Genomic DNA, 109,907 nt, shown 5'->3' with positions numbered 1-109,907 from the left:
TCGCAATAGGTCGAAGGCAACAACCCGATCCCGTGTCCGCGATAGGTGAAGGCGCTCACCGCATCGAAATCCCGGCTCGATACCAGCCCCGATACATGCACGTCGATCGATTTGCGCCCGCTGACGAGATGCCATTCCGCTTCGCCGTTGCGACCGTTCAGCAGAACGCACTGATGGTCCTTCAGGTCTTCGGGCTTTAAGGGAAGCACCCTGCCCTTCAGGTAGTCCGGCGCGGCGACCAGATAGCGTACGCTCTTCCCGAGCCGCTGCGCAACGATGGTCGAATCCTTGAGATCGCCGAAGCGGATGCCGAGATCAATGTTCTCCGCGATCAGATCAAGGAACAGGTTGGTGACGAAGAGATCGACCTGAATCTTCGGATATGTCTTCAGGAAGGCCGAGACGAATTCGTAGAAGGCCTCCTGTCCAAAAATGACGGGCACGGAGATCTTCAGCAGACCTTCAGGCTTTTTCTGGGTCTCGGTCAGCACCTCCTCGGCGTCGAGGAGATGGGCAAGCGGTTCACTGCACTGATCGAAATAGGCCCTGCCCTGCGCCGTGAGGCTCAGCTTGCGGGTCGTCCGCTGCAGCAGCGTCACGCCGAGTTGCTCCTCCAGCGACGTCACCTTCCTGCTGACGGTCGACACCGGCATGCCAAGTGAATGGGCCGCACGGCTGAAGCTGCCATACTGCGCCACCTTCACGAAAACGGCGATGTCGTTCAGATCGGCCATGCCGGGATTTTTGCATATGTGCAAAAGAGAATCCAGATATTTCCATCTAACCGAGTAATGGAGTTTTCGCCATATTCACCCTGCGAAAACAATCACAACCCGATGGAGGCGCATTCGCAGCAGCCCCATCTCGAGCGACCCCGCCTTCGCAAAGCCAAGGCCCGCGTTGCCCGAACCAGTTTATGGAGATCAGCATGACTACGGGAAAAACAGTCATCGTCACGGGCGCCTCCCAGGGTATCGGAGCCGGGCTCGTCAACGCCTTCATCGAGCGCGGTTACAATGTCGTTGCCACCTCGCGCCAGGTCAGCGCCTCAGAGGCGTTCCAAGCCTCCGACAAGCTGGCGCTCGTTGACGGCGACATCGGCGATGCCGAAACCGCAGCGCGGGTAGCAAAAACCGCAATCGACCGGTTCGGCTCGATCGACGGCCTCGTCAACAATGCCGGCATTTTCCTAGCCAAGCCGTTCGTCGATTTCACAATGGCCGACTTCAATAAATTGTCCTCGACCAATCTCGAAGGCTTCATCCACCTGACCCAACTGGTCGTCAGGCAGATGCTCGCGCAGAAAACCGGCGGCAGCGTCGTCAGCATCACCACGCCATTGACCGATCATCCGATCGCCGGCTTCTCCGCCTCGGTGTCGATGATGACCAAGGGCGGCATCAACGCCATCTCCAAGAACCTGGCGATGGAATATGCAAACGAGAAAATTCGCTTCAACATTGTGGCTCCCGGCGTGGTGGACACGCCGCTGCACAAGGACAATCCGAAGGATTTCCTGAAGACGCTGTCGCCGATAACAGGCATATCCAACGTCGAGGAGATCGTCGACGCTGTCATCTTCCTGACCGAAGCGCCGCGCGTAACCGGGGAGGTGCTGCACGTCGACGGCGGCGCACATCTGGGCAAATGGTAAACCATGCGAAAGCACAGGCAGCCGGCGCGGAACGACGGCTGCAGGAACTCGGCATCACCCTTCCCCCGCCGCCGACGCCCTTCGGCGCCTATGTCGAAGCGACAAGGACCGGCAATCTGGTCTTCTTCAGCGGGATGCTGCCCGTCGTCGGTCATGAGCCCCGCTATATCGGCCGCGTCGGCGGTGCCCTGACGGTCGAAGACGGCAGGAAGGCGGCCGAAACGGCAACGCTGAGCGCGCTTGCGGCCGCCAGAGACTATCTGGGCTCGCTGGAAAGGGTCGCCAGAGTCGTCAAGCTCGGCGTCTACATCGCGACCGAAGGTGATTTCCGCGACCATCCGAAGGTGGCCGACGGAGCATCCGAAATGCTGCTTGCTGTCTTCGGCGAGGAAAAGCTCTCAGGCCGCGTCGTGCTCGGTGTCGCCAGCCTGCCCCTCGGCCTGCCGATAGAACTGGAGCTCGTCCTCGAAGTTGATGGCTGAAAGCAGCCGGGCATGTTGCGGCATGCCCGGCCAAAGCGTCCGCATCAGACTTGATGCGCTCACACCGCCACCAACAGCAGCACATAGGCGATCACACTCACCATCAGCCCGCGGAACGCGAAGGTAACGCAGCGGTATTTGCTGCGGGCGATGGCCGAGAGGATGTTGGCGTTTTCGAGATATTGGTCGAAAAGATAGCGTTCGTCTCGCCGCAGTGCCGCCTCGAAGAACAGATCGCGGTGGTTGTGCCATGCGCCCCAGAACAGCGAGGTCGAGCTGTCCAAACGGCGCGGCAGCACGACGAGGATCGCCGACAGGATGGAAAAGACCGAAGCGGCAGCAAGCAGGCCCGAGAACAACATGCTCCCTGGCGCCCCGTTCGCGTAGCGGGCCGGGCTGAAGACTGCCCTCACCTCGCTAGAGCTCACCAGGAAGGCCAGCATGAAAGTAAAGATATAGGCAGCCTTCTGATCGGAGATCTTGATCTGATCATAGAATATATCATTGATTTTCTTGATGTGGTCGAAATAACCGGCGCCAATGTCACCTGTCGACGGTTCGCTTGGCATAAGTTCAGTTGCACTCTCGAATTCGCTCACCTGAATACTCCACCCAAAAAGTGTTTCCCTGATATTACACTTCACAGCGAATTCAAGAACACGTGTGCAACGCGCTTGACTTTTCTTTTCTACATGGACAAAGGGGAAGTGGGGTTTGGGGTTGGGGTCATGCTGGGTCGCTGGAAAAACATCTGTCGCGCCGGGGTGGCGCTTGCGCTTGTCGTGCCGGGCTTTTCCCCGGCGGCGGCCGACCCGGTGCAACGTGCAACACCGGTCGCCGGATCCGTCATCGCCCGCAAGACCGGCGAGGAGGTCCGCTTCATCGACGTGTCGAACTGGCGCGTCGTCGACATCCATCAGGATCTGCTGACTGGCGACGTGCTGCGCACCAATGCCAACGGCCAGCTCGCCATCGTCTTTTCCGATCACACCCAGGTTCGCCTCGGCCGCAATTCCTCGCTACAGGTCAAGAAGATGGCCGCAAGCGGCGACACGACGCTGGAGCTGCAATCAGGAACGATCTGGGCGCGCGCCGAGCGCGGCGGCCAAGGCCTGACGGTGGAAACGCCGGCGGCCGCAGCCGCCATCCGCGGCACCGATTGGACCATGACGGTCGAGGGCGACAAGACCTCGATGATCGTGCTCGAAGGCCGCGTCGCGCTCAGCAACCCACAGGGCAGCGTCGAAGTGAGCGAAGGTGAAGGCGCCGTCGCCACCATCGGTCAAGCGCCGCGTAAGCTCGTTATCGTCACGCCCGACGATCGCGAGCAGATGCTGTTTTACCTGAACCTGCGAGACGGCTTCGGCCTGATGCCGACCTCGCCGCTGCCGGCAGGCCGCATGGCCGACGAGCGCCGCCGGCTGCTGGCATTGCCGCCGGAGCGTCGCACAACCGAGGACTGGCTGGAGCTTGCCGAAGTGCAGAGCGCCTTCGACGGCCGGCAGGTCGCCGCAGAGACGCTTCAGCAGGTTCGGGGCCGCAAGCTGACGACCGCCCAGAAGGCGCGCGTCGACCTGATCGATGCCACGATCGCCGGCTCCGAAAAACGTTACGACGAAGCCGCAAGGCTGTTTGCGACGGCACTGCCGCATCTCGACGCCAACCGCCGGAACATGGCGCAGTATGGCGCTTACTTCGCCCGCTCGCTTGCCGATCCCGCCCATGTCGAAAAACCGCCGTCGGCTGCCGTCGGTCCCTATGGCGCGATCATGAAGGCCTACACCGCCGGCTTTCTGGAAAACCCGCGCGCCGCTCTCGATGTGATCAGCCAAGCAGAGAAGCGTTTTCCCGACGATCCCACCCTACCCGCAATCCGCGCCCAACTGGCGCAGCTGATCGATGACCGCGCCCAGATGCAGGAGGCCGTGAACCGCGCCCTCTCGCTCGATCCCAACCATCCGATCGCCCTTGCCGCGCGCGCCTCCTACAAGGCGAGCTATGAAAGCGATATCGACGGCGCCCTGGCCGACCTGAACCGCGCCATCGAGCTTGCGCCCGGGGCATCGGGATCGTTGAACTCGATGGGCCTGCTGCAGAATGCCCGCGATGCCAATGGCGAGGCCGAGGCGGCCTTCCTGAAGGCGATCGCGCTCGATCCGCAGGACCCGGTTCCCCACGGCAATCTTGCCATTCTGTACCTGGACCAATCCAGGATGAAGGATGCCAAGCGCGAGATCGACACAGCGCTCGCCGTCGATCCGTCCTACGACATCGCTCTCCTCGCCCGCGGCCGCTACTACCTGCAGACCGGCGAGCGCGACAAGGCGCTGGCGGACTTGCTGGCGGCCAGCACCGCCAATCCGGCGCATTCGCAGTCGCAGCTGATGCTTGCCGCCGCCCACTACGAAAAGGGCGACCGTCTCCCCTCCGAGCAAGCGGTCGACAATGCCGACAGGCTCGACAAGAACGATCCCGTCATCTCTTCCTTCCGCACTGCGGTCGATATCGACGATTACGACGCCGACGGCGCGATCCGCAACGCCCAGGAGTTTCTCCGCCGCTCAAGGGCGCGCGGCGGCGATTACAGCGCGCTCGGCGCCAACCAGGACGCCGGCTCGACCCTGAACAACGCCTTCCGCCTCCAGGGCCTGGACGCTTGGGGCCGCTATTATGGCGATGCGGTCTTCAGTCCCTTCGAAGGCAGCGGCTATACCGACCAGTCGATCAAGGGCAGCATCTTTCCCTTCAGCAATGCGACGGATTTCGGCGACGACAATATCAGCCAGTACCGCCTCAACACGTCGAGCTTCTCCTCGCTCTTCCAGGGCCTGCTGCTCGATCCGCATATGCTGTCGGGCCGTTCGCGCTCGGCCACGCTTCTGCGCACTCCCTTCATCGAAGGTTCGCTCGGCGGCGGCATCAACAGCGTCGACGGCCATACCAGGCGCATCGGCGAGGCCGAAATCCAGGGCTTCTCCAACGAAACCATCCCGCTCAGCTTCTACGGCAACCTGAACTGGGAGGAGATCGCCCGCGACAGTGACTATACGGATTTCGGCGGCTTCTCCACCGACAACAAGATCCTCAGCGGCAACGGTTATCTCACAGCGACGATCACCCCGGATGACCGCGTCGTCGCCTACTTCAATGGCGCCAAACGCGATTTCGACCTCGACACATTGAGCAGCAATTCCCAGCTGTCGACCATTCTGAACGACGGCCTGTTCATTCCCCTGCTCGGCTTCCCTCTGGCACCCGACGAATTGCCGCTTTATCAGACCCGGCGCGACATCATCACGACGACCAATGCCGGCATCGGCTGGAGCCACACATTTGGCTATGAAAACGTGCTGAATGCAGCGCTGCTCTATTCCGGCACGCGAACGAAGACCACCGACGAACTAGCGTTCGATTGGGAGACGGTGCCGTTCCTTGGCGGTCCCGGCACCGATATCCATCCTTTCGGACAGATCAGCCAGGACCAGAGCTCGAAGACCTATGTCGCCGCCCTCAACCACGATATCGGCGCGGGACCCATGACCTTCCGCTATGGCATCGAGGGCGGCTGGATCGATGCCCACAACAGCAGCTTCCTCCACATCGAGGATATCGTTCCGGGCTTCCTCGACGGCACGACGCTCGGCCCCACGGAGGCCGACAACCGCGTCGACATTGCCCGCGCCTATGTCGACGTGCTGCACGAGATCACGCCTGATCTGAAGGGCGAATATGCGCTGTTCGGCACCCGCATGTCGGGTGACGGCGTCGATGTCAGCCGGCTGGAGCCGCGCTTCGGCCTTGCCTGGGCGCCCGTCCAGAACCATTGGCTGCGCGCCGCCTTCATGCGCCAGAGCGTCGACACCGGCGTTCCGACCCTTGCCCCGGTCGGCATCCTCGGCCTGCAGCCGAACCAGTTTTCGGTCGGCATCGAAGGTTATAGCGATACGGTGGCGCTGCAATGGGATGCAGAGTGGACCGACCGCTTCTTCACCTCGGTCGAATACCAGCACCAGGAACTGCATGATTTCTCGATCGATTTTCCGTTGATCTCGCTTCCGGCAGCCGACAGCCTGCCGCTGTCGCGCGGCAGCATCGACCGCGCCGCCGTCACCGCCAACGTCGCCCTCGGCTATGGCTTCGGCCTGTCCGCCACCTATGCCTACATGGAGTCGGAGAACAAGGACCCGCTGGAGCCGAATTACGGCGGCTCGCTTCCATTCATTCCGAAAAATTCCGGCCAGATCGCCCTGACCTGGGTCAATGAGGCCAAGGTCAAGGCGACGGTGGCGGCCAACTATATCGGCGAACGCGACGGCGACGATCTCGGCACCAAGCTCGACGACTATTGGAGCCTCGACGCCCATCTGATCTGGGAACCCCTGGACAAGCGCATCGCGCTGGAGGCGGCCGCCTACAACCTGCTCGACGAGGATTTCGAGCTGACGCCCGGCGTACCCGGCTGGGGCCGCGCCTTCAAGGGCACGCTCAAAGTCCGCTTCTGATGCAGGCGCAGGACAAGCCTCGGCAGGTCGGACCCGCCAGCCGGCAAACCGAAAGCCGTCATCTCAGGCTGCTGGTGCTGGCGCTTGCAACGCTGGTCGCCATCTCGCTCTTGTCGCGCCTGCCCGCCTGGTCGCTGCTCGAGCTCAGAAGCTTCGACTATCTCTCGACCGTCGACGATCCGCGCCCGCCGCAAGGCGGACCCGTGATCGTCGCCATCGACGAGCCATCGCTTGCCGATATCAATGCGCAGTGGCCCTGGCCGCGCAGCCTGCATGCCGAACTCATCAGGCAGCTGCGCGCGGCCGGCGCCCGTGTCATCGGCCTCGACATCATCATGGCCGAACCGTCGAACCCCGACAATGATGCGGCAATCACCGGGGCCGTCGGTCCCGATGTCGTGCTCGCCGGCGATGAAACGCTGATCGAAACGCCGCAGGCCTCGCAGCTGATCCGCGCCACGCCGCTGCCGCAGCTGACCGAAGCAGGTGCGGTGACCGGCATCGCCTCCATCGATCTCAGCGGTGACGGCACGTTCCGGCGCATTCCAGGCTATGAGGACGGTTTTGCAGCCATGCTGATGAAGGCGGCGGGAGCAGCAAACATAGCCTTGCCCTCCGGCCGGCTCATCCAGTCCTTTGGCCCGGCCCGCTCCTATCCGACGGTCTCCTACTACCAGGCGCTCGACCCCGAGAATCTGCTGCCGCCGGGTTATTTCAAGGACCGCGTCGTGCTCGTCGGCCTCAGCCTGCAGAATGCGCCCGAGATCGAAAAGGGCGGCGTCGATGCCTTTGCCTCGCCCTATACCGTTCATACCGGCAAGCTCGTCTCCGGCGTCGAGATCCAGGCGACGATCTACGACAATATCCGCCGTGGCCTGTCGATCGCGGAGGCTCGTCTGCCGCTGGTCGCCGCCTGCATACTGATCTCGGTGCTGCTGGCCGCCGCCACCGTCTGGCGTTCGACGGGATTGCTGACGATCGTCGCCAGCGCCGCCGCACTCATCGCCTTCGCGGCAGCGAGTTTTGCCGGCATGCGCTTTGCCCATGTCTTCGTCTCGCCGCTCGGCCCAGTCGTCGCCTATGTCTCGGTCGCCTTCGGCCAGGCGGCCTTCGATTATGCCGAGGAGCGCCGCAACAAGCGGCAGATCATTCGCGCCTTCGCCCAATATATCTCGCCCGATCTGGTCCGCCGCCTGTCGAACGATCCCTCGCAGCTGAAGCTCGGCGGCGAGCGGCGCACGCTCTCGGTGCTGTTTTCCGATGTGCGGGGGTTCACCACCATCGCCGAGACGCTGAAGGACGATCCGGAGCAACTGACCGGCCTGATCAACCGGCTGCTGACGCCGCTCTCCGACGTGGTGATGGATCACGGCGGCACGATCGACAAATATATGGGCGATTGCATCATGGCCTTCTGGAACGCGCCACTCGACGATCCCGACCACGCGCTCCATGCGGTGCGCGCCTCGCTTGCCATGCAGGCGGCGATATCGAGGCTGAACAGCCAGCTGGAGCGGGAGGCGGCGATACGCGGCGACAAGCCGCATGTGCTGAAGATGGGCGTCGGCATCAACACCGGTGAATGCATCGTCGGCAATATGGGCTCGACCCGCCGCTTCGACTACTCCTGCCTCGGCGACAGCGTCAACCTCGCCTCCCGCCTCGAAGGCGCCTCGAAGAATTATGGCGTCGCCCTGTTGCTCGGCGAGGAAACCGCCAGGCTGGTCGCCGATACCTACACCGTCGTCGAACTCGACCGCATCATCGTCAAGGGCCGCACCGTGCCCTCACCGGTCTATACCGTCGTGCACAAAGCCGATGCTGAAGCGCTTGCCGCCCACCAGGCTTTCATCGAGACGAAATATGCCGGCACACTTGCGCCAGCCGACCCCGCCTTCGACAGGCTGGCCGCTGATATCCCCGAGCTTGCCGCCTACTACGCGATCGTGCGGGATGCGCTGGTGGGCGATGGTGGGGAATGATGGCCACTTGTACGGCAGGCGATCAGTGACGGCTTTCGGCTCAACGCGACCCCGCTCGCGGCGCAATCTTCGGTGCACGAGATTTGCGGGAGACGATTACGTTCTTTCGCGCTATGAAGGGTGATCACCAGATCCCGCCCATAGACCCCGAGGTCACTCATGGCTTTGAAAGTTCTTTTCATTGGCGGCACCGGCCAGATTTCCTATCCCTGCGTCGACCGCGCCGTTGCTGAGGGCCATCATGTCAGCGTCTTTAATCGCGGCTTGAGAAGCGACCCATTGCCTGCGGGGGTGACCTCGATCGTCGGTGAACTTGGGTCGACCGCCTATGCGGATCTCGCCAGGGCCAATTATGATGTCGTCTGCCAATTCATCGCCTTCACGCCCGATCAGGTGGCGCGCGACATCGAGCTGTTTGCGGGCAATTGCGGTCAGTATATTTTCATCTCTTCGGCCTCGGTCTATGAAAAGCCGCCGCGTCACTACGTGATCACCGAGGAGACGCCGGCGATCAATCCCTACTGGCCCTACAGCCAGGCCAAGATCGCCTGCGAGGAATTGCTCAAGAAGTCCAGCAATCTGGCCTGGACGATCATCCGCCCCAGCCACACCGTTCGCACCGGCCTGCCGATCATGATGGGCGATAGCGACGTCATGGCGAGACGCATGCTGGACGGCGAACCCACCATCGTGGCGGGCGATGGCCACACGCCCTGGACACTGACCCGCTCCGTCGATTTCGCAGTGCCTTTCGTCGGGCTTTTCGGCAAGAAAGCAGCGCTCGGCGAGATTTTCCACATCACCTCCGATCGCGCCCACATCTGGGACGATATCCAGAAGACGATTGCAAGATTGCTGGGCGTAGAAGCCAAGATCGTCCACGTACCGACCGACACCCTGATCAGGTACAATCCGGATTGGAGAGGCCCGCTGGTCGGCGACAAGGCCTGGACGGCCATCTTCGACAATTCGAAGGTCAAGCGCGTGGCGGGTGACTTCACCTGTGCCGAGAGCCTGGATGAAATCCTGGCTGAGCCGATCATGCACCTCAAACAGCGCCTGGCCAAAAGCCGTCCGCCAAAAGGTGAACTTGATGCCCTGATCGACAGGATATGCGCCGCGCAAAGCGCTCTCGGCTAGCGCGCCGCGTGCCCTTTCGGACGCAGAAAGGACGCTCTAGCACTTTCAATCCTCGCATCGTGCTTTCCGAAAATCGATTCCGATTTTCGGGTCGATGCGCTGGGCATGTCCCGACCCGTCAGCTCGCCAAAGTCAGGCCGCCGTAACGGCTGACTTCATTCTCGATTTCGGCGACCAGCGTATCGAGCGCCGGATTTCGCGCCTTTCGGGCGCGGCGCACCACATAGGCCAGGGCGGGAGGTGTGGGCAGGCGGTTGGTGATGATATTCATCTCGGGGCGCAGGTGGCGCCCGTTCAGAAGCGCCACACCCAGGGCGGATGTGACCGCCGAGACGATTCCGGCGGCGCTGGCGCATTCGAACACCGTCTCGAGCAGCGTGTCGCCGTCCTGCCCGATATCAAGCGCCCATTGGCGATAGAAGCATTCGTCGTCAAAAGACAGGAATGGAATGGGACCACTCGGCGGCAGAGGCAAGTGCGCATGCTTCACCCAGTAGAGCTGCTCCCGGAAAAGGACGATATCGGTCGGGCGAACCTCGTGGGCAAAGATCTGCACGATCGCAGCATCGAGCTCGCCCCGCTCCAGCATCCCCCTGAGAACCAGACTCATTCTGACCTTGGTGCGCACCGCGACATCAGGATGGAGACGACGAAACCGGCCCAATATGCGGGCAAGGTCCGTGCAGGTCGTGTCCTCGGTCAGCCCCAGCGCGATGCGCCCGGCGAGCGGCGTTTTCGTCAGGCTGAGAAGCGCTTCGTCATGAAGGCCAAGGATACGTTCGGCATAATCCAGCAAGTCCTCTCCGGCGGCGGTGAACATGGCCGAGCCTGATTTGCGGCTGAGCAAATCGCAATCGAGGCTGACCTCGAGCCGCTTGATCTTATGGCTGACGGCCGATTGCGACAGACCGAGCGCCTCGGCGGCGCGGGTGACTCCACCATGACGGCGAACGGACCACAGGACCCGCAACGCGTCTATTTCCAATCGTCGGCTGTTGAGTTCGGTCACGGCGGCGCCCTCTGCTCACTGTGTCGCAAAATCTATGCATGGAGCTGGTCGGCCTGACAAGTCGCCATCGATAAAGCGAGCGTCTTGTCATGTCACGATCGAAATTTGTCATGTGCGATGACACCTGGCCTGACCTATGTCAGAGCAGAACGTTATCGAAATGAGTATGCCATGACAGATCAATCAATCGTCCGGCCCGAGCCGCGACGACACCCTCTCCTCTGGCCCGTGCTCGCGGCACTTCTGGTGATCAGTTGGAGTTCCGGTTTCGTCGGCATCCGCTACGCCAGCGAGGGGGCAAGCGTCATTCTGGTCTTGTTCTGGCGCACCCTTCTGTCGGGACTGATACTGCTGCCCTTCGCGCTGACCATCGGGCCAAGGATGCATCTGCGCAGTGTGCTGGGGCAAATGCTGTTCGGCGTGATGTCGGTCTTCCTCTATCTCGGTGGATTCGCTCTCGCCATCGAGCAGCGCGTGCCGACGGGACTGGTCGCACTGATTTCCGACCTCTTGCCGCTGGCGATTGCGTGCCTGTCGCAACCGCTCCTGGGCGAACGGCTGACATTGCGGCAATGGCTGGGGACGACGATCGCCGTGGTGGGCGTTCTGCTCGTTTCGCTCGAAAGCCTGAGCTTCGGCCAGGCCCCGCTCTGGGCCTATGGGCTGACGGCCGGCTCGATGCTGATTTTCGCCCTCGCCTCGGTTCTCTACAGACGGCGGCGCGACGAGCACATGCCTGTCCATCAGAGCCTTTGCATCCAGACCCTGACCGGCTCGGCCTTGTTTTCGTTCTGCGCCTTCATGCAGGGCAATATGATCCCGCCGATGACCATCGATTTCGCCATCGGCATGACATGGCTCGTGCTGATCGCAACCTTTACCGCCTATTCGGTCTATTACACCAGTCTTCGACTTTTCCCGGTGGCGCAGGTCAGCGCCGCAATCTACCTCAGCCCACCCGTCACCATGTTATGGGCCTGGGCCCTGTTTTCCGAGCCGCTGACGGCAACGATGTTCGTCGGATTGGCGGTGACAATGGTGGGTGTCTGGATGACCTCGCGAGCGTGAACGCTTGTGCGGATGCGATCGGCGCTTGCCGCTTAAGTCCGGAAACTGCCGAAGGCGTACATGTTGGTCGGCGCGCCGTGCAACATCACCTCGCACTCGAAGGCGAAGCCACATTTTTCGAGAATGCGTCTTGACGTGGTGTTGGCGGTGCGAACCAATCCGATCACGCGATCGGCCTGCAGATCGTCGAATGCAAATGTCAGGGATTCCCTGACCAATTCCGTGGCATAGCCATGGCCCCAGCTTTCAGGTTGCAGATGATATGAAAGGTTGAGGCCATCGAATTCCGTGGAAACAGTGACGCCGCCGAACCCTATCAGCGCGCCGTCTGACTCAACAGCCCAACGCCCGAACCCGTGATCTTTCCAATGCCCGATATCGCGCGCGAGCCGCGCAGCACTTTCCTCCGGCGTATCAGGCCGGGGCACCGGTCGGTGTGCGACCAGTTCCGGCCGCGAAAAAAGCCGGATCAGGAAATCGGCATCCCCTTCCACCGGAGGTCTGAGAAGCAATCTGGCGGTGCGCCTCACGGCAGACTGCAAGACACCTTTGAACTCATTCTCAAACATCTTTCATCCAATTTTCAAAATGCGGCAACGTGACCGATACCAAATTATTCCAGGCGGCGCGCTTCCAGCGGCGCGTTCTGCCGGTACCCGTCGAAATAGCGGCCGCCATGCGGGGCGAGCTCGCGGTCGGCAAGGGCCAGCAACCGGGCGCCGTCGCCCTGCCCCGCCAGCCTGAACGCCGCGTCGAATTCGGCCGCCAGTTGCGCATCGAGCGTCTTCAGGACACGCGGCGCCCACTTGCCGCGGCCGCTCCATGCGCCGCGCCCGAGCAGGATCAGATCGGCGAGCTTCTGGTAGAGCAGTGCGGCGATAGCGGCGACCTCTTCGGGCGGGCGGGCGCCGCGCAGGTCATCGGCCAGATCGGTGACCTGATAGCGCAGCATGTCATAGTCTGCCCCGGCAAGAGGCTTGGGCCCTGCCGCCAGAATATCCGCCGCCTTTGCCTGGATGAGGCGGGCGCTGTCGATATCCGGTCCCAAAATGCAGCCTGTCATCACCATGTTGACCATGATCGGATAGCCGCTGTCAGCATCCCGATGAAGATAATGCGCTAGCGTCTGCGCATCGTGGACGAAGGCCTCGACCGGGAAGCCGTCCTCAGTGAACGATTCCCGCCAGGCTCTTTCCAGCGACGGGAAGACGACGACCAGATCGATATCGGAAAACGCAGTCCCTTCGCCGCGCATGATGGAACCCGCCACATAGGTGAAAGCAGCCCCGGCAAAGCGGCTGGCGACACAGCGGCGGGCAGCGGCCAGCGCCCGCTCCGCGAGAATATGTTTCTGGATATCGTCCACGATCTCGTCCTCGAATGCGGGACACGGGCGGGAACAAAAAACCCGCTCGTTTCCGGCGGGTTGGTCTCAGCAGCGATGAACGGAATTCAGTTCACGCGTCCACCACCCACCGCGGCGCGGTGGTCGTAGACTTGGTCGAAACTGCAAAAATCCTGCTCATGGCCAAGGTTAACCCGCGACCGTGACGGCGTCAATGCACCCGATCCGGGCGCCAGGGATGCTTTCCCGGCGCGACGTTTTCCGTCTAAGATGGCGCAAGAGTCGAAAACAGGAAGAGCCCGCCCATGCCCCATCCCGCCACCGTCATTCCGCGTCCCGCACCGGTACTACTGCCGGTGGACGGCAGCGCCGAGCGTTTTCCGGTGCGCCGCGTCTATTGCGTCGGGCGCAACTATGCCGACCATGCGATCGAGATGGGCCATGATCCCAGCCGCGAGCCACCCTTCTTCTTCCAGAAGAATGCCGACAACCTGCTGCCGGCGGGCCACGCCTTTCCCTATCCGTCGCTGTCATCAGACGTGCATTACGAGGTCGAATGTGTGCTGGCGCTGAAATCCGGCGGCGCGAACATTCAGGCCGCGGATGCGCTCGACTGCATCTACGGCTATGCCGTCGGCATCGATTTCACCCGCCGCGATCTGCAGGGCGAGGCAAAGAAGCTCGGCCGTCCCTGGGAAGTCGGCAAGGCTTTCGAACATTCCGCCCCCGTTTCGTCGATCGTTCCGGCCAGTCGCCTCGGCCACCCCACGCAGGCAAAGATCTGGCTGGAACAGAACGGCAAACGCGTTCAGGACGGTGATCTCAACCAGATGATCTGGAAGGTGCCGGAGATCATCGCCGAATTGTCGAAGCTTTTCACCTTGGCGCCCGGCGATATCATCATGACCGGCACGCCCGCCGGCGTCGGCGCAGTCGCCAGGGGCGATCATATCTATTGCGGCATCGACGGTATCGCCACCCTATCGGTCGAGGTCGTCTGAGGAGAGAGTCATGCCCGTCTATGCGCTCGGCGGATCGACGCCGAAACTGCCCGCCGCCGGCCTCTATTGGATCGCACCGGATGCCAACATCATCGGCCGAATCGAGCTCGGCGAGAATGTCGGCATCTGGTTCGGCGCAGTGCTGCGCGGCGACAACGAGAAGATCACCGTCGGCGAAGGCAGCAACATCCAGGAGGGCGTGATGGCCCATACGGACATGGGCTTCCCGCTGACGATCGGCAAAGGCTGCACCATCGGCCATCACGCCATTCTCCACGGCTGCACCATCGGCGACAACGCGCTGGTCGGCATGGGCGCCACCATCCTCAACGGTGCGAAAATCGGCAACAACTGCCTCGTCGGCGCCAATGCACTGGTCACCGAAGGCAAGGAATTCCCAGACAACTCCCTGATCGTCGGAGCACCCGCCCGCGTCCTGCGCACGCTCGACGAAGCGGCAATCGGAGCCATCCGCCGCTCGGCGGAAAACTACGTCGCCAACTGGCAACGCTTCGCCCGCGATCTCAAGCAGATCGGGTGACGCGCCACAGAGTTGTTGCCATTGGCAATCCAATCAAGAAAAACGCCGCTTCGGGATTCCGAAATTCGCGGCGTTTCGTGAGGTGTGGACGGAGAGAAACAGCCAATGATTTCAATGCCGCAACCAATTTCGGGATTCCGAAGTGCTATATAGAGTCTGGTCGGGTATTGCCGGCATCGACTAATCGCAGCCGGGCCAATAGCTGCCGTAGCCACTCCAGTGGAGACCTCGCATCGATCCCCGACGCCTCGAAATGACGGCCCAGCCCGATTTCGCGGAAGAGTGCCTTATTCGGCGGCTTCGAGAAACTGGCTGTTCCGTGAGGAAGAGGCAAGAGCCTGAACCCTGGCTTCGGCCTTGGCGATCAATTGATAGAATTCGTCCTGCGCTTCGACATCCAGTTGGATGACGGCATTGACGTCGTCAGGTGTATCGCAGACGCAAGCGACCGCCGAAATGGGACAGATGCCGCCGGGATAACGTTTGCCGCTGCCCGTATAGGCGCGGCGACCCCAGCGCTCGGAATAGACCGTCTCTTCCCGTTCGAGATGCAGGATCGTTCCCTTGCAAGCGGTCACGATAGCTGCCTTGCCGTAAGCGAACCAATGATAGTTCAGCTTCCGGAGAATATATTTGCCGGTGATATCTTCGCCCGCCAGCTCGGCAGGGTTTTCAATCATTCTGATCATGACGGCTTCCTCAACGTTTAAACAATATCCGTCATGTCGTCGCGCGCAGCAAGTCGAAAAACGCTGCTTTTGGAGACACTTAGTCACAAAGTGTTTCCGATTCTTACACCAAACGCTCGCGGAGCTGCCCGTCGGGCACACAATTCTTCGTCGAATTTACCGCAACCTGCCACCGATTTTGCCCTTGCTCGAGCTGGCGGCGACGTCAATGTCCCCTGGTGTTTCTCGGTCAGGGCTCGATATCTCTTTCTGACTGGCCCGAAGACCGCGCCGTTTTCATCCCGGGAAACGGCCGGTTCGTTTCGCCAATTTGCCACCTGCAGAAGAATTTTATGGTCGACGCGATCAACCCATCTCCGCCACCGTTCCGTCAGAACCCACCAAGGTCGGCAAACCGCAAGACCGTGCAATCACCTCTCGCCTCGAAGCTGAGCTTCGATTGCCACCTTGTCGATCACCGACCAGACCTCGACGATCTTTCCGTGGCGAAATTCGTAGATCACGTTCTCGCTGAAGGCAACGCGCCTACCGTTGACCTCGAGGTCGAGGAATTTTCCCTTCGGCGTGCAGTCGAAGCCCAACCGGCAAGCGACGTAAGGCGGGTCGGCGATCAGCATCAGGACATTGAAATGGAGATCGGGAATCTCATCGAAATCCCGCTCGAGCATGGCGACGTAACCCGACAGCCCAAGCCGCCGGCCGTTATGGATCGCGCCGTCGTCGACGAATTGCCCTAGCTTCTGCCAGTCCTGGCTGTTCAGGCAGGCAATGTAATCGCGGTAGCGGTCGGAGAGGTCGGTTTTCGTCACGCGATTGCTCCTGTGTTGCAGGAATGAGGTGGGTGGCGTTCTCACCAGACGTGGCGCATCGGGAAACGGCCGCAACCCGCTCCAATCAGGCCGCACAGGCCTCGCACAATCCGCGGATCTCGATCGTCGTCTTTTCCGGCTTGAACTTCTGGCCGCGCACCCAGGCCATCAGCCGATGGTCGACTTCATGGTCGTGGAACTCCATCACCTGGCCGCAGCTTTCGCAGATCGCGAAGGCGACGATGCCGTGGCTGTGGCAGTCGTCGCCGGGATGGGCGCAGGCGACGAAGGAGTTGATGCTTTCAAGCCGGTGCACGACGCCATATTCGAGCAGCTTCTCCAGCGCCCGGTAGACCTGCAGCGGCGCGCGAAAACCGTGATCGCGCAGCTTGTCGAGAATGGTGTAGGCGCTGAGCGGCCCATCGGCCTTTTCGAGCACATCGAAAACAAGCGACTGGTTCTTGGTCAATTGCGGTGTCGTCATGAGCCTTGTCCTTGCATGACCGCGCGATGGCGCCTGAGGGGAAGCAGGCTGAGCATGAAGAGGATCAGCGCCGCAACCACGATCGAGGGGCCGGAGGGCGTGTCGTAGGTGAGCGAACCGAACAGCCCGCCGACGACGGCGATGGCCCCGATCAGCGAGGCGAGCACCGCCATGACCTCAGGCGTCGACGAGAAGCGCCGCGCCGCAGCCGCCGGAATGATCAGCAGCGAGGTGATCAGCATGATGCCGACGATCTTCATGGCAATCGCGATGACGACGGCCATCAGCAGCATGAAGAACAGCCGCGCCCGCTCCGGCTTCAGCCCCTCGGCCTCGGCGAGCTCGGCATTGACGGTCGCCGCCAGCAGCGGCCGCCACAGCCAGGCCATTGCCACGAGAACGAAGAGCCCACCGCCCCAGATCAGCGCGATGTCGGTCGTGGAAACGGCAAGGATATCGCCGAACAGGAAAGCGATGAGATCGATCCGCACCCAGCTCATGAAGGCGACCATGACGAGGCCGATCGCAAGGGTCGCATGCGAGAGGATGCCGAGCAGCGCATCGGCCGACAGCGCCTGGCGCTTCTGCAGGAACAGCAGCAGCACCGATACGAGGGCGGCGACGGCAAACACGGCCAGTGTCAGATTGAGTTCGAAGAGCAGCGACAATGCGACGCCCAGCAGCGCCGAATGGGCGATCGTATCGCCGAAATAGGCCATGCGCCGCCAGATGATGAAGCAGCCGAGCGGCCCCGTCGTCAGCGCCAGCCCGACGCCGGCAAGGATGGCGCGCACGAAGAAATCGTCAAGCATGGCGATCTCCCGCCGCATGCTCATGGGCGTGCGGATGCGTGTGGCCATCACCGGCATGCCCATGGTCATGCCCGTCATGCCCGTGGTCGTGCGCATGGCCGCCGTCATGCGCGTGATGCCCGTCATCGGCGTGGCAATGATCGGTGACCGTGCCGTCCGCATGCTGCACGCGCCCATCCGGCAGATGCGTATGATCGTGATGATGGCTGTAGACGGCCAGCGTCTGCGCCGCCCGGCTGCCGAACAGGCGCACATATTCCGGGCTGCGGCTGACGGATTCGGGCGTGCCGCGGCAGCACACATGACCATTGAGGCAGATGACGGTGTCGGTCTCGGCCATGACGACGTGGAGATCGTGCGAGATCAGCAGAATGCCGCAGCCGCTGGCGTTGCGGATCGATTTGATGAGATCGTAGAGGGCGATCTCGCCGGAGAAATCGACCCCCTGCACCGGCTCGTCGAGCACCAGCAGATCCGGCTTGCGGGCAATGGCGCGTGCCATCAGCGCCCGCTGGAATTCGCCGCCGGAAAGATGCTGCACTTCGGCATCGAGCATATGGGCGATGCCGGCGGATTCGAGCGCCGAGAGCATGTCGCGCTCGGGCAGCGGGCCGGTCAGCGTCATCAGCCGACGCACCGAAAGCGGCAGGGTCCAGTCGATCGACAGCTTCTGCGGGACATAGCCGACCTTGAGGCCGGCCTTGCGCTCCACCCTGCCCTCGTCGGGCTTCAGCACGCCGATTGCCGCTTTGGCGCTCGTCGATTTGCCGGAGCCGTTCGGCCCGATCAGGGTAACGATCTCGCCGCGCGAGACGGAAAAATCGACGCCGCGCACCAGCCAGCGGCCATTGCGGAGAACGCCGACATTTTCAAGCGAAACCAGCGGTTCGGCCCTGACACTACCGAGGGTCTTTGCGGGAGAGAGCATCAAATTTTCCGAAAGTGCTGTTGCGTCCTGCTATTGCACACGTTATAGCATAACGCAATTGATGTAATAACATAACAATTGTAATTCAAGGGAAGCACACTGATGCAACGTGCCCTGGGGCCATTTCTCAAAGTCTTGGCCTTCAAAATACCGGCTCTCGCAATCATGGGCGTCGCAATCCCCGCCTTGCTCTTTGCCGGAACGATGCGGGCCGCCGATGCGCCTGTCGTCGTCACCTCGATCAAGCCGATCCATTCGCTGGTTTCGGCGATCATGCAGGGCGTCGGCGAACCGGAACTGATCGTCGACGGCGCCGCCTCCCCGCACACCTACAGTCTGAAGCCGTCGAATGCCCGCGCTTTGCAGGACGCCAAGGTGATTTTCTGGGTCGGTCCCGGCCTCGAGGCCTTTCTCGAAAAGCCACTGCAGGCGCTCGGCCGGGATGCCAGCATCGCTGCACTCGATGAAGCGCCCGGCCTCGTCAAACTCCCCTTCCGCGAGGGCGGCGCCTTTGAAGCGCACGATGACGGCGACGAGCACGACACTGCCTCCGGTCACGAACATCACGATGCCGAAGCCACGCATGCTGCCGACGATCACCACGACCACGGCGCCTTCGACACCCATCTCTGGCTCGACCCGATGAATGCCAAGGCGATGGCCGCCATGATCACCACGACGCTGGTCGCCGCCGATCCCGCCAATGCGCTGACCTATCAGGGCAACGCCAAGGCTCTCGACGACAAGCTGGATGCGTTGGATACCGAGATCAAGGGCATTGTCGCTCCCGTCAAGGACAAGCCCTTCATCGTCTTCCACGATGCCTACCAGTATTTCGAGCATCGCTACGGCATCCGGGTCGCCGGCTCGATCACCGTCAGCCCGGAAACCATTCCCGGCGCCGAGCGTGTTTCGGAAATCCACAGCAAGGTCGGGCAACTCGGCGCCACCTGCGTCTTTGCCGAGCCGCAGTTCGAACCGCGCCTCGTCGATGTGGTCATCGAAGGCACGCACGCCAAATCAGGCGTGCTCGACCCCGAAGCGGCGACGCTGAAGGCCGGCCCCGATCTCTACTTCACCCTCATGCGCGGCATCGCCAACAGCATTAAGGGCTGCCTCTCCGGCGCATGATTGTCATGCGCCGCGCTGCGCGTCCTGCCGGACACGCGACGTTTTGGAGAAAGCTGAAGCGGAAGAAGGCGGACACCCCCGTTCCGCCTTTTTTCAGCGCAATCCATGTAATGATATAACATTAATAATTCGATGAGGTTCCCATGGACAATAGACTTCCCGTCACCGTGCTTTCAGGCTTCCTCGGCGCCGGCAAGACGACGCTGCTCAACCATGTGCTCGCCAATCGCGAAGGTTTGCGCGTCGCCGTCATCGTCAACGACATGAGCGAGGTGAATATCGACGCGGCGCTGGTGCGCGACGGCGGCGCCAATCTCTCCCGCACCGAGGAGCAGCTTGTCGAAATGACCAACGGCTGCATCTGCTGCACACTGCGCGACGACCTGTTGAACGAGGTGCGCCAGCTCGCCGACCAGGGCCGCTTCGATTACCTCCTGATTGAATCCACCGGCATTGCCGAGCCCCTGCCCGTCGCCACCACCTTCGAATTTCGAGATGAGAACGGCCAAAGCCTTTCCGACGTCGCAAGGCTCGACACCATGGTGACCGTCGTCGACGCCGCCAACCTGCTTGCCGATTATGCCTCAGCCGATTTCCTCGCCGACCGCGGCGAAACGGCGGGTGACGGCGACAACAGGACCATCGTCGACCTGCTGGTCGAGCAGATCGAATTCGCCGATGTCGTGGTGCTGAACAAGGTCGGCACGGCCAGCGAGGAAGAGCGCGACGCCGCCCGCAAGATCGTCACCGGCCTCAACCCCGATGCCAAGCTGATCGAGGCGGATTTCGGCAGGGTGGCGCTGAACGAAATGCTCGGCACCGGCCGCTTCGACATCGACAAGGCCGAGACCCATCCACTCTGGTACAAGGAGCTGCACGGCTTCCGCGATCACGTGCCGGAGACCGAGGAATACGGCATCCGCTCCTTCGTCTATCGCGAAAAACGGCCCTTCCATCCGGCAAAGCTGCAAGCCTTCCTCGACAGAAGCTGGCCGGGCGTGGTGCGCGCCAAGGGCTTCTTCTGGCTGGCGACCCGGCCGCATCATGTCGGCGAGATCAGCCAGGCGGGCGCGATCGTTCGTACCGGCAAAATGGGTCTGTGGTGGGCGGCCGTACCCCGCGAACAATGGCCCGAAGAGCCAGGCTTCATGCGCGCCATCGGCCCCTATCTCGACCCGGTCTGGGGCGACCGCCGCCAGGAAATCGTTTTCATCGGCGCCGATCCGATGGACGAAGCCTGGATCAGGAAGGAACTCGACGCCTGTCTGGTCGACACCACGGTGTTTGCACCGGAACGCTGGCGCAAACTGCCTGATCCCTTCGCCAGTTGGAGCCGGCAGGCAGCATGAAAGCGACGGCGATCAAATCCTACCGCTGCATCTGCCAGGAATGCGATCCCTTGCCAACAATCGAAGGACTTCATCCGCTGACGTATCCACCGGACCCTGAGACTGAAACCCGCAAACCGAAGGGATTTCTCGGCATCATCGCTGACCGGGTAATGCCTTTGCGCCGGCAGGATTAACCGATCACCGGCGAGAGCAACCCCTCCCTCACCTGCGCCTGTCGCAGGACTGACGGAGAGAACGAGGATACCTATCGATACTCATTGCCCTCAGTTGGAAAGAGGGCAGCCAAATCCGTCCTCTTTCCTCATCCATCTGCGATCAACGGACGGTAATGATGCTGGAGATGATGCCGCTGGTGACGCTGATCAACAGGTAGTCATTGTCAGCGCGGACCCAGCGATAACCGCGCGGCGGAGGCGCCAGCCGATAGCGGCGGTAGTCGTTGACATCGGAGAACCGGCGACGCTCGCTGGCATTGACGCGGTATCCCTTTTTCCAATGCGGCCGGATGACCTTCTTCTCAACGATCACCCGCTTCTGCACGACAGGCGGACGGCGATAATCGTCAGCACTGGCCTGGGAGACAATCATCGGAGACAGAAGAAAGGAGGCGGAAAGAAGAGCTGCAAGAATCTTTTTCATGTCGGGTTCCTCGTGTTGGCACGGGAACAAACTAGGGCTGAAAAGATGAACCGAAACTGAAATATAAATTAAATTTTCGTAATAGAATCCGATGGCTGTGGGTTGCGGCTAATATTTTAGGTTAGTCTTATACACTATGACGAAGAGCCGTTTTACCCGACACGGCACAATCGCTGCATAGCGCCAAAAGATCGGATTCGATTTTCGGAAGAATTGGGCGCAGATTCAAATAATGCAGCGTGTCCCTGCCTCCGAACGAGCGCTTGGCGCCGTCGGGACTGTCGTGCGGGATCGCTCTAGAGACAGTGGAGGAAATCATGCCCGGCATCAGCGTGCGCTATATCGTCGACGACGTCGACGTCGCGTTGGAATTTTACACGAGACATCTCGGCTTCTCGATCGCGCTTCATCCCGCGCCCAGCTTCGCCATCCTCACCAGGGACGGCTTTCGTCTGCTCGTCAGCGGCGTAACGGGACCGGGCGGAGCGTCTCAGGCGATGCCAGACGGACGAAAGCCCGAGCCCGGCGGATGGAATCGCATCCAGATCGAAGTCGCGGATCTGGAAGCCGAAGTCGCCACGCTGCGCCAGGCCGGCGCGCGTTTTCGCAACGAGATCGTGCAGGGCATGGGCGGCAAGCAAATCCTCCTCGAAGACCCGGCCGGAAACCCGATCGAACTCTTCGAAGCACCGAAGAGATGACGCGGCAGCGGTCACCCGATGACGGCAACCCGACATCCACATCGCGTGCAGCAAGAATGCGGCTGCGCCTTGCTACCTCTGTCCGAGCGTGTAGTTTCGGACTCGCATCAATTCAGAGGTAGGGAAACATGTCCGAATCCGCGGGCGGGCTCTTCGACTATGTCGGGATACTAGCCGTGTTGCTTCTCGTGGCCGCCAATGGCTTCTTCGTCGCCGCCGAATTCGCACTGGTGTCGGTGCGGCGCAGCCGTGTCACGGAACTTGCCGCGGCAGGCCGCATGAATGCCTCCGCACTTCAGCGCGCCGTCGACAATCTCGATGCCAACCTCGCAGCCACTCAGCTCGGCATCACCATTTCGTCGCTCGCCCTTGGCTGGGTCGGCGAGCCGGCGCTTGCGCACCTGATCGAGCCTCTGCTGTCCTGGCTGCCCGGGCAATGGGCGGCGACAGGCGCGCATACCGTCGCCATCGTCATTGCCTTCGTCATCATCACGGCGCTGCACATCGTGCTCGGCGAGCTCGCGCCGAAAAGCCTGGCGCTTCAGCGCAGCGAGGCCACCTCGCTTGCTGTGGTGCGTCCGCTCGGGTTCTTCCTCTTGCTGTTCAAGCCGGCGATTTTTGCCCTGAACGGCATGGGCAACCTCGTGCTGCGCGGTGTGGGTCTTCGCGCCGGAACCGGCGAATCGTCGTTCCATTCGCCGCAGGAGCTCAAGCTGCTGGTCGCCGAGAGCCAGGAGGCCGGCCTTCTCAACCAGGTGCAGCAGCAACTGGTCGAGCGGGTGTTCAACATCGGCGACAGACCGATCTCCGACATCATGACCCCGCGTCTCGATATCGAATGGTTCGACGCCGACGACAGCGACGCCGAGATCCTGAAGACCATCCGCGAATGCGGCCATGAGCAGTTGCTGGTCGCGCGTGGCTCGATCGACGAACCGATCGGCATGGTGTTGAAAAAGGACCTTCTCGACCAGGTTCTGGACGGCGGCAAGGTCCGGCCGATGGAGGTGATCAAGCAGCCGCTGGTGCTGCATGAGGGCACCTCGGTCGTCCGCGTGCTCGACAGTTTCAAGGCCTCGCCCGTTCGCCTCGCCATCGTCATCGACGAATATGGCAGCCTCGAAGGCATCGTCACCCAGACCGATCTGCTCGAAGCCATCGCCGGCGACCTGCCGGGATCCGATGAAGAGCCCGACATCGTCGTCAGGGAAGACGGCTCGCTCTTGATCGATGCGATGATGCCGGCCTTCGACGCCTTCGAACGGCTGGGCCTGCGCGATCGTCCGGATGCCGATTTCCATACGCTTGCGGGCTTCGCGCTGCATCAGCTCCAGCACATCCCCGAAGCCGGCGAAACCTTTCTCTTCGACGGCTGGCGCTTCGAAGTGCTCGACATGGACGGCATGCGCATCGACAAGATGCTCGCCACGCGCATTCCCGCGGATGGGGCGGAAGCCTAGTCTAGCGGATCGTCCCGCACGATGCGGAGGTCTGAAGTATTAGAGCGTCCTTTGTGCGTCCGAAAGGACGCACGGCTCTAGTTCACCGCCAGCGTCCAGATCATCCCTGCAACAGCACAGGCGAGCAGCGTCGCGATCACGGAAGCCTTGAAGCGGAAGATGGCGACGGCAGCAGCGGCCGACAGCGCCATAGCCGCCGGCACAGCCGATTGCAGCACGGGGATATCGAGCCGCAAGCCGCCAAGGCCGACGGTCGCGACCTCGGCAAACAGCGTGTGCAGGGCAAACCAGATGGCGAGGTTGAGAATGACCCCGACGACCGCCGCCGTTATGGCCGACATCGCGCCGGCAAGCGCGATGTTGCCGCGCAGTTTCTCGATGAAGGGCGCGCCGAGGAAGATCCAGAGGAAACAGGGCACAAAGGTGACCCACGTCGTCAGCATCGCCGCAAGCGTGGCAGCAAGCATCGGGTTCAGTGCTCCTGGATCGCGGTAGGCGCCCATGAAACCGACGAACTGCACGACCATGATCAGCGGCCCCGGGGTCGTCTCGGCCATGCCGAGACCATCCAGCATCTCGCCGGGTTTCAGCCAGCCGAAATGCTGCACGGCCTCCTGCGCGACATAGGCCAACACGGCATAGGCGCCGCCGAAGGTGACGACCGCCATCTTGCTGAAGAACAGGCCGATTTGGGTAAAGACACTGTCGGCACCGAAGGTTGCGTAGAGCACGGCGAGCGGAGCGAGCCAGAGGGCGAGCAGCGCGGCCGACATGCGCAGCGACCAGGCAAGATTAGGGCGCGCATGCACCGGTATGCCCTCGCCGAGCGCCGACTCGGCATCCGACAGCACCGGGCCGCTTCCGGCCTTGTGGCCACCGCCCGTCCGGAAGGCCGCAAGCCCGAACCTGCCGCCGACAAAGCCGGCGATGCCGGCCGCGAGCACGATCAGCGGGAACGGCATATGGAGAAAGAAGATGGCGATAAAGGCCACGGCCGCAATAGCGACCATGACGTTATTCCTCAGCGCGCGGCTGCCGATGCGGATGACCGCCTGCACGACGACGGCGAGCACCGCCGCCTTCAGCCCGAAAAACAGACCGGCGACGATGGCGACGTTACCGTAAGCCGCATAGATATAGCTGAGACAGAGGATCGATAGAAACCCCGGCAGCACGAACAGCAAGCCGGCGACGAGACCACCCGCTGTCCGGTGCATCAGCCAGCCGATATAGACGGCGAGCTGCTGCGCCTCGGGTCCGGGAAGCAGCATGCAATAATTCAGCGCATGCAGAAAACGATGCTCGCCGATCCATCGCTTCTCGTCGACAATGATCCGGTGCATGACGGCGATCTGGCCGGCGGGACCGCCGAAGCTCAAGGCGGCGACGCGCAGCCACACCCTGAAGGCGTCACCAAACGAGACGCCGTGATGATGCGCCCCATTCGCGTCCTCCCCCGCCATTTTGCCGCCGGATGCAGCATCCGTCATCTCGGCCATCTCATGCCCTCTTCTTCGGCGCTGGCCAGTTGTGGGTTTCCTCGGTCGCATCCCGGCACCAGCGGAAGAAGGCGTCGTAGAGCAGCATCCCGGCTTCCAGTTGCTCCAGATCGTCGGAATACATCCTGGAGAGGCCGAGCGACGCCGCAAGCAAGCCAGGCGCCTCGGGCGCGAGGTCGGGCCTTGCGGTATCCGCCGCCCTGACGATCCGCGCCAGACGCAGAAGCGGTTCCGACGCCAGTCCGAACTCCTCGACCATGACGTCAAAAGTGCAGAATTCGCCGCGGTGGCTCCAGAACACATCTTCGATATCGAAGGGCGCCGCCCCAAAGCGTTCTCCGACGGCGATAACTTCCGGCGCCGGCACGAACAGGAAGACAGCGCTCGGATCGACGAAGCGCCGGATCAGCCAGGGGCAGGCGATGCGGTCGATCTTCGGCCGCGCGCGCGTTACCCAGACAGTCCGTCCCTCCGCGTCGCGGCGCGGCAGCTTTTCCCAGGGGACCGCCGGTCCGCCTGCGATCCAGGCTTCGAAGCCGCCCTCGAGGCTCTCGGCATCGATACCGGCATGGCGCAGGTAGGCTGCAACGCCATGGCTGAGCTTGCTGCCCTTCTGGCAGACCACGACGACGGAATCGGCATCGACGCTGCCGGCCCAGGACGCTACCTCGGTATGGTCGCGCCGGATCGAGCCCGGCACCAGGCGCGGATCGAGCCCGAAGTCCTCCTTCGTGCGAACGTCGATAATGCAAGGCGCACCGGGAGTTCCGATGAGGCGGCTGAGCTTGTCGGGAGAAATTTCGAGAAATGACGGCATGACGCGTCCCTCCGTTGATCGGTTCTGTTGGACGCGATTCTTCAGCATGACGCCTCGTGGGGTGATCGCGACCCCATGGGAAAACCATGCAAAAGTGCCCCCGCCATGTCAAGGGCATTGGGTCGCGGCGGCTGCTGTCCGCAGGGCACCCGATCGGCCGGCATCTCGTCCTCCGGGACAAGAATGAAGAGGACGAAAACTCAATCAACACAGGCGCTTCGGCCCAGAACGGAACAAAATGCCCACTTCGGCATTCTTCTGTCACCGAAAGAGGAGAAAGTACCATGACGTACGACCCCAATAATGCCAACGACCCCAACCGCCCCCTGAACCCAAATTTGGATCTGCGCACCACGCCGAGCGCGCGCAACAATAATACGTGGGTTGTCTGGGTCGCTGCATTGGCCGTGATCGCTGTCGCTGCATTCGCCTATTCGCAGTGGAGCACCCCCGGCACATCGCCGGATACGACAGCCTCCACGACCCAATCCGAGCCGGCGCCGGCCAAGCCGATCGCTCCGACCGACAACAGCGCAACGCCCGCACCGGCACCGGCACCGGCCACTCCGCCGGCTGCCCCTGCCCAGCAGTAACCGCTGCTCGGCCAAAGGAAGCCGGCCGGATGCCGGCTTCCTGACCGCTGTGGGCTCTTGAAGATTATTAAGCAAACCCTACTTAAGGGATATCATATCTGTCTCTAACGGCTGACCACGGATGTACTGGCAGCCGTTATCGAGACTGATCGAGGAAGGTCGGTGCGAGTTTCGCCCGGCCTTTTTCTTGACCTCGTCATCGATGCCGAATGGGGCAGTCATGCCTGCTCCTGCCAAAGCGCTACCCGAAAATCGAAAGCGATTGTCGCGGCGCTCCAGGCCGACCTAAAGCGCCATGCGTGCTTTCGAACGCACAATGGACGCTCTAACACCTTGAATTTACGCATCGTGCTTTCCGAAAATCGATTCCGATTTTCGGGCCGATGCGCTAGCGCCTTGCACTCGACCGCTTGGTCGGGCAGGTTGGCGGCGCGATGACGATTCAAGGAGGCTGATGTGGCGCGAAGCTACAGCGTCTATGACGTGTTCACCGATCGAAAGCTTGCGGGCAACCCGCTGGCGGTGATCTTCGACGGAGACGATCTCAGCGACGAGGCGATGCAGGCGATCACCCGGGAGCTTAATCTCTCCGAGACGGTGTTCGTGCAGCCTTCGAGCAACCCCGCCTATGCAGCGCGGCTGAGGATATTCACGCCGGGGCGCGAGCTGCCCTTTGCCGGCCATCCGACGGTCGGCACGGCGGTGGCGCTGGCCGAGCGGGCTCATGGCGCGACGACCCGCGATCTCGTCTCGGTACTCGAGGAAAATGTCGGGCCAGTGCGCTGTGCGGTGCGGCTGAGGGAGGGCGAAGCGAGCTTTGCCGAATTTGACCTGCCGCGTAAGTCGCAGCCGGCCATCATGCCGCTCGACAAGCTCGGCATTGCCGATGCGCTGTCGCTGAAGGTGACCGAAATCGGCTTCGAAAATCATGTCCCATCGGTCTGGAGCGCCGGTGTCCCCTTCCTGCTCATTCCGGTGCACGATGTCGGAGCCACGCAGCGGGTGGAATTCGATCCGCAGCTCTGGGAAAAGATCGTGCCTTTCGTCGACGGTGCGCTCGCCTCGGCCTATGTCTATTGTCGCGGCGGCGTCAACCACGTGGCGAAGTTCCATGCGCGCATGTTTGCAAGCGGCATGGGCATCGTCGAAGACCCGGCTACCGGGGCGGCAGCGGCGGCGCTCTCCGGAGCGATCCACCATTTCGACCGGCTGACGGACGGACATCATCCAATCATGATCGAGCAGGGCGTCGAGATGGATCGTCCATCCTTTATCCACCTTCATATCGATGTCGACGGCGGGACGATCTCCAACGCGCGCATCGGCGGCCAGGCGGTGCGGCTGGCCAGCGGCACGCTCGACCTCTGATTTCACCGGAGCGCCGCGCGTCCGCCAGGACGCGCCCTATCACTTTGAATCGGCGCATAATCCTTTCCGAAAATCGCTTCCGATTTTCGGGGTTATGCGCTGCATTTCAGCCATGCCGAAAAATCTTCGCGATTAACCAAAGAAATTTCGCCTATGCGCTGGACAAGCCTGCCGATCCTGTTTATACGCCCCGTCACACCGCGCAGCCAAGCGCGAACGGGTGATTAGCTCAGTTGGTAGAGCAGCTGACTCTTAATCAGCGGGTCGTAGGTTCGAGCCCTACATCACCCACCAAATCTCTTGAAAAGATTGATGTTTCTGAATTCAGGCCGGATTTTCCGGCCTGCCGGGAACCGTTCTGGACGCCGGCGGCATGGTTCGTCTTGCCCTCAAGGCTGGCCGCCGCGATCCGCGCGCCCTATCTCCCTCTCACAGACGGGAGGGGTGCATGAGAAGCGTTATTTTGGCCGTCGCCTTGTCTCTGCCCTTGCCGGCCTTTGCCGCCGGTGCAACGGAGGTCAATGCGGGCGATCACAGCTGCGGCGAGCTTGCGCAGATCATCCGTCAGAATAAAAAGGTCTTTGTCCGCGTCGGCTTTGGCGGCCGCAGCTTCCGCTATCCGCCCGCCCAATGCAGCATGGGCGACAAACGCACCACCACCAGTTTTCGCGATGCTAAGGGGAAACAGTGCATTCTCGACTATGCCTGCGTCTTCGACCCGGCATCGCCCTATAATTTCCCCTAGAGCGCCGTTCGTCCTTTCGGACGCACAAAGGACGCTCTAACACTCTGATTGCGCCAGCCGCCTCTTTCTCACATGCAGGAGTTTCCATGAAAAGCACTGTTCTAGCCGTCGCATTGCTGTTTCCGTCCGCAGCCCTTGCCGTCGAGGCGGTGGAGGTCAATGCCCGCGATCACAGCTGCGAGGAGCTTGCGCAGATCATCAGGAAGGACAAGGCTGTTTTTGTGCGCATGGGCTTTGGCGGCCGCAGCTTCCGTTATCCGCCGGCCAGGTGCAATCTGGGCGACAAGTACGACACCGCCAGGGTAAGGGATGCCAACGGCAAGCTTTGCCTTCTCGACTACGAATGCGTCTACGATCCCCAGTCCTTCTATAACAGGATCCCCAAATAATATCCTGAAGCGTCGCCCAATACGGTTCCAGGCATCGGCTTCGAATCTCATGGGAGGCACGAACCACCGCCCTCTTCCTTCGAGGCCCCTTCCGGAGCACCTCTGGATGAGGGCTGATTGGTGTGGCGTGACGCGGACGAACTGATCGCCTATGCGCCGGCCTTGCCGAAATACCAGTCGATCACCGGCAGCATGGCGATGTTATAGGGATAGGCCGAGGGATCAGCCGAGCGGATGGCCACGGCGCCCGCGATCTCCTGGTCGTCGGCGACCAGCATGTGGCGCTCGATCTGCTCGATCATCTCGTCCGCCGTCATCTCGAAGCGGAAGAGCCGCAGCAGCGTTACCGTGCGCTTGTTATGGGTGGCGAACAGTCCCTGCCCCGCGACGGCATCGGCAAGATCGAGCCCGGTCTCTTCGTGGACCTCGCGGCGCATGTTTGCCTCGATGTCGCAGCTGTTGTCGACGATATCCTCCGGTTCGAGCGAACCGGCGGCGAAATAGACCTGGCCGGGATTGGCGGTATGGGCGCCCATGCGGATCGCCACCAGCGCGCCGTCGGAGCTTTCCAGCACCGGATAGGCGAAGACGTGAATGCCGCCCTGACGCTGCGGCTGCCGGCGCCACCACATGAACGCGGAAAAGGGAATAACATGGCCCTCGCCCACAATCCCGTCTTCGCTGAGCGATATCAGTCGCTGGAACACCATGCGCCCGTCGAATAGCGCCGGGTTGGCAGCGGTCTCTCGTGCCCAGTTCTCTCGAATCGCCGCTTCTTCGGTGGCGACGAGGGGATGGGGGCCGGGCAGGACGCGCAGATCCACGCCGGCAATCGGGAAGACCGTCGCCGACGGCGGCCAGCCGGCGAAATCATCGGAGAAATTGGCGTTGGTGAAATTCATGTTCAAATTCGTTTTCATGTTCGCTTTCAGGGGAGATCCAGTGTCATGACGACGGGGCAATGATCGGACGCCTTCGGCCTGTCCCAACCGGTGCGCGGATAACGCTCCACCTCCTGCCCTGGCGGGAAGATGGTGCGGTAGGGCTGGCCGCTGCGGATGATTTCGGGCAGGCGACCGGCATTATGGGCGGCGAGCGCTGGTGAAAGCCAGAGATAGTCGAGCTGGCAGAGCCACTGCTCCTGCGGCCCGCGCGCATGATAGAGCGTCCAGCGGTCCAGCGCCGCGCGGCGGCGTACGACGTTTTCGGCAAAGCCGTCGCGGCTGAAAACGTCGAGCGCGCTTTCGGCCTCGTCCTGATGCTCGAAACGATAGCCGGCGCCCCGCCGGCCGATGACGTCGACGCGCTCCTGATAATCATTCATGTCGCCGCAGATGGCGAAGCTCTTGGTGCCCGCGTGATCCGCACCGAAACGATCCTCGATGATACGGCGCACCGCGCGCGCCTCGGCACGGCGGATCGGCATGGTCGATTGCCGCCCGTCCAGCCCGTCGCGCGGATTGCCCATCGACTTGAAATGCACGACATAGAGCGAAAACGGCCGGCCGCCGATCAGAAGGTCGAGCTCCAGGCAATCGCGCTTGAAGATCTTGTCGTCGATGCGGTTGGTGAGCCCCAGTTCCTCGTCGAACAGATCGAGATCGCGATAGGTCGTCATTGCATGGCTGCGGATGTCCCTGAGCTCGATCTTCTGGCCGTCGCGCGTTTCCTCGCGCATCAGCACCGCGACATCGATGCCGCGGCTGTCATTGCCCTCGACCAGATATTTCTGCCGGTAGCCGTTTCCGACCATGCGGAAGAGATAGCCGTATTCAAAGGCCTGAAGAGCCGCCATGTTGTCGATTTCCTGCAGGCAGAGGATGTCGGCATCCGCATCGGCGATCGCGAGCGCCGTCATCTGCCGCGTATCGTCGGTCGCAGCGATCACCCGAGCCTGCTCGAGTTGCTGGTAGACGCCCTCGCTCGACACTTGGAAAAGCTTGATGACGCGGTCCTGGCGCAGCTGATTGCGGAAGCCGGTGAAATCGAAACGGGTCAGGAGATTTTCGACATTGAAGGTGGCGAGGCGAAGCGACATGGGAAGGATCCGGTTGCGGGGAGTACCTTAACCAGCAGAAGCCGCAGGAAAAGATGGCCGGCCAAGAAATATGCGGACAACCACCCCTCTTGCGGCCCCGGAGGCGATTGCCAGTGACTTAGGCCGCTGACATGCTCCCGCAGGCTCCGAATAATTCGTCCCGGACGACATTCACCGGTTCCGGGGCGGGAGCATTTCATGAAACGGATTTCTGCATCGATTGCGGTTTTGACTGCCCTCGCCGGCACCGGCCCGGCACTTGCAGACAGCTACGGTGCCATCACCTATTCGCCATCAACGGGCGCTCTGGGTTGGTCCAATGCCAATGACAATCGCGGCGACGCCGAAACCGTCGCCCGGCGCAATTGCGACAGCAGCGCCGATGACTGCCGCATCGCCATCTGGTTCCGCAATGGCTGCAGCGCGGTGGCCGTCGGCCATCGCGGCGGCTGGGGTTACGACAACCGTGAGGCCCAGCGTCAGGCGATCGGCAGCTGTGGACGTCAGACCGGAACCTGCCGTGTCATCCGCTGGCAATGTTCCGGCAGCGAGTGATCCCGAAAGGGCGCGGGCGTCTCAAAGCCGCCATGCCGCGCGCACCGATAACCTGAGACTGTCACCCGTCCGGACTGGAAAGCGGGAATAGGCCCGCAGCGCCTGCCCGTCGGCGAGGGTGAGCTTCAATGCATAGCGCTCGCCCTCGAAGAGAACGGATTCGACCGCCGCCGCGATCCCCTCGCCGGCGGCGGTATTCTCGCCGGAGACCATCACATCCTCCGGCCGGACGAGGACATCCATCCGGTCGCCGCTGGCGGTCCCGGCGACAGCACCGGCAAACAACGGCTCCAGCACAGGCCGGTCAAACGCCCTGCAATTTCCGGCAATCCGCGGCAGCGTCACGATCGCCCCTCGCCCGATCAGCCCGCCGACGACGCGGCCTTCCGGCCGGGCGTAGATCTCGGCCGGTGACGCCACCTGCAGCAGTCGCCCTTCCGACATGACGGCAACGTCGGTCGCGAGCGCCATCGCCTCGCTCTGGTCGTGGGTGACATAGATCATCGTCGCGCCCGAGCGTTGATGGAAATCGCGGAACGTTTCCTCCATCTCCTGTTTCAGGTGGCGGTCGAGATTGGCGAGCGGCTCGTCGAGCAGCACGACGTCGGGCGATGTGACCAGGCAGCGGGCAAGCGCCACGCGCTGGCGCTGGCCGCCGGAAAGATCGGCCGGCCGCCGTTCGGCATATTCGGCAAGCCGCACGATGCCGAGCGCATCGCGCACCTTCGTCCGATAGGTCTCGCCCGAAATGCCGCGCACCTTGAGGGGATAACCGACATTGTCGGCGACGCTCATATGCGGCCAGAGCGCATAGGACTGGAACACCATCGCCATGTTTCGCTTTTCCGGCGGCAGCGATTGCGCGGCATCGGCAAGCAGCCGCTCGCCGAGATGGACCGACCCGTCGGTCGGCGTCTCGAAACCGGCGATCATGCGCAGCACCGTCGTCTTGCCGCAGCCGGAAGGCCCGAGCAGCGCCAGGAAGCCACCCTCACGCACATCGAGCGAAAACCCGCTGACGACAGCCCGTCCGGTGCCGAAATCCTTGCCGAGCTGATTGAGGATCAGCCTCGCCATGGGACCACTCCTTTCGGCAGCTGTTTGGCCAGAAGCTCAAGCAGCAGCATCAGCATGACGACCATGACGACGACGAGCACCGAAAGCGCCGAAGCAAGGTCGGAACTGCCGCTGTCATCGAGATTATAAATGGCGACACCGAGCGTCTGCGTGCCGGCCGACCAGAGAAGTGCGGAGATCGTCAGCTCGTTGCAGGCGATCAGGAAGACGAGGATGACGGAGGCGCCAGCGGCCGGCGCGATCAGCGGCACGATGATATCGGCAAGCCGGCGGAAGAAGCCGGCCCCGGAAAGCCGTGCCGCCTCTTCGAGCGCCGGATCGAGCTGATGAAAGGCACTGACCACCGGTTTCAGGCTGACGGCGAAGAAGGAGGAGAAATAGGCAATCAGGATGATCCAGATCGTGCCGTAGAGCGAGACGCGCAGGAATGGGATGGGTGCAGCGAACACCAGGATGAAGGAAACAGCCATGACGATGCCGGGCAGCGAATAGGGTATTTCGATGAGGCCGGAAACGATGCGGGAAGCCGCATCCTTGCGCCGCGTCAGCGCATAGGCTGCAAGCATTGTCACCACCAGGAGACCAAGCGCGGTGGCGCCGGCAAGCGACAGCGAATTGACAAAGGCCGTGCGCGTCACCGCCTGCCGGAACAGGATCTCCTCAAAAGCATGCAGCGACATGGTCTTGAAGGTGAGCGGCACGCCATAGGCCGGCACCAGCGCGCCGGCAAGGAGCGCGAAGAAGGGCGCCGCCAGCATGAAGAACAGGATCACCCAGACGAGTGGCGCCAAGGCAAATCGCCAGGCACCGAGTTCGAAGGCGGCGCTCGCTCCGGATAGACCGATGACACGGTAGTCGCGGCCACGCAGTGCCCGGTCCTGGATCATCAGGCCGACGACCGAGATGATGGCGATGATCGCCGAGAGCACGGCGACATCGCCGAAGGTCCGGCTGGTGAAGGCGGAAAACTTGGTGAAGATGAGCGTCGGCAGCGTGAAGATCGAGGCCGGAATGCCGAGAATGGCGGGAATGCCGAAATTGCCGGTGCAGGAGACGAAGGAAATTGCCGCCCCGGCGATGATGCCGGGCAGCGACAGGGGCAGGATGATGTCGCGGAACACCCGCAGGCTGGAGGCGCCGGAAAGCCGTGCGGCCTCGACACCGTCGCGCGGCAGCGTCATCAAGCCGGCCCGAAGCGCCAGATAGACCAGCGGCGCATGCTGGACGCCGTAAAGCAGCGCGATACCACCCACCGAATAGAGCGGCTGCGGCGAGCCGAGCGGCGGGGCAATGGAAAGCGCCTTCAACATCGGGCTGGAGGGGCCGGACATCTGCACCCAGGCCAATGCCGTCACTTGCGGCGGGATCATCATCGGCAGCACGAAGAAGAAGCTGAGTGGCCCCTTGGCGCGGATATCGGTCAGCGTCAGCAGAAAGGCGAAGAGGCAGCCGATGACGAGCGAGATGATCGTGCCGAGGATGGCGGTGACAACCGTGTAATAGGTTGCCGACCACAGCGACGCCTCGCTCAAAACAGTCATCACGCCGCCATCGGCGAAGGCCGAGATCCCGACCATGGCAAGACGAGCGAGCGGCAGCACGCTGAGGATCAGGACGACGATGACGACAAAAGGAAACAGCCAGGCGGGCTGGCTGTTTCCTGTTTTGACATATCCGTGCATGAAAGTATCAGTTCGAACCGTAGATGCCCGAGAAGGTCTTCAGGTCCTGGTCGGTATTCTTCAACGCTTCGGCCGCCTTGATAGGCAGGACCTTGATGGTGTCGCGCGCCGGGAAGCCTTCCGGCACCTTCATGCCGTTGCGGGCCGGGATGTAGCCGAGCTTCTGAAAGCCTTCCTGGCCCTTTTCGGAGAGCACATAGTCGACGAACTTCTTGGCGGCGTCGGCATTCTCAGTGCTGGCGAGGATGCCGACCGGCTCGGTGACAACAGAAACGCCTTCGCTCGGGAACACGAAATCGACCGGAGCGCCCTTGGCCTTCTCGCGGATCGGCAGATAGTCAACGACCACGCCATAGGCCTTCTCGCCCGAGGCGACCGACTTCAGCACGGCGCCGTTGCCGCCGGCCGCGATCGCGCCGTTTTCCGCGAGCGACTTGTAGAAATCCCAGCCGAGGCCGGGAACGGCGGCAAGCGTCTGGGCGTGGATGAGTGCCGCACCCGAAGCAAGCGGGCTCGGCATGGTGACGAGGCCCTTGGCTTCCGGCTTGGTCAGATCCTTCCAGCTCGCAGGCTTCATCGAAGCCGACGTGTTGTACATGATGCCTGTCGTGATCAGCTTGGTGGAGTAGTAGTAACCGTCGGCATCATAGAGGGCAGCATCGTACCCTGCGGCTTCCGGCGACTTGTAGGCCAGGAGCCTGCCGTCTTCCTTGAGGCGCTCCAGCGTCACGACATCGGCGATCAGCAGAACGTCGGCGAGCGGGTTGCCGGCCTGGATCTCGGCCTGGAGCTTCGCCATGATCTTCGGCGTGCCGTCGCGCACCCAGTCGACCTTGATATCAGGATTGGCGGCCATGAACCCATCGACCGTTGCCTGCGCATCTTCGTTCGGCTGGCTGGTGTAGAGAACGAGGTTTGCGGCCGAAGCCGGAAGGGCAAAGAGGCTCGCGGCGACAAGTGCTGCGGCAGAAACGATCGTTTTCATGGGAAGGATCCTCGATTTCGATACCCCTCCCTTATTAGGGGTCGTTGACAGCGATGTGACAGCACGCCGCAGCCGCCAGGCCCAGGCTTCACAACCTTCCTTGACCTCCCCCGGCTTTGCCGACAATCGGGGCGATAGCTGTGGCGCAATCTCGCAGGCGTCGTCTTCAACCCTGTGAAACATCCGATCATCTGGTATCCTGGCGCCAAGCAATCTCACCCAGGCGTGAACACTCGGAGATTGCCATTGCCGGGCTTTGCGCTACGTCACTCACGTTTCAATGAAGGAGGAATTTCTATGGAATATCGTCTGCTCGGCCGTTCCGGCCTGAAGATTTCGACTTTGACCATGGGCACGATGACCTTCGGCGGCGTCGGCTGGGCGAAGACCGTCGGGGACCTCGGCGTTTCCGAGGCTCGCAAGATGATCGATATGTGCATCGATGCCGGCATCAACCTGATCGATACCGCCAATGCCTATTCATCAGGCGAATGCGAAAACATCATCGGCGAGGTGCTTTCCGGCAAGCGGCCGCAGGGTGTGCTGCTCGCCACCAAGGCCCGCTTCAGCATGGGCGACGGCCCGAACGACCAAGGCCTGTCGCGCTACCACCTGGTCCGCGAATGCGAGGCGAGCCTCAAGCGCCTGAAGACCGATGTCATCGACCTCTACCAGGTGCATGAATGGGACGGCCAGACGCCGCTCGAAGAGACGATGGAAGCCCTCGATACCCTGATCAAACAGGGCAAGGTGCGTTACGTCGGTTGCTCCAACTATTCCGGCTGGCACATCATGAAGGCGCTTGGCATTGCCAACGAGCACAGGTACCAGCGTTTCGTCAGCCAGCAGATCCACTATACGCTGGAAGCCCGTGATGCCGAATATGAGCTGCTACCGATCTCGATCGACCAGGGCCTCGGCGTGCTGGTCTGGAGCCCGCTCGCCGGCGGCCTGCTCTCCGGCAAGCATCGCCGCAACCAGGCAGCCCCTGAAGGCACGCGCCAATTCGCCGGCTGGACCGAGCCGCCGATCCGTGACGAAAACCGTCTATGGAACATCGTCGAGACACTGGTCGCGATCGGCCAGGAACGCGGCGTTTCGGCGGCTCAGGTGGCGCTCGCCTGGCTAATCGGCCGCAAAGCCGTGACCTCGGTCATCATCGGCGGCCGCACCGAAGCCCAGTTCCGCGACAACATCGCCGCCGCCGAGCTGAAGCTGACGGACGAGGAGCGCAAGCGCCTCGACGCGGTCAGCCTGCCACTGGTGATCTATCCCTACTGGCACCAACTGAACACGGTCAGCGACAGGCTTGGCGAGGCCGATCTCGAGCTTTTCGCCCCGCATCTGCAACAATAGGCAGCGGATCAAGCACTGCACGGCCGCCACAAAACTCCAAGTCAACTAGGGCGTGAACTCATAAAAACGCAGCCATAGTCGCATGGAGGCGACGGGGGTCCGCTCGCCAATGGTTGCATCTCCTGATAAGCTCAGCATCACACTTCAGCTTAAATTAAGCCCCGATCTGGAGGCCTCGCATGCCTTGCAGCAGCGCGCTCGCTCCGTTCGTCATCGCCGCTCTCGTGGCCCTCGGTCCGCTGCCGGCTAGAGCGCAGAACAATGCTGCGCCACCGCCGGCGGCAATCTCCCACAGGGCCAAGCTTTGCGGGATGTGTCACGGTATGAAAGGTATGCCGACTGTTAAGAACACGCCAATCATCGCCGGCCAGCACGAGTCCTCTTTGCTGATAGCTTTGCAGGAATATCGCAATGGAGAGCGCACCGACGACCTCATGGGCCGGATCGCGAAGAATCTTTCCGACGACGACATGAAGGCGCTTGCGGCCTACTTCTCCGCACTGCCCTGGCCCGCCTACCGCGAGCCGGCCGACGCAGCGAGCATTACCCGCGTCCGAGCGCTCGACGCCGGGAAGAAGTGCACCTCGTGCCACCGGGAGGGTTTCGTCGGATACGCCAACACTCCGCGCGTCGCAAATCAGAAGCTGGACTACCTGATCAAAACCCTCTCCGACTTTCGCGATAACAAGCGCCCGAACATGCCCAGCATGACGGCCTTGGTGCGCAATTTTTCGGCCGACGACATCGCTGCCATGGCTCACTATCTTGCCGGCCTCTGACGATCAGTTCGGGGTCGGCGATGCACCGAATAGGGCCGACGAATAGCGATCACTGCGTTACGGCGATTGGCACCTCTTGCCCACGAACAAGCTATCCGTGCGCCGGTCATTTCTGGCCGTTTATCTGCTTAACAACCGCTCTGATTGCACTGCGTGACCTTTATGGCAATTGCTACATAAGTCCGCAAAAGTGTGCAGCGGTTTTGCGACCACGACATGGGTAAATCAAAGACCTAAAGCGTGGCAGGCGAATCTGAAGGATCGCGCCATACTTTAGTCGTCACAAAAGATGCACTTTCGCCGTGTTATCGTCAGACCCCGCCACTCCCGCGAGGTTCTCCATGCTGAAGAATTACAAGGTCCTGAAGGGCACGGCGAGCGCACTTGCCCTCGACGACGACAACGATCCTCATATCGAGATCCGCATCGAGGCAAACGGCGTCAGTTATCGCATCGCGCTCAATGTCCGCTCCAAGGAAACGCCGCACGATCTGCTCTACGCCAATATCGTCGATTTCAAGCACTCAGCGCTGACGGAGGCGCTCGAAGCGCTGCCGATGGGGCTGATCGACATCCGCAAGGACCGTCCGGAGCTTGCGATAGACTATGTTCGCGGCGGGCTGATCGAACGCGAGGATATGAATGTCGCACCCTTCCAGCTATCCGGCCCGAAGAACGACCTGCGCGACTTCATCGAGCCGATCGTCCAGGAAGGCATTGCCGATTCCGACGTGCATTTCTACGCCTTCGGCGAGGCCTGGGGTCCTGAGCACAACAAGCCGGACCAATATTTCCGTTTCGAGCCGGGCAACGGCATCCACGACATTCACATGAACCAGGGCGACGGCGGCAGCTTCAAGGCGACCAACGGCCCCAACCAGGACGGCGCCCTTCTCGTCCACTTCAACGATACCGACGAATGGGCGGCGATCTTCCTCTGCTTCCAGTCGCAGAATTGGAACACCGATGCGGCGACCGGCCATCCGGTTTCCGACAGCCGTGGCGGCCAGGGCCGCGGCGAAGGCACGCGCCGACCGCAGCCGATCGTCGCCTCGTCGCTGCGCATCGTCGCCGCGCTGATCAACCCGGTGAACGGCGAAGGCGGCACCGAGGCCGAAACGGTCACGATCATCAACCGCTCCGACATGACCGCATCGCTCGACGGCTGGAAGCTGGAAGACGAAAACGGCAGGACCCAGACACTGTCGGGGTCGCTTGGCGCAGGCGAGCTGCGCACCGTGGCACTCGATGCCGCGGCCGGCGGCCCGCAGCTTGCCAACAGGGGCGGCGACATCATCCTGCGCAACGCCGACGGCGCCGTGGCCGACCGGGTCGGCTACGGCAAGAGCGAGACGGCGAACGAAGGCTGGACGACGATCTTCTGATCGACGCCCTCGCCAGCCTGGATCAGCCGCCGATTTCGGCCGAGATCAGCGCGCCCAAGCGGCCGATGCCGTCCTCGATCATCTGCTCGTTGGCGCAGGAGAAGCTGACGCGGAAGGTGTTGGCGCCGGAACCATCGGCGAAGAATGCCTTGCCGGGTACGAAGGCGACCTTGGCGGTCTCCAGCGATTTCGCCAAGAGCTTGGCGCCATCCATCCCCTCCGGCAGCGTGATCCAGATAAACATGCCGCCCTCCGGCTTCGTCCAGCTCGTGCCTTTGGGCATATATTTCTCGAGTGCCGTCAGCATGCAGTCACGGCGCTTGCTGTAGGCGGCCTTGATCTTGGCGACCTGCGCGTCGAAGCCGCGCTCGGCGACATCTGATATCGCCATCTGGTTGATCGTCGAGGAATGCAGGTCGGCCGCCTGCTTCATCAGCACCAGCTTGCGGATGACAGGCGCATTGGCGACGATGAAGCCGACGCGAAGGCCAGGCGCCAGCGTCTTCGAGAAGCTGCCGCAATAGATGGTGCGCGTATCGTTGATATGGCCCTTTTCGGCAATCTCGAGCGCCAGGATCGGTGGGATCGGATCGCCGTCGTAACGCAACGACTGGTAGGCCGCATCCTCGATGACGGCGATGTCGAGGTCTTCGGCTAATGCCAATACCTTCTTGCGGCCATCGAGATCGACGGTCTCGCCGGTCGGGTTGGAGAAATCGGCGGAGAGATAGGCGAACTTCACCTTGCCGCCGGCAGCCGCTGCGGCCGCCCGATAGGATTCCGGCGTCCGGTTGCCGTTCGGCGTCAACTGGTCATAGGCCGGTTCATAGGCGTTGAAGGCCTGCAGCGCGCCGAGATAGGTGGGCCATGTCACCAGCGCGGTATCACCAGGCGACAGGAAGAGCTTGCCGAGATAATCCAGGCCCTGCTGCGAGCCTGATACAATGAAGACGTTGTCGAGTTCGCAGGGGATGCCGAGAGCTGCCATCTGCTTGACCAGCCATTCGCGCAGCGGCTTGTAGCCTTCGCTCACTGAATATTGCAGCGCCGAGTTGACGGCGGCGCCGTCGAAGATATCGGCATAGGCCTGCTTGAATTCCCGATCCGGAAACAGCGCCGGATCAGGGATGCCGCCGGCAAAGGAGATGATGTCGGGCCGGTCGAGAAGCTTCAGCAACTCGCGGATCTCGGATGCGCGCATGCGCGACGAGCGCGACGCAAACATGGTGTCCCAGTTCAGCATGGGGTTTCCTCATATTTTCTATACCGCCGACAAACCATGCCAGGGAAATTATGTCAATAATACTGACCTATTTTCTTGTCATGGTGACAAGCGTAGACGCCATCCGATATCGAAGACGCTCGATCCCGAATTTGCTGCTCGACGTCAGCCACTCCAAGCGATTATTCCTCTGATCAAAGTCGAAACCGGCTGATTCAGACCTTTCCAAGACCAGCTCGGCGGCAGTAGTGTCGCCGCCACTATTCAAATTACTATCAAGGTGCCAGCAATGACCGTGACGTCGGCCTCTCCTGAAATCAAAATCGAACTCCACCAGTCTCCCGTCTCCGACGCCGATCGCATCCAGGCACTGGAGACACCCGGCTTCGGCAAGGTGTTCACCGATCATATGGTCCTGGCACGATGGACTGCCGACAAGGGCTGGCACGATGCGAAGGTTACGCCCAGGCGGCCGCTGGAGCTCGATCCCGCGAGCGCCGTGCTGCATTATGCTCAGGAAATCTTCGAGGGCATGAAAGCCTACAAGGCAGACGATGGCCGGATTCTGCTCTTTCGGCCTGAAGAGAATGCCCGCCGCTTCGCGCAGTCTGCAGCCCGCATGGCGATGCCTCCTGTGCCCGAAGAACTCTTCCTGAAGGCCGTCGAAGAACTGGTCCGCATTGACAAGGCTTGGATTCCGTCCGGCGACGCCAGCCTCTACCTTCGCCCCTTCATGTTCGCCAACGAGGCGTTTCTCGGTGTTCGTCCGGCTCAGGAATATATCTTCTGCATCATCGCCTCTCCGGTCGGCGCCTACTTCAAGGGCGGCGCGAAGGCCGTCTCCCTGTGGGTCGAGACCGAATACACCCGTGCGGCTGCCGGCGGCACCGGCGCTGCAAAATGCGGCGGAAACTACGCAGCCAGCCTCGTGGCGCAAGCCGAGGCGGCGAAGAAGAATTGCGATCAGGTCGTCTTCCTCGACGCAACAGAGCATCGTTGGGTCGAAGAACTCGGCGGCATGAACGTCTTCTTCTTGATGAATGACGGATCGGTGGTGACCCCGCCCCTTGGCGGCACGATCCTGCCGGGCATCACCCGGGCCTCCGTGATCGTACTCGCCGAAGAAAGAGGCTTGCGCGTCGAGCAGCGTCCCTACTCCTTCGCGGAATGGCAAGACGACGCTGCCAGCGGCAAGCTCGTCGAAGCCTTCGCTTGCGGCACTGCCGCAGTCCTGGCGGGCATTGGCCTGGTTCGACATGCCGGCGGCGAGTTTCTGGTCGGAGACGGACAGACCGGCAAATTGACCAGCGAACTGCGCCAGCAGCTCGTCAGTCTGCAGAAGGGCGTAACGAACGATGAGCGCGGCTGGACCCGCCTTATCCCGGCCTGAATTCCCGACGTTCCACGCAAACGGCGGCGTCAACACCGACATGGTGGGCGCCGCTCTCCGCCTCGCGCGCAAAGCCGCCGGGCTGTCGACCCTATTCCGCCCTCGCCGGAGTTCGTGTCGAGCTGCACGATACGCTACGATGCTCTTCGAGCGGACGGCCACCAAGCAATCCGCGGATCTCTTTCGAAACCGCGCGCCGCCCGGTCTTTTGTGGCCGAGTCAGCGGGAAGAATCATCGCTACTTCTCCTTTGGCGACCAAAATAGCACTAACGCCGAAAACACTTCGTCATTGACGGATGTCAGATGAATTCTTACCATTCATCTATCGATGGAGGAAAGGTAAGAATGACAACCGCAACCCTCTCCACAAAATTCCAGATCTCCATTCCCAAGGAAGTGCGCGAACAGCAGCACTGGTCGGCGGGGCAGGAATTCGTGTTCATCCCCAAAGGGAAAGGCGTGCTGCTGATGCCGGTCCCGACGCTTGCCGATCTTCGCGGCATTGCCGAAGGCGCTGACAAGGAAAACTACCGCGACCGGAACGACCGTTTCTGATGCGCGTGGTCGACAGCTCCGCATGGATAGAATGGCTGACGAAAAGTGCCGCCGGAACCCGGTTGCAGGCCAATATCCCGGTGCGCGATCAATGCATCGTTCCAACGATCGTGCAGCTCGAGCTCTCCAAATGGCTGGCACGCGAGAAGGACGAGGAAGCCGTCGACAGCTTCATCGCTTATACCGCGACATGCATGGTTGTCTCTCTCGACACGACGCTTGCCCGCCGTGCTGCCGAAATCTCGACGATCCACAAACTCGCCACCGCCGATGCGATCATTTATGCGACCGCGGAGCGCCATGATGCCGACATCCTGACCTGCGACGCCCATTTCAAGGATCTCGAACGCGTCATCTATGTCGATAAAAAAGACTGACCTGGATGTGACCCAAGTGCTCGACGGCGGAGCGCAACGCTTCTATCACAACGTGGGAAATGGTAATCTGGCATCAACCGGCATGGACGGACTGCACCGAATTCAATGGCGAAAATGACGATCTCTCTTCCGGATAATCTGGCGGATTACGTCGCACGCCGTGTCGCAAGCGGCAGATACGCCAATGCCAGCACATATCTGGCGGAACTCGTCCTGAGGGACCAGGACCATCGCAAGCTCGATGACGAAGAATTGCGTGAGATTCTGAGGCTGGCCGAAGAGAGCGGCATCAGCGACCGGCGCATTGCCGATATCCTGTTGGAAACGAAGGCAAAGCTGCGTGACATCAACCTATAGGCTGACCCGAACCGCAGATGCCGTGCTGTCGGGCATCGACGAATATGCCAGCTTGCACTTCGGCGAGGCACAGGCGGATGCCTATCTTCTCGACTGGGACAGAATTTTCGTGCTTCTTTCGCGCGCGCCCTCCATGGGAGACGAATGCGAAGAGCTTGGCGTCGGCCTTCGCCGCCTTCTTCACATGCGCCACGTCGCCTTCTATCGTGAAATACCGGACGGCATCCTCGTCATCGACATCATCGGCGCCGATCGGCTCCCCGAAAGGCACCTTCAATCCAACCGACGCTCCCGAACGGCCGATCCGCATGCCTCGTGACAATACCTCTGACTTCTACAGGCAAAACGCCGAGACCTACGCCAACCGGGCGCGCAGCCTGCCGAAGCAGCAGCTCGATGCCTTCCTCGCCGGGCTTGCGCGGGGTGCGGCAATCCTCGAACTCGGCTGCGGTGGCGGACAGGACAGCGTCTACATGCTGTCGCAGGGTTTCGACGTGACGCCGACGGATGGCTCTGCCGAGCTTGCAACACAGGCCGAAGCGCTGATCGGCAGGCCGGTCAGGGTCATGCTGTTCCAGGAACTCGACGCCGACAGCGCCTTCGACGGCGTCTGGGCGCATGCGAGCCTTCTTCATGTCCCCCGATCCGAACTGCCCGACGTCTTCGCCCGCATCCGCCGCGCCCTGAGGCCCGGCGGCCTCCTTCACGCAAGCTTCAAGGCCGGGGAAGCAGAAGGCCATGACGGCTTCGGGCGTTATTACAACTATCCCTCCGCCGAATGGCTCTCGGAGCTTCTGACGAAAGGCGGTTGGAGGAATATCGCCCTAAGCGAATACGACGGCGGCGGATATGACGGCAAGCCGACGCGCTGGCTGACCGTCAGCGCACAACGATAAAGGCCGGAGCTTTCGCCCCGGCCCTCGATTCCTACAGTCTGAAAACCGCTTAGTTCACGCTCTTGTCGACCAGCTTGTTCTTGCCGATCCAGGGCATCATGCCGCGCAGCTTGGCGCCGACTTCCTCGATCTGGTGGCTGTCGTTCAGGCGGCGGATGCCTTTGAAGCGCGAGCCGCCAGCGCGGTATTCCTGCATCCAGTCGGAAGTGAACTTGCCGGTCTGGATGTCCTTGAGGACGCGCTTCATCTCGGCCTTGGTCTCAGCGGTGATGATGCGCGGACCGGAGACATATTCGCCCCACTCGGCCGTGTTCGAGATCGAGTAGTTCATGTTGGCGATGCCGCCTTCATAGATCAGGTCGACGATCAGCTTCACTTCGTGCAGGCATTCGAAATAGGCCATTTCAGGCGCGTAGCCGGCTTCAACAAGCGTTTCGAAACCGGCGCGGATGAGTTCGACCAGACCGCCGCAGAGAACGACCTGTTCGCCGAAGAGGTCGGTTTCGCACTCTTCGCGGAAGTTGGTTTCGATGATGCCCGAGCGGCCGCCGCCGACGCCGCAGGCGTAGGAGAGAGCGAGTTCAAGCGCATTGCCGGAAGCGTTCTGGTGAACGGCAACGAGGCAGGGAACGCCGCCGCCCTTCTGGTATTCGCCGCGAACCGTGTGGCCCGGGCCCTTCGGCGCGATCATGACGACGTCGACCGTGGCCTTCGGCTCGATCAGGCCGAAGTGCACGTTGAGGCCGTGGGCGAAGGCGATCGCCGCGCCGTCGCGGATATTTGCAGCGATTTCCGACTTGTAGATGTCGGCCTGCAGTTCGTCGGGCGTTGCCATCATCATCAGGTCGGCCCAGCCGGCGGCTTCGGCAACCGTCATGACCTTGAAGCCGTCGGCTTCAGCCTTCTTGACGGTCGGCGAACCGGCCTTGAGCGCGATGACGACGTTCTGGGCGCCGCTGTCCTTGAGGTTCAGCGCATGGGCACGGCCCTGCGAACCGTAGCCGATGATGGCGACCTTCTTGGCCTTGATGAGGTTGAGATCGGCATCACGATCGTAATAGACGCGCATTTGAAGTTCCTTCCCTTTGCTTGTCTTGTTGACTGTCATTAAAGCGGAATCAACCGAGAACCGGCATCTCCACCAGAACCTTGTCCGTGCCGTAGAGCCGGAGGAAGGCGGTAACCGCCCTCTCCGCCTGGCGCGCGGTATCCTTGAGGCCCGGCTCGCCGAGCAGCATGCGCACATGCAGATCGGAAACAACAAGGCCGTAAAGCGTGTGATAAGCCTCGTCGGCATCGGAAAAACGCAGGAGCCCTGCCCTCTTTCCGGCATCGATCAACGCCATGGCGCGCCGGTCGATCTGGCGGCGGCCGCGCTCGAGCAGCAGCTTGCCGAGCTTCGAGCCGTCGCGGTTCGACTGGCCGATCGCCAACCGGTTCAGCGCCAGCGAGACGTCGCCGGCGAGCACCTCCAGCAGATCACGCGCGAAAATGACCACATGGTCGTGCAGACTTGCCGCCGTCAGTCGCTCGCCGTTGCGCTCGAAGGTGCGCACTTTGCTCGCCTGATAGGCGATCATCGCCGACAACAACCCATCGCGATCGCCGAACCACTTGTAGAGGCTCTCCTTCGAGCAATTGGCGGCACGCGCCACACCCGAGGTCGTCAGCGCCTTCTCGCCGCCATCGACGAGCAACCGCAACGCCTGCTCCAGAACGGCGTTCTGGCGCGGCGAAAATTCGCTCGGCTCTGCGGTATCGACAGACACGGTCGTAGCTCCCATATACGTACCGTACGGTACGGTTCGTGAGGTTTATGCGATAAACCGATCAGATCGTCAAGAAGCCCGGATCAATTTTTTTAATACGGGAAACCGCGATGAAACACCAGAATTGGATAGGCGCGAATCCTTGGTGATCGCATATTGTCGCGGTACCCGTTTGCGCCTGGAGGCTTCGATGTCACGCCTGTCTGCAGCTCTTCTCCTGCTCGGAGCAATTTTCCTGAGCGGCTCAAGCGCTCTCGCGCAGTCCGACAGCGACGTCTATAACCGCATCGAAGAACTGCACGGCGACGCCGCAGGCTTCGACCGGCCGCTGCGCCAACTCGTTCGGGCGATGCGCTCGGGCGACGCCGAAACCATTGCCGGGCTTGCCGAATACCCGCTGACGGTCGAGGCCAGGGGCGAGACTTACGACGTCGAGAGCGCCGAAGATTTCATCGACAATTTCGACGATCTGGTGACGCCGGAAACGCGCCGCGCCGTCGGGCGCCAGCAATACGGGGATCTCTTCGTCAATAGCGACGGCGTCATGCTCGCGGGTGGCGCCCTCTGGATGGGCGCGGTCTGCGATGACGACGCCTGCGAGGAAAGCCATTGGGCGATCATCGCGATCAACAACTGAAATCTGGCGATGAGGAAAAGCCGATGAAATACCGGATCGCTGCCGCAGTCATCACCGCAGCCCTTGCCATCGCCGCAAATGCACAGGCGGCCGAAACGCGCTGCGGCTGGATTGAAAATCCGACGCCCGCCAACTGGTGGCTGGAAGATGCGGAAAACACCTGGACGATCATGACCCAGGGCGACGATGCCGGCGAGGTGGAAGGCATGGAGCTGATCTCCGACATCTCCGAACGTGAGTATGTCAGAACCAACGGCAATTACGGCTATGCCTGCGCCTGCATGAGTGTGGAGACGGATGGCAAGGAGCGCATCACGAAAATCCTCTCCTTCCGCCAGCTCAAGCTCGCCAAATGCCGTGCCGACAAGGCGCTGAAATTCCCCGGCTGATGAGCCGCGGCTTATAACGCCGTGGCGCAACCCGCCGGGATAGCCAAAGGCTCTGCCGGCATCGTCTTATCGATCGCGTAAAGCTTCGCGAAACCGGCATCCTCGATGACCGTCAGGCCCGACGGCATGAAGGTGCCGACATAGCGATCGAGAATATCGGCATTGGCGACCAGGACGAAATCGAAACGACTGCGCCAATCCGACAGATAGGGCGTGAAGTCTCGATATTGCTGCAACATTGTCGGGCATGAAAGCACACCCACCGACAGCAGATTGCCCTCTGGAACCGCGATCTCAGACCAGGGCGACAGAACGGAAAGTGGCTGCTTGCCTTTTGCGGTGAAGAGCGTCGGCACGAAAGCATGCGAGACGGGCACGGCAAGCGTCGGCAGATGCCGGAAAGTATCCAGTCCCCAGAAAAAATGCCGGTTGGAGTGGGCAAGGTAGCTCACTGTCTCAGGTTCATGCCCAAGTGGTAGCACGGCTGCACCGGCCGGCACCCTTTTCAGCACGCTCTCGACAGCGGCAACATCCTTTTGCGCCAGCCACCAGTTCCAGCCGATCCAGCCGGTACGGCCGAAGACCGCAAGATTGATGACGAGCGAAAGCAACAGCGCCTGTCGGCGCGGGAGATTGGCGAAGGGGCATACCATCGCCATGGCGACGAGCGCCGTCATGATCGGAAAGCGCCAACTGATCCATCCGGTGCCGAGCATGTGGCGAGGCGAAATACAGGAGAGCAGCAGCAGACCGCCAGCGGCGACGGCAAGCCCCGCATGCATGCGGATGTCGCCCGCTCGTGCGGCACGTGTGCAGATGAGGATCAGCGGCAGAACCAGTAAGACATCCACCACCGGGACATAGGTCGTGATGGCGGAGAGCAGATTGAGGACGATCAGGACGACGCTGTCGTTCCATGCAAGCCCAAGGCCGTTGCCACCGGCGTTGGGCAAAGATGCCGTGTGAAGGTAGAGCGCGAGCGGTGGCAAGACGCAGGCGCCAATCGCCAACGCCAACCGGCCGACGAGCCTCGTGAGACCCGCCTTCGATCGCAGTATGTCGATGCGCCACGAAAATTCGAGGCCGCAGACGATCGCCATATAGAAGCCGAGCGAGAAGATGTGCATCACCGTCAGCAGCAGCGAAGCGGCGAGCCGCCAGGCAAAAACCAGCGCGGGATTTTTGCCCTGCAGCCGGAGGTCGACGCAGGCGAAGAAGAGCGCCATGCCGAGGCCGATCTGGAAATTGATGAAGCCGCCGATCATGGTGGCGCACCAGCCGAGCGACAGCATGGCGGTCTGCCAGTGGTGCCGGCCGCCGAAAAGCGCGCGATGCAAGCCGATCGCGCCGAGCGGCGGCAGCACGATCGCCAGGAAAAGCAAAGTCCGCGCAAGCCTGTCGGCGCCGACAAGCGGTCCCAGCCAGGTGGCGAGAATGTCGATCCCGACATTGGTGAAGGTGCGGCTCCAATCGACCGCATAAATCTCAGGAAACGGCTGCTCGCCGATGCCGCCCGAAAGGAGCCATATCCGGGCGTAGTGATTGGGGTAATCGAGAACCGGCGGAAAACGAAACAGCACCACCAGCGCCGCGGCAAGCGCGACGAAAGCGGCGACCGCAATGGTGGAATCCTGTCTGGCGGCCAATCCCTGAGGCTCGCCTGCGACCACAGCAGGCGTGTCGATCTGGTCCATTATCCGATCCGACTGCTCTTTTGCGCTCGCGGAAACTCCCCGGATGTAAAGGCGACATCGAGTGCGGCGCGCTTATCGCTGGCGTTCATCTCCGGAAAAGCAGTCGGCAGCTCGGCGTGTTCGCCGCCGCGCAGGATCGTCTCGATCATGAACATCGGCCGCTTCTTGCTCTCCTGCACGAGACGGCCGAGATATTCGCCGATGATGCCGATACAGATCAGCTGGATGGCGCTGAAGGCGCTGACGGCGGCCATGATCGACGACCAGCCGGTAACCGTTTCGCCTTCCAGCCAGCGAACGAAGGTGTAGACGAGCAACGAGATCGCGACGCAGGCGCTGATCATGCCAAGCCATGTGGCTATACGCAGCGGCGTCGTCGAAAAGCTGGTGATCGCATCGAGCGCAAAATTGATCATCTTGCGCAGCGGATATTTCGTCGCGCCGGCAAAACGGGCGTCACGCTCGTAAGGGAGAGCAACCTGCCTGCCGCCGATCCAGCTGACCATGCCACGGATAAAGCGATCGCGCTCCGGCATCGCCAGCAGGATATCGACGACGCGCCGGCTCATCAGCCGGAAATCGCCGGTATCGCGCGGAATGGTCACCGAGGCGAGCCTGGACAGCGCACGATAGAAAAGCGAAGCCGAGGCAAGCTTGAACCAGGTTTCACCCTCGCGGCGCGTGCGCTGACCATAAACGACGTCGGCGCCACGCTCCATGATCGGCATCATCATCAAAAGCAACTCGGGCGGATCCTGAAGATCGGCGTCGATCAGGAGCACACGCTCGCCCCGCGACGCGGAGAGACCCGCCGTCGATGCCAATTGGTGGCCGTGATTGCGAAGAAGACGAACGCCGAGCACTTGCGGCACATCAGCCGCCAATTCGGAAATGATCTCCCAGGTGCGGTCGGACGAGCCGTCATCGACGAGAATGAGCTCGAAGGCATCCCCAGCAACGCTCCGAGCAACTGCGACGGCTCGGCGGCAGAATTCGCGCAGGCCCTCCTCCTCGTTATGACAAGGCGCGACGATGGAAAGAAGTGGTGTTTGCGTCATATCGCCATCGGTGCTGGTGTTTCGCGCAAGCCTAGCCACGAAACGTCAAACATCCTTTAATAGCAACCGCGCCGGCGTCTCGCTGGACGCGCTACACTCTACTCCGCCGCCATGATTTCGCGCGCGCCATCGATATCGCGCGCCGGCGAAGCGCCGTAGAGGCGGCTGTATTCGCGGCTGAACTGCGACGGGCTTTGATAGCCCACGCGGTGGCCGGCCGTACCGGCATCGAGGCGCTCCACCAGCATCAGGCGACGCGCCTCGTGCAGGCGAAGCTGCTTCTGATATTGCACCGGCGTCATCGCCGTGACCGATTTGAAGTGATGATGGAAGGACGACACGCTCATGCTGACGCGGACGGCAAGATCTTCGATGCGCAGCGGCCGCGCGAAATTCTCCTTCAGCCATGCGACGGCGCGGGCGATCCTGTTGCTGTGGCTGTCTGCTGTGGCGATGTTGATCAGCCGCGCGCCATCCGGCCCGGTCAGCACCCGGTAGAGGATTTCCTGCTCGATCAGCGGCGCCATGGCAGGAATGTCGCCTGGACGATCGAGCAAGCGCAGCAGGCGGACGGCGGCATCCAGGAGCTCCGGCGGAGCGACGTTCACCGCCATCCCGCGCTGCCCGTCGGTATGGGCCGCCGGACGCGGAATATCGATACGGCTCAAAAGCTCAAGCAGCTTTTCGGAATCGATTGCCAGCCCCAGGCAGAGATGCGGCACTTCAGGGCTTGCCTCGGTGACCTGCCAGGCGACCGGCAGGTCGAGCGAGGTCAGCAGATAGTCTCCTGTCCCGTAGCTGATAAGTTCGGTGCCGAGGCGCAGGCTCTTGGCCCCCTGCAGGACGAAGGCAAAACAGGGCCGGTAGCTGCTGTGAAGCGGATCGCTTGGCTTGGACCGACGGCTGACGTGAAGATTGCCGATATCAGTCGAGAACTCGCCATCGCCAGGCGCGAAGCGCATCGCGATGTCGACAATTTCCTGATAGGGGCTGAAGGGCAAAGTCATGCGGCAACTCTTTCTGTCAACTGGCTGACGCCGGTGATACCGCCCTTATCTAGAGTGCCTTCGCCATTTCGCAAACAGGCCGGCGCCTCACTTTTGCAGGATCGTGCAAAAAGCTGAGAGGATCGCTCTAACCCTCTCACGCAGTTCCGGGCAATAGTCCGCCATCCCGTTCAACCCCACCACAATCGAAAAGGAAGGTTCCCATGCCTATTGCAAGAGGCTACGCCGCAACCGACGCTTCCAAACCGCTGACCCCTTTCACCTTCGAACGCCGCAACCCCAACCCCGATGACGTCGTGATCGACATCAAGTTTGCCGGCATCTGCCATTCGGACATCCACACTGTCCGCAACGAATGGAAGAACGCCGTCTATCCGATCGTGCCAGGCCATGAGATCGCCGGCATCGTCTCGGCGGTCGGTTCCGCCGTGACTAAGTTCAAGGTCGGCGACCGCGTCGGCGTCGGCTGCTTCGTCGATTCCTGTATCGGCTGCGCCGAGCGCGACCTCGATCGCGAACAGTATATGCCGGGTCTCAGCGGCACCTACAATGATTTCGAAGCCGACGGCAAGACACGCACCCAGGGCGGCTATTCCGACTCGATCGTCGTCAAGGAAGGCTATGTCATGTCCATCCCGGACAACCTTCCGCTCGATGCCTCCGCGCCGCTGCTCTGCGCCGGCATCACGCTTTATTCGCCGCTGCGCCACTGGAATGCCGGCCCTGGCAAGAAGGTCGCGATCGTCGGCATGGGCGGCCTCGGCCACATGGGCGTCAAGCTGGGTGCGGCGATGGGCGCCGATATCACCGTTCTTTCCCAGAGCCTTTCCAAGAAGGAAGACGGGCTGAAGCTCGGCGCCAAGGAATATTATGCCACCAACGACCCGGAAACCTTCAAGAAGCTCGCCGGCACTTTCGACCTGGTCATCTGCACCGTCAGCGCCGAAATCGACTGGAATGCCTATCTCGGCCTTCTGAAGGTGGATGGTTCCTTCGTGGTGGTCGGCGCGCCTGAGAATCCGATCCCCGTGCACGCCTTCTCGATCATCCCCGGCCGCAAGAGTATTTCCGGCTCGATGATCGGCTCGATCAAGGAAACCCAGGAAATGCTCGACTTCTGTGGCAAGCACAACATCGTCTCCGAGATCGAGAAGATCAACATCCAGCAGGTCAACGAAGCTTATGAACGCGTCCTGAAGAGCGACGTCCGCTACCGCTTCGTCATCGACATCGCCTCGCTGGCAGCATAAGAAAACGAGAGGCGGCTCCTTCGGGGGCCGCCTTTTTCAATGTCGGGCGATTTCAACTGTGGCGGTGCTGTCAAGATCTCCGCCCTTGGGCGCAGCCGCACCGTCTGCCACCCACGATCAAATGCGACACTCGGATGTCACGATATGCCTCCGGCAAGTCGATGCAGGCGCAGCAGATATTCGACGCCGTTGAACGGATCAGGACCTGATCGCGGGCGCGAGCGCGGCGGGCCAGCCACTGGGGCATAATGATCGAAGCTGCTTTCCATGGTCCCCGCCCCGCTCGTCAGGCCCGGCAATTGCTGCTGGACACCGCGGACCATCTGAGACGCCATGGTACCCTCGAGCCGGGCGACGCCGTCGGCAATGACCGAATCCGTCGTCGTTGCTGCCGATTTTGCAAGCAGGGTGACCACGCCGCTCAAATTTTCCGCGGGCGCTTCGAGATAAAAGCGGTCGATTGGCTCGCAGAGCACGGTCCGCGCGGCCGATAGCGCCGTTGCCAGCACCCATGGCGTCAACTGCCGGAAATCGGCGGCGGTGCTTGCAGGCGAACTGTGCCGGGCCGCCGTCATCGCCACGTGGCAATCGATGACCTGCCAGCCGAAAATCCCCTGTTTCAGCGCTTCGAACACGGTCTCCTCGACCGCTCGATAAAAGGCGATGGGCATCTGGCCGACATCCACTTCGAGCGCAAAGCTGTTGCCCGCCCCGGGAGGGCGTGGTTCGACGCGCAGGCCGACGGTTGCCAGGAAGGGATTGGGCTCCTTGAAGAGGATCTGCAGACCGGCCCCGGTCCCGACTGGCCTCTCGACCAGGATGACGGTGCTTTCCTCGAACTTTGCCTCAAGTCCGAAATCCGTCGGCAGGGTCGATTGGATAACGTCCTTCTGCACCTCGCCGTAGAGTGAAACGAAGACTTCGTCCGTCTCCTCGTTGCGGCGCAAATTGATCAAGGGATCCTGTTCGGCCATCTGGTTCAGCGCCAGCCAGAGCGCCGCCTTGTCGGAAGGCCGCCGCGCAAGAACCCGGGTTTCGAGCGTCGGCGGCGCAAAGTGAGCCCGCCCGCCCGCGGGATCTCCGCCCACCGCATCCCCGATCCGGGCGCCGGCAAGGCCGGCGACGCGGGCAATCTGCCCTGCGCGAAGTCTCTCGGCGCCTTCGATCCGGCCGGCCTCAAACAGGTGGATCGCAGTCACCCGTTCCGGGCCTCTGGGCAGGTCCAGATATTGCCGAAGCCGCACCGTGCCTGAGGCGAGGTAGATATAGGCGAGCTTTTCCCCACCCCAGCCGCGTTCGATCTTGAAGATCTTGCCCGCGACCGGGCCATCCGGATTGGAGCACCGGCCGGGCAAGATCGTCGCAATGGCCGATGCCAGGGCGGGGATGCCGACACCGGTCATCGCTGCGCCCGCGAAGACCGGATGGACGAGGCCGCTCGCCACCTGCTCTGCCAGGCAGCGCCCAAGCCTTTCCTCGCTCAGGCGACCGGGAGCAAGGATATAATCGGCAAGCAGGGCCTCGTCGTTTTCTGCCAGTGCCTCGCAGAGCGGCGTGAAAAGCGGCTCGTCTCCCGGCGCGAGCGTCTCCACCCGGGCAAGCTTGGCTCCGGCATCGATGACCGACGACATGGCGATGGGGCGGACCGCCAGCTGCGCGGCTAGGGCCTCCACCACCTCCTGATATCGGGCCCCAAGACGATCGACCTTGTTGACGAAGAAGATGAAGGGAACGCCAAGCCGCCGCAGCGCTCGCACCAACACCCGTGTCTGGGCCTGCACGCCTTCGACCGCCGAAACGACGACGACCGCGGCATCCAGCAATCCCAGCACCCGCTCGACCTCGGCGATGAAATCCGGGTGGCCGGGCGTGTCGATGAGATTGACGATCCTGTCGCCGATCGCAAACGACACCACCGCCGCCCTGATCGTGATGCCGCGTAGTCGTTCGAGTTCGAGAGTGTCCGTCTGTGTATTGCCGGTATCGACGCTGCCGAGCTTGTCGATGACGCCGGCGTCAAAAAGCAGTCTTTCGGTAAGGCTAGTCTTGCCTGCATCTACATGGGCGAGAATGCCCAGATTCAAAGTGCGCATGAACCACCAACTTCTCAGAATTTCGAATGTGATTTTCGTGAGAAGTGAATCGGCGCATTGGAACCTCTACCCGTTGCTACGGCTGGATGCGCACCTCCCGGTGGTTGGGAGACGCGGATGGAATGCTAAGGGTGTGCGGGGAGATGTGTCAAGCTTGGGCGTATCGCGTTGTCTAAAGGCTCCGACATGTGTGCCGCAGGGCACGACAATCAGCCCTCATGGTGAGGGTGAGGAGCGAAGCAATCGATCCAGTGATCGATTGCAGCGACAAACGCAGGGCCGTCTCGAACTACGAGGGCGGGTGGCTAAGCGGTGCATGCTGCATGCAGATGTCGCTGGGTGAAGCGCCGGTGGCCGTCCCCGATCCTTCGAGGCCCTCCGGGTGCACCTCAGAATGAGGCAGGAGAGACGGCGCATTCCCGGACAGCTTTCACGGGCAAAGGAGGCCTACTCCTCCTCTCGCATCGTTTCTTTCTGGGTGATCAGCCGGGCGCTGTGCTGGCCACTCAGATAGATCCACAACCAACTCCAGGCGACGGAGAAGCGCGAGCGGGTGCCGATCAGGAAGTAGATATGGGCAAGACCCCAGATCCACCAGGCGATCCAGCCCTTCAGCTTGATCCGGCCGAAATCGATGATGGCCGCACTCTTGCCGATCGTGGCGAGGCTGCCCTGGTGCCAGTAGCGGAAGGGCGCCGGTGCCGGCTTGCCGGACAGACGGGCACGGATCACCTTGGCGACGTAGCCGCCCTGCTGCTTGGCGGCAGGCGCGATGCCCGGCACCGGCTTCCCGTCCTCGCGCATCACCGATGCGGTATCGCCGACGACGAAGACGTCGGGTAGCCCCGGCGCGCTCAGATCCTTCTCGACCACGACGCGCCCTGCCCGGTCGGCCGCAACGCCGAGCCACCGTGCCGCCGGCGAGGCGGTGACGCCGGCTGCCCAGACGATCGTCCGGCTGGCAACGAAGGTGTCGCCGATCTTCACGCCGTCGGCATTGCATTCCGTCACCGGCCTGCCGAGATGGATCTCGACCCCGAGTTTCTCCAGCGCCTTCTGGGCATAGGCCGAAAGCTCTTCGGCGAAGGTTGGCAGCACCCGCGGACCAGCCTCGACCAGCACGACGCGGGTCTTGCGCGTATCGATGTTGCGGAATTCCTTGGGCAGCGTGAAATGCGCGAGTTCGGCAATGATGCCGGCCAGCTCGACACCGGTCGGCCCGGCCCCGACGATGGTGAAGGTCAGAAGCGCATCGCGCACGGTTGGATCGGCCTCCATCTCCGCCCTCTCGAAGGCAAGCAGCACGCGCCGGCGGATCGTCGTCGCATCCTCCAACGTCTTCAGGCCCGGCGCCACCGGCTCCCATTCATCATGGCCGAAATAGGCATGCGTCGCCCCGGTCGCCAGCACCAGCGTATCGTAACCAAGAGTCATGCCGTTACGGAGGGAAACAGTCTTTGTGCCGCTGTCGACGCCTGTGACCTCGCCGAGCAGAACCGTCACGTCAGGCCGGTCGGCATAGAGCCGGCGGATTGGCCAGGCGATTTCCGAGGTGGAGAGAATGGTCGTCGCCACCTGATAGAGCAGCGGCTGGAAGAGATGATGGTTGCGCCGGTCAACGAGCGTGATCTTGACGCCAGCGCCTTTCAAACCGTTGACGAGTTGCAACCCGCCAAAACCGCCGCCGACAACGACGACATGATGATCGCCCATGACCTGCCCCTTCTGCGCCATTTCGCTGAAAGCCAATGTGGCCCTCGCCGCAAAGGTTGCAACCGCCGTTTCGGCATGTCTCCCCTGCGTCACCCGCAGTCGAAAGAGCATGTCGCGCAAAAGTGTGCAGCGGTTTTGCGAGAACGACATGCTGGAATTGAAAGGCCTAGACCAAAGCGCGACAAACGAGTCCGATCGCGGCGCGCTTTAGCGCCGAGATTATCGGCAACTCCTGCAATCCAACCCGGCGACGCTTGTGAAGCGGACGTCGGGCAGAATTATAACTGCCCAGAGCCTCGGTCGAGGTGCGACACAGACATAGCGTTCGAACGGGTAGTCGGCCCGGAACAGTTCACGGCGCAGCAATCAATAGGGACCGACGCACTGGCGACGGGGTCCATGATAGGGCTGGAAGGTATTGTCGAACGCCCTGTACGACCGATAACGCGCATAGCACCAACTCTCGTGGTTGCCGCCCCGTCCATAATAGCCAGACGACGCATAGGCCCGATAGGGCCGGCCATAATAGCGATACGGCGAACCGTAATAGCGGTAGGGCGAGCCGTAATAGCCGTAGGGTGAACCGTAATACGAGCCGTAATAGGGCTGTGCCAATGCGCCGCCAATGATGGTGCCGACGGCTAGGCCACCCAAGGCCCAGCCCCAGTCCGCTCCATGGTTATGGTGGTAACCTCTGTAATAGCCGCCTCGGTAATGGCCGCCACCCCAGTGGCCGCCTCGGCCACGCCATTGCACATGCTCTATCTGCTGCTGCGCTTCGATCCTGGGTGGGTTGATAGCCGGAAACGCTTGAGCCGGCGTGATGCCGGGGGCACCTATGATCAAGCACAACGCGGCGACGGTCAGCTTTCTCATGACTGTTCTCCTCTGCTCCTCCAAGTGAGGGAAATATCTTCCCCTCCTCCTGAACCAAAGGTGAACGCAATATGTCCAAAAACGTTCCTTATAGAGACACATTAATCCCTATCGATGGCACTGCGAATTATCGGCTGCTGGTGCAATCCGACCTTGCTGTTTCCAGGAGGCTGTAAACGTGTCGCGCATCCTCGATCCCCAGAAGCTGAGGTTCGTTGGCCAGACTTGGCGTCCAGCCGCTCATCCTCCTGTTGGACGGCACGCCGAATTTGATCGTACCCTTGCCGCGGCTGCCCTCTTCAAGACTGATCGACGGCAGGAGTTCGAGCTGATTGGTGGACAAATGTCGAAAGAGCCCGCTTCTGCGAATGATCACACGTCTGTTGGTCAGTACATATTCCGTCCGAGCCCGGGCAGCCGCATCGACGAAAAAGCGTCCGGCCATTAGGTAAAGGCCCATGAGTACGAACGGAATACCCCATAATTTTGTGAATACCGGCGTTTCCGTGCTGATGGCAGTAATTTCCCAGAAGATCGCAAAGCCGCCCCACAAAAGCGAGAACGGAACGAGGAGGAAATCCCGCGATGTCAAAAGAAATCCTTGTCCGGGACGCCCTGACCAAAGAAGCTTTTCCCCCGGCATGAAAAGGCTACGAATATCGCTATCGCTCATACTGTGATGCCCTTTCAAATGATTTTTCACCGGGCGTAGCCCACCGGTATCGCCATTCCATGTTTCAATTCTTCCATCGAGATCGACGCCGAGACGTCGAAGAGTTCGAGCTTGCGCACGATCTGCTTGTAGATCACGTCGTAATGCTCGACGCGCGGCAGCACGATCTTCAGAATGTAATCGTGATTGCCGGTCAACCGGTGCGCCTCGACGATCTCGGGAATGTCGCCGATGATCCGGCGAAAGCTTTCCGTCCATTCGTCGGAATGGTGAGCCGTCTTGACGAGAGCGAAGACCGTCGTCGGCACGCCCATTTTCTCCCGGTCGAGCACGAAGATGCGCCGGGCGATATGGCCGCTTTCTTCCAGCCGCTGGATACGCCGCGAACAGGCCGACACCGAAAGCGCCACGCGCTCCGCAAGATCGGTCACGGATATGCCTGCATCCTTTTGCAGCATGTCGAGAATGCGCCTGTCGCGATCATCAAGCATGTATCCTCCGCCCAATATTTGCACGATTTCATCAAATGGCGCAAAATTATAGCACATATCCCACCATGGAAACAAATAACGCAAACACACCGCGCCGGGATTACGGCATCATTTTCGAAAGTTCAGAATCATGGAGAGCGTGAAGACATGGAAACGATCGGCCTGATCGGCGGCATGAGTTTCGAAAGTTCGGCGGTCTATTACCGTCTCGTCAACGAGATGGTGCGAGACCGCAAGGGTGGCCTTGCCTCGGCCGAACTCATCCTGCATTCGGTGAACTTCGAGGAGATCGTCGCCCTTCAGAAGGCCGGCGCCTGGGATATGGCCGCCCGTCGCCTTGCCGACGTGGCTTTGCGCCTGCAGATTGCTGGCGCCGGCTGCATCCTCATCTGCACCAACACCATGCATCTGATTGCCGACGAGGTTGCCAAGAAGATCTCCGTGCCGCTGATCCACATCATCGACGAGACGGCGAAATCGCTGCATGCCGGCGGCCGGAAGCGCCCGTTGCTGCTTGCGACCCGCTACACGATGGAACACGGCTTCTACAGCGACCGCATGAAAAACCTCGGTCTCGACATCATGGTTCCAGATGCCGGCGACCGCACCACCGTGCACGACATCATTTTCAATGAACTCTGCGCCGGCAAGGTACTCGACAGCTCACGCGACAAGCTCATGGCGGTCATATCACGCGCCATCGACAACGGCGCCGACAGCATCATCCTCGGCTGCACCGAGATCTGCCTGATCCTCGATCCCGACCATCTGCCGCTGCCCGGCTTCGACACCACGGCGATTCATGCGCGAGCGGCAGTCGATTTCGCACTTGGCGCGGACGAGATCGCGGAAGAGGAAGCGGCCTGAAAGTGTCTCGCCTCGGATTGCCAAATTAGTTGACTCAGTCCATTAAATACAGGACAAGATCTCTATTTGGAGATTCTTGAGTTGTTGACAAGGCTCGTTCTCTCCTCGGCGTTATCCTCGGCCTTGTGCCGAGGATAAACGAAAGATGAGTGGGCCGACTTGTCAGCAGTCTGACAAGGTTTCCATCTGGAGATCTTTGCCATGTCCGATATCGCCCTCATCGAAACCGCGCGCGATTTCAACCGCTTCTATACGAACTTCCTCGGCCTCCTGAACAAGGCCTATCTCGACACCGCATTCACGCTGACGGATGCCCGCATCCTCTTCGAGATCGGCTCGCATGACGGTGTCAGCGCCGTGGCGCTGGTCCGCGACCTGCATCTCGACCCGGCCTATCTCAGCCGTATCCTCAAGCGTTTCCGCGCAGAGGGACTGATCGAGACCAGTCCGGATCCGGCCGATCTGCGCAGCCAGGTCATCATTGTCACCGACCGGGGACGTGAGCAGTTCGAAGAACTCGGCCGGCGCGCCAATGCGCAGATCGCCGCCCGTTTCGACAATCTCGCGGCCGGCGAGCCGGAGGCGGCAGTCTCGGCCATGCACACCATCCGCGCCCTCCTCGACCCTACGGCCAAACCCGCACCGGCCGTCATCCGCGCCCATCGCGCCGGCGATATCGGCTGGATCGTTCAGAGCCAGGGCCGTTTCTACGCCGAGGAGTATGGCTGGGACCTGCGCTTCGAAGCGCTGGTCGCCGAAGTTGCCGGGAAATTCCTCGCCAATTTCGATCCGGCCAAGGAATATTGCTGGATCGCCGAGCGCGGCGGCGTCAATGTCGGCTCGGCCCTCGTCACCAATGGCGGCGACGGCATCGCCAAGCTCCGTCTGCTCTATGTCGACAAATCAGCCCGCGGCCTCGGGCTCGGCAAGATGCTGGTCGACGAATGCATCCGCTTCTCCAGACAGAAGGGCTACCGCGAACTCTCGCTCTGGACCAACGACATGCTGGAGACCGCCCGCGCCATCTATATCAAGGCCGGCTTCCTGCTTGTCTCCGAGGAGAGACACCGCATGTTCGGCCCCGAGGCGAACGGCCAGAACTGGGTTCTGGCTCTGTGATTTGCTGCGTCGCAAAAGTTTCGCTTGATTTGGAAACGAACATTTCCTAATTAGATGCCATGAATACGGCGACCATTGAACATCAAGAAAAGACCAGGGGCCGCGGCCGGCCGCGCGAATTCGACGTGGAGGCAGCGCTCGACGCTGCCCTACGCGTCTTTTCCGAGCGCGGGTATCACGCCGCCTCGATCAGCGAACTGACCGAGGCCATGGGTCTTGCCGCCGGCAGTGTCTACAAGGCGTTCGGCGATAAGCGTGGCATCTTCCTTGCAACGTTCGACCGCTACCGCGCCGTGCGCCGTGGCATGCTCGATGCCGAACTCGCCAAGGCAGAGACCGGCCGGGATAAGCTGCATGCGCTGATCGCCTTCTTTGCGGCCTCCTCCCACGGCGAAACCGGCAGGCGTGGCTGCCTGGTGGTCGGCAGCGCCGGCGATCTCGCTCTCTTCGACAGCGAAGCGGCCGAACGTGTCGCCGCCGCCTTCATGACCGACGAGACACTGCTGGCCGATCTGATCCGCCTCGGCCAGTCCGACGGCTCGATTTCTGCAGACCTCGATATATCAGCGACCGCGCTTGCGCTTCTCTGCCTCACCAAAGGCATGCGCGTCATCGGCAAGGTGGAGCGCAGCGGTGAAGAAATGGCGGCCGTCGCCGAAGCCGCGATGAAGTTGGTGACCTGACATCCCCCGGAGAAAGGCAAGCCATTCTCTCGGAGGAGCGGCAAGCTGTTGCACAGCCGGAAGCGGGTGGCCGGCGGCAAGACCATTTGAAATCATTCCTTTCAATCTTTGAATACCGGAGTTCCCGATGAGCATTTCAGCCACCACGCCGGATAAGGCCATTCCCAGGGCGCTATCCCCCTGGCTAACCTTCCTTTTCGCCGCCGCCTGCGGGCTGGTGGCCGCCAATCTCTATTACGGCCAGCCGCTTGCCGGCCCGATCAGCGCCGATCTTGGCTTCACGCCTGCCGCCACCGGCCTGATCGTCACGCTGACGCAGATCGGCTACGGGCTCGGCCTGTTGCTGATCGTGCCTCTCGGCGACCTCACCGAAAATCGCCGTCTGGTGTTGCTGCTGATCGCCGTCTCCGCCGTTGCGCTGATCGGCGCGGCGCTGTCGTCGACGCCGACGGCCTTCCTCATCGCCTCGCTCTGCATCGGTCTTTCGTCGGTCGCAGTTCAGGTCCTGGTTCCCTTCGCCGCCAACATGGCGCCGGATGCAACGCGCGGTCAGGTCGTCGGCAATGTCATGAGCGGCCTGCTCTGCGGCATCATGCTGGCTCGCCCCTTTGCAAGCTTCGTCGCCGAAGCTTCCTCCTGGCATGTGGTCTACTACCTCACCGCGGCCCTGATGCTCGTGCTTGCCGTCGTGCTGCGCTTCAACCTGCCGGTTCGGCTGCCGAAGACGAAGCTGCGCTACGGCGAGTTGCTCGCCTCCATGGGTCATCTGGCGCTGACCTCGCGCGTGCTGCAGCGCCGCGCGCTCTACCAGGCCGGTATGTTCGGCGCCTTCAGCCTGTTCTGGACGACGACGCCGCTGCTGCTTGCAAGCCCGGCTTTCGGCCTGACTCAGAACGGCATCGCCCTCTTTGCGCTTGCAGGCGCTGCCGGCGCCATCGCCTCGCCGATCGCCGGCCGGCTTGCCGACCGCGGCATGACGAGGATCGCCTCGACGATTGCCATGCTGCTCGGAATGGCTTCCTTCCTGATCAGCCATTTCGCCACGGACGGTTCGCTCACCGCTCTGCTGCTTTTGACGGCCGCGGCGATCCTTCTCGATTTCGGCGTGACGACCAATCTGGTCTGCGGCCAGCGCGCCATTTATGCCCTGAACCCGGAACACCGCAGCCGGCTCAACGGCCTGTTCATGGCGACCTTCTTTGCCGGCGGCGCGCTCGGCTCGGCGCTCGGCGGCTGGGCCTATGCGACCGGCGGCTGGACGATGACAGCCTGGATCGGCTTCTGCTTCCCGGCGCTGGCCTTCCTGCTGTTCCTGACGGAAGGGCGCGGCCGGTAGGAAGCCAGCCTATTTGTCGGTGGAATCAAAATGCGAACGGGCGGCGCGAACGGCATCGTGGTTTGCCTCCGCCCAGTTCAGCAGCTGCGACAGTGGCTGGTAGAGCGAGCGTCCGAGTTCGGTCATCGAATATTCGACGCTCGGCGGCTTGGTCGGGAACACTTCGCGATGGATATACCCGTCCCTCTGCAGGTCACGTAGTGTCTGCGTCAACATGCGCTGCGAGATATCGGGGAGCATCCGCCGCAGCTCGCCGAAGCGACAGGGCCGAGCCGCCAGCACTTCGAGCAGCAGCGTCGACCATTTGCCGCCGATTTGCTGCATCATGTCCCTGACCGGGCAATTCGAAAAATCGAGACTGGCGAGATCGATCTCGCGCCGCATCCCCGGCATTCTGTTCTTCAGACTGAGGACCGCGCCGGTCATCTGCTGGTTCCTTTTTGGTAACGTAGAGCCGAAAAACTGCCTCCTTTACACCGCCAAGTCAATTCCTATTCTAGTGTAACTCTCTTTTTGAGACCGCCACCAAAACATAGAAGGAAACGACCTATGAGCGAAACCATCCTGGTCACCGGCGCTGCCGGGCAGCTCGGCCAGCGTGTCATCCACCACCTCATCGAGACCTACAGGGTCGCGCCCGGCAGCATCGTCGCGGCAACGCGCAGCCCGCAAAAGCTCGCCGAGCTGGAAAAGAAGGGCGTTCTCACCCGCAAGTCCGATTTCGACGATGTGGCAGGCCTGGAAAAGGCTTTTGCCGGCATCGACCGCCTGCTGATCATCAGCACCGACGCGCTCGACACGCCCGGCAAGCGTCTCGCCCAGCACAAGGGCGCCGTTGCAGCGGCCGTCAAAGCCGGCGTCAAGCACATCGCCTACACCTCGATGCCGGCGCCGGACAATTCGCTCGTTTCCTTCGCGCCCGATCATCTCGGCAGCGAGAACGCCATCAAGGCAAGCGGCATCGCTTACACGATCATCCGCGACGCCTGGTATCACGACAATTACCTGCACGGCATGCCGCACAACCTGCAGGGCGGCAAATGGTACAGCGCCACCGGCGACGGCAAGATCTCGACCATCTCGCGTGACGACTGCGCGCTGGCCATCGCCGCAGCCCTTGCCTCCGGCACCGCCGAGAGCGCCACCTATACGCTAACCGGCGCGCAATTGCTGAACAACCGGCAGATCGCCGCCATCGTCTCCGAAGCCGCCGGCAAGCCGCTCGAAGTCGTCGACGTCAATGACGAACAGCTCGGCCAGGGCATCCGCGGCGCGGGTCTTCCCGGCTTCGTCGCCGACATGCTGGTTTCGGCCGACGCCAACATCCGCGCCGGCAACTTCGCGATCGTCACCGAAGACTTCACCAAGCTGACGGGCAAACAACCACAGCCGCTGAAGGATTTCTTCGTGGAACACAAGGCGGCCCTGACGGCGTCAGGCAATGCCGGAGGCCATTGAAGCCTTTCGCTGCATTCCTGCGCTAGTCGCAGGGATGAGCGAACTCCGATTCTGGATCCCTGATCAGGGCAGATGAGTCACGCACGGCCAGGGCGCGCCGTGGCTGGATTCCTGTGACAGGCACAGGAATCCAGCGCGCCCAGGTCCTTGGGCGCGGGAGACTCTTGCTTCAAAACGCACTGTGTGACTCACAGTCAGAAGCGTAATAACCCGCTTCCAGTCAAAGCGTTGAAGGCAACGCCCTGATCAAACTGCCTGCCCGCAGGCCCGGCAAAAGCGCCGTACCGTTTCCGCCATGCCGTATTCCAGCGCATCGGCGGTCAGCCCGTGGCCGATCGAGACTTCAGCAAGCGCGGGAATGCGTTTCACCAGCGCTGGCAGGTTTTCAACTGTCAGATCATGGCCGGCATTGACGGCAAGGCCGATTGCAAGGGCCGCATCCGCCGTCCGTCCGAGTGCGTCGAGGATCGGGGCCGCCCGTTCCGGCGCATCGTAACAGCCGCCATAGGGGCCGGTATAGAGTTCAATCCGGTCGGCGCCGACCGCCTTGGCGATCTCGACCGCTTCCACATCCCCGTCGCCATCGGCAAACAGCGACACCCGGCATCCCATTCTCTTCAGCCGCGCGACGGCATCGGTCAAAAACGCCTGATGCTTGCGGAAATCCCAGCCGTGATCGGAGGTCGCCTGCGCGGGATCGTCGGGCACCAGCGTCACCTGCTCGGGGGCGGCCCCGGCGCAAAGTTCGAAGAATTCCTCGGTGGGATAGCCCTCGATATTGAATTCGGCCTTGGGAAATTCGTCGTCGATCAGGTTGCGGATCACGGGAAGGTCGGAAAAGCGGATGTGCCGCTGGTCGGGGCGCGGATGCACCGTCAGGCCGCTGGCGCCGGAGGCGAGTGCGATCCGCCCGAGCGCTTCGACGCTTGGCCACGGCAGATCGCGCCGGTTGCGCAGCATGGCGATGGCGTTGAGGTTCACGGAGAGCTTGGCGGGCATGGCGAAATCCATCGGTCATGAAAATGGGAGGCCCTGCTTTTAAGCCATGTGCTCCGTGATGGCCAACGAGATTCACAAATGGATGCGATGCCAATCGCTGATGGACACCGAAATTGCGCTGAGCATTTGCCGCACGCGTACCGCAGATAGTAAATCCCGTCACCCTTGAAGAGGACCGCGAGATTCCGCAGTGCAGCACATGTTTTTGTGCGACACACCCAGGAACCCGGCAAAATATGCCGGTAAAGTTGCTATCCCATTTAAAAGAGATTATTTTTAGCACTTATAAAAAAGATCGTTCACGCATAACGTGGACATCGTATCGCGTAGAGTACGCCGCGTACTGCTTCTTTCCCACTGAGAAGAACGCTTAGAGGAAACCCCACTCGCCGCGCATGGGAAGCAACTGGCAAATCCGCATGAGGTGCAACAACATGCCCTAGGAGGGTTCATGCCAGACGGTTCCAAACGCCTGTTTGCCACCGCCGGTATCGCTTCGGAGGCCCGATCGAAATATCGGTTCCTGCCTTCAGCCGCGCTGCCGCCGGATCTACCTGATGGTCCCGTGCCCATCGCCGATATGGCCAATGCATTCGGGGTGACACACAGGACACTGCATTTCTACGAAGAGAAGGGCTTGATTTCGGCCAATCGCATCGGCCTGATGCGGGTCTACGGGCAGGACGACGTGATGCGCATGGCCGTCATCACCGTTTGCCGTGAGACGGGCATGGCGATCGCCGTCATCCAGGAATTGATGGACGAGCTTCGCAGCGCCGATTCGCAGGAATCGGCCGAGGCAATGTTCCGCGAGGCCCTGCAGGTACGCAAGCGCGAGCTGACCGCCGAGATGTCGACGCTGCACCGCCAGCTCCAACAGGTCGGCGACCTCCTGGATTACGACGGCAGCATCGAGGAGCCGCCGTTGAACGACAATCAGGACAGCGCCAGCCTGAGTCCACAGGAGCGGCGTTGCCTCGAACTGATGGCGGAAGGCTATTCCACCCAGCGCATCGCCCGGGCGCTCGACCTGAAACATGACGAGACCAAGGATCTCGAGGCCGGGATCATCCTGAAATTCCGCGCCAACAACCGCTTTCAGGCCATCGCCAAGGCGGTTCTGCTCGGCATTGTGCAGGCTTGAACATACCCCCGACGGCCGCCACCGTCTCCTGCCCGCCAAACGTCAACGGACGATCGTCAGCGTCTCCGCCGCGCGCGTAATCGCGGTATAGAGCCAGCGCTCCCGCGTGTCGCGAAACGCCCAGCTCTCATCGAACAGCACGACATCGTTCCATTGCGAACCCTGCGCCTTGTGCACGGTGAGCGCATAGCCATAGTCGAACTCGTCGTAGCGCTTGCGGGTGTTCCAGGGGATCTCGCCCTCGACATCTTCGAAGGCCTGCTTCAGCAGCTTGATCTTGGCAGCGCCGCGGTCCATGTCGTCGTCCTCGGGGCGGACCAGCAGATTGATGCCGGGCTTCGTCGTTTCCTTCGACGAGGTCATCACCTGCCAGAGCGAGCCGTTGAGCAGGCCCTTGGCCGGATCGTTCCGCAGGCAGACAAGCTTGTCGCCGGTCTGCGGATAATCGGCATTGAAGCCTTTCAGCTCGCGCAGGCGCTGATTGTAGCGGCGGCGCGTCCGGTTGGTGCCGACGAGTACTTGGTCGGCCTTCATCACCAGATCCTGCGTCACCTCGTTCTTCGAGATCACCTTGGCCGTGCCGTAATCGCCATACATCACCTCATTGCCTTCGCGCACCTGCATGGCAAGCTTGATGATCGGATTGTCACGCGCCTGGCGGTGAATGTCGGTGAGCAGGTAATCCGGGTCCTGATTGGTGAAGTAACCGCCGCCGCTGACCGGCGGCAGCTGGCCGGGATCGCCGAGCACCAGGATCGGTGTGCCGAAGCTCATCAGATCCTTGCCGAGCGCCTCGTCGACCATCGAGCATTCATCAACGATGATCAGTGCAGCCTTGGCGACCGGGCTTTGCCGGTTGATCGAAAACATCGGCGCAATCGACGTCTTGCCGGTTTCCTCGTCTTCCACTGCCTCCTCGCCGCGCGGCCGGTAGATCAGCGAATGGATCGTCCGGGCGTTGGAGGCGCCGCGCGAGCGCAGTACCTGCGCCGCCTTGCCGGTGAAGGCGGCAAAGAGTACGTCGCCATCGACATTCTCGGCGAAATGCTTGGCAAGCGTCGTCTTCCCCGTTCCGGCATAACCGAACAGGCGAAAGAGCGGCGAGCGCCCTTCGTTCAGCCATTTCGAAACAGCCTTGAGGGCTTCGTCTTGTTGCGGCGCAAATTGCATGATCGCACGACTTGGCAGGATTCGCGGGTGTTAGGCAAGGTGGAAACTGACGCGGCAAGGCCGATGACGCCAAATCCGCCCGGGCGCCAAACCCGCTGCGGTTTCTGCCGTGCACGATAAGCCGCCTTACCGACAGTCATCCCTCCCACCGCGAGACAGCGCCGCTTGCACACATTGACGGATCCTGCCCGATGGCATCGGTCAGAAAGTCCAGAACGGTTTTGACGCGCAGCGGTATGTTTCTGCGGGAGGGATAGACGACATAAATGGGCAGCCGGGTCGGTTGAAAGTCGTTCATGACGGGGATCAGCCGACCCGCGGCGATATCCGGCACGGCGATGATGTGGGAGAGCACCGCCAGGCCCGCGCCGGCAAGGGCCGCCCTGTGAATAGCGACGGCGCTGCACGCGGTCAGCCGCGGCGAGATCCTGACGGATATGTCTTCCGAGCCGTTCGAAAACGACCATGAACAGGCATCGCCGGCCCTGCTGTAGCACAGGCATTCATGGTCCTTGATGTCCTTCGGCGTCCGCGGCGGCGCCTTGCGGGCGAGATAGGCGGGTGAAGCGACGAGGAAGGCCGTCGTCCAGCCGATCCGCCGGCAAACGAGGCTGCTGTCTGCGACGAAGCCCAGACGCACCTCGAGGTCGAGGCGCTCCTCGATCATGTCGGAGCTTTGTTCCCGGAACATCAGTTCCACCGAGAGTTTCGGATGGGCTGCAAGAAGATCGCCCAGCCGATCGCTGAGAGAGAGGCCGAGTGGCGCTGGAACGCTGAGCCTGACCTTTCCGGAGGCCATGGCTCCGTCCGGTCCGGCGGCATCGCCGAGCTCCTCCACCGCCTCGAGAATCCTCATCGCCATCGGCAGCATCCGTTCACCCTCCGCCGTCAGCGAGAGGCCACTCGTCGTGCGATGCAGCAGGCGGGTGTTGAAATGCCCCTCAAGGGCCGCGACCTGCCGCGAGACCGCCGGCTGCGTCACGTCAAGATCATGCGCCGCCGCCGAGAACGAGCCCGTCTCCACGACGCGCAGAAAGGTCCGCAATGCCGATACGATATCCATCCCCGCCCCCTCATACTTTTGCGCATAGGCTTTATGCAGCCAGACTAAGCGAGAATGGCTTTACAGTCCAGCAATTAAGGATACCTTATATCCATAAGGATATTTTGCATCCTTAATTAGAGGAGAAACGAAATGACCCAGCGATTGAACTACGCCCAGCAGTCCCCCGAGCTTTTCAAGAAATTCATGGAATTCAGCATGGCGCTGAAGAACAGCGTGATCGACGAAAAGCTGCAGGCTCTCATCGAGATCCGCGCTTCGCAGATCAATGGATGCGGCTTTTGCCTCGACATGCATGTGAAGCAGGCGAAGATCTATGGCGAGAGCGAATTACGGATCCACCACGTTGCCATCTGGCGGGAATCGAACCTGTTCCTTCCCCGCGAGCGCGCCGCCCTTGCCTGGACCGAAGCCCTGACCAAGCTGCCGGAAGGCGGCGTTCCCGAGGAGATCTACGAACGGGTTCGCGGCCAGCTTTCGGAGAAGGAAATCTCGGACCTGACCTTCGTCGTCATGGCCATCAATGCCTGGAACCGGGTCAATGTCGGCTTCAAGACCGTGCCCGGCTCGGCCGACAAGGCTTACGGCCTCGACAAGGCAGGACTGAACTAAGCTTCGCAATTCATTGAGAAGATTCAATTTTAACGCTGCCGCATCTCGGCAGTGAACGGAGATCTGTTATGAAAATCGTTGTCATCGGCGGAACCGGCCTCATCGGTTCGAAGACTGTCGAACGCCTGCGCAAGCAGGGACATGACGTGATAGCCGCATCGCCGAACTCAGGCGTCAACACGATCACGGGAGAAGGACTGGCCGACGCGCTCGCAGGCGCCGAAGTCGTGCTCGATCTCGCCAATTCGCCATCCTTCGAAGACAAGGCCGTGCTCGAATTTTTCGAGACCTCTGGCCGCAAACTTCTCGCCGCCGAAAAGGTGGCCGGCGTGAAGCACCATATCGCGCTGTCCGTCGTCGGCACCGAGCGTCTGCAGGAAAGCGGCTATTTCCGCGGCAAGCTCGCCCAGGAAAAGCTGATCAAGGCGTCAGGGATTCCCTACACCATCGTGCATTCGACGCAGTTCATGGAATTCCTCGGCGGCATCGCCCAATCGGGCACTGTCGGCCAGACGGTTCGCCTGTCGCCGGCCTATGTGCAGCCGATCGTATCGGACGACGTCGCCGATGTCATGGCGGATGTGGCGCTCTCACCGCCCGCCAACGCGACGATCGAGATATCAGGTCCGGAACGGGCGCGCCTGAGCGAGCTCGTCGCCAGATATCTGAAGGCCATGAAGGATCCGCGCACCGTCGAGGCTGATGCCGAAGCAAAATATTTCGGCGCCAGGCTCAACGACCAGTCGCTCGTTTCCGACAACAACCCGCGGCTCGGCTCGATCACCTTCGAGCAATGGTTCGCAAAGACCGCGCAGCCGAAGTGATCTTGCCAGGGGCCATGCGCGCCCTGCGCACCACGATCCCATGGAGATTCCGATGATCAGAACATCATTCCTCGCCGCCGCCCTCGCCTGCATCGCAGCCACCAGCGCTAGCGCCGGCACCCACGATGCAAACAAGGCCTCGAAGGTCACTCTCGTCTATGAGCACGAGCTACCCAACGTGCCGGGCAAGAGCATCAAGGGCGTGCTGGTCGAATACGGTCCGGGCGGCTTCTCCGAAGGCCACACCCATCCCGACACCGCGTTCATCTATGCCACCGTGCTCGAAGGAGCGATCCGCAGCCAGGTGAATGACGGCCCGGTCAAGGTCTATCATGCCGGAGAGAGTTTCTCCGAAATGCCGGGCGATCGTCACGGCGTCAGCGCCAACGACAGCGAGACCAAACCCGCCCGTCTGCTCGCCGTTTTCGTCGTCGACACCAATCAGAAAGAACTCACCTACCCGCTCAAGAAGTGACATCCGCCGATACCGCCCGTGCAAGCCCGATGCTTGCGCGGGCGGCCGAGATGCTGAATCATGTGCGGCCCGCCCTATCCCGGAGACAGAGAGATGATCTACGACGTGCTCTTCGGCAAGCCTCTGATATCCCTCATTGCGATAGGTTTCGCCGGTATCGTCGTCTGGCATCTGCTCTCCAGCCATCGGCCGACGACGCGACTGGTGGTGCAGATTCTCTTCTTTGCGGCGATGACATTGATCCTCGTCGGCAGCGGGATCGAACCTCACCGGTTTCAAGGATATGAGTCCGAGGATCCACAGGCCTTGCTCGTCATCGTCGCGAAATCGCTCTGGTGGATCCATCTGGCATGGGCCGTCATCGGTTTCATCAGGTTGTATCTGGTGCTGGAGGGCAGCCCGCGAGAGGCCCGCCTGCTCCAGGATCTCGTCATCGGCGTCGTCTATATCGGCATGGCCCTGTCGGTCCTGGCCTTCGTCTTCGGCGTGCCGATCGGCACGCTCGTCGCGACCTCGGGCGTCGTCGCCATCATTCTCGGCCTGGCGCTCCAGAACACCCTCGCCGACGTCTTCTCCGGCATCGCGCTGACGCTCGGCCGGCCCTACATCATCGGCGACTGGATCCTCCTCAGCGACGGCACGGAGGGGCGTGTCGTCGAAAGCAACTGGCGCGCGACGCATATCCTGACCAGCGCAAACAATATCGTCGTTCTGCCGAACAGTTTTCTGGCAAAGCTCGGCCTGACGAATGTAAGCCGGCCGGACGAGACCCATCTCTTGATCCTCACCATCCGTATCGCCCCGACGCGGATGCCGGCCTCCGTCCGGCACGTGATGGCAACGGCGCTGGCGAGCTGCAATTCGATCGTCCGCGAGCCGCCGCCGGTCGTGGCGCTGAAGGGGCTGGATGCCACAGCGCTGGAGGTCGAGCTGCAGTTTCGGGTGACGAGCCCCAGCCAGCGTGTGCCGGCGCGAAACGAGGTGCTCGATCTCGTCTATCGCCATTGCAAATCGGCCGGCCTGCTTTTGGCCGTTCCTGCCGCCGCCTCAGTCCTGACCGGCGAACTGCCGACCGAAGAGAGCGCACGGCCGCCCCGCGTGACGCCGCTCGAATTGATCGAGGCCATTCCGATCTTTGCGACGCTGACGCGTGATGAAAAGCAGAAACTCGCCGAGACCACGGCCGTGCGCGAATTCCGCAAGGGCGATGTCATCGTGCGGGAGGGCGAAATGCTGCCGTCGCTGATGATGGTGCGGGCGGGCATCATCGCGGCGCGCCACGGAGATCAGGAGCGCGGGCGGCTGGCACCAGGTGATTTCTTCGGAGAGACCGGACTGCTTGCGGGTATGCAGGAAGTCTGCACCCTGGAGGCTCTGACCCCGGTGATCGCCTATGAAATCGATCAGGGGGCCTTTGCACCGCTGCTGAACGAACGTCCCGCACTGGCGGAAGAGATCGCCGAAGACCTTGCCAGCCGCGCCGAGCGCTTTCGCGACGGCGCCGCCCTGCCCCCGGAACAGGCCCACAGCGCGCGCGCCATTCTGAAAACCATCAGGACCATCTTCAGGGCTTAGAGCCTTTCCTCTCAGCCTGCGCGCTTCAGCACCCAAGCGAAGGTACTCTGCCAGAGTTCGGCCGGAACCTCCTCGGACAGGATGCTGACGAGATCGGAGAGCCGGACGCGCCTCAGCGTATTGCGCCAGGCCTCGTCGGCTTCCCACATGATGCGGGCGACCGCGCAAGGCTTGCTGTCACAATAACCTTCCGCCCGGCATGGATTGTTTTCCCGGATATTCGTGCAGGTGAAACTGCGCGCACTTCCCTCGACCGCCTCGACGATATCGAGGAAATTGATCTCGGACGAGGCTCTCGCAAGCCGGTAGCCGCCGCTCGGGCCGAGCGTGGTGTTGACCAGCGATGCCTGCGAAAGGCTCTGCAGCGCCTTGGAGAGATATTCTTTCGGCAGACCATGAAGCTCGGCGAGCGCCTTGGTGGAAAGGTACCTGCCCTCAGGCAGGCCCGCGAGAATGGCGCAGCAATGCAACGCCCACTCGACCTGGCTTTTCAGGATCATTCGGCAACTCTTGTGATGGCTGGCTCGGCCATTGGAATTAAGGATATATCATATCCGAAAACCGGTATGATGTAAACGACCTGCATAAGCAGCGTGTTGCCGCCTGAGCCGTGAACCTCAGCCGGCCTCGCTCTCTCCCCTCGGCTGATCATTCTCAATCCCGGCAATCAGCTTGCGCAGCAGCGCCGCGAGCGCCTCGCGCTCCTGTCCGTCAAGAGCCTGCAGAAACGAGGATTCGCTCGCCATATCGGTGCGGAAGGCCTTTTCGGCGAGTGCGGCGCCGGCTTCTGTCAATGCCACCAGCACACTGCGCCCGTCCCGTGGCGATTTCTCCCGGCAGATCAAGCCCGCTTTCTCCAGACGGTCTAGCCTGTGGGTCAGGCCTCCCGACGAGATCATCAGCGCCGAATACATGTCCGTTGGGGTCAGCCGGTAAGGCGGCCCGGAACGGCGAAGCGTTGCGATCACGTCGAATTCGCCGCGGTCGAGGCCAAAATCGGCAAAGGTCGCCTCGATGCTGGGGCGCACCAGGTTGGACAGCCGAAAGGCCCGCCCCAGGATCGCCATCGGCTCCGTGTCGAGGTCGGGCAGTTCCAGCGTCCATTGCCGGCGCAGCCGGTCGACATGGTCCTCGCTCGGGCGGCCCTTATCCTCGGGGCGGTCACCGTTCCCTTCAGTTCCATCCATCATTCTCTGCCTCATATCACCACGGGCGAGACATACACCTTTCACTCGATTCACGGAAGATATCTTGACGGGAAGATAATTTTCAGAAATATATCTTCTCGCAAAGATAGTTTGCGTTCGCAGACGACACGAGCAGGAGGCACGTGATGTTCAGGATTCTTCGACACCAGGAACCACGGCCGGATCAGAGCAGGACGGTCCGCTTCGAAGGCCACGATTACGGCGGCGAGATATCGCTCTTCCTCGTCGACAACGAGCCCGGCCAAGGCCCCGATCTGCATGTCCATCCCTATTCCGAGACATGGGCCGTCCGGAAAGGCGAGGCCGAGTTCACCGTTGGTGACGCCAAAACCCGGGCCTTTCCCGGTGATATCGTCGTCGTGGCCGCCAACATTCCCCACCGCTTCGAAAATGTCGGCACGGGACGGCTCGAAATCGTCTGCATTCATGCCAGCGACACGATCGTGCAGGAGTTTGTGTGAGGCGAGACTGTCCCCCCGAAAAACACCCAAAGAGGAGGAAACCGCAATGCCCAAGATGATCTTCGTGAACCTGCCGGTAAAAGACATTGCTGCTGCGACCCGCTTCTACGAAGCGATCGGATGCAGCAAGAACGAACAGTTCAGCGATCACCAGGCCTCGAATATGGTCTGGTCCGAGGCGATTATCTTCCACTTGCTGACGCGCGATTTCTTCGCGAGTTTCACGCCGAAACCCGTTGCCGAAGCGGAGAAGGCGAGCGAAATGCTGATCGCACTGACGATGGACAGTCGCGAAGACGTCGACGCCATCGTCGAGGCGGCCTCAACCGCCGGCGGCAAGACCGATCCGCGCGCCCCGACAGACATGGGCTGGCTCTATAACCGCGCCTTCGAAGATCCCGACGGCCATATATTCGAAGCGGTATGGGTCGATATGGCGGCGGCGTCCGCCACGAGGCAATAGCCGACAAGGCGCTCCGATGCGATCTGCGCGGGCGAAGCGGGTTTCGGCTCGCCTCGCCCGCCATGAAAACTTTTCCTGCGCCTGGAATAAAACTGCCTCGTGCCGTGTCTCATCTCAGGCATCGCAAGATTGCGTGCCCAATTTGAGGAGAGACATCATGAAGTCCGTGAAATTTCTGTCCGTCGTGGCGGCCGCCGCCCTTGCCGCGACCGCTGCTTTCGCCGCCGCTCCCGTCAAGACCGTCGATTCCGCCAAGGGCAAGGTACTCGCCGGCGAAAACGGCATGACGCTCTACACCTTCAAGAAGGACGTCAAGGGCGTTTCCAACTGCAACGACGACTGTGCCAAGAACTGGCCGCCGCTGATGGCCGCTGGCGACGCCAAGGCCGATGGTGCATATTCGATCATCGATCGCAAGGATGGCACGAAACAATGGGCCAAGGACGGCATGCCGCTCTATTTCTGGGTCAAGGACACGAAGGCAGGCGACATCACCGGCGATGGCGTCGGCGGCAACTGGGATCTCGCCAAACCCTGATTGTAGGGGCCCTGATTGTAGGGACCCTGATCGCCCAGACCCAAATCACCAGAGAGCCGGCGTGAAGATACCCGCACCCGAAACCTTCGAGGGCCAGATCCTGGCCCTCCTGCCCTCGCTCAGACGCTATTCGCGCAGCCTGACGCGCTCGGATGCCGATGGCGAGGATCTGCTCCAGGATTGCGTCGAGAAGGTTCTCACGCGCCGCGGCCAATGGCGCGGCCTCAACCTGCGCGGCTGGGTCCTGACCATCATGACCAATCTCTATCGCAACGGCCGGCGCGGCAAGGCGCGCGACGGCCTGATCGAACTCGACGCGGCTGAGGATATGGCCTCTTCCGAACCACCGACCGATCCGCTGGAGCGCGCCCGGCTCGACGATGCGCTGAACAGCCTTTCGGAAGAACACCGCGCCGTGCTGATGCTCGTGGTCATCGAGGGATATACCTATAGCGAGGTCGCCGCCGCGCTCGACATCCCGATCGGCACCGTCATGTCCCGCCTGTCGCGCGCCCGCCGGCGCATTGCCGAGCGGCTGAAGGCCGACAACATCATTACGCTTCGGAGACCGAAATGAACGACACCAATCCGAGCGTCACCGAAGCCGATCTCCACGCCTATGCCGACGGCCAGTTGCCGGAAACGACACGTGCCCGCATCGAGGCCTTCCTGGCCGACAATCCGGACGAGGCGGCGATGGTCGCCGCATGGCAGGCGCAAAATGGGGCGATCCGCTCGATGTTTGCAGGTTATGAGCAGGCGAAGGATACCGACCCCCTGCTGGTCGTCCCCCCGCGCGCCGCGCCATCAGACTCGAAACGCTTGGCGATCGCTGCGGCCGCCCTCGTCGTCTTCGCGCTCGGCGCCGTCAGCGGCCACTATGGCCCGGCGCTTCTGGAAAAGCCGGAGTTGCAGCTTGCCGGCGCCGAAACTCTGCCGAAACAGGCTGAAACCGCCTTCGCGGTCTATGCCGCCGAGGTTCGTCACCCCGTCGAGGTCTTCGCTAATGAGGAAACCCATCTCGCCACCTGGCTTGGCAAGCGCCTGGCAATCCAGAATCTCAAGATCCCGAACCTGCAGCCGCTCGGCTTCAAGCTGGTCGGCGGTCGCCTGCTGCCGGTCGACGGCAGGCCGGGCGCCATGTTCATGTACGAGAATCAAGCCGGCGAGCGCCTGACTGTCCTGGTCGGCCGCAACACGGACAACCGCACGACGAGCTTCCGCTTCGCCTCGTCGGGCAATGTCGAGACCTTTTACTGGATCGACGGCGAACTCGGCTATGCCGTCACCGGCGAAATCTCCCGCGAGACGCTACGGAAGGTGGCTGAGGAATGCTATAAGCAGTTCCCGTCGTAAGGATCAGCGCGAGGGATCGTTGCTGAGCTCGATCGGCCGTCCATGCGGCGTCGCTTCCGCCGCCCGCTGCCAGCTGTGCTGCAGTGCCAGGATCGTTTTCGCATCGGCGATGCCGTTGCCGACGATCAGATCCGAGAGAGCTGCCACCCAGCAGTCGAAATAGTCGCTGCCATCTTCGGCCCGGCCAGGCTTGTGCAATTGCGCGGACAGCGCTTCAGCCCATTGGCTCCAGCTGAACAGGCCTTTTGCGTGCAGGTGCACGGTCATGGCAAAGGCTTCGGCCGCCCATGGCTCGGGAAAGACCGGCTCTCCCTCCGGCGATCTCGGCAGGCTGGGCGATTGCGCCAACGGCGATATCTCATGCCGGCTCAAGATAGCTCTCCCAGGCATCGATCGACACGGTCAGCGTGGGATCGGCATCCGCGCCCCAGATCTCCGCACCGTCGAAAACGACCGTATAGAGCCATTGCGGGTTTTCGCCCTTGCCATGCGCATTGTCGTCAGGGAAGACGAACGAACCTTGTACAGCTTCGACCACACCGGTCCTGGCGCGCGCGTAACGCGGTAGGCGCGTATGCGTCGGCGGGTTGAAGTTCTTCGTCCTCACCGTCGCGCCGACCACAAAGAGCGGCGCGGTCTTAACAGGACGATCGCAAGGCCCACCCTTTGCCAAAACGGCGGGCACGATGTCCGCTTTCAGCACGCGCTTCGGCACCGCGCCGTCCTGCAATGCATGGCCGGACAGCAACTCCTCGCGCGTCGCAAAGCCGTGCCGCTCCAGCAGCTTGTCGATGCCGCGGATCCAGATCTCGTAGTAGCTGGCGGCGAGGTAATCGGCCGGCGGAATATTCTCGCGTGCATGCCGGCTTTCATCGATCGTCCACGCGCCGAAAGCGCCGCAGGAGATGGTGATGCCGAGCGCCCGCTTTTCCCATGCCGCATGAAAATAGGGCTCATTCTTTTCGGGCGCGACCGGCCCGAAGCCCATCTGCCCGCCGAGATCGTGCGGTCCGTTCATGGTGTGCTCTCCGGGCTGGCGGCAACCGCGGTGCCGATCATCGCATCGCGGCTGACGAGACCGGCAAGCGCCTGTTCGTCCATTCCTTCCGTGCATTCCGGCCGCTCGGGAATGACGAGGTAACGCAGCTCTGCCGTCGAATCCCAGACGCGGATCTTCTTGTCCTCCGGCAGCGTCAGCCCGAATTCCGCAAGCACGCCGCGCGGATCGATGACGGCGCGCGAGCGATAGGCCGGCGCCTTGTACCAGACCGGCGGCAGGCCGAGCACCGACCAAGGATAACAGGAGCAGAGCGTGCAGACGACAAGGTTATGAGTCTCCGTCGTGTTGAAGACGGCACGCATGTGCTCGCCCTGCCGGCCAGTGTAGCCGAGACTGGCGATCGCCGCCGTCGCATCGCGCTTCAGCCAGTCGGCGAAATCGGCATCGCTCCAGGCTTTGGCGACGACATGGGCGCCGTTTCTCGGCCCCACCTTCGTCTCATAGGTCTCGACGATCGCATCGATCGCCGCCGGATCGATAAGCCCCTTCTCCGTCAGCAACGTTTCCAACGCCTTCACACGTGCCTGCATGTCGGAATAGTGATTGTCGTGGTGATGATCATGGTGATCGTCGCCATGATGTGCATGGTAGTCTTTGTGCCGCATGACACTCTCCTGGGTAGCGGCTTAATCTTAAGCGCCTGCCGGAGAACCGCCAAGCGTCTTTCTCGTCGAGAAGGCTCAATGGATGGCATTGATTAAGAGCCAAATAGGGATTGTTAAGCAAGCCCTCGCTCGCGTCACCGCTCTAACCAAACGTTAACAGTTTCACCTCCAGATTGTACCCATGAAAACTCCGACATTCGGCCGTAGAACCAGCCCTCCCGCCCCTCCATCCGTCCCCCAGAGAGAAAGGATGGCGAGCCGTGCGTATAGCGCCGCCCCTGACGATCCGCGCCCTCGCGACGCCGGCGATACTTTGCAAAGCCCGAGGATGATCGCGCGCGTCCTGCTCGACTGCCTCATTCAGGACTTGACGAGGGACGGCTATGTTCATTCGATAGATCTATTCGCAGCCCTGGGTTCGGTCGGCGGCTTTTCGTGCATACTTGCCGCCCTGGATATTGCCTCCGCTGGACAGCTTCGCGACGGCGCTGATCTCGTCGTCGTGGAAACCAAGGATGGCTCTCGATACTATGCGGGTAACCTACCGAATGCCTTCCTTCTCGAAAGCCATGATTCCTTTCTTAACCTCACATATGGCGCAGCAAGACAGTCTGGCGGCTTGATCTCGCAAGAGATGGTAATGGAAACGTTTCGTCACGTAGCCGCAACCATCGGACATCCGCAGTTCGGAATATCGCGATTGTTGGAAGAGCATAGGCCAGGCGATACTCCCCTCATCTACGTTCGCCGCCTGTGGCCCAAGGTAGCCGAGATCCTCGACCGGCACCTCGTCCCCATCAGGAGGCGCCCTTTGGCGATCGGCATGGCGTTGGAACTTGCCTTCGTGTCTGGCAAACCACCGCTCGACCCGTCTCTAGCGGCGCGGATCGTCACCGAATGCGCCGTTCCCATGGCAAAACTCGATCCGCGCAGTATCGCTTGAGCGTCCGGCATCAAAGCGACGCGGGCGTTGTGCGCCTCCCTGCTCGACATGCCCTTTTTCGATAGTCTTCTCCCATGAACATCCTGATTCTCGGTGCTACAGGCTTCATCGGTTCGGCCGTCGCAGCGCAGTTGCTGAAAGACGGCTATACCGTGACCGGCCTTGCCCGCAATCCCGACCGGGCTTGCGTCCGGCAGTCCGATATCCGCTGGATCAGCGCCGATCTCGAAAAAATGACCAATGCAACCGACTGGTCCTCTGTGCTCGAAGGCCAGCAGGTGGTCATCAACAGCGCGGGCGCCTTACAGGACAGCCTGTCAGACGATCTCGCAGCCACCCAGCAACGCGCAATGATCGCGCTCCAGCAAGCGGCGCGACCAGCCGGCGTGAAACTGATCGTACAGATCTCCGCCCGGACGGACGGCGCCGGCAGCAACCTCCCCTTCCTCGCCACAAAGCGCGCCGCCGATACGGCCCTTGCAGCATCCGGCCTGCCTTACGTGATCCTGCGCCCATCCCTCGTGCTCGGCCGTAACGCCCATGGCGGCACAGCGCTTCTGCGTGCACTTGCATCCTTCCCCCTCGTCGTCCCGCTCCTCCATGCCGACAGCACGGTCAACACCGTCGCCGCCGAGGATGTCGCTACCGCCGTTTCGGCAGCGGTTTCCGGCACACTCCCCTCCGGCAGCGATATCGAACTGGCCGCCGAGGAACGGCATACGCTCGCGAGCCTCGTCAAATTGCACCGCGCCTGGCTCGGCCTGCCGGATGCGCGTGTTGTCTCCATCCCACCAGCGATCGCACGGCCTGTCTCATGGCTTGCCGATATTGCCGGTCATCTTGGCTGGCGCTCGCCGCTGCGCTCCACCGCCATGATCGTCATGTCCGAAGGTGTGCGCATAGGCCCCACGCCTTCGGGTCTGCCGACGCTTTCGGCTGCAGAGACGCTTGCCGCCAATCCCTCCGGCGTTCAGGACCTGTGGTTTGCCCGCCTCTATCTCTTAAAGGCGCCCGTCATCGCCGGCTTGTCGCTCTTCTGGCTGTTGTCCGGTCTCATCCCGCTTCTGGCGCCAACGCAGGCAAGCGCCCACTTCCTGCCCTTCATGCCCGCAGGCGCCGCCGTAGCGCTGACGCTTGCAACCTGCCTGATCGACGTGGCACTCGGTGCCGCCGTCCTTGTCCGTCCCCTGGCGAAACGCGCCCTTCTCGGCATGCTTGGTGTATCGCTCGCCTATCTCGCCGGCGCCAGCCTGCTCGAACCCGCGCTCTGGCTCGATCCGCTCGGGGTTCTCGTCAAGGTGCTGCCGTCGATCCTGTTGACGCTGGTAGCCCTTGCCATCCTGGATGAACGCTGATGTTTGAAGAATGGCTGCTGCTCGCCCATGTCATTGGCGCGACCGTGCTCTTCGGTACCGGCGCCGGTATCGCCTTCTTCATGGTGATGGCGCATCGCACGCGCGATCCCGCACTGATCGCCCATGTCTCAGCAACCGTCGTCATCGCCGATACGGTCTTCACCGCCACCGCGGCCATCCTCCAGCCGGTGACCGGCACTCTGCTGGCGCGATCGATCGGCTGGGACCTGTCGGAGGGCTGGATTGCGCTGTCGCTGCTGCTCTATGTCGTCACCGGCCTGTTCTGGCTGCCGGTCGTCTGGATACAGATCCGGCTGCGCAATCTCGCTCGCGCTGCCGCGGCATCGGGAAAAGCCCTGCCGCCAGCCTATTTCAGCCTTTACCGCATCTGGTTTGCTTTCGGCTTTCCAGCCTTCTCAGCCGTCCTCGGCATTTTCTGGCTGATGCTGATGAAGCCGTCGATCGCTCTATTTTAACATCGGCCAGAGGCTTAGCACCAACAGCACTGCCATGCTGATGTTGAACCATTTCAGCCGCACCGGATCGGAAAGCCATTCCCTGAGCGCCGAGCCGAAGCCTGCCCATGTCGAAACGCTCGGCACATTGACCGCCGCGAAGGCGAGACCGACGATCAGCACGCTGACGAGATAGAGTTGCGGATTGGTATAGGTCGCCATCGCGGTGACCGCCATCACCCAGGCTTTTGGATTGACCCATTGGAAGGCGGCAGCGGCGAAGAAGGACATCGGCTCGACGCCGCTCCTGCCTTCGCTGAGCGAGCGCGACGAGGCGATCTTCCAGGCGATCCAGACGAGATAGGCGCCGCCCGCAAATTTCAGCGCCGTATAGACGGCCGGCACCGTATGCAGAAGCGCGCCGAGCCCGAGGCCGACGCCGATGAGCAGCGAGAAAAAACCGGCGCCGATGCCGAACATATGCGGGATCGTCCTGCGGAAGCCGAAGTTCACGCCCGATGCGAAGAGCATCATATTGTTCGGTCCCGGCGTGATCGATGTCGTAAAGGCAAAGAGAACGAGGGCGAGAAACGTATCCAGCGGCATCCGACCTCCCCAGCCAGCTTTTTGCGGCCTGTCTATTTAGGTCAACATAGCTGCCCTAAACTGCCGATGCCATGACATCATTGTCATGGTGACAGGATTACTTGAAAGATGGCGAGCCGGCCCAATCTCTTGCCGAAGGGACAGAAAATTATGCAAGACGACCCGATTCCATTGATCACATTCCCGAACGGCACCGAGGTGCCGGCGCTCGGCCAGGGAACCTGGGCCATGGGCGAGGATGCCGGCCACGCCAGGGCCGAGATCGAAAGCCTGAAGGCCGGCATCGATCTCGGCATGACACTGATCGACACCGCCGAAATGTATGGCGACGGCGGCGCCGAGGAGATCGTCGGCCAGGCAATCAGGGGACGGCGCGACGAGGTCTTCGTCGTCAGCAAGGTCTATCCCTGGAACGCCAGCCTGAAAGGCACGATCGAAGCCTGCGAGCGCAGTCTCGAACGGCTCGGCACCGACCGCATCGATCTCTATCTCTTGCACTGGCGCGGCAACTACCCGCTCGCCGAAACCGTCGCCGCCTTCGAAATGCTGAAAACATCCGGCAAGATCGGCGCCTGGGGCGTCTCCAACTTCGACACCGACGACATGCAGGAATTGCTTGGAGTGCCCGACGGCGCCAATGTCGCCGCCAACCAGGTGCTCTATAATCTCTCCCGCCGCGGCATCGAATTCGACCTGCTGCCCTGGTGCCAGAGCCGCAAGATTCCCATCATGGCCTATTCGCCGATCGAGCAGGGAAATATCCTGCATCATCCCGAGCTGATCCGCATCGCCAAGGCCTATCAGGCAACGCCCGCCCAGCTGGCGCTCGCCTTCCTGCTGGAACGCGACGGCGTCATCGTCATCCCGAAGACCTCGAATGCCGAACGCGCGGCCGAAAACCGCGACTGCGTCTCGCTCGATATCACCGACGAGGACTGGCAGGCGCTGGACGCCGCCTTCCCGCCGCCGGCAAAGAAAAAGCCGCTGGAGATGCTCTGATCTCCAGCGGCTTTCGCAATTATTTCAGCAGCGGGCCTACATGCCCGGGCTGTAATATTTACATGCCCGGGCTGTAGTCTCTACATGCCCTGGACACCGCGGTTCATCGCCGCAATGCCGGTACGGCAGACCTCGATCAGGCCGAGCGGCTTCATGATCGCGACAAACTGGTCGATCTTCGACGACTTGCCGGTGATCTCAAGAATGAAGTGACCGACCGTCGCATCCACCACCTTGGCGTGGAAGGCATCGGCAAGGCGCAGGGTCTCGGCGCGCATGTCGCCCTCGCCGATCACCTTGACCAACGCCACCTCGCGCTCGATCGGCCGGTCCTGGCCGAGTTCGCGGGCGCGCACCGTCAGGTCAACGACGCGATGCACCGGCACGATCCGCTCCAGCTGCGCCTTGATCTGCTCCAGCACGTGCGGCGTGCCGCGTGTGACGATGGTGATGCGGGAAAGATGCGCCTGATGCTCGGTCTCGGAGACCGTCAGGCTCTCGATATTGTAGCCGCGGCCGGAGAACAGGCCGATGACCCGGGCAAGAACGCCCGGCTCGTTGTCGACGAGAACCGAAAGCGTGTGGCTTTCGACGGCCGCCGTTTCCGGCGAGATGAAATAGGCGGAGCCCGTGGGCTGTAGATGTGCGTTCATGGTCCTGAGTTTCCTCTTCCCTGCCGCATAACCCCGAAAATCGGAAACGATTTCCGGAAAGGATTATGCGCAAATTAAAAATGTCAGACGAGCGCGCGGCCCTTGGCATCGATCGCATTGGCGACCGCCTCGTCGGTGGCTTCATCCGGCAGCAGCATTTCGTTATGGGCCTTGCCTGAGGGAATCATCGGGAAGCAGTTGGCGAGATTGGCGACGCGGCAATCGAAGATGACCGGCTTTCTGACCTCGATCATCTCCAGAATGGTGTCGTCGAGCTCATCCGGCTTTTCGCAGCGCAGGCCGACGGCGCCATAGGCTTCCGCCAATTTGACGAAGTCGGGCATCGCCTCGGTATAGGAGTTCGACAGGCGGTTGCCGTGCAGCAGCTGCTGCCACTGGCGCACCATGCCCATATACTGGTTGTTCATGATAAAGATCTTGATCGGCGCATCGTGCTGGATCGCCGCCGACATTTCCTGGATGCACATCTGGATCGAGGCATCGCCGGCAATGTCAATGACGAGGCTGTCGGGATGGGCGATCTGCACGCCGAGTGCGGCCGGCAGGCCGTAACCCATCGTGCCGAGGCCGCCCGAGGTCATCCAGCGGTTCGGCTGTTCGAAGCCGAAGAACTGCGCCGCCCACATCTGATGCTGACCGACCTCGGTGGTGATGTAGGTGTCGCGGTCCTTGGTGTGGGCGTAGAGCCGCTCCAGCGCATATTGCGGCATGATGACGTCGTTGCTCTTCGTATAGGCGAAGGAGTTGCGCGCCCGCCAGCGGGTGATATCGGTCCACCAGTCGTCGAGCCGGCCCTTTTCCGGCTTCTTCGGCAGCGCCCGCCACAGGCGGACCATGTCTTCGAGGACGTGGCCGACATCGCCGCGGATGCCGATATCGACCCGGACGTTCTTGTTGATCGAAGACGGATCGATGTCGATATGGATCTTCTTCGAATTCGGCGAAAAGGCATTGAGACGGCCGGTGATGCGGTCGTCAAAACGCGCGCCGATGCAGACCATGACGTCGCAATCGTGCATCGCCATGTTGGCTTCGTAGGAGCCGTGCATGCCGAGCATCTTCAGCCAGTTCTTGCCGGAAGCGGGATAGGCGCCGAGGCCCATCAGCGTCGAGGTGATCGGGAAATCGGTGAGCTCGACCAGCTCGCGCAGCAGCTTGGAAGCCTCGGGACCGGAATTGACGACGCCGCCGCCGGAATAGATGACGGGACGGCGTGCATTCGCCATCAGCTCGATCGCCGCATGGATCTGGTTGAGGTCGCCCTGGGTCTTCGGCTGGTAGCTCTTCTGGATCGTGTAGTCGGCCGGCGGTGTGTAGGTGCCAGTCGCAAACTGCACGTCCTTCGGAATATCGACGACGACAGGGCCCGGACGGCCGGACTGGGCGATGCGGAAGGCCTCGTGAATGACGGCGGCGAGTTCGTTGACGTCCTTGACCAGCCAGTTGTGCTTGGTGCAGGGCCGGGTGATGCCGACCGTATCGCATTCCTGGAAGGCGTCGGAGCCGATCAGCGAGGTCGGAACCTGGCCGGTCAGGCAGACGAGCGGGACCGAATCCATCAGCGCATCCTGAAGCGGCGTGACCGCATTGGTGGCGCCCGGACCCGAGGTTACCAGCATGACGCCGACCTTGCCGGTCGAGCGGGCATAACCTTCGGCCGCATGGCCTGCCCCCTGCTCGTGGCGGACGAGGATGTGCTTGACTTCCTCCTGCTGGAAGATCTCGTCGTAGATCGGCAGGACCGCGCCGCCGGGATAGCCGAAGATATGTTCGACGCCATTGTCCTTCAGCGCCTTGAGAACGATCTCCGCTCCCGTCATCCGATTGCCTGCCGCCTGATTGTCCGTGCTCATCTGTCTGTTCCGTTTATGCTGGGATTTGCGTTTGTGGCCGGAAGCCCTGATTTCGGGCATAAAAAAAGGCCCCGGAGGAGCCTGTCATCTAGCGCATGGGTGGCTATCGCCGGATGGTTACACCATCCTGCCCATGCGCTTTCCCACCACGATAAGAGCCGTTGCGATTTTCATGGTCGGAAGTGATAGACAGAAAATTTCGCAGCGTCAACGCATGCCGCAATAAAAAACTGCCCGACGCCCGTATCCCCGAAAATCGATAGGATGAAGGATTTGTTAAAGGATCGACTTTATTCTTATACGCTACCGCATGGAGTAGCCCTTTGCTCAACAACGACTTGCGCACGTCTGGCAAGGCAGGCGAGCATGATCGCCGCGATGGCCATGCGCCGGGGAATCGCTTTCTCGGCCGCGTCGTTGCATGCAGCGGCTCCAGGGCGACAATTGCCGCCGTCGCCGAACAGGGCGGCACCGATCTTACCGAACTCTGGTCCGTGGGCCGGCTGATTTCGATCAGCGTCGGCCGCAACCGTGTCGTCGCCCTCGTCTATCAGATGAACACCGGCAGCCATGCCTGGGATGAAGGCCAAGACAACACGTTCCGGATCGAGACCGAACTGCTCGGCGAAGTCCGTGTGGATGAGGACGGCACCGAGGAATTCTCGACCGGCATCTCGCGTTACCCCTATCTCGGCGCCATCGCCCACCGCATCCGTTCCGCCGACCTGATGCGCATCTATGATGCCGGCGAAGGTACGACCGCCGTCATCGGCAAGCTGACGCAGGACGAAAGCATCGATGCGGCGATCCACATCCCCTCGATGCTCTCCAAGCATTTCGCCGTCGTCGGCTCCACCGGCGTCGGCAAGTCGACCGCCGTCTCGCTGCTCCTGCACAAGGCGATCGAGGCGGATCCGAAGCTGCGTGTGCTGATCCTCGATCCGCATAATGAATTTGCCGCCGCCTTCCCCAAGCACGCGGTCACCATCGATACCGATACACTCGACCTGCCCTTCTGGCTGATGCGGCTGGAGGAATTCGCCGAGGTCGTCTTTCGCGGCCGTCCGCCGGTGCCCGAAGAACTCGACATGCTGCGCGATATCCTGCCGGAGGCCAAACGCGCCTTCCGCGGCAGCGACAACTCGCTGGTGCGCCGGACGACGGAAAAAAGCTCGATCACCGCCGATACGCCGGTTCCCTACCGCATGGCCGATCTGCTGGCGCTGATCGACGAGCGCATCGGCCGCCTGGAAGGCCGCTCGGAAAAGCCCTTCCTGCGGTCGCTGAAGATGCGCCTCATCGCCGCGATCAACGATCCGCGCTATCATTTCATGTTCTCCAACAACACGATCAGCGACACGATCACCGAAACCATCGCGCAGATCTTCCGCATCCCCGGCGAGAATCGGCCGATCTGCACCTTCCAGCTTGCCGGCATTCCCTCCGAGGTCGTCAATTCGGTCGCCTCGGTGCTCTGCCGCATGGCCTTCGAAGTGGCGCTGTGGAGCGACGGCGCCATCCACATGCTCGTCGTCTGCGAGGAAGCTCACCGTTATATCCCCTCCGATCCGAGCCTCGGCTTCGTGCCGACACGCCAGGCGATTGCCCGCATCGCCAAGGAGGGCCGCAAATACGGCGTCTCGCTCGGCATCATCACCCAGCGGCCGGGCGAGCTCGACCAGACGATCCTGTCGCAGTGTTCGACGCTCTTTGCCATGCGCCTTGCCAACGACCGAGACCAGGAAATCATCCGCTCGGCCATCCCGAATTCGTCGATCTCGACGACGAGCTTCATCTCCTCGATCGGCAATGGTGAGGCAATCGCTTTCGGCGAGGCGATCAGCGTGCCGATGCGCATGCGCTTTTCCCGCGTCGAGGAGAACCTGCTGCCGAAGGCGAGCAGCGCCAACAGCAAGCAAAGCGAGGAAGATCCGGATACAGTCGACCTGCGCAAGATCGTCACCCGTATGCGGGCGGTGACCGTCGGACCCGACATTTCGAATTTCCAGCAGAACTACGCCGCATCCGTGGCAAGCTTGGACGAGGCTGATGCAGCCGACGAGGATCTCGACGCCACGGCTTACGCGCCACCCACCTCTTCGGCCGCGCCGCTCGAATCCTACCGACGCGAGCTGCTGCCGCAAACGCCGCGGCTGGATCCGGCTGCAGTGCCGGCGATCGATCCCCGGCTGGACGCGCTCCGCCGCGAGATGCGCCGCGAGGAGCCGGTCTTTCCCCGGCCGGCGCCGTCGGCGGATCAGCCAGCGATCACCCGCCGGGAGCCTGGCACGTCGCTGCGCGAAAGCATCCTGAAAAAACCGCTGAGCAGCCTCTACAACAAGGATTGACGCTTCAGCTCACTCTCCAGCGTCATTAGAGGTCCGACGGCGTCGAGCACCCGTTGCCGGTCCATCGGTCCGAGCGGCAACAGAGGTCGTGGGAGCTCTGCCTGGGCGAGTGAGAGAATGTCGACCAGCGTATAGACCACGCGAAGGCTTCCGAATTCCTTGAACGTTTTCCAGAGCGGCTGGAGGAGAGCATCGAGCCGGCGCGCCTCACCACTGTCACCCGCAATCGCGGCCTTGCTGAGCGCAAGGGCGACGCGCGGAAGCAAGCCGCCGATGACGCTGTACCAGGCATCGGCGCCTGAAAGCAGCGCTTCGGCCGCCCCCCAGTCGCCGCTATAGCCGATCGCAAGCTCGGTCTTCTCCCGCAATGCCGCCAGTTCGCCTGCGAGATGGCCCTCAACAGGCAGAGGCATCTTTACCGCCTTGATCGTCTCGAGGTCGGACAGGCGTTGCAGAAGCTCGCGGCTGAAGGTGAAGTGGGTCGTGCCGGGATTGTTGTAGATGCAAAGCGGCAGCTTCGCCGCCTCCGTGACCGCAAGGAAATGCCGATAAGCTTCTTCCTGGGTCAGCGGCGTATAGGATACAGGCGCCAGCAGAAGCGCATCTGCACCAGCGGCCTCGGCATCCCTCGCAAGGTTTTGGGCCTGGTCTGTCCTCAAAGCGCCAACGCCGACGACGAGGGGAATACGGCCGTGAACGCATTCGACCGCAGCCTCGACGGCTCGCCGCCGCTCCTCAGGTGCAAGAAAGGCATAGATCCCGGTGCTGCCGAGAAGACCTATCGAGGCGACGCCTGCATCGCACAGGCGCTCCAGCAGGCGGCTAAGAGCTTCGGTGTCGACCCTGCCATCCCGATCGGCGGGCGTTGGCGGAAAGGCCGAAAGACCATGAAACGGAGAAGCGACAGACATGATGCGATCCTGAAAAACGGTCAATGTGAAAACAGCAGGCGCGATCCGGCGCCGGCGAAGAAGACGGCGAGACTTCCCTCGATCCACCGCCGCGCGCGGGCATAGCCGCGCACCATCGGCGCCGTCGAGAAGAGCACGGCATATCCGGCAAATATCGAGATCCCGAGAAGCACGCAGCCGCCGAACGCCGTGACGGCCATCTCTGGCGAAGCGCCGGGCTTAAGGCCGAGCGACATGATCGCGACCCAGGCCAGAACCGCCTTCGGATTGCCGAGATGCATCAGAACGCCGCGGCGATAGAGCATGCCGAGTCGCGCGTCAGGCCGGACGAGCTCACCTGCCGGCCTGTCCGGCGCGGCTGCCGAGCGGGCCGCCTTCCAGGCGAGCCAGAGGAGATACAGCCCGCCCGCGACCTTGAGGAACAGCAGGGCATGGGCATAACGGACCAGCAGTGTCGATATGCCGGTGACCGCGATCAGCCCCCAGCATGTCGACATCGTGATGACCCCGGCGGCCAAGGTTAACGCCGGTCGACGCCCCTGCCGCATCGCCACATTCATGATGGCCATGTTGCTTGGTCCGGGACTGCCTGCAGCAATTGCGTAGGCGATGTAGACGACGAGAAGATCCTGCATTTGCGTGTTTCCAGAAGTTTGCGCCCGCGGACGCCCCTAGAAACGAAGAATACGGGGAGCCGCCAATCCGCTTCCTTTTCCTCGAAAATTGGTCCACTATGAAGCACCATTTTTGAAGAAAATCTCTAGACCACTTTTTGCGATGTCCAAACGGCGCAGCACCATCGAAATCCCGTCGCTCAACGCGATCGATCGAACGACCAATGTCGGCCGCCAGCTTGCCCAGAGCCTGCGCAGCGCAATCGCCAGCGGCGAACTGAGGCCAGGCGAACGCCTTCCTTCGACGCGCAGCCTTGCGGCTTCGCTGAAGATCGCGCGCGGCACTGTCGTCGAGGTGTTCGATCAGTTGGTCGCCGAAGGCTATCTCGAAGCGCGGGTCGGAGCCGGAACCCGGGTTGCCGCTCATCTCCTGGACGCGATGCCGGCGCCGGCAGCTCCGCCGGTCGCTGATGCTGTCGATCTGCCTCCCCCGGCTGCCCGGCTGATCGCCGTTGCCCGTGCGCTCACCCCGCACCCGCCGGTTCCCTTCGCCATTGCCGTCCCGGCGTCCGGTATTGCGCCCGACGACACCTGGCGCCGCCTCGGCAATCGCGTGCGCGCGTCGAGACAGGCCGCACCCTCGGGTTACCACGACCCGATGGGTCTGCACGAGCTCAGGCTTGCCATTGCCGACCACATCCGGCGCGCGCGGGCCGTTCATTGCGAGCCGGAACAGGTCATCGTTACATCGGGCACCCAGCAAGGCCTCTATATGGCAGGCCGGGTGCTTCTCTCGCGTGACGATCCGGTATGGGCCGAAGACCCCGCCTATCCCGGGTTGACGGCAGTGCTCGACGATCTCGGCGTACGGACCCACCGCTTGCCCGTCGATGCACAGGGGATGAACGTGGAACGCGGCCTCGAACTCTGTCCGCAGGCGCGCGCCGCATTCGTCACCCCTTCGCACCAATATCCGATCGGCATGCCGCTCAGCATGGCGCGGCGCAATGCCTTGATCGCCTGGGCCGACCAGAATCGCGCCTGGATCGTCGAGGACGATTACGACAGCGAGCTGCGTTATGCCGGACACCCGTTTCCCTCGATGCAAGGATTGCGTCCGTCACGCGTCATCTATCTCGGAACCTTCAGCAAGGTGCTCTTCCCCTCCCTGCGCCTCGGCTACGTCATCGCCCCTCCTCCGCTCGTAGAAGCCTTTGCCGGCGCCCGCGCCATTCTCGACCGGCATTCGCCGATCGCAGAACAGCATGTTCTGGCGGCTTACATGCGGGAAGGCTATTTCGAGGCGCATATCCGGCGCATCCGCGGCCTCTATGCCGACCGCCGCGCTGTCCTGCTCGCAGCGCTCGAGCGGGCCTTGCCCGAGGGATGCCAGGTTCAGCCGAGCGACCAGGGCATGCACATTCTTCTGTGGCTGCCCGAGCAGGCCGACGACGTGCAACTTGCAGCACGCGCCTTATCGGCCGGCCTCGCCGTGCGGGCGATCTCCCCGATGTATGCCGCGGAGCCGGCGCGCCCCGGCCTGATGCTGGGCTTCGGCGGATTTCTTCCGGACCAGCTGCGGGCGGCGGTCGGCGAACTCGCCAAACTGCTGAGCCTGCAGATGACTGGAGCGGAAGGCCCGCGTCAGGTCTGACACTTAAGCGATCAGCCGTTCCCAGCTGTCGTCCATCTGGTTGCGGAACCATGTCATCTGCCGCTTGGCATATTGCCGCGTCGCCGCAGCACCCTTCTCCAGCACCTCGTCGCGTGTCATCTCGCCCCTCAGCATCGCCGCGATCTGCGACACGCCGATTGCCTTCATCACGGGCGCCTCGGCCGGCAGGTCGAGCGCAAGCAGCGCCCTCACCTCGTCTTCGGCGCCTTGCTGCAGCATTTTTTCGAAACGGCCGTTGATGCGTTGATGCAGCACCGCCCGGTCCGGCAGCACGACGATCTTGCGGGCCTCACCCGCGTCGATCACCACCGGTCCCGACTGGCCCTGGAAATCGGCGATCGACCGCCCCGTCGCCTTCATCACTTCCAGCGCCCGGACGATGCGCTGTCCGTCCTGGCGGTTGAGACTTGCCGCCGTGGCGGGATCGGCGTCAGCGAGCTCCGCATACAACCCGTCCGGCCCCTCCTCCAGCAGCCGTGCCCTGAGGCTTTGCCGCAGTGTCTCCGGTATCCCGGGCATATCCGAGAGTCCGCCGGTCAGCGCCTTGAAATAAAGCCCCGTGCCGCCGACGAAGACCGGCAGCCGTCCTTCGGCCTTGAGCATCGGCAGCAGCGCCGAGACATCGCGCAGCCAGGCGCCTGTGGAATAGGCCGCCCCCGCCGGCACGTGGCCGTAGAGATGATGTGGCACGCCTTGCATCTCCCCCTCCGACGGCCGCGCCGTCAGCACCCGCAGCGTATCGTAGACCTGCATGCTGTCGGCGTTGACAACGACACCGTCATGGCGTTTGGCCAATTCGACGGCGAGCGCGGACTTGCCGCTGGCGGTCGGCCCGGTTATCAGGATCGCGTTCACTGTGCTCAGAAGGTTTTCCATCATGGCCCTCGTTGCCACGCTTGTTGCCAATCCGTCAAATCCCGTGCTGACACCCGCAATCGCCGAACAGGCGGCCGAGGTGGTGAAGGCTTCCGGCCTCTATTGGCTGGCCGACGGCATCGCCTGCGACATCGCGCTGCGCGACGGCACGGATGCGCAGGCGGCCGAGGCCAATATCCTTGCGCTCATATCAGGCGCGCCGATCGACCTCGTCATCCAGGAGCAGGAGACCCGCCGCAAGAAGCTGCTGATTGCCGACATGGATTCGACGATGATCGGCCAGGAGTGCATCGACGAACTCGCCGCCGAAGTCGGCCTGAAGGAAAAGGTTGCCACCATCACCGCCCGCGCCATGAATGGCGAGATCGCCTTCGAACCTGCCCTGCGTGAGCGTGTCGCCCTGCTCAAGGGCCTGCCGCTGTCGGTCGTCGACGAAGTGATCGCCAAGCGCATCACACTTACCCCTGGTGGCCCGGAACTGATCGCCACCATGAAATCGAAAGGCCATTACACCGCCCTCGTCTCCGGCGGCTTCACGGTCTTCACCAGCCGCATCGCCGCCACCCTCGGCTTTGATGAGAACCGCGCCAACACGCTGCTCGAAGACGGCGGCATACTCTCCGGCTTCGTCGCCGAACCGATCCTCGGCAAGCAGGCGAAAGTCGATGCGCTGAACGAAATTTCGGCTCGCCTCGGCATTTCGCCGGAAGAAGCGATCGCCGTCGGCGACGGCGCCAACGACCTCGGCATGCTGCACCTCGCCGGCGCCGGCGTCGCCCTCCACGCCAAGCCCGCCGTCGCCGCGGAAGCTGAGATGCGCATCAACCACGGTGATCTCACAGCCCTGCTCTATATCCAGGGCTACCGGAAGACGGATTTCGTGACGGCTTGAAGACCGACGTGGCACACCCTCATCCCTATGCTCGTCACAGGAATGGGCGAGAGTTGGAGACGACGGCGGTAATTCACCACCGCCGCAACTTTCTCATTCCATCGGCACCGCCACGAACCGGAGATCGCCATTCGCCGATGCGATCATAAGCTGGGCGTTGCGGCGGCCTTCCTGTTTCAGCGCCTGCACCTTGGCGGCGACCGCATCCGGCGACTTCATGAACTCCTGCGCCACTTCGACGATCACATCGCCGGGCTTCAGCCCCTTTTCGGCCGAGGCGGAGCCGGGCGTCACCTCTGTCACGACGACGCCGTCGACGCTCTCGGCGATGCCGAAAGCCTTGCGCGTCTCGGGGCTCAAAAGCGACAGCGACAGGCCGAGCACGTTCTTCGGCGTTGCCGCATCCGGCGCCACCTGACCCTTATGCTGGTCCGGCGTGCCGGGTTCGGGCTGGACCTGATCGCCGCTGTCAGGCTGGTCCATGTCATTGTTTTCGCCGGGATCCGGCGTGATCACGCCGTCGTCCTGCGAGCCATCGGGCGCCGCATCGCCGGATGCGGCCGCCTGATCGCTGTCTTCGAGCCGGCCAAGCTTCACCTTGACGGTCTGCTCCTTGCCGTCGCGCAGCACCACCACGTCGACTTCCTTGCCGACCGTGCTTTCCGCCACGACGCGCGGCAGGTCGCGCATTTCGCTGACGGTCTTGCCGTCGAATTTCAAGATGACGTCGCCTGCCTTGATCGAGCCATCGTCGACGGGTCCGCCCTTGATGACGCCGGCGACCAGCGCGCCCTTTGCGCTGTCGAGCCCGAGGCTGTCGGCGATATCGTCGGTCACCGGCTGGATGCGCACGCCGAGCCAGCCGCGCCGCGTCTCGCCATATTCGCGCAACTGGTCGACGACGCCGGACGCAAGCTCCGACGGCACCGAGAAGCCGATGCCGATCGAACCGCCGCTCGGCGAGATGATCGCCGTGTTGATGCCGATCACTTCACCCTTCATGTTGAAGAGCGGTCCACCGGAATTGCCCTTGTTGATCGCCGCATCCGTCTGGATGAAGTTGTCATAGGGGCCGGCATTGATATTGCGGCCGCGGCCGGAAATGATGCCTACCGTCACCGAACCGCCGAAGCCGAACGGATTGCCGATGGCCATCACCCAGTCGCCGATGCGCATCGTGCTGGAATCGCCGAATTTCACGGATTTCAGCGGCGCCTTCGGCTCGACCTTCAGCACGGAAAGATCGGTCTTCGTATCCGTGCCGATCAGCTTCGCCTTGAGTTTCGAACCATTGGCGAAATTGATCTCGATGTCGTCGGCGCCCTCGATCACGTGATTGTTGGTGACGATATAACCGGCCGGATCGATGACGAAGCCGGAGCCGAGCGAGCTGACATTGTGATTGCCGCCCTTGTTGCCCTGCTGCTTGTTGAAGAAATCGTTGAAGAACTCCTGGAACGGCGAGCCGTCGGGTGCACGCGGCGCCGGGCCGGCCCCCTCGTCGTCCTTCACATTCTGCGAGGTCGAGATATTGACCACGGCATCGAGCAGCCCCTCGGCGAGATCGGCGACAGAAGCCGGGCCGTTGTTTGGCGTGACGGCCTGGATCGGGGCGATCTGCTGTGGCGCGCCGGGTGCGGGCGGCGTGGGCGTAGGAGCAGCCGCCTCCGGAGCAGCCGGAGCGGGCGTGGCAACCCCAGGAGCGGTCGTCTCAGGTGCGGTTTGCGCATAGGCAATCCCGTTCATGCCGGCATGCGCAAGAATTGCAGCGCTGGCCATAAGCGCGAGCGTTCGTCTGAAGGGCGAGCGTTTCGTGGGGGCCATCAAGCTTCCTCATAAGGGGTAAATGCGCACATTGAGCACCAGCATAAGGCGGAATGATGGAGGGTGAAATCACCTTTTCGCGAAATCCCCGTGCAATGTGACGTGGCCTCGCAAATGCCGGATCATCTCAATCATCCCACGAAAAAAGGGCCGGCACTCGGGCCGGCCCTTCGAGGATTGTCGGGATGCGATCGGCATCCCTTGCCGTCAGTTCGCCGGCTGGGCGGGTGCTGCGGGAGCAGCCGCAGCCGGTGCGGCCGGATTTGCCGGCGACGGCTGCAGAGTGCCGGCGGCATTGTCGAAAAAGCGGAAAAATTCCGAATTCGGCGACAGCACCAGCGTCGTGTCCTGGGACGAAAGCGCCGAGGAATAGGCCGCCATCGAGCGATAGAACTCGAAGAAGGCTTGATCCTTGCTGAACACTTCGGCGAAGACGCGGTTGCGTTCGGCATCGCCCTGGCCCCGAAGGATTTCCGCATCGCGCTGGGCGCCTGCGGTGAGCTCGACAACCTGGCGGTCGGCGACGGCCCGGCGCCGCTGGCCTTCCTCATTGCCTTCGGCACGGATACGCTCGGCCTCGGCAAGGCGTTCCGAACGCATGGCATTATAGGTGTTCGGCGCAACCTCCGGCGAAAGGTCGGTACGGCGGATGCGAACGTCGTCTATATGCAGGCCGAGATTTTCGGCATCCGTACGCAGGTCGTCGCGAATCTCCAGCATCATCGCGACACGCTCTTCCGAGAGTGCGGCATTGTAGTCACGCAGACCGTAGACGCGGCGAAGCGATGAATCGAGCTGCGCCCTCAGCCGCGCTTCCGCGGCCTCACGATCACCCGATACCGTCTCGCGGAAACGACGGACATCCGAGATATTGTAGATCACGAAGGCATCGACGTCGAAGGTCTGGCCGTCCTGGACCTGAACCCGGATATTGTCGAGATCGAGCCTCAGCGCCTGCTTTTCGACCAACTGAACGCGGTCGGCATCCATGAAGCCGAACGGCAGCTTGAAGTAAATGCCAGGCTCGGTCTTGACCGACTGGATCTGGCCGAAACGGACGACAATGGCCTGCTCGCGCGCATTCACCACGAAGATGGACGAATAGAGCCCGACCAGCACGATGGCGAGGATGAGGAGAATGATGGGAAGTCTGTTCGATGTCATGACTCAACCTCCCTGCTGCGCCGGTTTGCCGAGCTCGTTGAGCGGCAGATAGGGCAACACGCCCTGCTTCTCATCGATGATGACCTTCTTCGAGTTCTTCAGCACCTGCTCCATCGTTTCGAGGTACAACCGCTTGCGGGTTACGTCAGGCGCCTTGGAATATTCGTCGTTGATCGCGGTGAAACGCTGCGCTTCACCTTCCGCCTCTTTCACGACACGGTCCTTGTAGGCGGCGGCATCTTCACGGATTCTGGCCGCATCGCCTCGCGCCTGGCCAAGCTTCTGGTTGGTGTAGCGATTGGCCTCCTCGATCGTGCTATCGCGGTCACGGCCGGCACGCTGCACCTCTTCGAAAGCATCGGCGACTTCCCGCGGCGGCGCCACGTTCTGGATCGTCACGCCGGTGACGGTCACGCCGGCGCCATAGCGGTTCATGGTATCCTGCAGAATATTGAGCACATCCACTTCGATCGGCTGGCGATTGCTGCGGAAGGCGTCCTGGGCCGGACGCCGGCCGACGATTTCGCGCATGGCGCTGTCGGAAACCTGCTGCAGGGTCTCTGCCGGATTTTCGACGTTGAAGAGATAGGCCTTCGGATCACTGACCGTGTAGAAGACGGCGAACTGCACGTTGATGACGCTCTTGTCGCTGGACAGCATCAGGCCGTTCGAAGACGAGGCCGAGGTCGCCCCGATATTCAGCTGTTGCACGGTCACCTTGACCGTCTCGACGGTTTCCATCGGCCAGAAATGGAAATGCAGGCCGGGCATCGAGATCTCTTCCTTCGGCTTGCCGAACCGCAGCTCGACGCCGCGTTCGTCCGGCTGCACCACGTAGATGCACTGGATCAGCCAGAACACCGCGAGGATCGCCACGACGATCACCGCCACGCCGCCGTTGAAACCGCCGGGAACGATGTTGCGCAGCTGGTCCTGGCCGCGCCGGATGATATCTTCCAGATCGGGCGGTCCGCCCTTGCCGCCGCCACCGCGCGGGCGGTTCGGCCCCTGGCCCCATGGTCCCTGATTATTACCGCCGCCGCCGCCCCAAGGGCCGCCGCCGCCATTCTGATTGCTCCAGGGCATCAAAACCTCGTTGTTCGTTAAGTCTTCCACACATCCGGAACCGTGGGGGCTGACCGGCGGATGCGTTGGTGACCGTTATAGGTATCGCCGCATCGGCTTTCAACGCAACGTGGGAAACTTGGTCAATTTAATTGGAAAATAGTTCATTTTCAGGCGTGTCGGCGTTCATAGACGACGAAACGCGTGGGATAGCTGTCCTTCTCGCCGGCCGGAACCGCGATAGGCTCCCCCGCCTGCCAGATATAGGGATCGATGGCGGGAAATGAGGCGTCCCCATCGAGATCGGCCTCGACATGCGTGATGCACATCCGGTCGGCAAGGCCGATCGCCTGCGCATAGACCTGACCGCCGCCGAGAATGCAGATCTCATCGACGCCGGTTTCGAGCGCCAGCCTTTCGGCCGCCGTCATCGCCTCCGGCAGCGACTGCGCCATGCTGACATCCGGATGATTTATCGTCGCTTGCCGCGAGATGACGACATTCGGCCGCCCCGGCAGCGGCTTGCCGATCGAATCGTAGGTCTTGCGGCCCATCACGACGGGCTTGCCCAATGTCAGCGCCTTGAAGCGCTTGAGATCGCTCGAAAGCCGCCAGGGCATATCGCCGTCGCGGCCGATAATGCCGTTGCGGGCAACGGCGGCGAAGATGGTCCTGCGGATGTCGGCCATGGAATGTCCCGGATCAGACGGCGATCGGCGCCTTGATGCTGGCATCGGCCTCGTAGCCGATCAGCTCGAAATCGTCGAAGGTGAAGCCGAAAATGTCCTTCACATCAGGATTGATGCGCATGAAGGGCAGCGGCTTCGGCCGGCGCGCCAGCTGCAGCTTCGCCTGGTCGAAATGATTGTGATAAAGATGGGCGTCGCCGAGCGTGTGGACGAAATCGCCGGGCTTCAGCCCGGTCACCTGGGCCACCATCATCGTCAGCAGCGCATAGGAAGCGATGTTGAACGGCACGCCGAGGAAGATATCGGCCGAGCGCTGGTAGAGCTGGCAGGAAAGCTTGCCATCGGCCACATAGAACTGGAACAGGCAATGGCAGGGCGGCAGCGCCATTTCATCCACTTCGGCCGGGTTCCAGGCCGAGACGATATGGCGGCGTGAATTCGGGTTGTTGACGATGCCTTTGACGAGATTGGCGATCTGGTCGATATGGCCGCCATCCGGCGCCGGCCAGTAGCGCCACTGGGCGCCGTAGACAGGCCCGAGATCACCGTTTTCGTCGGCCCATTCGTCCCAGATAGAAACGCCATTCTCCTTGAGATAGCGGATATTCGTCTCGCCCTTCAGGAACCAGAGAAGCTCGTGGATGATCGAGCGCAGATGCAGCTTCTTTGTGGTGAGGACAGGAAAGCCCTCTTCGAGGTCGAAGCGCATCTGGTAGCCGAAGACCGAGCGCGTGCCGGTGCCGGTGCGGTCGCCCCGGTCGGAGCCCTTGTCCATCACATGGTTCAGGAGATCGAGATATTGCTTCATGTCGCGCTGATTCCGTTTGCCCCAATTTAAGCCCTCAGCGGCGGGAAACCAATCGCCACCGGGGATTTTCCCAATGTTTCTGATGGGCTGCATAACGCTTTTATGACGTTTGCCCTTTCCTTGGGCTGAGGAAACCACTATATCACCCTTGCCGGCTTTCGGGTCGGCTATGGCGATAAATGAGCGGTGTAATAAACCTATTGGACCCGGGGGCGGTACCCGGCGCCTCCACCAAAAACCGGCGGCCTCGAAGGCCGGCTTTTGATGGGGGCGAAACAGGATCGACAAGGGTGTAAAGATCGTCTTTTTGCTCGGCATTGTACCGCCGTTATCGGGCTAAAATTGTAGTTGCAAACGACAACTATGCGGAAGCTCGTCTCGCTGCTTAATCGCGGTGTGACACTTCAATCAAAGTCCTAGTGGTTCGCACCTCTAGGCGGGGTCCGAAGGCACCTGGCAACAGAAGCCTTCACCTTCTCCCTGCCGCCGAAATCATGTATGCTGCTTCAAAACGTGACTCGGCTCCGGTCTTTCCCAAGGCGCCCGGACGTGGCATATAACCTTGTGAAAAGACTTCCGAACCGACGAAAGACAGGAAAAGCATGGGGCAGGATCATATCCGCTACGACATTCTGGCACAGGATGCACTTCGCGGCGTCATCCGCAAGGTTTTGGCGGAAGTCGGCGCGACAGGCCGTCTGCCCGGCGACCATCACTTCTTCATCACCTTCCTCACGGGTGCCGCCGGCGTACGCATCTCCCAGCACCTGAAGTCGAAATATCCCGAGCAGATGACCATCGTCATCCAGCACCAGTTCTGGGACCTGAAGATTACCGAGACGCATTTCGAGATCGGCCTTTCCTTCTCAGACGTTCCGGAAAAGCTGGTCATCCCGTTCAATGCGATCCGCGGCTTCTACGACCCCTCCGTCAATTTCGAACTTGAATTCGACGTGCCGCTGGCCGATGGCGAGGAGCTGCCATCAGGCGAGATCACCGCTTATCCTGTCGATGCGGCTGCAAAGCCCGATGACGCGGCGGGCGCGAAACCTGCCGACGGCGAAGAGAAGAAGCCGGGCTCCGTCGTCTCGCTCGACTCCTTCCGCAAGAAGCAGTGATTTGAAGGGAGGCCAAGCCTCCCTTTTTCATAGGGAATTCAGGCAACCGCATGAGCGCCGAAATCATCAATCTGCGCCAGTTCCGCAAGAAGCAGGCCCGCTCCGAAAAGGAAAAGCAGGCTGAGCAGAACCGCGTTTCCTTCGGCCGCACCAAGGTCGAAAAGCAGCTGACCCGCAGCTTGAACGACAAGGCCGACAAGGCCCATCGCGACGGCCGGATCGAAACGGATGACGACGGCGCGTGACGCTTTCACCGACGGCTTGAAGAGCCGGAATGGATTCTGCAATCAACCACTTGCACGGCCGCCTTGAATCGATCTTCGAACCCGATCGAAACGCGAAACAGCCTTCATGATCCGCAAGCATTCGGCAACATTGCACGGCCATCGCACCAGTTTCTCGCTGGAGGATGAATTCTGGGCCGAGCTGAAGACCATCGCCGCATGCCGCTCGATGCCGCTTGCCGCGCTGATCTCCGAGATCGACGACCACCGTCCTGCCGACAGCAACCTGTCCTCGGCGCTGCGGCTCCACGTGCTCGCCTGGGCGAAGGCCGGCGGCGACCGCCGGACCTGATACATATTGCTTAAGATCGCATGGCGCTTTGTGACGGCGACATCAATGAAAACAAAGAGCTGAGGCGCGTTGCATGAATCAAATTCTATGCGCCGTCACTGCGCCTGAACGCCCGGCAGCTGGTCGAAATTGAGCGGACCGGGCTGCGCCTGCCCGCTACGGCGCGCCGCTTCCGCCTCGGCAGCGGCCCTTGCTTGCGCATCCGCCTTGGCTTTGGCTTCCGCCACACGCGCGGCCTCCGCCTCGGCAGCCGCCTTCTGCACCGCTGCCGCCTGCGCCAATGCGCGCAGCCGCTCTTCTTCCGCCCGACGTTGTTGCTCGATCTCGGCTGCCCGGACTCGCTCCGCGTCGTTGAACCGGTAGAGCGCCACCTCGCGGCGCAGCCGCTGCTTTTCGAGCACGATCGCCTGCAGCCGCTCAACCCGCCGGCGCTCGCGCTCAAAGGCACGCAGCGACAGATAGCTGGTGATATCGGTCACATCCATCGTCTTGCCGGGCGATGGCAGCATGCCGGAAAAATTCAGCCTGAGCGCCGGCTCGGCGCCGGAAAGCGCTTCCGTGCCGGGATTAAGGCCAACACCAAGCGTCGCGCTGATCCGTTCCTCCGGCAGCGCGATCTGCGCATCGGCGGTAATGCGGGCGAGATCGTTGGCGACGGTGACATTCTGCACCCTCAGCGTGCCGTCGGTGATGTTGAAGGGAATACCGAGCGGCGGCAGCTTCGCCTCGCCGTTGCTGAGCAAAGTCTCGACGATCGGATGCACCTTCCCGGCATTGATCTGCTCCTGCATCGTGTCGGTTGCGGCAAGCAGCGGCGGAAGGATGGCGAGGTTCAGCCCGCGTATGCTGGTATCGCCGAGCCTCAATTCGCCCGAACCATTGAGCGAGCTGGCGATCTCGCCGATCGTCTTGCCCGAGGCCTCCATCGACAGCGACAAACCGAACTTGCCGTTGGCGATCGGCGCGCCATCGCGCAGCCAGACGATGCCGGAAAGATCGGAATCGGCAAGCGCAAGCTTCGTCTGCAGGAAACCGGTGCCGTTGGCATTGGTGAAGAGCAGGTTGCCGGAGAGTTTTCCGCCGTCCCAGTTGCCGGCCATGTCGTTGAGCTGCAGCTCATCGCCCTTGTAGGCGACGTTGCTGGTAAAGTCGGACACCGCAGTTTCCGGCAGGCCGGGCCAGAACTCCTTGGCCGTCAGCTTCACGTTGACGTCGAGATCCTTGAAGATGGGCAGCCCCAGCGGCGCCGTCGTCAGCTGACCGTTGGCCGGATCGACGATCTGGCCGAACACTGCCTCGCCGAGCCAGCCGGCATCGGCCTTCGAAAGCGTCAGCCCGCCGCTCGCCGTCGTCTTCGCAGCCTTCCGGTCGAAGCTCAGCCCGCCTGAAAATTCGTTGTCGGCCGCATGACCCTTGAGATCGGAAAAGACGATCTTGTCGCTGTCGACGGCGGCATTGACCTGCAGGCCGAACGGCAGCCCCGTCCCAGTCTGCGGCAGGGCGATGCCGTTCATGATCAGATATGGGTCGATATCGGCGCTGTCGAGCGAAAGGGCGATCCGGCCGTTCATGAAGGTTTCCGGCCGGACATCGACCTTGCCGTTGGCGGTGAACGAGGTCCGGTCGGTCGCAAAGGTCAGCGCCGCATCGGCGGGATCGTTGCCCGATGCCTTCACCTTCAGCGTCAGGCGGCCGTTGGCGCCGACATCGACCGGCAGCGGGTCGAGCCCGGCCTGGCCGAACAGGATGGACGGCACGGCGTTTTCGAGGGTCGCCTCCAGGCTCGTCGTGCCGTTGCCGGTCAGCGCCAAGAGGTCGGACATGCGGTAATCGAGATTGACGCGGCTGCCGTTCGAGACGCCGGCAAGCGTCACCGTCAGCGCGTCGCCCTCGTCGCCGCCGAGCGTCAGCGCCCCGCGAAGCGCGGTATTGCCGTACCAGCCGGCATTGCGCACCAACCGGTCGAGTACCGGGTGATGCGGCAGATGCTCGCGCAGCATAGTGAAGAAGCCGCCGGGATCGGCGGATTTGAAGGTAATCTCACCCGCGCCCTTGTAATCGAGCAGCGAACCTTCCGCCCTGCCCGTCGCCGTCAGCTCGGCGCCTGCGATATTCTTGATCGACAGCCGGTCGACGGCAAGCTCCCCATCGGCAATCGTGAAGGTGGTCTCGACATTCTCGGCATTGACGCCGAAGGCGGTGAACTTGTCCGCCTTGAGCTGGGCGGCGATCTTATGGTCGAGCACGTTGTCGCCGGCGTCTTGACCGGTCATCAGCCCGCTCAGCGCCTGCAGCGCGTCGAGATCGAGCGTATCGCCATTCAATGCCACAGACAGCGTCGGCGTCTGGCCGGAAATCGCCTGGCGCTCCAGTCGACCCTTCAGCGTCGCCGGTCCGATGGCGATCTCGAGATTTTCGAAACGCTGCAATTCATGCGTCAGGCTGACATTGGCGGAAAAGCCCGCCTGCCGTAATTGCCGGATGGCCGGATCGACCGAGCCGGCAAGCCAGGAGGCAAGTCCCGTCGGCTGGCTCGAAGCCACCACGATCTGGCCGTTGAAGGAGGCTTCGCCCTGAAGCTGGAGCTTGCCCTTGCCTTCCACCTGCGTGCGCCCCGGCAACGTGCCGGTGGCGCTGTCGATCATCCAGCCTGTTCCGGCCGGCTCCAGCTCCAGCTGCACGTCACGCAGCGTCGTATCGCCGGCGACGATGGCCGGCAGCTTGACGCTCGCCTTGCCCGGCACCTGCGGGATTGGCACCTGCCCGACGATATCGATCAGCGAATTCAGCCGCTGGCGCGCCGAAACCGCCGCATCCCGCGTCGTCTTGCCGGCCGCGCCCTGATTGCCGATACGGTTGACGTCAATCTGCTGGCCGTCGGCGGTCAACAGGAATTCCGGCGCATTGCCGGTATCGAGCGTCGCCTCGCCAGTTATGACATAGGGATCGTCCGTCGGGCCGATCTCCATCCGGTATTCGGGAATGCGGATGCGTTCGTTGGTCAGCTCGAAGCGGCCCTTGACGCGCGGCGGCTGCTCATTCTTGTCGGCCGGCCTGGCGCTGTTGCGGGTCTCGATCGCCGCCGAAAGCTGGCCTTGATAATTCGGCTTGCTGTCGACGAGCTTTAGCTCGCCGTCAAGATCGACGCTGACGGGGTGCTTGTCCGGCGAAAGCTTCGTGCGCATGCGCAGCACGCCCTTCTCATCCGGCTGGCTGCTCGAGATCGAGAAACTGCCGTGCTCGCCGTCGAGCGCCGCATCGCCTTCGATGCGCCAGGGTCCGGCCAGCGACTTCGCCGACATTTCCGCATTGAGGCCGGTGATGCGGCGCGAGCGGCCCGACTGGTCGTCGACGAACTCGACTTCACCGCCGCTGACATGCACATTTTCGAGAACGACGGTCTTTGCCGGTATCTCAGCGCGGCTGCCGCGCATCCAGTCGAGCGTGCCATCCTTGAGCAATCTCAGGCGCACCTTCGGATTGACGACACGCATGTCGAAGATCAGCGCTTCGCCCGACAGGAAAGGCGCGAGTTCCGCATCCATGGAGAACTGCTCGACCTTGACGATCGGCGTGCCGTCCACTTCCTGGCCAACGCGCACGTCGTGCAGCGTGACCGACGGAAACGGCAGCAGGCGCGCGTCCACCGTGCCGTAGACGGTGACTTTCTTGCCGATGATGCGGCTTGCCTGATCCTCGAAATTCTTGCGGAAATCCGTCCAGTCGATGAACAGTGGCGCAAGCAGCGCCACAAACAGCACTACGACGATCACTCCCCCCAGAAAGACGAGGAACCGGCCTACCAATGCAAGGAGTCTCCATTCGGGATTCTGTTGCCGACACTAGAGCAATTCCAGCACAAGTGCACAGCGGTTTTGCGTCCGGAGTTGCGGAAAAACAAAAAGATAGAGCATTTCCGCAGCTTGGAAAAAAACGGAAATGCTCTAGCGCCGTTCATGCCGGGGACAAGGCCCAACTTCATGAGAATATTCCGTTTTCAGCCATGGTGGAAAATCTTGCCGGGATTGAAGATATCGTCCGGATCGAGCGCCTGTTTCACCTGTCGCATCAGATCCACCGCGCCTCCGAGCTCCTGTTCCAGAAACGCCATTTTGCCTTGCCCGATCCCGTGTTCACCGGTGCATGTCCCATCCATGTCGAGCGCCCGCCGGTTAAGCCGCTGCACGAAGCTCTCGGCCCTGGCGATGTCCTCGGCACTGCTGTCGTCAAACAGCAGCAGCACATGGAAGTTCCCATCGCCGGCATGGCCGACGATCGGCCCCAGCAGCCCGTGTTCCTCGATATCCGCCTGCGTTTCGGAAACACAATCGGCGAGCTTCGATATCGGAACACAAACATCGGTCGAAAGTGCGGCAAGCCCGGGCGCCAAGGCCCTTGCGGCCCAATAGGCGTCGTGGCGCGCTTTCCAGAGCTTCGTCCGCTCCTCGGCGTTGGCGGTCCAGAGGAATTCGCCGCCACCGCATTCCGCCGCGATCTCGGCAAAGGCCGCCGATTGCAGCGGCACCGTCTCGTCGGTGCCGTGGAATTCGAGGAACAGCGTCGGGCTCTCGGCATAAGAGAGCTTGGAATAGGCGTTGCAGGCCCGCATCTGCACCGTATCGAGCAACTCGATACGCGCCACCGGAATGCCCATCTGGATCGTCATGATGACGGCATCGCAGGCAGCCTTGATGCTCGGGAAGGCACAGGCTCCGCCGGCGATCTTCTGCGGGATCGCCTGTAGGCGCAGCGTCACCGAGGTCAGGATGCCGAGCGTGCCCTCGGCGCCGACGAAGAGCCGCGTCAGGTCGTAGCCGGCGGAAGATTTGCGGGCGCGCCGGGCCGTGCGGATTTCCTCGCCACTGGCGGTGACCGCGGTGACGGCAAGGACATTGTCCTTCATCGTCCCATAGCGCACGGCATTAGTGCCGGAAGCCCGCGTCGAGGCCATGCCGCCGATCGAGGCGTTGGCGCCGGGATCGATCGGGAAGAACAGGCCGGTATCGCGAAGGTGGATGTTCAGCGCCTCGCGCGTCACACCCGGCTCGACGGTGCAGTCGAGATCTTCGGGATTGACCTCGAGCACCCGGTTCATGCGGCTGAAATCGATCGAAATGCCGCCATTGGCGGCGTTGACCTGCCCCTCCAGAGAGGTGCCGACGCCGAAGCCGATCACCGGCACCTTGTGGGTCGCACACGCCCTGACCGCCGCCTTCACATCCTCGGCGCTCACCGCAAAGAGCACCCCGTCCGGCAGTTGCGACGGGATATAGGTGGTCGTGTGGGCATGCTGCTCGCGGAACGACTGGCCGGTCTGGAAGCGCTCGCCGAAGCTCTGTTTGAGAATGCCGAGCACGGCAGCTATGCCCGCCTCGTTGCGTGTGCCGGCCTTCGCGTCCTTCAGCGCCATTCCTTTGATCTCCCTGCTATTCCGCAGAAACCCTATCATGTCTCGCAGGCTACAGCGCCGCGGTCTTTTCAGACGCGCAAAGGACGCTGTAGGACTTTAAAATTGCTGCATAATTTCATCCTTAATTCGATTCCGATTTAAGGAATTATGCAGCAGGCTGGGTATGCGGCAAGTCAAAGCGGCTGTCCAGTTAAGATTGGCAGAAGATTTCATTCCCCTTTTGTTATAGGCCGGCTGTTATAGCCAAGTTCGCCTTCCGACACCTCAGACGAGCGGCGGATTGAGCCGCGCAAAACCCTCCTGCCGCCGATAGGGGAAATAGGGATAGGGCGCAGTGAAAGTGCTGACGGCGTCGAGCCTTTCGATCTGGTCTTTCGACAGGCTCCAGCCGACCGCGCCGAGGTTGTGCCGGAGCTGCTCCTCATTGCGGGCGCCGATGATGACGCTCGATACCGTCGGCCGGCCGAGCAGCCAGTTGATGGCGATCTGCGGCACCGTCCGGCCGGTCTCCGCCGCGATGGCGTCCAGCACCTCGACGATGTCGAACAGCTTCTCATCATCGACCGGCGGGCCGTATTGCGCCGTCTCGTGCAGCCGGCTTGCCTTGGGTAGCGGCTGTCCGCGGCGGATCTTGCCGGTCAACCGTCCCCAGGCAAGCGGGCTCCAGACGAGAGCCCCCACACCCTGGTCGGCGCCAAGCGGCATCAGTTCCCATTCGTAATCGCGCCCAGCCAGCGAATAATAGACCTGATGGGCGACATAACGCGGATAGCCATAGCGCTCGGCGGCAGCAAGCGACTTCATCAGCTCCCAACCGGCAAAATTGGAAACGCCGACATAGCGGATCTTGCCTGCGGCGACGAGGCCGTCGAGCGCCGACAGCACCTCCTCGACCGGCGTCGAGGCATCGAAGGCGTGAAGCTGCAAGAGATCGATATAGTCGGTCCCGAGCCGGCGCAGCGCATCCTCGGTCGCGCGGATCAGCCGCGCCCGCGACGTTCCCCAGTCCTGCGGCCCCTCGCCCATCGGCAGCGCCGTCTTCGTCGAGATCAGCACCGCGTCGCGCCGGCCACGGATCGCCTGGCCGAGCACCTCTTCGGAAGCGCCGGCCGAATAGACGTCGGCCGTGTCGAAGAGATTGACGCCGGCTTCGAGGCAGATGTCGACGAGCCGTCGCGCCTCTTCCGCATCGGTATTGCCCCAGGCGCCGAACAGCGGACCGTTGCCGCCGAATGTGCCTGCGCCGAAGCTCAACACCGGCACCCTGAGGCCGGATGCACCGAGATTTCTGTAATCCATCGATCTGTCTCCTGTATTTCCTCTGAGATAGACCTTGGCCAGCTTGTGATATAGATTGCCTGAAAGAAAATCATCTGTGAATTGAATTCATCATGAGCCGTCAGGACATCAACCGCTCCGGCGAAATGGAAGTCTTCGTCAGTGTCGTCGAGCGCGGCGATTTTTCCGCGGCCGCCACGGCCCGGCGCATGACACCGTCGGCCGTCAGTAAGCTCGTCGCCCGGCTGGAGACGCGCCTCGGCGCCCGCCTTATCAACCGCTCGACGCGCAAGCTGCAGCTGACGCCGGAAGGCTGCGCCTTCTACGAGCGCAGCATTGCCATCCTTGCCGATATCGCCGAGGCCGAACGTCAGGCCTCGACAGGCGAGCAGGCTTCGGGCCGCATCCGCATCAACACCAGCGGCTCCTTCGGCAATCATGTGCTGGCGCCGCTGGTGCCCGCCTTCATGGCGCTTCATCCGGCCGTGACGCTGGATATTTCCCATACCGACAGAATAGTCGACCTGATGGAGGAGCGCGCCGATGTCGCGATCCGCGCCGGCCCCCTGAAGAATTCCAGTCTGATCGCCCGAAAGCTCGGCGCCACCGGCAAGATCATCGTCGCATCGGCGGATTATCTCTCGCGTCATGGCGAGCCACGCACTGTCATCGATCTCCGCCGCCATTGCCGCATCGGCTTTTCCTACGCCCGCGCCGTCGAGGGCTGGCCGTTGCACGAAGACGGCGAGACCGTAACCATCCCGGTCACCCCCGGCGTGCAGGTGACAGACGGAGAAGCCATGCGGCACCTCGCTCTGTCAGGCGCCGGCCTTGCCCGCCTCGCCGCCTTCACCGTGCGCGCCGATATCGATGCCGGGCGTCTGGTGCCGGTGCTCGAAGAGGCCAATCCCGGCGATCTCGAGGAATTCTACGCCCTCTACATGGGCCAGGGTGGGCCGCTGCCGGCACGGGTCCGCGCACTGCTCGATTTCCTCGTCAGCCACGTGCGTTTTTGAGGGCAGCTCAACCGAAACCGCTCAGTGGCTTCGGAAGTCAACCTCCATGAAAACAATAGCTTACAAAAGCTATATGAATCAATTTCGCATTCCCAGGCGCCGAGAAGCCAGATTTCGCAATTGACCGTTCGTCTTCCACCCGCCTATATCGGACCCGCGCCAGCCGGCTCTTGCAGCCGGCCTCTCTTCGTCATGCCGGAGCCCCCTCCCATCTTCAGCCTCAGGGCTTGGCGCCGGCCAGAAAAAGACACGGGGATCATGTCATTCAGCGACGCGAGCCGCCTGCTGCGGGATGCCGGCCTGCCGAAATGGGCGCTGCTGCTGGCGCTTTCCACAGCTCTCGTCATCTTCCTCGAACTCTTCGCCCTGCCCGCCTCGCTGCTGATCGGCCCGATGGTTGCGGCCATTCTTCTGGCGCTGACCGTCGGCAAGGGAAAGCTTCGCGTGCCCTTCTGGCCGTTGCAATTCGGCCAGGTCCTCGTCGGCCTGATGATGGCGCGCACCATCACCCCCGACATTCTCGGCACCATGGCGAAGGAAGCGCCGCTCTTCCTGCTGTTCATTTTCTCGGTCATCGCCATCGCCACCGGCCTCGGCTGGCTGCTGACGCGCTGGCAGGTGCTGCCGGGAACGACTGCCGTCTGGGGCTCCTCGCCGGGCGGCGCTTCCGCCATGGTCATCATGTCGGAAGCCTATGGCGCCGATGCCCGCCTCGTCGCCTTCATGCAATATCTCCGCGTCGTCTTCGTCGCCGTCGGCGCCTCGGTGATCTCGCGCCTGTGGGTGGCGGCCGACGGCGGCGAGCCGCCGCCGCTTGTCCTCTTTCCCGAGATTGACTGGCCGGCCTTCGCTGCGACGATGGCTTTTGCCGCCTTTTGTGCCTATGGCGTCCGGCGCCTGCGCCTCCAGGGCGGCACGATCATCGCACCGCTCTTTCTCGGCGCCTTGCTCCAGGGCATGGGTCTCCTGAAGATCGAGCTGCCGATGTGGCTGCTCGCCATCGCCTATGCACTGGTCGGCTGGAGCATCGGCCTGCGTTTCACCCGCTCGATCCTCAAGCACGTTGCGCGTGCCCTGCCGAGGGTATCGGCCTGCATCGTGCTGCTGATGGCGCTCTGCGGCTGCATGGCCGCAGCGCTTCACGTCTTCGCTGGCATCGATCCGCTGACCGCCTATCTCGCCACAAGCCCTGGCGGCGCCGATTCCGTCGCCATTATCGCCGCCTCCAGCGATGTCGACGTACCCTTCGTGATGGCGATGCAGACCGGCCGTTTCCTGGTGATCCTGATGATCGGGCCGATGCTCGCCCGCTTCATCGCACGCCGTTCCGGCCTTGCGGAAAATCCCGCATAGAACGCTGCGCGGAATTATGCGCGAGCGCTGCCCACTGGCCGGGCGTCATGCCGTAGGCCTTCTTGAAATGGCGATTGAGATGGCTCTGATCGGCAAAGCCGGTCGCCGCCGCCACATCGGAAATCCCCTCGCCCGCGCCGATCATCGCCCGCGCCTGCTGCAGCCGCCGCATTAAGAGGTAGCGATGCGGGCTGGTGGCGAAGGCCGCCCGGAAATGCCGCGACAGCGCGAAACGGTCGAGCCCCGTCACCGCTTCCAACTCGCCTGAACGCACCGCCCGGGTCGCATGCGCCTCGAGATAATCCCGCGCCGCCCGCGCCTGCCGCCAGGCGACGAGGCCGAGCGGCCGGCGCGGCATACGCGCATGCCGTGACAGCCCGCCCGTCACCCGCGACAGGAAATCGTCAACGAAAAGTTCGTCCAGTTCGCGATCGAGTTCGCCGAGCGCCGCGAGCAGCACGCCCGCCAGCACCGGATCGCTGATGACAGGTTCGTCGACGAAAGGCAGGCCTGCGCCATCCGTCTCCAGGCATTCGAGAAGCAGCGATGGTTCCAGGTAGAGCATGCGGTACTGCAACCCATCCTCCGTCCCCGCCCCACCGTCGTGTTCCTCGTCGGGATGCAGCACGATCACCTGCCCCGGCAGGCTGAAGCGCTGTTCGCCGCGATAGCGGAAGGTCTGCACGCCCTTCAGTGTGACCCCGAGTGCATAGGTGTCGTGCCGGTGCGGCTCGAAGGCATTGCCCGAGAATTGCGCCTCGATGCGCTCGATGCCGGGAAAGGCCGGCGCGGCCAGGATGGCGTTGCCGGATGGTCCCGCGCACAAACGTTCAAGACCTTCGAAGGCCTGCGGATGTAAATCCTGGCTCAACGCGCCCGATACTCCTTAACCCGAGGTGAAAGACCATCCGATGTTTGATACCAAAATTGCCGTCGTCCTGCGAAACAATCTTGCCGGCTGGCAGAAACTGAACGTCACCGCCTTCCTGATGACAGGCATCGCCGGCGGACACCCCGAAATCATCGGCGAACCCTACAAAGACCGCGCCGGCAATCTCTATAATCCGCTGTCGATCCAACCGATCATCGTGCTCTCCGCCGAGGAGGCGACGATGTCAGCCATCCATCGCCGTGCGCTGGAGCGCGATGTCACCGCCTCGCTGTTCATCGAGGAAATGTTTGCAACCGGCCACGACGCCGCCAACCGCGCCGTCTTCGCCGAATTCGCGCCCGAAGATGCCAAGGTGGTCGGTATCGCGCTGCGCGCCGAAAAGAAGATCGTCGACAAGATCACCAAGGGCGCGACGATGCAGCACTGACGTAAAGATTGGAATGAAAAAGGCCGGGCAATGACCCGGCCTTCGTGTTGTCTGGGAAAGCGTGCGATCAGCCCTGCGTGATCGGCGCGATCTGGATTTCGACGCGGCGGTTCTGTGCGCGGCCGGCCTCGCTCGCATTGGAGGCGACGGGCTGCGACGGGCCGAAACCAACGGCGGAGACGCGGCGCTGGTCGATGCCCTGGCCGCCGAGATAATCGGCAACCGAAAGCGCGCGGCGCTGCGACAGATCCTGATTGTGCTGCAGGCTGCCGGTCGAATCCGTATGGCCGTTGACGTCGATCAGCGTCCGGTTGAACTTGCGCAGTACGATCGCCACCGAATTCAGCGTCGGATAGAAGCCCGGCTTCACCGCATCCTGGTCGACGTCGAAGGTGATGTTCGAGGGCATGTTGAGGATGATGTTGTCGCCGTTGCGGGTCACCGAAATGCCCGTGCCTTCGAGCTGGGCACGAAGCTCGGCTTCCTGTTGGTCCATGTAATTGCCGATCGCGCCACCGGCGAGAGCCCCGACGCCTGCGCCGATCAATGCCGCATTGCGCTTGCCGTGGCCGCCGCCGCCAACAGCCACACCGACGAGGGCACCGCCGAGGGCGCCAAGCGCAGCGCCGCCGGCCGTATTGGAAACCTTCTGCTCACCGGTATAGGGATCGGTCGTCGTGCAGGCACTGAGATAACTTGCTGCAACAGCCAGAAGTATGAATTTCTTGATCATGGACAGGACGGTCTCCGTTCGAACTGATGCGAGCAAATGGCAAGGATTGCGGCAAGAAAATGAAGATGCTCTCTTGATAGGGGAATTTCAGGCGCCGAAACAGAAGCCATGTTGCGGGAATGCGCGGATATCACCAGTTTTAGCGAGTAGTGCGCCCTTGATTGCCGTCATCGGCTGACGTCTCCATAGTGCGTTGTTGGAGCCGCCACTTCTCCTCCCTCATTCCTGTGCTCGTCACCGGAATGAGGGAGAGTGGGATCGCACTCTTAGAAATTCTGGAACAACTGCCTGACCGTATCGTAAGTCGCATTGGCGATGTTCAGCGATTGCAGGCCGAGTTGCTGCTGCGTCTGCTGCGCCTTGAGCTTGCTGGACTCCTCTTCCATGTCGGCATCGACGAGCCGGCCGATGCCGGCGGTGATGTTATCGTGCAGTTTGCCAGCGAAATCGTTCTGCAGGTTGATGCGTTTCTCCAGCGCGCCGAAAGCCGAGCCGACCGTCGTCAGCTGCGTCAGCGCTGCATCGACGACGCTGATCATTTCGCTGACCTGTCCTTTCGTCGTGGTGTCCGAAAGCGAGATCACCACTTGGCCGGTGGTGGTGCCGTTCTTGCTCGTCATCAGCACGTAGTTCTGCGAGGCGCCGAGCTCGGTGGCGAAATAGGCCGACGTCAGCACACCGTATTCACCCGAACCGGTGGCGCGATCATCGATCAGATAGCGCGCATCCTTGGAGGACGTGCTTCCGCTCGGCGTCGTATCGATATGGTAGCTCAGCATGCCGACCGAGACAGTGCCGTCGGCATTGCGAATGAAGGAGGCCGGAATCTGGCGCGGCTGCGTCGGGGTCGCATCGTTATTGAGGACCACCCAGTTGTCACTGTTGAAGGTCG

113 protein-coding genes, 1 tRNA gene and 1 other RNA gene (2 of these 115 running past the window's edge) are annotated in these 109,907 nt (G+C 62.0%); 60 read left to right on the top strand and 55 right to left on the bottom strand.

Annotation, left to right across the window (positions count from 1 at the left end; translation table 11 throughout):
- Nucleotides 1-734, bottom strand: the 5' portion of a protein-coding gene (locus EEQ99_RS08840) for a LysR family transcriptional regulator (protein ID WP_047610706.1). Its footprint begins 169 nt before the window's first position; the window shows 734 of its 903 coding nt (coding positions 1-734); the start codon lies at nucleotides 732-734; its stop codon lies beyond the left edge, outside the window.
- 194 nt (nucleotides 735-928) lie between these two features.
- Here EEQ99_RS08840 and EEQ99_RS08835 point away from each other — a divergent pair, with 194 nt between their 5' ends.
- Nucleotides 929-1,654: an SDR family NAD(P)-dependent oxidoreductase gene (locus EEQ99_RS08835; protein WP_097542378.1), complete on the top strand. Its 726-nt coding sequence runs from the start codon at nucleotides 929-931 to the stop codon at nucleotides 1,652-1,654.
- On the top strand, nucleotides 1,648-2,136 hold the full coding sequence (locus EEQ99_RS08830) for a RidA family protein (protein WP_063474673.1): 489 nt from the start codon (nucleotides 1,648-1,650) through the stop codon (nucleotides 2,134-2,136). Before EEQ99_RS08835 ends, EEQ99_RS08830 begins: the two co-directional genes overlap by 7 nt.
- A 59-nt stretch (nucleotides 2,137-2,195) precedes the next feature.
- On the opposite strand, the gene EEQ99_RS08825 is transcribed toward EEQ99_RS08830, so the two are convergent.
- Nucleotides 2,196-2,735 (bottom strand): Pycsar system effector family protein, encoded by a 540-nt coding sequence (locus EEQ99_RS08825; protein ID WP_047610710.1) that lies wholly within the window; start codon nucleotides 2,733-2,735, stop codon nucleotides 2,196-2,198.
- Nucleotides 2,736-2,864: 129 nt separating this feature from the next.
- On the opposite strand from EEQ99_RS08825, the gene EEQ99_RS08820 reads away from it, so the two are divergent.
- The 3 genes from EEQ99_RS08820 to EEQ99_RS08810 all read left to right on the top strand — a co-directional run bounded on the left by EEQ99_RS08820 (nucleotide 2,865) and on the right by EEQ99_RS08810 (nucleotide 9,760).
- The gene (locus tag EEQ99_RS08820) at nucleotides 2,865-6,638 is read left to right on the top strand and encodes a FecR domain-containing protein (protein WP_127430241.1); all 3,774 of its coding nucleotides are present in this window, start codon (nucleotides 2,865-2,867) and stop codon (nucleotides 6,636-6,638) included.
- Entirely contained in the window at nucleotides 6,638-8,620 is a 1,983-nt protein-coding gene (locus EEQ99_RS08815; RefSeq protein ID WP_127430240.1) for an adenylate/guanylate cyclase domain-containing protein, read from the top strand. Before EEQ99_RS08820 ends, EEQ99_RS08815 begins: the two co-directional genes overlap by 1 nt.
- A 159-nt stretch (nucleotides 8,621-8,779) precedes the next feature.
- A complete protein-coding gene (locus tag EEQ99_RS08810; protein ID WP_097542210.1) occupies nucleotides 8,780-9,760 on the top strand; it encodes an SDR family oxidoreductase in 981 nt (326 codons plus the stop codon).
- A 118-nt stretch (nucleotides 9,761-9,878) separates the two neighbouring features.
- Here the strand turns inward: EEQ99_RS08810 and EEQ99_RS08805 are convergent, their stop codons facing one another.
- Complete coding sequence (locus EEQ99_RS08805) at nucleotides 9,879-10,769, bottom strand: LysR family transcriptional regulator (protein ID WP_127430239.1); 891 nt, start codon at nucleotides 10,767-10,769, stop codon at nucleotides 9,879-9,881.
- A gap of 171 nt (nucleotides 10,770-10,940) precedes the next feature.
- On the opposite strand from EEQ99_RS08805, the gene EEQ99_RS08800 reads away from it, so the two are divergent.
- The gene (locus EEQ99_RS08800; protein WP_063474668.1) at nucleotides 10,941-11,837 is read left to right on the top strand and encodes a DMT family transporter; all 897 of its coding nucleotides are present in this window, start codon (nucleotides 10,941-10,943) and stop codon (nucleotides 11,835-11,837) included.
- A 32-nt stretch (nucleotides 11,838-11,869) separates the two neighbouring features.
- On the opposite strand, the gene EEQ99_RS08795 is transcribed toward EEQ99_RS08800, so the two are convergent.
- Nucleotides 11,870-12,406, bottom strand: a complete 537-nt coding sequence (locus EEQ99_RS08795; RefSeq protein ID WP_097542208.1) for a GNAT family N-acetyltransferase — start codon at nucleotides 12,404-12,406, stop codon at nucleotides 11,870-11,872.
- Nucleotides 12,407-12,450: 44 nt separating this feature from the next.
- Nucleotides 12,451-13,203, bottom strand: coding sequence for a nucleotidyltransferase domain-containing protein (locus EEQ99_RS08790; protein WP_047610721.1), 753 nt, complete (start codon nucleotides 13,201-13,203; stop codon nucleotides 12,451-12,453).
- Between the two features lie 284 nt (nucleotides 13,204-13,487).
- Here EEQ99_RS08790 and EEQ99_RS08785 point away from each other — a divergent pair, with 284 nt between their 5' ends.
- The gene (locus tag EEQ99_RS08785; RefSeq protein ID WP_097542207.1) at nucleotides 13,488-14,183 is read left to right on the top strand and encodes a fumarylacetoacetate hydrolase family protein; all 696 of its coding nucleotides are present in this window, start codon (nucleotides 13,488-13,490) and stop codon (nucleotides 14,181-14,183) included.
- 10 nt (nucleotides 14,184-14,193) lie between these two features.
- Nucleotides 14,194-14,724: a gamma carbonic anhydrase family protein gene (locus EEQ99_RS08780; RefSeq protein ID WP_097542206.1), complete on the top strand. Its 531-nt coding sequence runs from the start codon at nucleotides 14,194-14,196 to the stop codon at nucleotides 14,722-14,724.
- A 287-nt stretch (nucleotides 14,725-15,011) separates the two neighbouring features.
- On the opposite strand, the gene EEQ99_RS08775 is transcribed toward EEQ99_RS08780, so the two are convergent.
- From EEQ99_RS08775 to EEQ99_RS08755, 5 genes are all read right to left on the bottom strand, one after another.
- The gene (locus EEQ99_RS08775) at nucleotides 15,012-15,413 is read right to left on the bottom strand and encodes a hypothetical protein (RefSeq protein ID WP_047610727.1); all 402 of its coding nucleotides are present in this window, start codon (nucleotides 15,411-15,413) and stop codon (nucleotides 15,012-15,014) included.
- A gap of 410 nt (nucleotides 15,414-15,823) precedes the next feature.
- Entirely contained in the window at nucleotides 15,824-16,222 is a 399-nt protein-coding gene (locus EEQ99_RS08770) for an ester cyclase (RefSeq protein WP_047610729.1), read from the bottom strand.
- An 85-nt stretch (nucleotides 16,223-16,307) separates the two neighbouring features.
- A complete protein-coding gene (locus tag EEQ99_RS08765) occupies nucleotides 16,308-16,706 on the bottom strand; it encodes a Fur family transcriptional regulator (protein ID WP_047610731.1) in 399 nt (132 codons plus the stop codon).
- Entirely contained in the window at nucleotides 16,703-17,518 is an 816-nt protein-coding gene (gene znuB, locus EEQ99_RS08760) for a zinc ABC transporter permease subunit ZnuB (protein WP_063474663.1), read from the bottom strand. The genes EEQ99_RS08765 and znuB overlap by 4 nt, the downstream gene beginning before the upstream one ends.
- Nucleotides 17,511-18,446, bottom strand: a complete 936-nt coding sequence (locus tag EEQ99_RS08755) for an ATP-binding cassette domain-containing protein (protein ID WP_063474662.1) — start codon at nucleotides 18,444-18,446, stop codon at nucleotides 17,511-17,513. Before EEQ99_RS08755 ends, znuB begins: the two co-directional genes overlap by 8 nt.
- Nucleotides 18,447-18,548: 102 nt before the next feature.
- On the opposite strand from EEQ99_RS08755, the gene EEQ99_RS08750 reads away from it, so the two are divergent.
- From EEQ99_RS08750 to EEQ99_RS08740, 3 genes are all read left to right on the top strand, one after another.
- Nucleotides 18,549-19,577: a zinc ABC transporter substrate-binding protein gene (locus EEQ99_RS08750; protein WP_063474661.1), complete on the top strand. Its 1,029-nt coding sequence runs from the start codon at nucleotides 18,549-18,551 to the stop codon at nucleotides 19,575-19,577.
- A 143-nt stretch (nucleotides 19,578-19,720) separates the two neighbouring features.
- Nucleotides 19,721-20,926, top strand: coding sequence for a zinc metallochaperone GTPase ZigA (zigA, locus tag EEQ99_RS08745; RefSeq protein WP_063474660.1), 1,206 nt, complete (start codon nucleotides 19,721-19,723; stop codon nucleotides 20,924-20,926).
- Complete coding sequence (locus tag EEQ99_RS08740) at nucleotides 20,923-21,102, top strand: hypothetical protein (protein ID WP_063474659.1); 180 nt, start codon at nucleotides 20,923-20,925, stop codon at nucleotides 21,100-21,102. Before zigA ends, EEQ99_RS08740 begins: the two co-directional genes overlap by 4 nt.
- A gap of 142 nt (nucleotides 21,103-21,244) precedes the next feature.
- Here EEQ99_RS08740 and EEQ99_RS08735 read toward each other — a convergent pair whose 3' ends face one another.
- Nucleotides 21,245-21,568: an RcnB family protein gene (locus EEQ99_RS08735; protein WP_063474658.1), complete on the bottom strand. Its 324-nt coding sequence runs from the start codon at nucleotides 21,566-21,568 to the stop codon at nucleotides 21,245-21,247.
- Nucleotides 21,569-21,885: 317 nt separating this feature from the next.
- On the opposite strand from EEQ99_RS08735, the gene EEQ99_RS08730 reads away from it, so the two are divergent.
- Nucleotides 21,886-22,269, top strand: a complete 384-nt coding sequence (locus tag EEQ99_RS08730; RefSeq protein ID WP_047611743.1) for a VOC family protein — start codon at nucleotides 21,886-21,888, stop codon at nucleotides 22,267-22,269.
- A 128-nt stretch (nucleotides 22,270-22,397) separates the two neighbouring features.
- A complete protein-coding gene (locus EEQ99_RS08725; protein ID WP_063474657.1) occupies nucleotides 22,398-23,729 on the top strand; it encodes a hemolysin family protein in 1,332 nt (443 codons plus the stop codon).
- A gap of 77 nt (nucleotides 23,730-23,806) precedes the next feature.
- Here EEQ99_RS08725 and chrA read toward each other — a convergent pair whose 3' ends face one another.
- Both chrA and EEQ99_RS08715 read right to left on the bottom strand, forming a co-directional pair.
- Nucleotides 23,807-25,228: a chromate efflux transporter gene (gene chrA / locus EEQ99_RS08720; RefSeq protein WP_127430238.1), complete on the bottom strand. Its 1,422-nt coding sequence runs from the start codon at nucleotides 25,226-25,228 to the stop codon at nucleotides 23,807-23,809.
- A gap of 1 nt (nucleotide 25,229) precedes the next feature.
- Entirely contained in the window at nucleotides 25,230-26,045 is an 816-nt protein-coding gene (locus tag EEQ99_RS08715; RefSeq protein WP_127430237.1) for a chromate resistance protein ChrB domain-containing protein, read from the bottom strand.
- A 284-nt stretch (nucleotides 26,046-26,329) separates the two neighbouring features.
- Between EEQ99_RS08715 and EEQ99_RS08710 the strand changes: the two genes are divergently transcribed.
- The 5 genes from EEQ99_RS08710 to EEQ99_RS08690 all read left to right on the top strand — a co-directional run bounded on the left by EEQ99_RS08710 (nucleotide 26,330) and on the right by EEQ99_RS08690 (nucleotide 29,140).
- Nucleotides 26,330-26,638 carry a hypothetical protein gene (locus tag EEQ99_RS08710; protein ID WP_047610744.1) on the top strand — a complete coding sequence of 103 codons (309 nt, stop codon included), beginning with the start codon at nucleotides 26,330-26,332 and terminating at the stop codon, nucleotides 26,636-26,638.
- Between the two features lie 456 nt (nucleotides 26,639-27,094).
- Nucleotides 27,095-28,006, top strand: a complete 912-nt coding sequence (locus EEQ99_RS08705; RefSeq protein WP_063474655.1) for a PhzF family phenazine biosynthesis protein — start codon at nucleotides 27,095-27,097, stop codon at nucleotides 28,004-28,006.
- Nucleotides 28,007-28,224: 218 nt separating this feature from the next.
- Nucleotides 28,225-28,300, top strand: a tRNA-Lys gene (locus EEQ99_RS08700).
- 154 nt (nucleotides 28,301-28,454) lie between these two features.
- Nucleotides 28,455-28,751 (top strand): hypothetical protein, encoded by a 297-nt coding sequence (locus EEQ99_RS08695; RefSeq protein WP_047610748.1) that lies wholly within the window; start codon nucleotides 28,455-28,457, stop codon nucleotides 28,749-28,751.
- Nucleotides 28,752-28,837: 86 nt separating this feature from the next.
- A complete protein-coding gene (locus EEQ99_RS08690; RefSeq protein WP_097594224.1) occupies nucleotides 28,838-29,140 on the top strand; it encodes a hypothetical protein in 303 nt (100 codons plus the stop codon).
- A gap of 149 nt (nucleotides 29,141-29,289) precedes the next feature.
- Here EEQ99_RS08690 and EEQ99_RS08685 read toward each other — a convergent pair whose 3' ends face one another.
- Complete coding sequence (locus tag EEQ99_RS08685; protein WP_063474653.1) at nucleotides 29,290-30,060, bottom strand: NUDIX hydrolase; 771 nt, start codon at nucleotides 30,058-30,060, stop codon at nucleotides 29,290-29,292.
- Nucleotides 30,061-30,068: 8 nt separating this feature from the next.
- Nucleotides 30,069-31,178: an endonuclease/exonuclease/phosphatase family protein gene (locus EEQ99_RS08680; RefSeq protein WP_063474652.1), complete on the bottom strand. Its 1,110-nt coding sequence runs from the start codon at nucleotides 31,176-31,178 to the stop codon at nucleotides 30,069-30,071.
- 198 nt (nucleotides 31,179-31,376) lie between these two features.
- Between EEQ99_RS08680 and EEQ99_RS08675 the strand changes: the two genes are divergently transcribed.
- Nucleotides 31,377-31,733 (top strand): DUF4189 domain-containing protein, encoded by a 357-nt coding sequence (locus EEQ99_RS08675; protein WP_047610755.1) that lies wholly within the window; start codon nucleotides 31,377-31,379, stop codon nucleotides 31,731-31,733.
- A 21-nt stretch (nucleotides 31,734-31,754) separates the two neighbouring features.
- On the opposite strand, the gene EEQ99_RS08670 is transcribed toward EEQ99_RS08675, so the two are convergent.
- From EEQ99_RS08670 to EEQ99_RS08660, 3 genes are read right to left on the bottom strand one after another with little or no spacing between them, the layout of a single operon-like run.
- A complete protein-coding gene (locus tag EEQ99_RS08670; RefSeq protein WP_047610757.1) occupies nucleotides 31,755-32,810 on the bottom strand; it encodes an ABC transporter ATP-binding protein in 1,056 nt (351 codons plus the stop codon).
- Nucleotides 32,798-34,492 (bottom strand): ABC transporter permease, encoded by a 1,695-nt coding sequence (locus EEQ99_RS08665; RefSeq protein ID WP_063474651.1) that lies wholly within the window; start codon nucleotides 34,490-34,492, stop codon nucleotides 32,798-32,800. The genes EEQ99_RS08670 and EEQ99_RS08665 overlap by 13 nt, the downstream gene beginning before the upstream one ends.
- Before the next feature lie 7 nt (nucleotides 34,493-34,499).
- Entirely contained in the window at nucleotides 34,500-35,477 is a 978-nt protein-coding gene (locus tag EEQ99_RS08660) for an ABC transporter substrate-binding protein (protein ID WP_063474650.1), read from the bottom strand.
- A 297-nt stretch (nucleotides 35,478-35,774) separates the two neighbouring features.
- Here EEQ99_RS08660 and EEQ99_RS08655 point away from each other — a divergent pair, with 297 nt between their 5' ends.
- The 3 genes from EEQ99_RS08655 (at nucleotide 35,775) to EEQ99_RS08645 (ending at nucleotide 38,997) form a co-directional block, all read left to right on the top strand.
- A complete protein-coding gene (locus EEQ99_RS08655; RefSeq protein WP_063474649.1) occupies nucleotides 35,775-36,833 on the top strand; it encodes an aldo/keto reductase in 1,059 nt (352 codons plus the stop codon).
- A 323-nt stretch (nucleotides 36,834-37,156) separates the two neighbouring features.
- Nucleotides 37,157-37,612 carry a c-type cytochrome gene (locus tag EEQ99_RS08650; protein ID WP_244604775.1) on the top strand — a complete coding sequence of 152 codons (456 nt, stop codon included), beginning with the start codon at nucleotides 37,157-37,159 and terminating at the stop codon, nucleotides 37,610-37,612.
- 341 nt (nucleotides 37,613-37,953) lie between these two features.
- Nucleotides 37,954-38,997: a DUF2278 family protein gene (locus EEQ99_RS08645; protein WP_063474647.1), complete on the top strand. Its 1,044-nt coding sequence runs from the start codon at nucleotides 37,954-37,956 to the stop codon at nucleotides 38,995-38,997.
- Between the two features lie 22 nt (nucleotides 38,998-39,019).
- Here the strand turns inward: EEQ99_RS08645 and EEQ99_RS08640 are convergent, their stop codons facing one another.
- Nucleotides 39,020-40,240 (bottom strand): aminotransferase-like domain-containing protein, encoded by a 1,221-nt coding sequence (locus EEQ99_RS08640; protein ID WP_047610768.1) that lies wholly within the window; start codon nucleotides 40,238-40,240, stop codon nucleotides 39,020-39,022.
- 268 nt (nucleotides 40,241-40,508) lie between these two features.
- Between EEQ99_RS08640 and EEQ99_RS08630 the strand changes: the two genes are divergently transcribed.
- From EEQ99_RS08630 to EEQ99_RS08605, 6 genes are all read left to right on the top strand, one after another.
- The gene (locus EEQ99_RS08630) at nucleotides 40,509-41,609 is read left to right on the top strand and encodes a branched-chain amino acid aminotransferase (RefSeq protein WP_063474646.1); all 1,101 of its coding nucleotides are present in this window, start codon (nucleotides 40,509-40,511) and stop codon (nucleotides 41,607-41,609) included.
- A gap of 346 nt (nucleotides 41,610-41,955) precedes the next feature.
- Nucleotides 41,956-42,165: an AbrB/MazE/SpoVT family DNA-binding domain-containing protein gene (locus tag EEQ99_RS08625; protein WP_047610772.1), complete on the top strand. Its 210-nt coding sequence runs from the start codon at nucleotides 41,956-41,958 to the stop codon at nucleotides 42,163-42,165.
- On the top strand, nucleotides 42,165-42,542 hold the full coding sequence (locus EEQ99_RS08620) for a type II toxin-antitoxin system VapC family toxin (protein WP_047610774.1): 378 nt from the start codon (nucleotides 42,165-42,167) through the stop codon (nucleotides 42,540-42,542). The genes EEQ99_RS08625 and EEQ99_RS08620 overlap by 1 nt, the downstream gene beginning before the upstream one ends.
- A gap of 105 nt (nucleotides 42,543-42,647) precedes the next feature.
- Nucleotides 42,648-42,899 carry a ribbon-helix-helix domain-containing protein gene (locus tag EEQ99_RS08615; protein ID WP_047610776.1) on the top strand — a complete coding sequence of 84 codons (252 nt, stop codon included), beginning with the start codon at nucleotides 42,648-42,650 and terminating at the stop codon, nucleotides 42,897-42,899.
- Entirely contained in the window at nucleotides 42,883-43,218 is a 336-nt protein-coding gene (locus tag EEQ99_RS08610; protein ID WP_047610777.1) for a type II toxin-antitoxin system RelE/ParE family toxin, read from the top strand. The genes EEQ99_RS08615 and EEQ99_RS08610 overlap by 17 nt, the downstream gene beginning before the upstream one ends.
- Entirely contained in the window at nucleotides 43,208-43,795 is a 588-nt protein-coding gene (locus EEQ99_RS08605) for a class I SAM-dependent methyltransferase (RefSeq protein WP_047610778.1), read from the top strand. The genes EEQ99_RS08610 and EEQ99_RS08605 overlap by 11 nt, the downstream gene beginning before the upstream one ends.
- A 49-nt stretch (nucleotides 43,796-43,844) precedes the next feature.
- Here EEQ99_RS08605 and ilvC read toward each other — a convergent pair whose 3' ends face one another.
- Nucleotides 43,845-44,864, bottom strand: a complete 1,020-nt coding sequence (gene ilvC / locus EEQ99_RS08600; protein WP_047611747.1) for a ketol-acid reductoisomerase — start codon at nucleotides 44,862-44,864, stop codon at nucleotides 43,845-43,847.
- Between the two features lie 49 nt (nucleotides 44,865-44,913).
- Nucleotides 44,914-45,579, bottom strand: a complete 666-nt coding sequence (locus EEQ99_RS08595) for a TetR/AcrR family transcriptional regulator (RefSeq protein ID WP_047614124.1) — start codon at nucleotides 45,577-45,579, stop codon at nucleotides 44,914-44,916.
- A gap of 175 nt (nucleotides 45,580-45,754) precedes the next feature.
- Between EEQ99_RS08595 and EEQ99_RS08590 the strand changes: the two genes are divergently transcribed.
- Together EEQ99_RS08590 and EEQ99_RS08585 are read left to right on the top strand one after the other, a co-directional pair.
- The gene (locus EEQ99_RS08590) at nucleotides 45,755-46,201 is read left to right on the top strand and encodes a hypothetical protein (RefSeq protein WP_127430236.1); all 447 of its coding nucleotides are present in this window, start codon (nucleotides 45,755-45,757) and stop codon (nucleotides 46,199-46,201) included.
- Nucleotides 46,202-46,224: 23 nt separating this feature from the next.
- Nucleotides 46,225-46,590 carry a DUF4087 domain-containing protein gene (locus tag EEQ99_RS08585; RefSeq protein ID WP_063474704.1) on the top strand — a complete coding sequence of 122 codons (366 nt, stop codon included), beginning with the start codon at nucleotides 46,225-46,227 and terminating at the stop codon, nucleotides 46,588-46,590.
- A gap of 11 nt (nucleotides 46,591-46,601) precedes the next feature.
- Here EEQ99_RS08585 and EEQ99_RS08580 read toward each other — a convergent pair whose 3' ends face one another.
- From EEQ99_RS08580 to EEQ99_RS08570, 3 genes are all read right to left on the bottom strand, one after another.
- Nucleotides 46,602-48,284, bottom strand: coding sequence for a hypothetical protein (locus EEQ99_RS08580; RefSeq protein WP_127430235.1), 1,683 nt, complete (start codon nucleotides 48,282-48,284; stop codon nucleotides 46,602-46,604).
- Nucleotides 48,284-49,342, bottom strand: a complete 1,059-nt coding sequence (locus tag EEQ99_RS08575) for a glycosyltransferase family 2 protein (protein ID WP_127430359.1) — start codon at nucleotides 49,340-49,342, stop codon at nucleotides 48,284-48,286. Before EEQ99_RS08575 ends, EEQ99_RS08580 begins: the two co-directional genes overlap by 1 nt.
- Before the next feature lie 98 nt (nucleotides 49,343-49,440).
- Nucleotides 49,441-50,349, bottom strand: a complete 909-nt coding sequence (locus tag EEQ99_RS08570; protein ID WP_127430234.1) for an AraC family transcriptional regulator — start codon at nucleotides 50,347-50,349, stop codon at nucleotides 49,441-49,443.
- Nucleotides 50,350-50,552: 203 nt separating this feature from the next.
- Here EEQ99_RS08570 and EEQ99_RS08565 point away from each other — a divergent pair, with 203 nt between their 5' ends.
- Complete coding sequence (locus EEQ99_RS08565; protein WP_028757485.1) at nucleotides 50,553-51,599, top strand: NAD(P)-dependent alcohol dehydrogenase; 1,047 nt, start codon at nucleotides 50,553-50,555, stop codon at nucleotides 51,597-51,599.
- 137 nt (nucleotides 51,600-51,736) lie between these two features.
- Here EEQ99_RS08565 and EEQ99_RS08560 read toward each other — a convergent pair whose 3' ends face one another.
- The 5 genes from EEQ99_RS08560 to EEQ99_RS08540 all read right to left on the bottom strand — a co-directional run bounded on the left by EEQ99_RS08560 (nucleotide 51,737) and on the right by EEQ99_RS08540 (nucleotide 57,445).
- The gene (locus EEQ99_RS08560; RefSeq protein WP_127430233.1) at nucleotides 51,737-53,692 is read right to left on the bottom strand and encodes an elongation factor G; all 1,956 of its coding nucleotides are present in this window, start codon (nucleotides 53,690-53,692) and stop codon (nucleotides 51,737-51,739) included.
- 447 nt (nucleotides 53,693-54,139) lie between these two features.
- Nucleotides 54,140-55,405: an NAD(P)/FAD-dependent oxidoreductase gene (locus EEQ99_RS08555; protein WP_028757546.1), complete on the bottom strand. Its 1,266-nt coding sequence runs from the start codon at nucleotides 55,403-55,405 to the stop codon at nucleotides 54,140-54,142.
- Between the two features lie 366 nt (nucleotides 55,406-55,771).
- Entirely contained in the window at nucleotides 55,772-56,281 is a 510-nt protein-coding gene (locus tag EEQ99_RS08550; RefSeq protein ID WP_080759837.1) for a BA14K family protein, read from the bottom strand.
- 127 nt (nucleotides 56,282-56,408) lie between these two features.
- Nucleotides 56,409-56,954, bottom strand: a complete 546-nt coding sequence (locus EEQ99_RS08545; RefSeq protein WP_127430232.1) for a PH domain-containing protein — start codon at nucleotides 56,952-56,954, stop codon at nucleotides 56,409-56,411.
- Nucleotides 56,955-56,980: 26 nt separating this feature from the next.
- Nucleotides 56,981-57,445: an Lrp/AsnC family transcriptional regulator gene (locus tag EEQ99_RS08540; protein ID WP_047610791.1), complete on the bottom strand. Its 465-nt coding sequence runs from the start codon at nucleotides 57,443-57,445 to the stop codon at nucleotides 56,981-56,983.
- 147 nt (nucleotides 57,446-57,592) lie between these two features.
- On the opposite strand from EEQ99_RS08540, the gene EEQ99_RS08535 reads away from it, so the two are divergent.
- The 4 genes from EEQ99_RS08535 (at nucleotide 57,593) to EEQ99_RS08520 (ending at nucleotide 61,450) form a co-directional block, all read left to right on the top strand.
- A complete protein-coding gene (locus EEQ99_RS08535; RefSeq protein ID WP_028757544.1) occupies nucleotides 57,593-58,312 on the top strand; it encodes an aspartate/glutamate racemase family protein in 720 nt (239 codons plus the stop codon).
- A 201-nt stretch (nucleotides 58,313-58,513) separates the two neighbouring features.
- On the top strand, nucleotides 58,514-59,431 hold the full coding sequence (locus EEQ99_RS08530) for a bifunctional helix-turn-helix transcriptional regulator/GNAT family N-acetyltransferase (RefSeq protein WP_028757543.1): 918 nt from the start codon (nucleotides 58,514-58,516) through the stop codon (nucleotides 59,429-59,431).
- 59 nt (nucleotides 59,432-59,490) lie between these two features.
- Nucleotides 59,491-60,114 carry a TetR/AcrR family transcriptional regulator gene (locus EEQ99_RS08525; protein ID WP_028757542.1) on the top strand — a complete coding sequence of 208 codons (624 nt, stop codon included), beginning with the start codon at nucleotides 59,491-59,493 and terminating at the stop codon, nucleotides 60,112-60,114.
- Between the two features lie 127 nt (nucleotides 60,115-60,241).
- Complete coding sequence (locus tag EEQ99_RS08520) at nucleotides 60,242-61,450, top strand: MFS transporter (protein WP_028757541.1); 1,209 nt, start codon at nucleotides 60,242-60,244, stop codon at nucleotides 61,448-61,450.
- A 9-nt stretch (nucleotides 61,451-61,459) separates the two neighbouring features.
- Here the strand turns inward: EEQ99_RS08520 and EEQ99_RS08515 are convergent, their stop codons facing one another.
- Nucleotides 61,460-61,876, bottom strand: coding sequence for a winged helix-turn-helix transcriptional regulator (locus EEQ99_RS08515; RefSeq protein WP_028757540.1), 417 nt, complete (start codon nucleotides 61,874-61,876; stop codon nucleotides 61,460-61,462).
- 123 nt (nucleotides 61,877-61,999) lie between these two features.
- On the opposite strand from EEQ99_RS08515, the gene EEQ99_RS08510 reads away from it, so the two are divergent.
- A complete protein-coding gene (locus tag EEQ99_RS08510; protein WP_028757539.1) occupies nucleotides 62,000-62,908 on the top strand; it encodes an SDR family oxidoreductase in 909 nt (302 codons plus the stop codon).
- 246 nt (nucleotides 62,909-63,154) lie between these two features.
- Here EEQ99_RS08510 and EEQ99_RS08505 read toward each other — a convergent pair whose 3' ends face one another.
- Nucleotides 63,155-63,907, bottom strand: a complete 753-nt coding sequence (locus EEQ99_RS08505) for a pyridoxine 5'-phosphate synthase (RefSeq protein ID WP_047614461.1) — start codon at nucleotides 63,905-63,907, stop codon at nucleotides 63,155-63,157.
- Between the two features lie 451 nt (nucleotides 63,908-64,358).
- Here EEQ99_RS08505 and EEQ99_RS08500 point away from each other — a divergent pair, with 451 nt between their 5' ends.
- Nucleotides 64,359-65,051: a MerR family transcriptional regulator gene (locus EEQ99_RS08500; RefSeq protein ID WP_047610796.1), complete on the top strand. Its 693-nt coding sequence runs from the start codon at nucleotides 64,359-64,361 to the stop codon at nucleotides 65,049-65,051.
- A 42-nt stretch (nucleotides 65,052-65,093) separates the two neighbouring features.
- Here EEQ99_RS08500 and EEQ99_RS08495 read toward each other — a convergent pair whose 3' ends face one another.
- A complete protein-coding gene (locus tag EEQ99_RS08495) occupies nucleotides 65,094-66,221 on the bottom strand; it encodes an ATP-dependent DNA helicase (protein ID WP_047610798.1) in 1,128 nt (375 codons plus the stop codon).
- A gap of 136 nt (nucleotides 66,222-66,357) precedes the next feature.
- Nucleotides 66,358-67,284, bottom strand: coding sequence for a LysR family transcriptional regulator (locus EEQ99_RS08490; RefSeq protein WP_047610799.1), 927 nt, complete (start codon nucleotides 67,282-67,284; stop codon nucleotides 66,358-66,360).
- 132 nt (nucleotides 67,285-67,416) lie between these two features.
- Here EEQ99_RS08490 and EEQ99_RS08485 point away from each other — a divergent pair, with 132 nt between their 5' ends.
- The 4 genes from EEQ99_RS08485 (at nucleotide 67,417) to EEQ99_RS08470 (ending at nucleotide 70,770) form a co-directional block, all read left to right on the top strand.
- On the top strand, nucleotides 67,417-67,896 hold the full coding sequence (locus tag EEQ99_RS08485) for a carboxymuconolactone decarboxylase family protein (RefSeq protein ID WP_047610801.1): 480 nt from the start codon (nucleotides 67,417-67,419) through the stop codon (nucleotides 67,894-67,896).
- A 68-nt stretch (nucleotides 67,897-67,964) separates the two neighbouring features.
- Nucleotides 67,965-68,720 (top strand): SDR family oxidoreductase, encoded by a 756-nt coding sequence (locus EEQ99_RS08480; protein ID WP_127430231.1) that lies wholly within the window; start codon nucleotides 67,965-67,967, stop codon nucleotides 68,718-68,720.
- Nucleotides 68,721-68,772: 52 nt separating this feature from the next.
- Entirely contained in the window at nucleotides 68,773-69,195 is a 423-nt protein-coding gene (locus tag EEQ99_RS08475) for a cupin domain-containing protein (RefSeq protein WP_127430230.1), read from the top strand.
- A 93-nt stretch (nucleotides 69,196-69,288) separates the two neighbouring features.
- Nucleotides 69,289-70,770: a mechanosensitive ion channel family protein gene (locus EEQ99_RS08470; protein WP_047610804.1), complete on the top strand. Its 1,482-nt coding sequence runs from the start codon at nucleotides 69,289-69,291 to the stop codon at nucleotides 70,768-70,770.
- A gap of 11 nt (nucleotides 70,771-70,781) precedes the next feature.
- Here the strand turns inward: EEQ99_RS08470 and EEQ99_RS08465 are convergent, their stop codons facing one another.
- Both EEQ99_RS08465 and EEQ99_RS08460 read right to left on the bottom strand, forming a co-directional pair.
- Entirely contained in the window at nucleotides 70,782-71,270 is a 489-nt protein-coding gene (locus tag EEQ99_RS08465; RefSeq protein ID WP_047610807.1) for an RrF2 family transcriptional regulator, read from the bottom strand.
- 117 nt (nucleotides 71,271-71,387) lie between these two features.
- Complete coding sequence (locus EEQ99_RS08460; RefSeq protein ID WP_047610809.1) at nucleotides 71,388-71,960, bottom strand: MarR family winged helix-turn-helix transcriptional regulator; 573 nt, start codon at nucleotides 71,958-71,960, stop codon at nucleotides 71,388-71,390.
- A gap of 143 nt (nucleotides 71,961-72,103) precedes the next feature.
- Here EEQ99_RS08460 and EEQ99_RS08455 point away from each other — a divergent pair, with 143 nt between their 5' ends.
- The 5 genes from EEQ99_RS08455 to EEQ99_RS08435 all read left to right on the top strand — a co-directional run bounded on the left by EEQ99_RS08455 (nucleotide 72,104) and on the right by EEQ99_RS08435 (nucleotide 74,796).
- Nucleotides 72,104-72,439 (top strand): cupin domain-containing protein, encoded by a 336-nt coding sequence (locus tag EEQ99_RS08455; protein ID WP_047610811.1) that lies wholly within the window; start codon nucleotides 72,104-72,106, stop codon nucleotides 72,437-72,439.
- Between the two features lie 46 nt (nucleotides 72,440-72,485).
- Nucleotides 72,486-72,902 (top strand): VOC family protein, encoded by a 417-nt coding sequence (locus EEQ99_RS08450; protein WP_047610813.1) that lies wholly within the window; start codon nucleotides 72,486-72,488, stop codon nucleotides 72,900-72,902.
- A gap of 157 nt (nucleotides 72,903-73,059) precedes the next feature.
- Nucleotides 73,060-73,440, top strand: a complete 381-nt coding sequence (locus tag EEQ99_RS08445) for a COG4315 family predicted lipoprotein (RefSeq protein ID WP_047610815.1) — start codon at nucleotides 73,060-73,062, stop codon at nucleotides 73,438-73,440.
- Nucleotides 73,441-73,501: 61 nt separating this feature from the next.
- Nucleotides 73,502-74,017 carry an RNA polymerase sigma factor gene (locus EEQ99_RS08440; protein ID WP_047610817.1) on the top strand — a complete coding sequence of 172 codons (516 nt, stop codon included), beginning with the start codon at nucleotides 73,502-73,504 and terminating at the stop codon, nucleotides 74,015-74,017.
- Nucleotides 74,014-74,796 (top strand): anti-sigma factor family protein, encoded by a 783-nt coding sequence (locus EEQ99_RS08435; protein WP_127430229.1) that lies wholly within the window; start codon nucleotides 74,014-74,016, stop codon nucleotides 74,794-74,796. Before EEQ99_RS08440 ends, EEQ99_RS08435 begins: the two co-directional genes overlap by 4 nt.
- A 3-nt stretch (nucleotides 74,797-74,799) precedes the next feature.
- Here the strand turns inward: EEQ99_RS08435 and EEQ99_RS08430 are convergent, their stop codons facing one another.
- The 3 genes from EEQ99_RS08430 to nthA are packed head-to-tail and all read right to left on the bottom strand — an operon-like array spanning nucleotide 74,800 to nucleotide 76,461.
- A complete protein-coding gene (locus EEQ99_RS08430) occupies nucleotides 74,800-75,168 on the bottom strand; it encodes a nitrile hydratase accessory protein (protein WP_047610820.1) in 369 nt (122 codons plus the stop codon).
- Entirely contained in the window at nucleotides 75,155-75,814 is a 660-nt protein-coding gene (nthB, locus tag EEQ99_RS08425) for a nitrile hydratase subunit beta (protein WP_047610822.1), read from the bottom strand. Before nthB ends, EEQ99_RS08430 begins: the two co-directional genes overlap by 14 nt.
- A complete protein-coding gene (gene nthA / locus EEQ99_RS08420; RefSeq protein ID WP_127430228.1) occupies nucleotides 75,811-76,461 on the bottom strand; it encodes a nitrile hydratase subunit alpha in 651 nt (216 codons plus the stop codon). Before nthA ends, nthB begins: the two co-directional genes overlap by 4 nt.
- Before the next feature lie 250 nt (nucleotides 76,462-76,711).
- Between nthA and EEQ99_RS08415 the strand changes: the two genes are divergently transcribed.
- The 3 genes from EEQ99_RS08415 (at nucleotide 76,712) to EEQ99_RS08405 (ending at nucleotide 79,235) form a co-directional block, all read left to right on the top strand.
- Nucleotides 76,712-77,404: a hypothetical protein gene (locus EEQ99_RS08415; RefSeq protein ID WP_127430227.1), complete on the top strand. Its 693-nt coding sequence runs from the start codon at nucleotides 76,712-76,714 to the stop codon at nucleotides 77,402-77,404.
- A gap of 74 nt (nucleotides 77,405-77,478) precedes the next feature.
- Nucleotides 77,479-78,759, top strand: coding sequence for an SDR family oxidoreductase (locus EEQ99_RS08410; protein WP_127430226.1), 1,281 nt, complete (start codon nucleotides 77,479-77,481; stop codon nucleotides 78,757-78,759).
- Nucleotides 78,759-79,235 (top strand): DUF2269 family protein, encoded by a 477-nt coding sequence (locus EEQ99_RS08405; protein ID WP_097542175.1) that lies wholly within the window; start codon nucleotides 78,759-78,761, stop codon nucleotides 79,233-79,235. The genes EEQ99_RS08410 and EEQ99_RS08405 overlap by 1 nt, the downstream gene beginning before the upstream one ends.
- Here EEQ99_RS08405 and EEQ99_RS08400 read toward each other — a convergent pair.
- On the bottom strand, nucleotides 79,227-79,820 hold the full coding sequence (locus EEQ99_RS08400) for a LysE family translocator (protein ID WP_047610830.1): 594 nt from the start codon (nucleotides 79,818-79,820) through the stop codon (nucleotides 79,227-79,229). The two genes, EEQ99_RS08405 and EEQ99_RS08400, sit on opposite strands and share 9 nt — an antisense overlap.
- Before the next feature lie 150 nt (nucleotides 79,821-79,970).
- On the opposite strand from EEQ99_RS08400, the gene EEQ99_RS08395 reads away from it, so the two are divergent.
- A complete protein-coding gene (locus EEQ99_RS08395; RefSeq protein ID WP_097542374.1) occupies nucleotides 79,971-80,819 on the top strand; it encodes an aldo/keto reductase in 849 nt (282 codons plus the stop codon).
- 80 nt (nucleotides 80,820-80,899) lie between these two features.
- On the opposite strand, the gene ilvN is transcribed toward EEQ99_RS08395, so the two are convergent.
- Nucleotides 80,900-81,472: an acetolactate synthase small subunit gene (gene ilvN / locus EEQ99_RS08390; protein ID WP_047610833.1), complete on the bottom strand. Its 573-nt coding sequence runs from the start codon at nucleotides 81,470-81,472 to the stop codon at nucleotides 80,900-80,902.
- An 83-nt stretch (nucleotides 81,473-81,555) separates the two neighbouring features.
- Entirely contained in the window at nucleotides 81,556-83,346 is a 1,791-nt protein-coding gene (locus EEQ99_RS08385) for an acetolactate synthase 3 large subunit (protein ID WP_047611753.1), read from the bottom strand.
- Between the two features lie 323 nt (nucleotides 83,347-83,669).
- Between EEQ99_RS08385 and EEQ99_RS08380 the strand changes: the two genes are divergently transcribed.
- Complete coding sequence (locus tag EEQ99_RS08380; RefSeq protein ID WP_127430225.1) at nucleotides 83,670-85,694, top strand: ATP-binding protein; 2,025 nt, start codon at nucleotides 83,670-83,672, stop codon at nucleotides 85,692-85,694.
- Here EEQ99_RS08380 and EEQ99_RS08375 read toward each other — a convergent pair.
- Nucleotides 85,679-86,605 carry a dihydrodipicolinate synthase family protein gene (locus EEQ99_RS08375; RefSeq protein WP_127430224.1) on the bottom strand — a complete coding sequence of 309 codons (927 nt, stop codon included), beginning with the start codon at nucleotides 86,603-86,605 and terminating at the stop codon, nucleotides 85,679-85,681. The two genes, EEQ99_RS08380 and EEQ99_RS08375, sit on opposite strands and share 16 nt — an antisense overlap.
- 20 nt (nucleotides 86,606-86,625) lie before the next feature.
- Entirely contained in the window at nucleotides 86,626-87,240 is a 615-nt protein-coding gene (locus EEQ99_RS08370; protein WP_047610838.1) for a LysE family translocator, read from the bottom strand.
- Between the two features lie 142 nt (nucleotides 87,241-87,382).
- On the opposite strand from EEQ99_RS08370, the gene pdxR reads away from it, so the two are divergent.
- Nucleotides 87,383-88,873 (top strand): MocR-like pyridoxine biosynthesis transcription factor PdxR, encoded by a 1,491-nt coding sequence (gene pdxR, locus EEQ99_RS08365; RefSeq protein ID WP_047610840.1) that lies wholly within the window; start codon nucleotides 87,383-87,385, stop codon nucleotides 88,871-88,873.
- Nucleotides 88,874-88,876: 3 nt separating this feature from the next.
- On the opposite strand, the gene miaA is transcribed toward pdxR, so the two are convergent.
- Nucleotides 88,877-89,773: a tRNA (adenosine(37)-N6)-dimethylallyltransferase MiaA gene (gene miaA / locus EEQ99_RS08360; protein WP_047610844.1), complete on the bottom strand. Its 897-nt coding sequence runs from the start codon at nucleotides 89,771-89,773 to the stop codon at nucleotides 88,877-88,879.
- On the opposite strand from miaA, the gene serB reads away from it, so the two are divergent.
- On the top strand, nucleotides 89,772-90,662 hold the full coding sequence (gene serB, locus EEQ99_RS08355; RefSeq protein WP_047610846.1) for a phosphoserine phosphatase SerB: 891 nt from the start codon (nucleotides 89,772-89,774) through the stop codon (nucleotides 90,660-90,662). The genes miaA and serB overlap by 2 nt on opposite strands.
- 93 nt (nucleotides 90,663-90,755) lie before the next feature.
- On the opposite strand, the gene EEQ99_RS08350 is transcribed toward serB, so the two are convergent.
- From EEQ99_RS08350 to EEQ99_RS08330, 5 genes are all read right to left on the bottom strand, one after another.
- Nucleotides 90,756-92,486: a DegQ family serine endoprotease gene (locus tag EEQ99_RS08350; RefSeq protein WP_097542168.1), complete on the bottom strand. Its 1,731-nt coding sequence runs from the start codon at nucleotides 92,484-92,486 to the stop codon at nucleotides 90,756-90,758.
- A 207-nt stretch (nucleotides 92,487-92,693) separates the two neighbouring features.
- Nucleotides 92,694-93,650: a protease modulator HflC gene (hflC, locus tag EEQ99_RS08345; RefSeq protein ID WP_047610850.1), complete on the bottom strand. Its 957-nt coding sequence runs from the start codon at nucleotides 93,648-93,650 to the stop codon at nucleotides 92,694-92,696.
- Between the two features lie 3 nt (nucleotides 93,651-93,653).
- Entirely contained in the window at nucleotides 93,654-94,736 is a 1,083-nt protein-coding gene (gene hflK, locus EEQ99_RS08340; RefSeq protein WP_047610852.1) for an FtsH protease activity modulator HflK, read from the bottom strand.
- A gap of 149 nt (nucleotides 94,737-94,885) precedes the next feature.
- On the bottom strand, nucleotides 94,886-95,404 hold the full coding sequence (locus EEQ99_RS08335) for a dihydrofolate reductase (protein ID WP_127430223.1): 519 nt from the start codon (nucleotides 95,402-95,404) through the stop codon (nucleotides 94,886-94,888).
- Between the two features lie 13 nt (nucleotides 95,405-95,417).
- On the bottom strand, nucleotides 95,418-96,212 hold the full coding sequence (locus tag EEQ99_RS08330; protein ID WP_127430222.1) for a thymidylate synthase: 795 nt from the start codon (nucleotides 96,210-96,212) through the stop codon (nucleotides 95,418-95,420).
- A gap of 111 nt (nucleotides 96,213-96,323) precedes the next feature.
- On the opposite strand from EEQ99_RS08330, the gene ssrA reads away from it, so the two are divergent.
- The 4 genes from ssrA to EEQ99_RS08310 all read left to right on the top strand — a co-directional run bounded on the left by ssrA (nucleotide 96,324) and on the right by EEQ99_RS08310 (nucleotide 97,906).
- Nucleotides 96,324-96,686: a transfer-messenger RNA gene (gene ssrA / locus EEQ99_RS08325) on the top strand.
- A 128-nt stretch (nucleotides 96,687-96,814) separates the two neighbouring features.
- Complete coding sequence (locus EEQ99_RS08320) at nucleotides 96,815-97,330, top strand: SspB family protein (protein WP_047610856.1); 516 nt, start codon at nucleotides 96,815-96,817, stop codon at nucleotides 97,328-97,330.
- Nucleotides 97,331-97,380: 50 nt separating this feature from the next.
- A complete protein-coding gene (locus tag EEQ99_RS08315) occupies nucleotides 97,381-97,575 on the top strand; it encodes a DUF4169 family protein (protein WP_127430221.1) in 195 nt (64 codons plus the stop codon).
- 106 nt (nucleotides 97,576-97,681) lie between these two features.
- A complete protein-coding gene (locus EEQ99_RS08310; RefSeq protein ID WP_047610860.1) occupies nucleotides 97,682-97,906 on the top strand; it encodes a ribbon-helix-helix domain-containing protein in 225 nt (74 codons plus the stop codon).
- A gap of 95 nt (nucleotides 97,907-98,001) precedes the next feature.
- Here EEQ99_RS08310 and EEQ99_RS08305 read toward each other — a convergent pair whose 3' ends face one another.
- The 3 genes from EEQ99_RS08305 to EEQ99_RS08290 form a co-directional block, all read right to left on the bottom strand.
- The gene (locus tag EEQ99_RS08305; RefSeq protein ID WP_127430220.1) at nucleotides 98,002-101,712 is read right to left on the bottom strand and encodes an AsmA family protein; all 3,711 of its coding nucleotides are present in this window, start codon (nucleotides 101,710-101,712) and stop codon (nucleotides 98,002-98,004) included.
- A 191-nt stretch (nucleotides 101,713-101,903) separates the two neighbouring features.
- Complete coding sequence (locus tag EEQ99_RS08295) at nucleotides 101,904-103,316, bottom strand: FAD-binding oxidoreductase (protein ID WP_127430219.1); 1,413 nt, start codon at nucleotides 103,314-103,316, stop codon at nucleotides 101,904-101,906.
- A 264-nt stretch (nucleotides 103,317-103,580) separates the two neighbouring features.
- Nucleotides 103,581-104,615, bottom strand: a complete 1,035-nt coding sequence (locus EEQ99_RS08290; protein ID WP_127430218.1) for an aldo/keto reductase — start codon at nucleotides 104,613-104,615, stop codon at nucleotides 103,581-103,583.
- Nucleotides 104,616-104,707: 92 nt separating this feature from the next.
- Here EEQ99_RS08290 and EEQ99_RS08285 point away from each other — a divergent pair, with 92 nt between their 5' ends.
- Nucleotides 104,708-105,610: a LysR family transcriptional regulator gene (locus EEQ99_RS08285; protein WP_127430217.1), complete on the top strand. Its 903-nt coding sequence runs from the start codon at nucleotides 104,708-104,710 to the stop codon at nucleotides 105,608-105,610.
- Between the two features lie 258 nt (nucleotides 105,611-105,868).
- The gene (locus EEQ99_RS08280; protein WP_127430216.1) at nucleotides 105,869-106,963 is read left to right on the top strand and encodes an AbrB family transcriptional regulator; all 1,095 of its coding nucleotides are present in this window, start codon (nucleotides 105,869-105,871) and stop codon (nucleotides 106,961-106,963) included.
- On the opposite strand, the gene EEQ99_RS08275 is transcribed toward EEQ99_RS08280, so the two are convergent.
- Nucleotides 106,923-107,834 (bottom strand): AraC family transcriptional regulator, encoded by a 912-nt coding sequence (locus tag EEQ99_RS08275; RefSeq protein ID WP_127430215.1) that lies wholly within the window; start codon nucleotides 107,832-107,834, stop codon nucleotides 106,923-106,925. The two genes, EEQ99_RS08280 and EEQ99_RS08275, sit on opposite strands and share 41 nt — an antisense overlap.
- Nucleotides 107,835-107,874: 40 nt before the next feature.
- On the opposite strand from EEQ99_RS08275, the gene EEQ99_RS08270 reads away from it, so the two are divergent.
- Complete coding sequence (locus EEQ99_RS08270; protein ID WP_063474611.1) at nucleotides 107,875-108,282, top strand: DUF2000 family protein; 408 nt, start codon at nucleotides 107,875-107,877, stop codon at nucleotides 108,280-108,282.
- A gap of 67 nt (nucleotides 108,283-108,349) precedes the next feature.
- Here the strand turns inward: EEQ99_RS08270 and EEQ99_RS08265 are convergent, their stop codons facing one another.
- Nucleotides 108,350-109,015 carry a YiaD family glycine zipper/OmpA-like lipoprotein gene (locus EEQ99_RS08265; RefSeq protein ID WP_047610874.1) on the bottom strand — a complete coding sequence of 222 codons (666 nt, stop codon included), beginning with the start codon at nucleotides 109,013-109,015 and terminating at the stop codon, nucleotides 108,350-108,352.
- Between the two features lie 266 nt (nucleotides 109,016-109,281).
- A protein-coding gene (locus EEQ99_RS08260; RefSeq protein ID WP_063474610.1) for a flagellin N-terminal helical domain-containing protein crosses the window boundary here: on the bottom strand, nucleotides 109,282-109,907 show its 3' portion. The gene runs 373 nt beyond the window's last position; the window shows 626 of its 999 coding nt (coding positions 374-999); its start codon lies beyond the right edge, outside the window; the stop codon is at nucleotides 109,282-109,284.

Origin of the sequence: Rhizobium anhuiense, assembly GCF_003985145.1 — a bacterium.
GTDB lineage: Bacteria > Pseudomonadota > Alphaproteobacteria > Rhizobiales > Rhizobiaceae > Rhizobium > Rhizobium anhuiense.
Note: the sequence above shows the minus strand (reverse complement) of the source record. Positions and strands in the feature narration are given on the sequence as shown.

Bases quoted from the DNA above. Each gene is read 5' to 3' on its own strand.
- EEQ99_RS08585 (WP_063474704.1), top strand. From the start codon at position 46,225: ATGAAATACCGGATCGCTGCCGCAGTCATCACCGCAGCCCTTGCCATC.
- EEQ99_RS08505 (WP_047614461.1), bottom strand. From the start codon at position 63,907: ATGCCCGCCAAGCTCTCCGTGAACCTCAACGCCATCGCCATGCTGCGC.
- EEQ99_RS08605 (WP_047610778.1), top strand. From the start codon at position 43,208: ATGCCTCGTGACAATACCTCTGACTTCTACAGGCAAAACGCCGAGACC.
- EEQ99_RS08270 (WP_063474611.1), top strand. From the start codon at position 107,875: ATGTTTGATACCAAAATTGCCGTCGTCCTGCGAAACAATCTTGCCGGC.
- zigA (WP_063474660.1), top strand. From the start codon at position 19,721: ATGGACAATAGACTTCCCGTCACCGTGCTTTCAGGCTTCCTCGGCGCC.
- EEQ99_RS08680 (WP_063474652.1), bottom strand. From the start codon at position 31,178: ATGTCGCTTCGCCTCGCCACCTTCAATGTCGAAAATCTCCTGACCCGT.
- EEQ99_RS08785 (WP_097542207.1), top strand. From the start codon at position 13,488: ATGCCCCATCCCGCCACCGTCATTCCGCGTCCCGCACCGGTACTACTG.
- EEQ99_RS08690 (WP_097594224.1), top strand. From the start codon at position 28,838: ATGAAAAGCACTGTTCTAGCCGTCGCATTGCTGTTTCCGTCCGCAGCC.
- EEQ99_RS08795 (WP_097542208.1), bottom strand. From the start codon at position 12,406: ATGTTTGAGAATGAGTTCAAAGGTGTCTTGCAGTCTGCCGTGAGGCGC.
- EEQ99_RS08480 (WP_127430231.1), top strand. From the start codon at position 67,965: ATGAAAATCGTTGTCATCGGCGGAACCGGCCTCATCGGTTCGAAGACT.
- EEQ99_RS08435 (WP_127430229.1), top strand. From the start codon at position 74,014: ATGAACGACACCAATCCGAGCGTCACCGAAGCCGATCTCCACGCCTAT.
- EEQ99_RS08780 (WP_097542206.1), top strand. From the start codon at position 14,194: ATGCCCGTCTATGCGCTCGGCGGATCGACGCCGAAACTGCCCGCCGCC.
- EEQ99_RS08655 (WP_063474649.1), top strand. From the start codon at position 35,775: ATGGAATATCGTCTGCTCGGCCGTTCCGGCCTGAAGATTTCGACTTTG.
- EEQ99_RS08815 (WP_127430240.1), top strand. From the start codon at position 6,638: ATGCAGGCGCAGGACAAGCCTCGGCAGGTCGGACCCGCCAGCCGGCAA.
- EEQ99_RS08765 (WP_047610731.1), bottom strand. From the start codon at position 16,706: ATGACGACACCGCAATTGACCAAGAACCAGTCGCTTGTTTTCGATGTG.
- serB (WP_047610846.1), top strand. From the start codon at position 89,772: ATGGCCCTCGTTGCCACGCTTGTTGCCAATCCGTCAAATCCCGTGCTG.
- EEQ99_RS08595 (WP_047614124.1), bottom strand. From the start codon at position 45,579: ATGGGAGCTACGACCGTGTCTGTCGATACCGCAGAGCCGAGCGAATTT.
- EEQ99_RS08455 (WP_047610811.1), top strand. From the start codon at position 72,104: ATGTTCAGGATTCTTCGACACCAGGAACCACGGCCGGATCAGAGCAGG.
- EEQ99_RS08710 (WP_047610744.1), top strand. From the start codon at position 26,330: ATGACGTACGACCCCAATAATGCCAACGACCCCAACCGCCCCCTGAAC.
- EEQ99_RS08330 (WP_127430222.1), bottom strand. From the start codon at position 96,212: ATGAAGCAATATCTCGATCTCCTGAACCATGTGATGGACAAGGGCTCC.
- EEQ99_RS08555 (WP_028757546.1), bottom strand. From the start codon at position 55,405: ATGGGCGATCATCATGTCGTCGTTGTCGGCGGCGGTTTTGGCGGGTTG.
- EEQ99_RS08470 (WP_047610804.1), top strand. From the start codon at position 69,289: ATGATCTACGACGTGCTCTTCGGCAAGCCTCTGATATCCCTCATTGCG.
- hflC (WP_047610850.1), bottom strand. From the start codon at position 93,650: ATGACATCGAACAGACTTCCCATCATTCTCCTCATCCTCGCCATCGTG.
- EEQ99_RS08615 (WP_047610776.1), top strand. From the start codon at position 42,648: ATGGCGAAAATGACGATCTCTCTTCCGGATAATCTGGCGGATTACGTC.
- EEQ99_RS08520 (WP_028757541.1), top strand. From the start codon at position 60,242: ATGAGCATTTCAGCCACCACGCCGGATAAGGCCATTCCCAGGGCGCTA.
- chrA (WP_127430238.1), bottom strand. From the start codon at position 25,228: ATGGCCGAGATGACGGATGCTGCATCCGGCGGCAAAATGGCGGGGGAG.
- EEQ99_RS08735 (WP_063474658.1), bottom strand. From the start codon at position 21,568: ATGAAAAAGATTCTTGCAGCTCTTCTTTCCGCCTCCTTTCTTCTGTCT.
- EEQ99_RS08800 (WP_063474668.1), top strand. From the start codon at position 10,941: ATGACAGATCAATCAATCGTCCGGCCCGAGCCGCGACGACACCCTCTC.
- EEQ99_RS08570 (WP_127430234.1), bottom strand. From the start codon at position 50,349: ATGACTTTGCCCTTCAGCCCCTATCAGGAAATTGTCGACATCGCGATG.
- EEQ99_RS08290 (WP_127430218.1), bottom strand. From the start codon at position 104,615: ATGGATTACAGAAATCTCGGTGCATCCGGCCTCAGGGTGCCGGTGTTG.
- EEQ99_RS08740 (WP_063474659.1), top strand. From the start codon at position 20,923: ATGAAAGCGACGGCGATCAAATCCTACCGCTGCATCTGCCAGGAATGC.
- EEQ99_RS08370 (WP_047610838.1), bottom strand. From the start codon at position 87,240: ATGCAGGATCTTCTCGTCGTCTACATCGCCTACGCAATTGCTGCAGGC.
- EEQ99_RS08280 (WP_127430216.1), top strand. From the start codon at position 105,869: ATGTCATTCAGCGACGCGAGCCGCCTGCTGCGGGATGCCGGCCTGCCG.
- EEQ99_RS08565 (WP_028757485.1), top strand. From the start codon at position 50,553: ATGCCTATTGCAAGAGGCTACGCCGCAACCGACGCTTCCAAACCGCTG.
- EEQ99_RS08830 (WP_063474673.1), top strand. From the start codon at position 1,648: ATGGTAAACCATGCGAAAGCACAGGCAGCCGGCGCGGAACGACGGCTG.
- EEQ99_RS08775 (WP_047610727.1), bottom strand. From the start codon at position 15,413: ATGATCAGAATGATTGAAAACCCTGCCGAGCTGGCGGGCGAAGATATC.
- miaA (WP_047610844.1), bottom strand. From the start codon at position 89,773: ATGATGGAAAACCTTCTGAGCACAGTGAACGCGATCCTGATAACCGGG.
- EEQ99_RS08475 (WP_127430230.1), top strand. From the start codon at position 68,773: ATGATCAGAACATCATTCCTCGCCGCCGCCCTCGCCTGCATCGCAGCC.
- EEQ99_RS08315 (WP_127430221.1), top strand. From the start codon at position 97,381: ATGAGCGCCGAAATCATCAATCTGCGCCAGTTCCGCAAGAAGCAGGCC.
- nthB (WP_047610822.1), bottom strand. From the start codon at position 75,814: ATGAACGGACCGCACGATCTCGGCGGGCAGATGGGCTTCGGGCCGGTC.
- EEQ99_RS08675 (WP_047610755.1), top strand. From the start codon at position 31,377: ATGAAACGGATTTCTGCATCGATTGCGGTTTTGACTGCCCTCGCCGGC.
- EEQ99_RS08465 (WP_047610807.1), bottom strand. From the start codon at position 71,270: ATGATCCTGAAAAGCCAGGTCGAGTGGGCGTTGCATTGCTGCGCCATT.
- EEQ99_RS08695 (WP_047610748.1), top strand. From the start codon at position 28,455: ATGAGAAGCGTTATTTTGGCCGTCGCCTTGTCTCTGCCCTTGCCGGCC.
- EEQ99_RS08645 (WP_063474647.1), top strand. From the start codon at position 37,954: ATGCTGAAGAATTACAAGGTCCTGAAGGGCACGGCGAGCGCACTTGCC.
- ilvC (WP_047611747.1), bottom strand. From the start codon at position 44,864: ATGCGCGTCTATTACGATCGTGATGCCGATCTCAACCTCATCAAGGCC.
- EEQ99_RS08510 (WP_028757539.1), top strand. From the start codon at position 62,000: ATGAGCGAAACCATCCTGGTCACCGGCGCTGCCGGGCAGCTCGGCCAG.
- EEQ99_RS08450 (WP_047610813.1), top strand. From the start codon at position 72,486: ATGCCCAAGATGATCTTCGTGAACCTGCCGGTAAAAGACATTGCTGCT.
- EEQ99_RS08385 (WP_047611753.1), bottom strand. From the start codon at position 83,346: ATGAGCACGGACAATCAGGCGGCAGGCAATCGGATGACGGGAGCGGAG.
- EEQ99_RS08725 (WP_063474657.1), top strand. From the start codon at position 22,398: ATGTCCGAATCCGCGGGCGGGCTCTTCGACTATGTCGGGATACTAGCC.
- EEQ99_RS08515 (WP_028757540.1), bottom strand. From the start codon at position 61,876: ATGACCGGCGCGGTCCTCAGTCTGAAGAACAGAATGCCGGGGATGCGG.
- EEQ99_RS08335 (WP_127430223.1), bottom strand. From the start codon at position 95,404: ATGGCCGACATCCGCAGGACCATCTTCGCCGCCGTTGCCCGCAACGGC.
- EEQ99_RS08580 (WP_127430235.1), bottom strand. From the start codon at position 48,284: ATGGACCAGATCGACACGCCTGCTGTGGTCGCAGGCGAGCCTCAGGGA.
- EEQ99_RS08550 (WP_080759837.1), bottom strand. From the start codon at position 56,281: ATGAGAAAGCTGACCGTCGCCGCGTTGTGCTTGATCATAGGTGCCCCC.
- hflK (WP_047610852.1), bottom strand. From the start codon at position 94,736: ATGCCCTGGAGCAATCAGAATGGCGGCGGCGGCCCTTGGGGCGGCGGC.
- EEQ99_RS08320 (WP_047610856.1), top strand. From the start codon at position 96,815: ATGGGGCAGGATCATATCCGCTACGACATTCTGGCACAGGATGCACTT.
- EEQ99_RS08375 (WP_127430224.1), bottom strand. From the start codon at position 86,605: ATGTCTGTCGCTTCTCCGTTTCATGGTCTTTCGGCCTTTCCGCCAACG.
- EEQ99_RS08500 (WP_047610796.1), top strand. From the start codon at position 64,359: ATGCCAGACGGTTCCAAACGCCTGTTTGCCACCGCCGGTATCGCTTCG.
- EEQ99_RS08405 (WP_097542175.1), top strand. From the start codon at position 78,759: ATGTTTGAAGAATGGCTGCTGCTCGCCCATGTCATTGGCGCGACCGTG.
- EEQ99_RS08620 (WP_047610774.1), top strand. From the start codon at position 42,165: ATGCGCGTGGTCGACAGCTCCGCATGGATAGAATGGCTGACGAAAAGT.
- EEQ99_RS08590 (WP_127430236.1), top strand. From the start codon at position 45,755: ATGTCACGCCTGTCTGCAGCTCTTCTCCTGCTCGGAGCAATTTTCCTG.
- znuB (WP_063474663.1), bottom strand. From the start codon at position 17,518: ATGCTTGACGATTTCTTCGTGCGCGCCATCCTTGCCGGCGTCGGGCTG.
- EEQ99_RS08575 (WP_127430359.1), bottom strand. From the start codon at position 49,342: ATGACGCAAACACCACTTCTTTCCATCGTCGCGCCTTGTCATAACGAG.
- EEQ99_RS08525 (WP_028757542.1), top strand. From the start codon at position 59,491: ATGAATACGGCGACCATTGAACATCAAGAAAAGACCAGGGGCCGCGGC.
- EEQ99_RS08540 (WP_047610791.1), bottom strand. From the start codon at position 57,445: ATGCTTGATGATCGCGACAGGCGCATTCTCGACATGCTGCAAAAGGAT.
- EEQ99_RS08460 (WP_047610809.1), bottom strand. From the start codon at position 71,960: ATGATGGATGGAACTGAAGGGAACGGTGACCGCCCCGAGGATAAGGGC.
- EEQ99_RS08415 (WP_127430227.1), top strand. From the start codon at position 76,712: ATGGCGAGCCGTGCGTATAGCGCCGCCCCTGACGATCCGCGCCCTCGC.
- EEQ99_RS08535 (WP_028757544.1), top strand. From the start codon at position 57,593: ATGGAAACGATCGGCCTGATCGGCGGCATGAGTTTCGAAAGTTCGGCG.
- EEQ99_RS08630 (WP_063474646.1), top strand. From the start codon at position 40,509: ATGACCGTGACGTCGGCCTCTCCTGAAATCAAAATCGAACTCCACCAG.
- EEQ99_RS08490 (WP_047610799.1), bottom strand. From the start codon at position 67,284: ATGGATATCGTATCGGCATTGCGGACCTTTCTGCGCGTCGTGGAGACG.
- EEQ99_RS08820 (WP_127430241.1), top strand. From the start codon at position 2,865: ATGCTGGGTCGCTGGAAAAACATCTGTCGCGCCGGGGTGGCGCTTGCG.
- ilvN (WP_047610833.1), bottom strand. From the start codon at position 81,472: ATGAACGCACATCTACAGCCCACGGGCTCCGCCTATTTCATCTCGCCG.
- EEQ99_RS08650 (WP_244604775.1), top strand. From the start codon at position 37,157: ATGAAAGGTATGCCGACTGTTAAGAACACGCCAATCATCGCCGGCCAG.
- pdxR (WP_047610840.1), top strand. From the start codon at position 87,383: ATGTCCAAACGGCGCAGCACCATCGAAATCCCGTCGCTCAACGCGATC.
- EEQ99_RS08495 (WP_047610798.1), bottom strand. From the start codon at position 66,221: ATGCAATTTGCGCCGCAACAAGACGAAGCCCTCAAGGCTGTTTCGAAA.
- EEQ99_RS08410 (WP_127430226.1), top strand. From the start codon at position 77,479: ATGAACATCCTGATTCTCGGTGCTACAGGCTTCATCGGTTCGGCCGTC.
- EEQ99_RS08445 (WP_047610815.1), top strand. From the start codon at position 73,060: ATGAAGTCCGTGAAATTTCTGTCCGTCGTGGCGGCCGCCGCCCTTGCC.
- nthA (WP_127430228.1), bottom strand. From the start codon at position 76,461: ATGCGGCACAAAGACTACCATGCACATCATGGCGACGATCACCATGAT.
- EEQ99_RS08400 (WP_047610830.1), bottom strand. From the start codon at position 79,820: ATGCCGCTGGATACGTTTCTCGCCCTCGTTCTCTTTGCCTTTACGACA.
- EEQ99_RS08530 (WP_028757543.1), top strand. From the start codon at position 58,514: ATGTCCGATATCGCCCTCATCGAAACCGCGCGCGATTTCAACCGCTTC.
- EEQ99_RS08640 (WP_047610768.1), bottom strand. From the start codon at position 40,240: ATGCTGAACTGGGACACCATGTTTGCGTCGCGCTCGTCGCGCATGCGC.
- EEQ99_RS08730 (WP_047611743.1), top strand. From the start codon at position 21,886: ATGCCCGGCATCAGCGTGCGCTATATCGTCGACGACGTCGACGTCGCG.
- EEQ99_RS08835 (WP_097542378.1), top strand. From the start codon at position 929: ATGACTACGGGAAAAACAGTCATCGTCACGGGCGCCTCCCAGGGTATC.
- EEQ99_RS08310 (WP_047610860.1), top strand. From the start codon at position 97,682: ATGATCCGCAAGCATTCGGCAACATTGCACGGCCATCGCACCAGTTTC.
- EEQ99_RS08625 (WP_047610772.1), top strand. From the start codon at position 41,956: ATGACAACCGCAACCCTCTCCACAAAATTCCAGATCTCCATTCCCAAG.
- EEQ99_RS08810 (WP_097542210.1), top strand. From the start codon at position 8,780: ATGGCTTTGAAAGTTCTTTTCATTGGCGGCACCGGCCAGATTTCCTAT.
- EEQ99_RS08670 (WP_047610757.1), bottom strand. From the start codon at position 32,810: ATGGCGAGGCTGATCCTCAATCAGCTCGGCAAGGATTTCGGCACCGGA.
- EEQ99_RS08660 (WP_063474650.1), bottom strand. From the start codon at position 35,477: ATGAAAACGATCGTTTCTGCCGCAGCACTTGTCGCCGCGAGCCTCTTT.
- EEQ99_RS08350 (WP_097542168.1), bottom strand. From the start codon at position 92,486: ATGGCCCCCACGAAACGCTCGCCCTTCAGACGAACGCTCGCGCTTATG.
- EEQ99_RS08750 (WP_063474661.1), top strand. From the start codon at position 18,549: ATGCAACGTGCCCTGGGGCCATTTCTCAAAGTCTTGGCCTTCAAAATA.
- EEQ99_RS08560 (WP_127430233.1), bottom strand. From the start codon at position 53,692: ATGCGCACTTTGAATCTGGGCATTCTCGCCCATGTAGATGCAGGCAAG.
- EEQ99_RS08755 (WP_063474662.1), bottom strand. From the start codon at position 18,446: ATGCTCTCTCCCGCAAAGACCCTCGGTAGTGTCAGGGCCGAACCGCTG.
- EEQ99_RS08265 (WP_047610874.1), bottom strand. From the start codon at position 109,015: ATGATCAAGAAATTCATACTTCTGGCTGTTGCAGCAAGTTATCTCAGT.
- EEQ99_RS08295 (WP_127430219.1), bottom strand. From the start codon at position 103,316: ATGGCGCTGAAGGACGCGAAGGCCGGCACACGCAACGAGGCGGGCATA.
- EEQ99_RS08485 (WP_047610801.1), top strand. From the start codon at position 67,417: ATGACCCAGCGATTGAACTACGCCCAGCAGTCCCCCGAGCTTTTCAAG.
- EEQ99_RS08715 (WP_127430237.1), bottom strand. From the start codon at position 26,045: ATGCCGTCATTTCTCGAAATTTCTCCCGACAAGCTCAGCCGCCTCATC.
- EEQ99_RS08665 (WP_063474651.1), bottom strand. From the start codon at position 34,492: ATGCACGGATATGTCAAAACAGGAAACAGCCAGCCCGCCTGGCTGTTT.
- EEQ99_RS08285 (WP_127430217.1), top strand. From the start codon at position 104,708: ATGAGCCGTCAGGACATCAACCGCTCCGGCGAAATGGAAGTCTTCGTC.
- EEQ99_RS08395 (WP_097542374.1), top strand. From the start codon at position 79,971: ATGCAAGACGACCCGATTCCATTGATCACATTCCCGAACGGCACCGAG.
- EEQ99_RS08685 (WP_063474653.1), bottom strand. From the start codon at position 30,060: ATGAAAACGAATTTGAACATGAATTTCACCAACGCCAATTTCTCCGAT.
- EEQ99_RS08545 (WP_127430232.1), bottom strand. From the start codon at position 56,954: ATGAGCGATAGCGATATTCGTAGCCTTTTCATGCCGGGGGAAAAGCTT.